Source organism: Brenneria uluponensis (assembly GCF_032395385.1).
Classification (GTDB): domain Bacteria; phylum Pseudomonadota; class Gammaproteobacteria; order Enterobacterales; family Enterobacteriaceae; genus Prodigiosinella; species Prodigiosinella aquatilis.
The window spans coordinates 57,672-170,503 of record NZ_CP135917.1; the positions used below are offsets into that span (position 1 = coordinate 57,672).

The window sequence follows — 112,832 nt, forward strand, 5'->3', positions numbered from 1 at the left end:
AAGAATAAGTGAGCCACCATAATGAAGATGACTGTGTTAACAGCCAGAATTCGTCAGGCGTTATGCCTGACCAGTGTCATTATCACCAGCGTATTTTCTTTGCCTGCGCTGGCGGCAGAGGCCAACCCGGCACTGAAAGCGCTGTTTGAACAGGCGGACTATTGGCATCAGCGTTCCCATGATGATCTCGCCCGTGATGCGCTGCAAAAAATCCTGTTGGTTGATGCTAATAATTCACAGGCGCTCTACCTGATGGCGTTATACGCCCAGAGTAGCGGCGACAACGCGGAAGCGGCAAAATGGCGTGCACGGCTGAGTAAGGTGTCACCTAATGACCCGCTCCTGCAGGTGCTGGATAATGCCCGGCAGTCGGCGGCTATTCCGCCAGCGCAGTTGGCGTTGGCGCGACAACAGGCACGTAGCGGCAATATCACCGCATCATTGCAAACCTGGCGCAATCTGTTTGTCGGAAACCAGCCGCCAGCAAGTGTGGCGGCAGAGTATTATCTGACCATGGCGGGCGACCCAACGCTTCGTCCACAAGCCATTGATTTATTGAGAGGATTCGTGGCTACTCATCCGCAGGATAGCAAGGCGGAAGTGGCGTTGGCCAAGGCGCTGACCTATCAGGATTCGACCCGCCGCGAGGGATTGACACACCTTCGTGAACTGGCCTCCGGTAGCAAAGAAGCTGATCAAGCGATGCGTCAGGCGCTGTTGTGGTTGTCGCCGAAGGCGGATGATGTGCCGCTCTATCAGGCCTATCAACAACGGCATCCCCAGGATAGTGCAGTGATGGATTATTACCGTAAGAATGTGGGCGGTGATGAGAAAGAAAAAGGTTTTCAGGCGCTGAACCGCGGTGATTTTATTGATGCGCAGAAGGCGTTTGAGACTGTACTGAAAGCCAACCCGCAGGATTCGGATGCGTTGGCAGGGATGGGTTATGCCGCCCAGCGACGCGGTGATTTTGTTACGGCGGCGTCTTATCTGGAGCGTGCATCCACGTTGGGGGGCAATGACAGCGCTCAACGCCATCAACAGGCAGAAGATGCCCGGTTTTATGCCCAGTTGGCTAAAGCCCAGCAGGCGATGAAGACCGGTGACACAGCGCAGGCGCTGGCACTCAGTGAGCCGCTGGTTCAGGTGAGCGGCGACAAAGGCGTGTCGGCGAAACTGTTCCGCGCCGATGTGTTGCGTCGCACCAATAAGATGTCTCAGGCAGAACAGCTCTACCGCAGCGTGCTGCAAACGAATGCGGATAACCGTAACGCCAAAGAAGGACTTTATTATGTGTTACGGGAGCAAAATCGCATAGCGGAAGCGAATGCTCTGGTTGCGTCCCTGCCGGCGAGCGTGCGTAAAAGTATCGAGCCTCACCCGGTGGACAATGGCGATCCGGTGCGCAATGAGGCGAAACAAGCGCTGGCGGCGGGCAATACCTCGAAGGCGATACAGTTATTGCAACAGGGCATCCAGCGTTTTCCGCACAATGGTTGGTTACGGCTCGACCTGGCACGCCTTTACCATCAGCAAGGCGATATGAATGCAGCCACAGCCCTGATGCAGCCGCTATTTCGGTCCGATGCCAGTGCTGATGAGCTGTATGCCGCCGCACTGTTTGCCAGTGATAATCATGCCTGGCAACAGGTGCGCCTCCTATTGTCGCGGATCCCGGCTCGTCGTCAGAATGCCGCCACTCGCGAGCTGGCGCAGCGGGCCAACTTTAATTTGCAGATGGCGACCGCACAGGTTTATTTGTCGCATGGTGAAAACGCCGCCGCTGCCAATACGTTGCGGGCGCTGACGATGACGCCACCAGAGAATCCGGTCGATGCCGGTAATCTGGCACGGTCGCTGGCCGCTGCGGGCGATATCGGTACCGCAGTCACGGTGGTGCGTAATAATATGCAGCGAGGCGTTCAGGGGAATGCCGGGGATTATGCCGCTCAGATCAGCGTGTTGAATCAGGCGGGATTATCTGATGAAGCGCGGGCCTGGCTTAGCCGACCAGAACTGGTGGCACGTAGTACCGAGTCGCAACTGGATGCGTTGAATACTGGCTTTGTGATTCAGGATGCGGACCGCCTGCGGGAGAATAAGCAGTATGCTGCGGCCTATGACAAACTGGCCCGTGCTCTGCAACAGCAGCCAAAGAATACCGACTTGATGTTTGCCATGGCGCGGCTCTACCAGGCTGGCAAGATGAACAAAGAGGCGGCGGAAGTCTATGCCTTCCTGATGGCCCATGACACCCCGCAGCAGGATGCGCGAACCGGAGCCATCAACATCGCGCTGGCGCAGAATAATGTGGCGAAGGCACGATCGCTGGCTAATGGTCTGCAAGGTGAACAGACGCCAGCTCGTCTGTTGCTGATGGCCCGAGTGTCGGATGCCGAGGGCAATAAAGAACAGGCTCTCGCTTATCTGCGCGCCGCCCATGCGAAAGCGGTGGGACTGGAAGGCGCTGCCCCCGGCAAGGCACCGGCGATCGGCGGACTGAGTGTGACGGATAATCCATTTATCAATCGTACCGAGCTGGTTTCTAACCGTACCACCGCTCAGACCGCTTACCGTAACGTGATGCCATGGCAGCAGATCGCCGGGAGTGATCCCAATGCGCTGATTACCACTGCTGATAATAAGCAAGTGACCTCGCAGCAGGTCGAAACGTTTAATCAGATTAACCGCATGATGGACGATCTGGAGCATGACACCGGCAGTTGGTTGCAAGCCGGGGTGCAGATGCGGAGTCGGGATGGTGAGTCTGGCCTGGGCAAGCTGACAGAGTTCAAAGCCCCATTGACCTGGTCCAGCGGATCGTTTGGCGATACGCGCATTAATTTTACCGCGACGCCGGTGACACTCAGTGCCGGAACGGTGGATGCCACCAACAGTTGGCGTTTTGGTTCCGGGGCAACGTCGCAGGTATCGCCTAGTAGCCAGCATGCCTCCGGTACAGAGTTGAATCTGTCCATGACCGGCAAAAAATACAAGTTGGATCTGGGCAGTACCCCATTGGGGCAAGATCTGAGTACCGTATTGGGCGGCGTACAGTGGTCACCGAAGCTGACGGACTACCTCACACTGGTGTTGACCGGGGAGCGGCGTGCGGTGACCGACAGCCTGCTGTCTTATGTTGGGGCTCGTGATTCACTCAACGGTAAGCATTGGGGGCAGGTTACCAAGAACGGCGGCAGTGTACTGCTTAGTTACGATAATGGGGACGTAGGCTTTTACGGCGGAGCCGGTGCTTACGACTACATGGGCGAGAACGTAAAAAGTAATACCGGTGTGATGGCCAATGCCGGCGCCTATGTCCGCCCGTATCATGACAGCAATCATGAGCTGAAAACCGGTATCAACATTAGCTGGATGAATTTTGCCAATAACCTCAGTTATTACAGTTATGGGCAGGGCGGCTATTTCAGCCCGCAGGACTATGTATCACTGTCGTTTCCGGTGGAATGGAGTCAGCGATATGATGACTTAAGCCTTAAGGCGGGCGTTTCTATCGGCTATCAATCCTACTCTCAGGATCGCAGTGCCTATTATCCTAATAATCCGGACTTGCAGAGTGCGCTGGAGACCACTGATGCCACAGAATCTTACTATTCTGGAGACAGCAAAAGCGGTATTGGCTATAACGTCCATCTCGGGGCGGATTATCGGATCAACAAAGAGATGACCATTGGTGGACTGATGGGATATGACACCTACGGCAGCTATAACGAAACAACAGCCCAACTCTACTTCCGTTATGGGCTTGGAGATAAATAACCATGAGTGAACGTCAGCAACAAACACTGAACTATTATCGTCAGCAGCAGTTTCAACCCGGCTGGATAAGCCTTCTCAATGTGGTGGTCGGAGGGATGATAGATAATGCTGGCGAACAGGATGCCACCGCTTTTCTACGCCAGACTGGTGAGCAACTGGCTGAACACTATCCTCTGAAGGAAGCGGTTACTGTGAAGGGGCTGGAGTGTGAAATTAACCGTATCCTGGCAATGTTTCACTGGGGATGTGTGGATATTCAGCCGGGTGAGCAGTCTCTGGAGATTTTTCATCTGGAGCTGCCCGATAGTGATAATGGGCTGTTAAAGGGTGAACAATGGCGAATGGCGATGGGTGCTGTTCTGCAAGGACTCTATTCCCGCTGGTTATCCGCCCAGAATGGAAATGATCATATATTGCTGTCTTGTGAGAAAACAGACAGTGATGTCGTTTTGTTATTTCGTTATCAGAACGCGGCAAGAGGCACAGCACGATGAAACCGGCATGGCGTTGCGGGTGGGTAATGTTACTGATGGTTTTCTTCAGTACATCGGCAACGGCAGCCAGTGGCTGGGAAAGTTATAAAAGCCGTTTTATGATGACTGATGGGCGTATTCAGGATACGGGTAATAAAGATATCAGTCACACGGAAGGGCAGGGATTCGCCATGTTGCTGGCGGTACATTATGATGATCGCCGTGCGTTTGATCGCCTGTGGAACTGGACCCGTACTCATCTGCAAGACCCGGGTAATAACCTGTTTTACTGGCGTTATGTTCCATCTGCCGCGAATCCGGTGGCAGATAAGAATGATGCCTCGGATGGTGATGTGCTCATTGGATGGGCGCTACTGAAAGCCGGAGAAAAATGGCGGGATAAACAGTATCTGCAAGCATCAGACGTTATTCAGAAAGCCATCGTGGCCCACGATATCATCCGATTTGCAGGACGAACGGTGATGTTGCCTGGCGCTGTCGGTTTTAACAAAAATAGTTATGTGATTCTCAACCCGTCTTATTTTCTGTTTCCAGCCTGGCGTGATTTTGCCAGACACAGCCACCTTCAGGTATGGAGTCAGTTGATTGACGATGGCATGGCCTTGCTGAGCAACATGCGTTTTGGCGAGGTGGCGTTACCGGTTGATTGGGTGGCGCTCAATGCGGATGGAAGTATGGCGCCAGCGACTGCCTGGCCGGCACGTTTTAGTTACGATGCCATCCGCATTCCCTTGTACCTCTACTGGTATGACGCCAAAACGCTGGCGTTGGTGCCTTTCCAGCTTTATTGGCGGAATTATTCCCGTTTGCGGACACCTGCCTGGATCGATGTGCTGAATAACAGTACTGCGCCTTACAATATGCAAGGCGGATTGCTGGCAGTGCGCGATCTGACAATGGGTGATATCAGTGATGTAACGGATAGTCTCGGCCCATCCGAAGATTACTATTCAGCCAGCTTGCACCTGTTAGCCTGGTTGGCCAGCGGCAAATAATCATCGGTGTCTGTTCTGGGGGCGTTTTCCCCAGAACAGGTTTCGCCATTCTCTCCTGAATCCCATATAAAGCAGTGAATTTTAGCCATCGTTAACTGAACGAACGCGTGCTTTCATCCCCTCTCCCCATGGCGTTAGTCCCGCCGGATGCTCGTGTCAGCGGCGAAAATAGTTGCTGCTTCGGTAATGTTGTTCACTTGCGTTGATTGTCGGAAGAGAACCGGAAATGCAGCCCCCGCAGCGATGCCCCACTTCGTGGGTACCCTGGGATCATGGTGCCTTAACGCTGACAAGTATTACGGCCGTCCCAGGCTTTTTGTGCGAAATGTTGCGTGTAATTTACATTAATGTTTATTTCTATGCTGATGCGGAAGCGATTCAGCTCTTGTTTTTAACCAACGCCTCACAAACTAAAGTTATAAAAGATGTTCGCTTTGTTAGGGCAATGTTATTTTCCAGCGCAATCACTGGTGGCATGTTTTATCCGTTTTTTACCTACTGGTGTTTTCCTATCAAAGGGCATAAATATGAAAAAATCAATATTTAAAAGTTTATATTTTCAGGTGCTTACAGCTATAACACTCGGTGTTTTGTTAGGCCATTTTTACCCCGAGATGGGTGAGCAAATGAAACCTCTGGGTACTGGATTTGTTAAATTAATCAAAATGATTATTGCCCCAGTCATTTTTTGTACCGTTGTCTCGGGTATCGCCGGCATGGAAAGTATGAAGTCGGTCGGTCGTACCGGTGCGATTGCCTTACTCTATTTTGAAATCGTCAGTACGTTTGCACTGATGATTGGTTTGCTGGTAGTTAACATCCTTCAGCCTGGTGCGGGGATGAATATCGACCCGGCTACCCTGGATGTTTCATCGGTTTCCTCTTATGCCAGCCAGGCTTCGCAGCATGGTGTGATCCCATTCCTGATGGATGTGATACCGTCCAGCGTGATTGGTGCCTTTGCCAGCGGTAATATTCTGCAGGTATTGCTGTTTGCCGTGATGTTTGGTTTTGCGCTGCATCATCTGGGTGAGAAAGGCGATCTGGTGTTCAATTTCATCGAAAGCTTCTCCAAAGTGATTTTCGGTATCATTAATATGATCATGCGTCTGGCACCGCTCGGAGCTTTTGGAGCCATGGCCTTTACCATCGGTAAATATGGTGTGGGTTCGCTGTTACAGCTTGGCCAACTGATCATCTGTTTCTACATTACCTGTGTGCTGTTTGTGGTGCTTGTACTGGGCACTATTGCCAGAATTACCGGCTTCAGTATCTTTAAATTTATCCGTTACATTAGAGAAGAACTGTTAATCGTGCTCGGCACTTCTTCCTCTGAATCCGCCCTGCCACGCATGCTGGATAAAATGGAAAAAGTAGGTTGTAAGAAGTCGGTAGTGGGTCTGGTGATCCCAACCGGTTACTCTTTCAATCTGGACGGTACGTCTATTTATCTGACCATGGCGGCAGTGTTTATTGCTCAGGCAACTAATGCGCACATGGATATCTGGCATCAGATTACTCTGCTGGTGGTGCTGCTGCTGTCATCAAAAGGTGCCGCGGGTGTAACGGGCAGTGGATTCATCGTTTTGGCAGCCACGATTTCTGCGGTAGGCCATCTGCCGTTGGCGGGTCTGGCGCTGATTCTGGGTATTGACCGTTTCATGTCTGAAGCTCGTGCATTAACCAATTTGGTGGGAAATGGTGTGGCGACAGTGGTTGTCGCTAAACTGTGTAACCAGCTGGATGAAAAACAGCTGGATGATGTCCTCTCCGGTCGTGAATCGAGTCAGGGTCTGGAGTCCCGCGTATCCTGATTTCGCCTGCCTGAACTTACCCTGCCTTTTACCCACGGCGCCTGTCAGTGCCGTGGGTAAATTTCATCCAATTCGTGTTAACGTTAAGCAATATCAACTTTTTTACTATTATTTTATCCTGCTGAGTGACATAGGCAAAAGCGTGCGGTCTAACGGAATGGTACACTTTGCCTCTCTTTTTGTGTGGTGCACAGACATAAGGTGATGGGATAAGTGTCACTGACATTCACAAAAAACATATCGTATTGGATAGTGATTAAAGTAGGGGTTCACATGCAGGGCACCAAAATAGGTCTTTTAGTTGGTGGAATGTTGCTGGCGGTTGTCGGCGGTAACGTGCAGGCTGAAACGCTACAACCGGATCCTGCCTGGCAACAAGGAAAACTGGATAATGGTTTTACCTGGCAACTATTGAGCACTCCCCAGCGCCCCAGTGACCGAATCGAATTACGTCTGGTGATAAATACCGGGTCGCTGTCAGAAAATGCACAACAAGCGGGCTTTTCCCATTTTATTCCTCGCCTGGCACTGACGCCCGGTGAGCATTTCTCTGCGGGACAATTACCATCACTTTGGCAGTCAGCGGATAGTGATCATCCACTGCCACCTGCCACCACATCCTATGATTTCACCTCCTACAATTTGAGTTTGCCGAATAATCGTCCCGAGTTATTGAAGGATGCACTGAACTGGCTGGCAAATACGGCGGGTCAACTACAGATTACGGATAATCGGATTGCCATAGCGTTGAAAACGATGGACCCGGTGACAACCGCACCGGCCAACCCACGGGATCCCAGCTGGCATTATCGCCTGATGAAGGACTCCACACTTCTGGCGCATGATCCTGATCAGCCGATGAAAATTCCGGTTACCACTGAACAGTTGTCCCAGTTTTATAAAACCTGGTACACCCCGGATGCCATGACACTGTATGTGGTAGGGAATGTAGATAATCGCAGTATCATCGAGCAGATTAATAACGTCTTCGCAAAATTACACGGCAAGCGCGTATCACCTTCGCCTATGCCAACATTGTCGCCAATTCCGCCGGAACCCGTCATCTTGATGAGCAGCAATGCGAAGCAGGACACGATTTCTCTGGTCTGGGATAGGCCCTGGCAAAAGATTCGAGACTCGCAGGCGTTAGCCCGTTACTGGCACAGCGATCTGGCGCGGGAAGCGCTGTTCTGGCATATGCAACAGGCACTGAAAGAAAGCCCTCTGAAAGACACCAACATACGCTTTGATTGTAATGTGATGTATGGCCGGGCACAGTGCGCCATTCATCTGGATAATGTCACCAGTGAATCAGTTGAACAAGACGTCGTGTTTCTGGCAAAAGAACTGGTTTATTTACGGGATAAAGGTTTATCCCAGGCTGAGTTTGATACATTGCTGTCCCGTAAAACCGATGAGCTCAGCAAATTATTTGCTACCTATGCCCGTACCAGCACCGATATTCTTATGGAACAGCGATTGCGCTCGCAGAGAAATGGCGTCGTCGATATCGCCCCGGAGCAATATCAGAAACTACGTCATGACTATTTGTCCTCAATCACACTGGAAATGTTGAATCAGGAGTTACGTCAGCAATTTTCTCAAGATGCTACGCTAGTGATGGTACAAAAGCAGGGGGAGCCGGAGGTCAACATAAAAGCGCTGATGGAAACGTATAACCGCCTGATGAAACCAGCTGAAGGCGCGTCTCCTGCCGTGGTGGAAACGCCCGTAGAAGCGGCTCCGGCAACCTAATGAACGACGCTGATGTAATCGGCCTGAAGCTGATCACTTGCGCGTAACGTGATATAGAAAGCGCATGAGGATACTCTCCTCTGGAGCGCGCTTCTTTCATGCGTTCTCCGGCGCCTGGGGTGACGGAGAACGGTTATGAGTGATGGCTATGCCCAGGCTGGCATGGCGTCTGGCGGAATGATGGCACCGCGATGCTGAATGACAGTACTGGCGGTAAGGTGTCCACGTTTGGCTGCCTCTTCCGCACTGCCGCCATTCAACCGCACTGCAAGATAGCCAGCGCTGAATGAATCACCTGCGGCGGTAGTATCAATGACCTTTTCTTTCGGTAAGCTGATGGCTGGAACATTTAACAGTTGCGGTTCACCCTTCAGAGAAATAAGGCAGGAATCCGCACCGCGTTTCACCACGACCTCCGTTACACCCAGTTTGTGGGTACGTGCCAGCACCTCTTCTATCGGCTGCTTGCCCCACAGCATGTCTTCATCATCCAGTGTCAGGAAGGCGATATCAGTACAAGAGAGCATGTCGGTATAGGCTTGCCGGGTTTCTTCTTCGCTTTGCCACAGACGTGGGCGGTAGTTGTTGTCAAAAATGACTTTTCCACCGTTGGTGCGACAAGCGCGTAGCACGGACATCAGACGCTGACGGCTGGTCGGGTTAAGGATGGCCAGACTGATACCGCTCAGGTAGATATACTCGAATTGTGACAAATGCTTACTGATGGTTTCAGCATCATCACTTTCCAGCCAGTAACGGGCGGCGGCATCGTTACGCCAGTAATAGAACGTCCTCTCGCCGCTGGCATCGGTTTCGATGAAATACAGGCCTGGCAGCTTGTCATTCATACGCTGGATCAAATCGGTTTTGACACCTTCACTCTGCCAGGCGGCTATCATTTCTGTGCTGAAAGAGTCGGTACCCAGCGCGGTCACGTAGTGGACATCCAGCGCGTCGGGCTTTACCTGACGTGCAATATATACGGCAGTATTCAGAGTATCACCGCCAAAGCCGCGGCTGAGATCCGCACCTTTTTGCGACAGTTCAATCATGCATTCGCCAATGATGGCAATGTTTTTTTTAGTCATGACAAGCCGGCCTGTTGAAAAAGTAAATCGGTAAGTAACCAGGAAAAAGTCAGCGTCAGTCTCAACATTACACTGCGTAGAGTCAAGAGCGATGAAACGATGTTTTATTTTTTCATGATGTGGATCGGAAAACCAGCAGTTTCCCAATCCGATACACGGTGTGCCTGGCGCAGTGGCGTTATTTTTTACGCAGTTCAGTTACAGGCTGGCCACCGATTCCCCAGTTGTCGGTATCCACTTCATCAATCACGACCATGGTGGTGGCAGGATTTTTCCCCAGGGTATCCACCAGCACTTGTGTTACCCCTGCAATCAGCTGTTTCTTCTGCTCTGCCGTTGCTCCGTCTTTGGTGATTCTGATATTAACGAAAGGCATGTTTTCTCCTGTCTGTTCGGGTAATAAAGTACAAAAATCGTTACGGAGCGTGACGCCTATTGTGGCGGGACACCGTCATCCACTGTGTTATCGCCTTTATCTTCTGACGTTGCAATCCATGCCGCACAAAATAGTATTAGCCGAGCAAAAAAGTAGAAGAAAGTCATCAGGCCGATGACAGAGCCAAATGCGGCGCCGGAAGGTGAACGGGCAAGCCAGGGGAGTGCCACCGTCATGGCGAACTTCAGTATCTCGAAACCGATAGCCGCCATCAGTGTGCCGCGTAGCAGTGCGCTGTGTCGGGGTTTTGTGTGTGGCAACACCCACAGTATCCAGATAAATAACAGATAGTTGGCGAATATGGAGATAGACAGTGTGATCAGTGTCATCACCGGTCGCAGCCATTCGATGCCGTCCAGACCCAACGCAATAACGATGGTGCTTTGTGCGGTACCCGCCACTGATGTCAGGAACAGGGTGATAATCAGGGCGATAAGCAACCCAATCAGCGAAAAGAAATCGCGCAGGTACTGAAAATAGAGTTTCTCTTCATCATGTGGTTTACGTTCCCAGACATCACGGGATTGGGCATGGATCGCTTCACGCAGATTACCCATCCAGTTAACGCCGGAATACAGCGCAATCAGTAAACCGGTAATACCTACGGTAGTACGTTGCTGCACGGCGGTATTGACCGTGTTTTTCAGCGTATTGGCCAGGTTGGGATCACTGATGGTATTAACGATATGGTTGATCAGTTCCGCCAACATATCCGGATTGGAGGCCAGCACGAAGCCCGCCGCTGCGAAAGAAACCATCAAAATGGGAATCAGAGACAAAAAAGAGAAATAGGTGATGGCCGCGCCAAACTGATTCCCCATCCGGTCATTAAAGCGTTCCCCGGCTCGGATAAAGTGCGCTACGCTAGGGACCGTTTTTAGCCGCTCACTCCACCGTTTCATCCGTGACAGTAATGATGTGGGATCTGGCGTGTTGCCATTACTCTGAGTTTTCGGTGTGGTACGTTGTCGGTCTGGCATCGCTGGCATGACATTATCTCCTGAATACGGTCATCCATCCTATGGATTATAACTGACATCACGATAACTCCGGTTTTTTGTGCGCTGCACTTGGGTTGGTCAATACTCGGTGATCAGTACAATAATTGATATGGCATCAATTAGCGCTGAAAGTCTTGACCGGCTTGTTTATACTGCTGACTCTTGCTGTTAACACTAATCTTTCGTTTAACACGTTTGCCCCGCAAACGTTAATGTTAAGTGAGTCAATCTCTCATGCCTGCTCTGTCGCCGCCAGAACCATCACTGAGCGCGTTGCGCCTTAATGTGCGTATTGCTTCCGTGGTGATGTTTAACTTTGCCAGTTATCTGACCATTGGTTTACCGCTGGCGGTTTTGCCTGGTTATGTTCACGACCATCTTGGTTACAGCCCATTTTGGGCCGGGTTGGTGATCAGCCTACAGTATTTCGCTACCCTCTTGAGCCGCCCGCATGCTGGGCGTTATGCGGATGAAAAAGGCCCTAAAAACGTTGTGGTACTGGGGTTGGCAGGGGCGTTATTGAGTGGGGTTTTCTACGCGCTGGCGGCCTGGAATGATGTTTCGCCGGTGCTGGCATTATTATTGCTGTGTGTGGGGCGCATCATTCTGGGTATCGGGCAGAGTTTTGCTGGTACCGGGGCGACGTTGTGGGGCATCGGAGTGGTGGGGGCACGGCATATTGGCCGAGTGATTTCATGGAACGGTATTGCAACCTATGGGGCGATGGCCGTGGGAGCGCCGCTGGGGGTGTGGATTTACCATCTGGGCGGGCTGATGCTGTTGGCAAAGGTCATTATGCTGGTGACAACCGCCGCCATTCTGCTGGCGCTGCCACGACAGGCTGTAAGCGCTACACCGGGGAAAAAATTACCGTTTCGCGAAGTGCTGAGCAAAGTATGGGTATATGGCGTTATTCTGGCCTTGGGCTCGGCCGGATTTGGTGTTATCGCCACTTTCATCACGTTGTTTTATGACGATAAACATTGGGAAGGGGCCGCATTGACGCTGAGTATTTTCAGCTGTGCTTTCGTCGGAACCCGTTTACTGTTTCCCAATGTGATTAACCGATTTGGTGGTTTGGCGGTTTCTTTCGTGTGCTTTGTGGTTGAAGGTGTGGGATTGCTGCTGGTGTGGCTGGCAATGTATCCCGCGATGGCGGAAGTAGGGGCCTTTCTGGCGGGAGCGGGATTCTCGCTGGTTTTCCCTGCATTGGGTGTCGTTGCCGTGAAAGCGGTATCACCACAAAATCAAGGCAGTGGACTGGCAACCTACACTATTTTCCTCGATCTCTCCCTGGGTATTGTGGGCCCGGTTGCTGGTGTGCTGATGGGGTACACCGGTGTCGCGTCAATTTATCTCGCAGCGGCATTGTTGTTGCTGGGGGGGTTGTTGCTGATCTGGCGGTTGTACCGACGTTCCCTGATTGTGTCGGAAGACACATTAAGACGAGTGTAATCCTGTGATATCAGTGTCAGGGCCGTTTACGACCCTGATCCTCTGTCAACGGAGTTTTAGCGTACTGATAATGCTTTCCGCATCGCTTTGTGCCTGCTGTTGATCGCCTGCGGGTAGGGTAATTTGTAATGTCATCAGGTGGTTATCCACTTTACCCAGTACGACGGAAGAATAGGCTTTCTGTCCGCCGCTGGTGATGATGCTGTCCAACTGCTGTAGTTTCTGGCCGTCTATCTCAATCGCTTTGTTGGTCACTACCTGGAGATTGGCGTCACGGGTACGTTGCTGATCCTCCAGACGTTGGCTCAGTACGGCCAGCGTGTCAGGCGTGTTGCCGGCCAAAATAACGATCACGGCTTTTTGGCCATTTGAGTCGGCATAGACATGCATATTGTTCGACTGAGTGCCGAGTTTACCGCTTTGGTCGCTCAGGCCTGCCGGTAAGATAAACGACAGCTTCCCTGACAGCAGAGTAACCGTTTGTCCCGCTGATTTTTCGGCCGTTGCACTTTTACTTTGCACCGGGGCGTTTTTATCACTATTCCCGTCGCACGCTGCCAGCGTTGCCGCCAGCAGACCGATTCCGAGGTATTTTGCTATATTCGGCATTGGGTCCCTTCTTTTGTCAATAAAACCGATACGGTGTTATGGCACCCGATTCAGGCAGTAAAAACAAGCGTTTTGTTGTCACAAACCCTGTCTTGTACCGGTAAAACCTGACAAAGAAGATAATTTTCCGGTTATTCCGAAATCAGTTTTCGCTTTGAACTGCCGGATAAGGGGTATCTTTTCCCTGCCGACTCAGGCGCCGAAGCAGCATATTCAGCGCTACACCATACATTGGCAGGAAAAATATCGTACAGATCGTGATTTTGAATGCATAGTCCACCATCGCGATCTCTCTCCAGTGTGTTGACATAAACGGGTTTGTACTGTGGTAAAACGCGATAAAGAAAAACGCCATCGTATCAACGAAATTGCCCAGCACAGCAGAGGCCGACGGTGCCACCCACCATGCATGGCGTTGGCGCAAGCGATTGAAGACCTGTACATCCAGAATCTGCCCCAACACGTAGGCCATAAAACTGGCGGAAGCAATACGGGCGACCACGATGTTGACTTCGCTCAGCACGCCAAAACCCTGCCAGGCTCCCTGATAAAACAGTGAGGAAACCAGGTAGGAAATCATCAGGGCCGGTATCATTACCGCCAGGATAATGCGGCGTGCCAGCGGTGCGCCGAAAATTCGTACCGTCAGATCGGTTGCCAGGAAGATGAACGGAAAGGTAAACGCACCCCAGGTGGTATGAAAACCAAAAATCATGATAGGGAGCTGTACTAGGTAGTTACTGGACGTGATGATCAGAACATGGAATAGCGACAACCAGCATAGGGCGGTGAGTCGCTGCTGCGGAGTAAATTGAAACATAGTATGACCTTTTTGGTTATTGGGGGGAGGGAACCCAAAAGTAACAAATCTTTTCGCCTCATATTACGGCACGACGCGGCATAATACGCAATTGTCTTATCTTTGCAATGGTTACTTTTCATGCAAGTATTTTGATGGCTTGCACCGAAAAATGCACAAGGTAAACTAGGGCGCTTCTACTCTTTTATTGACTACAAACACCGCAAACAGAGAATGTTAATGGCTGATGTCTTTACCAACCCGGATAAAACGCTGGATGCACAGGGACTGCGTTGCCCGGAGCCGGTGATGATGGTACGCAAAACCGTGCGACAGATGGAAACGGGTCAAACGCTGCTGATCATCGCTGATGATCCTGCTACTACGCGTGATATTCCGGGTTTTTGCCGCTATATGGAGCACGAGTTGCTGGCCCAGATGACAGAGCAACTGCCTTATCGTTATCTGCTGCGTAAAGGCCAGTGAAAACATCGCCCGCACCGTACCCGATAACACACTAAAATGTGATGTCTTTTAGCGTCTTTATAGTTAACCCGTTCACCTTACATGGATAGCATCAGCACTATGCTTGCCTCGGCAATGGCGTCGGGAAATAACGCGCCCAGCGCCGCGATGCTTATCAATGTTTTGATGGCAAAAGGGAAACCAGTAGTCAGCCCGTTTAAAAATAGAGCGATCTGACAATCAGAAAATGGCCACCAAAATAGCAGGCCGCCACAATGGCACGCTGGGCTCGGAAGCTGATGCGAAAGTGCTGGATCAGCCAGATAGCATGACCAATGAACAGCAGCCCTGTACCCACCAGCAATGAGAAATTGTAATCAGTACCCAGCGAGAAGTAATGTTCCCCTGCCACCCAGACCATGATGGTGGTCATCACCACAAAGGCGCAAACCAGCCAGCGTTGGGTACCCAACTGTTGCCACAATACGGCAATCAGCAGTGCAGCAAGTATTATCAGCACGAGCGGCAGCGGCCAGAAGAAGCTCAGGGATAATTGCGAAGAGAGAAAACTCACCGTATAGAGCAGGTGTGCTATAAAATAGGCACTGATGGCAAATAGTAGTCGTTGGGTGGGAAGCAGCAGCAGTGCATCACCAATCAGCGTTGCCAGCAGCCCTGCTATCACCAGATATCCCGGGATGCCAAGAATGGGTGTTTGCCAGGCCAAAGCAATCAGTAACAACAGTGTCACGGGCTTGAACAGCCAGCGCTGCCAGACGGGGCCACGGTAGCTGGCGTCGACGTACAACCAGCCAGAGAAGAGAACAGCAATAAAAGACCACAGCATAGATTGTCCTTGATTCAGTTAATTGACCGGTCGAAAAAACACTGACGACAGTAAGCAGCTTGTAGCCAGCCCTGGACAAGCCGTTTTCATCGTTTGTCATCAGGTGATGTTCTCCCCAGTGTAGGGACTGTTAGCGGGATCAACAACATCGGTAACGGCTAATGCGAGGCGGCAAGCTTCATGTTATGTTAACGGCCAGTTTTTTTGTAGCGTATGACATGACAAGTGTTGGCAATATGTCGAAGGAGAGCGTTGTTGCATGAGCACTGAACCTGCACTTTACCGTATTCAGTTTATAAATAACGGCAAGAACTATCAGCTCTATGTACGAGAATTGGTACCGAGCAATCTGTTCGGCTTTATTGAAATTGCCGACTTTGTTTTCGATAGCCAATCAACGCTACTGGTTGATCCCTCAATTGAGAAACTGAAAACCGAATTTGCCGGCGTCAGTCGCAGCTTTATTCCGTTACAGGCGGTGATCCGTATCGACGCGGTGACTGAGCGGGACAAGGGGAGTGCGCGGATTTCAGAGCTGGGCGACAATGTTTCCCATTTTCCTTACTTGCCAGGTAAAAATCCCTGAATCTTCTGTTTGGCTATTTCGATTCGTTACATCGAGCCTGGATGAACGTTGTTCTCCAGGCCTGGTTGCTATGGCTATCTGTGTTTGCGGGGCGAGATGGGCGGTTGTTTTTTCTGCCACGCCAGCAGTTCGAACACACCAAACAGGAAGACGCGTAGCTGAAATGCCCGGTCGAGGGGAGGCGCATCTTTAGGTTGACTGGCCTTGAGCAACAGGAACTGGATGCCGTGCATCAGTATCATGAACCCCATCGCGACGGTCATGAAAATATTCAGCGGCCGGGGGAAAGGAGAGATCAGATTAAAAATCAGAAAACTCCATACCCCGAGCATCAGTAACCGGCCAAAATTAATCCAAATCGTCATCATTTCCTCTTTGTATCGCAATCGTGCCATGCTATTGGCGGATGTAGAGCCGATAAGCCACTTGACCTGCTATCTTTTCCCGGTGTAATAGCCAGTTCTTCGGGATGGACAGCGTATGATTTTCTGCTTCGGTTTCTATATAAATCCAGGCTTCCGGAGCCAGCCAGCCTTGCGATTCCAACAGATGGAGGGTGTTGTTAAGCAAGTCTTTGCGAAACGGCGGATCCAGAAAAACGACATCAAAAGGCTCACCCGGCTGCGCCAGCCATTGCCGTGTATCCGTATTGATGACTTTGGCATTTTCTGCCCGGAGTAATGTCAGATTCTGCACCAATTGTCGGGCAATAGTGTGCTCTGTTTCTAATAATGTGGCATGGGCAGCATAACGAGACAGTGCTTCCAGGCTGAGTGCACCACTGCCGGCAAAGCAATCCAGACAACGTGCTTGTTGAATAACCGGCGCCAACCAGTTGAATAATGTCTCACGTACCCGGTCCGTTGTTGGGCGCAATCCGGGACTGTCCGGTACGGGAAGTTTTCTGCCACGCCACTGACCGCCGATAATCCGGATTTGGCCAGTTGACGATTTTGCATTTTGTTTTGCCATAGCGTGATGTTTTACCGAATTTCGGTACCGATAGTGGCTCTGCCGTAAAATAGAATAGCGCTATTCTAACGGCGGTCAGCGGTAGAGGGAATGTATAAGATGACATCGTTATGGTTATCTGGTGTAAAGGATGACTCCTTCGGCTTTTCTCTTCAGTGGGTTTGACATACTTGGTTACGGAGATTGTCGGTCAGAGGTACCGTTCGCTGCGTGTTGCTGTGGTCGGGAAAGTGTTAAACTCGTTGTTTTGTTGACTTCATTGATTATTTATCCGCCGCACTGGGTGGCGAGGAGCGCGATTACAACATGGCAAAAGAGAAGAAGCGCGGATTGTTTTCCTGGCTGGGATTAAAGCGGCAGGAAGAAGAGAACACCGAGCAGCCGCAAGAGAAACCTGACACAGGTGAAACGGTTGATTTGGTCCCGGATGCACCGTTATCAACGGACACCTCTGCGCCGCAGCCCTTGACGGCAGAGCCGGATGATGAACCCGCGGTCTCGCAGGAAGATGAGAAACAGGTTGCCAGTCAACAATCTGACGTCGTGGTGGAAAACGTGACGATTTCGTTATCGTCCGCAGAAGTGGAACCTGATGAACCACTCGTGGTAGCAGAAGATCGTGAAGCCAACGTCTTGTCGGAAAAGGAATTGCCACAAGAGATGGACGCCAATCCGGCACCTCAGGAGCGTCCGACCAAAGAAGGATTTTTTGCCCGACTGAAACGCAGTCTGGTCAAAACCCGACAAAATCTGGGTTCCGGATTTGTCGGATTGTTTCGTGGCAGGAAAATTGATGATGATCTGTTTGAAGCGTTGGAAGAACAACTGATTATTGCTGATGTTGGGGTAGAAACTACCCGTAAAATTATCACCAGTCTTATGGACCATGTCAGCCGTAAGCAGCTTAAAGATACCGATATGCTGATGACCAAACTCAAAGAAGAGATGGCCGACATTCTGGCAAAAGTGGATGAACCGCTGAATATTGAAGGTAAAACACCTTTTGTCATCCTGATGGTTGGTGTCAATGGTGTCGGCAAAACCACCACTATTGGCAAAATGGCGCGTCAGTATCAGGCACAAGGGAAATCGGTGATGCTGGCGGCGGGGGATACTTTTCGTGCTGCCGCAGTAGAGCAGCTTCAGGTGTGGGGTCAACGTAATAATGTAACGGTGATCGCGCAGCATACCGGTGCTGATTCCGCCTCGGTGATTTTCGATGCTATTGAGGCAGCGAAAGCGCGTGGAGTTGATGTGTTGATTGCCGATACTGCCGGGCGTTTACAAAATAAAGCCCACCTGATGGACGAGTTGAAAAAAATCGTGCGGGTGATGAAAAAACTGGATGCAGAGGCTCCGCACGAAGTCATGCTGACGCTGGATGCCAGCACTGGACAGAATGCTGTCAGTCAAGCCAGACTGTTCAACGAAGCCGTCGGCCTGAGTGGTATTGCACTCACCAAGCTGGATGGTACTGCCAAAGGCGGTGTGATATTTGCTATTGCCGACCAGTTTGGTATCCCGATCCGGTATATCGGCGTTGGGGAAAGTATTGAAGATTTGAGACCGTTTAAGGCTGATGATTTTATTGAGGCCCTGTTTGCCCGTGAAGACTAAAAATTTGCTCGCGAGGATGAGAACGGATGATTCGCTTTGAACAGGTCAGTAAAGCTTATCTCGGCGGACGTCAGGCTTTACAGGGCGTAGATTTTCATATTCGCCCCGCTGAGATGGTATTTCTGACCGGCCATTCCGGTGCAGGGAAAAGTACCCTGCTGAAACTGATTTGCGGTATTGAGCGCCCCAGCGCAGGCCATATCCTGTTCGGTGGGCATGACATCAGCCGTCTTAAAAAGCGTGAAATACCCTTCTTGCGTCGACAGGTGGGGATGATTTTTCAGGATCATCATTTGCTGATGGATCGTACTGTTTATGAGAATGTGGCGATGCCGTTGATCATTTCTGGTGCCAGCAGTGAAGACATTCGCCGTCGTGTGTCAGCGGCATTGGATAAAGTTGGCCTGCTGGATAAAGCGCGCAATTATCCGATTCAGCTTTCTGGTGGTGAACAGCAACGGGTGGGCATCGCCCGTGCGGTGGTGAACAAACCCGTGGTACTTCTGGCGGATGAGCCAACGGGCAATCTGGACGATGTACTGTCAGAGGGTATTCTGCGGTTGTTTGAAGAGTTTAACCGGGTCGGAGTGACTGTGCTGATGGCAACCCACGATACAGGACTGATTTCATGCCGGAATTATCGGGTACTGACCCTGTCTCAGGGACGCATGCTGGGAGGACATTACGATGGTGAATCGCGCCCGTAAAACGAACAAACCCAGTATGAAAACCAAGTCACTGCGCGGTGGTTGGCGGGAGCAGTGGCGTTATGCCTGGATGAGTGCTCTGAAAGATATGCTGCGTCAGCCGTTGGCAACACTGTTGACCATCATGGTTATCGCTATTTCCCTGACATTGCCCAGTATCTGTTATTTGGTCTGGAAAAATGTCAGTCAGGCGGCGGCTCAGTGGTATCCGACACCTCAACTGACAGTCTATTTGGATAAATCGCTGGATGATAACGCCGCCGAGGCGGTTATCAATAAAATCAAGACGGAAGACGGTGTCGATAAGGTTAATTATCTGTCCCGCGCCGAAGCGATGGGTGAATTTCGTAACTGGTCCGGGTTTGGTGGTGCGCTGGATATGCTGGAAGAGAATCCGCTACCTGCCGTAGCGATAGTGACCCCCAAACTCACTTTTCAGAGTACCGACACGCTTACCTCACTGCGGGACCGCATTGCGGCAACGCAAGGTGTGGATGAAGTCCGAATGGATGACAGTTGGTTCTCGCGGCTGATGGCGTTAACCGGGTTGGTCGGTCAGATTGCCGCCACCATTGGCATCCTGATGGTGGTAGCGGTATTCCTGGTAATTGGCAACAGCGTACGTCTGAGCATCTTCAGCCGTCGTGATACGATTAACGTCATGAAGCTGATTGGCGCCACAGATGGTTTCATTTTGCGACCGTTCTTGAACGGTGGGGCGCTACTGGGGTTTTGTGGTGCGGTGTTCTCATTGATCTTGTCGCAGGCATTGGTCTGGAAACTGGCCGTTGGCGTCAAACAGGTCGCATCGGTATTCGGTACAACGTTCACGGTGCAAGGGTTAGGCTGGGATGAAGCCGTGTTGCTGATTCTGATCGCCGCCATCATCGGCTGGTTGGCTGCCTGGTTGGCTACAGTACAACATTTACGCCGTTTTACACCGGAATAAGCTTTTTTTGATATACTCTGCTTTGGTGGTACACAGGCGTACAGCAGAAGTAGCGTGTTGCTACGGTGCTTTTCAGCGCGTTATTTCGCTTGTTTTGTGTTTACACATTGCGGATTTTCCATCTTGATATGTAAAACAAGATGGATAAAAATGTAGGAACTTATAGTGTAAATCACCACTCTTAATCATACGTGAGCCGGATTTTGTCGTCGGTGCCATTTGCAGCACAAAAGCACTACAGAGTAACGATGGGTATGATGCTTAATGATTCATTACTGCATGAACGATTTTATGAGAGGGATTGAATGACCAAAGATATGCAAACTTTCACTTTAGTTCCCCAGGGCAGTCTGGAAGGGTACATTCGTGCCGCCAATGCCTATCCGATGCTGACGGCAGAGGAAGAGCGGGCGCTGGCTGAACGGCTGCATTACCAGGGAGATCTGGAGGCTGCCAAGCAGCTTATCCTGCCACACCTGCGCTTTGTTATTCATGTCGCCCGTAATTATTCTGGTTATGGCTTGCCGCAAGCGGACTTGATCCAGGAAGGCAACATCGGTCTGATGAAGGCGGTGCGTCGTTTTAATCCTGATGTGGGCGTTCGTCTGGTTTCCTTTGCGGTACATTGGATCAAGGCGGAAATCCACGAATATGTGTTGCGTAATTGGCGTATCGTCAAAGTTGCGACCACTAAAGCACAGCGTAAGCTGTTCTTTAATCTGCGTAAGACTAAACAGCGCCTCGGCTGGTTCAGTGCGGATGAAGTTGAACTGGTAGCGCGTGAGCTGGGCGTGTCCAGCAAAGATGTCCTTGAAATGGAATCCCGCATGTCAGCGCAGGATATGACTTTTGATCCGACGCCGGATGATGATGCACAACCGGGCCATGCTATGGCGCCGATGCTTTATCTACAGGATAAATCCTCTGACTTTGCTGACGGCATCGAGGAAGATAACTGGGAAAGTCATGCGGCCGACAAATTGAGCTTTGCCCTGGAAGGGTTGGATGAACGTAGTCAGCATATCATCCGCGCCCGCTGGCTGGACGATGACAACAAGTCCACGTTGCAGGAGTTAGCCGATCATTATGGTGTTTCTGCTGAGCGTGTTCGTCAATTGGAAAAGAATGCCATGAAAAAGCTGCGTACTGCGATAGAAGCGTAGTTACAGCGCGAAAGGCAAGTCAAAACGACCGGGAGTGTCCGGTCGTTTTATGTTGTTATCACCATCACCACACCTATTTCTGAACCGTATATTCCCACCCGCCTGATACCGGATAGAAACCGCAGGACTGCATGAACTTGTCCATGACTTCTTCGCTGACCATCGCGTGGTCGGCCGCATCTAGCCACCACTCCTTTATCTGCGGCAGTGCGCGTAGTACTTCTTCGATCATATATTTCCCTACGCCATGACGTCGAGTTGAATCCCGTACTTTCAAATCAGTCAGTTCGGCATATTTCCCTTCTATCTCAACGAATACGCCTGCCAGCAAATGGCCATTAAAACGGGAGACAAACAATTTACGGTCCTCACTCAACTCTTTTTCCAGTAGTTCAAAATTCTGATGTGGCCAAATTTTGGCGAGATCAAGTCTGTCCTGTTCGCTAAGTGTCGTCAGGCATTCAACCGTTAATTTCATTTGATGATGCTCCAGTTAATTCATGAAAATATTGTAGTGAGCCTGTATCAAAAAAGTTGTGTAACTTTTTCTGTACGGTTAACAGGGGAAATGTTTTTTTTGTTGCTTATTTTTCGAGTAATGGATCGATATATGATGCATAAACCAGCATAACCAACCATGTATAAAATAAAAGTTGGATTTTAAGGCTGGTATTTTATCCTGTTCGTATCGCTTATTTCTGTTAGCATGAGTTGCTTTACAGCATAAAATTCCTGTTTAATGGTATGAAAAATAAAGCCTTATTATAAACTATTGCTAATACTTAGCCTAACTCGTTATTACTTATAAAGAAAGCGTAGATAATCACGATTATCGTTAATGATTATAGCAATATCCAAAAATGACCGACGGGGTAAAAACGGATGAAATTAAATACAGGTAAAGTATTGCTGATGGGGTGTATGGCGTTTGCCATGAGTCACGCGGTTAATGCCGCCGATATCAAGATTGCGGTAGTCGGCGCCATGTCTGGCCCGGTAGCACAATACGGTGATATGGAGTTTATTGGCGCCCGACAGGCGATTGCTGACATCAACGCCAAAGGCGGTGTTAATGGCAACAAACTGGTTGGCGTCGAATATGACGATGCCTGTGACCCGAAACAGGCCGTAGCGGTAGCAAACAAGGTGATTAACGATGGCATTCGCTATGTTATCGGTCACTTGTGCTCTTCTTCGACACAGCCAGCTTCTGATATTTATGAAGATGAGGGCGTGCTCATGATCACGCCCGCTGCCACCAATGCGGATCTGACCACCCGTGGTTATAAAATGATCATGCGTACCACCGGTCTGGATTCCGATCAGGGGCCGACGGCGGCGAAATATATCATGGAAACCGTGAAGCCGAAGAGAATCGCGGTGATTCATGACAAACAACAATATGGCGAAGGTTTGGCCCGTTCGGTGCAGGAAAATCTGAAAAAAGCCAATGCCAATATAGTGTTGTTTGAAGGGATAACGGCGGGGGATAAAGATTTTTCCTCATTAGTGGCGCGCCTGAAAAAAGACGATGTTGATTTCGTTTATTTTGGTGGCTACTACCCGGAGATGGGGCAGATCCTGCGTCAGTCCCGTCAAGCAGGGTTAACCGCTCAATTTATGGGTCCTGAAGGTGTTGGTAACTCTTCTTTGTCCAACATTGCGGGTGCAGCCTCTGAAGGTATGCTGGTAACCTTGCCGAAACGCTATGATCAGGTTCCTGCCAACCAGCCGATTGTCGACGAGCTGAAAGCCAAAAAACTGGATCCGACCGGCCCGTTTGTCTGGACGACCTATGCCGCTATTCAATCACTAACTACCGCTATGAAGCGCAGCGGTAGCATGGAACCGGAAAAACTGGTTGCCGACCTGAAAGCGAAACCGGTTGATACCGTAATGGGTACATTAAGCTGGGATGCAAAAGGTGACCTGAAAGGGTTTGAATTTGGTGTATTTAAGTGGCACGCAGACGGTACTTCTTCCATCGTGAAGTAATTGGCCAAATCTGTATTACTCCTGAATACCGATGCCCCCGCGGCTAAAAGGCGTGGGGGCAATATCTAAGGTTAAGGTATGTCCGAGCAGTTCCTCTATTTCCTTCAGCAAATGTTCAACGGCCTGACGTTGGGCAGTACCTACGCGCTGATTGCCATTGGTTACACCATGGTTTACGGCATTATCGGTATGATTAACTTCGCCCACGGTGAAGTTTATATGATCGGTAGCTATGTCTCCTTTATTGTGATTGCCGCATTGATGATGATGGGCATTGATACCGGCTGGTTGTTGATCGGCGTAGCCTTCATTGCATCGGTGGTTATTTCAAGCGCCTATGGCTGGAGCATTGAACGCGTCGCCTATAAACCGGTGCGTAACTCCAAGCGTTTGATTGCACTTATCTCTGCCATCGGGATGTCTATATTTCTACAGAACTATGTCAGTCTGACCCAGGGCTCGCGTGATGTGGCGTTACCCAATCTGGTGAAAGGGCAATGGACGCTGGGTGAAAGCAACGGTTTTGCCGCTACCATCAGCACCATGCAGTTGATCATCTGGGTGGTGACTTTTCTGGCGATGCTGGCGCTGACGCTATTTATCCGTTATTCCCGCATGGGCCGTGCTTGCCGCGCTTGTGCAGAAGACCTGAAAATGGCCAGTCTGCTGGGTATCAGCGCGGATCGTGTCATCTCCCTGACCTTCGTTATCGGTGCTGCCATGGCGGCGGTCGCCGGTGTATTGCTGGGTCAGTTTTATGGCGTGATTAATCCGTATATTGGTTTTATGGCCGGGATGAAAGCCTTTACTGCTGCCGTGTTAGGCGGGATCGGTAGTATCCCTGGGGCGATGATCGGCGGGTTAACCCTGGGTATTGCGGAGGCGTTGACTTCCGCCTATCTGAGTACGGAATACAAGGATGTAGTGTCATTTGCGTTATTGATTGTCGTGCTGTTAGTGATGCCCACCGGTATTTTGGGGCGTCCGGAGGTTGAGAAGGTATGAAGCAGCGCAATGTGATTAATGCCATCATATCGGCATTGGTACTGCTGGTGATGGCCACGTTCCTGATGGGAATGCAACTGAGTCTCGACGGCACGAAACTGGTGGTACATGGTGCCAAAGCGGTACGTTGGTACTGGATTGGGGCCGGTTGCGCGATCGTCTTTGTTTTTCAGCTATTGCGTCCAGCGTTGTCGCAAGGGATGAAGAAATTCTCCGGCCCGGCATGGGTGTTACCGAGCTTTGATGGTAGTACGCCACGGCAGAAATTGCTGGCGCTGGTACTGATTGTCGCCGCGATTGCCTGGCCGTTTCTGGTATCACGCGGTACGGTAGATATCGCCACCCTGACACTGATTTATGTCATGCTGGGACTGGGTCTGAACGTGGTAGTGGGGCTTTCCGGTTTGTTGGTGTTGGGATATGGCGGATTTTATGCCATCGGCGCCTATACCTACGCGCTGTTGAGTCATTACTACGGGCTGGGATTCTGGCAGAGTCTGCCGCTGGCAGGGATTACCGCTGCGTTGTCTGGTTTTATGCTGGGTTTCCCGGTATTGCGACTGCGTGGTGATTATCTGGCGATTGTCACGCTCGGTTTTGGTGAGATTGTTCGCATCCTGTTGTTGAACAATACCGGGTTCACTGGTGGGCCGAACGGTATCAGTCAGATTCCCAAACCGACGCTCTTCGGGCTGGAATTCAGCCGCACCCCGCGTGGTGGTGGCTGGGATACATTCCATCACTTCTTCGGTCTGACTTATAACCCCGATGATCGCATCGTTTTCCTGTATCTGGTGGCGCTGCTGCTGGTAATACTGACGTTGTTCGTGATCAATCGTCTGCTGCGTATGCCGTTGGGTCGTGCCTGGGAAGCCCTGCGCGAAGACGAGATCGCCTGCCGTTCTCTGGGGCTCAGCCCGACCAAAATCAAACTGACTGCCTTTACCATCAGTGCAGCATTTGCTGGCTTTGCCGGTACGCTGTTCGCTGCCCGTCAGGGATTCGTCAGCCCGGAATCCTTTACGTTTGCGGAATCCGCCTTTGTGTTGGCTATCGTGGTACTGGGTGGTATGGGATCGCAGTTTGCTGTCATTCTGGCTGCCGTTCTGCTGGTGGTTTCCCGTGAACTGATGCGTGATCTCAATGAGTACAGCATGTTGCTGCTGGGGGCGCTGATGGTGTTAATGATGATTTGGCGTCCGCAGGGGTTGTTACCGATGAAGCGTCCGCAGATGAAGCTAAAGGTGCAGAAGAAGGAAGGTCAGGCATGAGTACGCAGCCATTATTGTCGGTTAAAGGCTTGATGATGCGCTTCGGCGGCCTGCTGGCGGTGAACAATGTGGAACTGGATCTGTATAACGGGGAGATCGTTTCACTGATTGGTCCGAACGGTGCTGGTAAAACCACGGTATTTAACTGTCTGACCGGTTTTTATCGTCCTTCTGGTGGCACCATCATCTTGCGTGATCAGCATCTGGAAGGAATACCCGGCCAGCAGATTGCCCGCATGGGTGTGGTGCGTACTTTCCAGCATGTGCGTCTGTTTCGTGAAATGACCGTAATTGAGAACCTGTTGGTGGCACAGCATCAGCACCTGAAAAGCGGTGTGTTTGCCGGTTTGTTGAAAACACCTGCATTTCGTCGCGCAGAAACGGATGCACAAAACCGTGCCGAGGTGTGGCTGGAACGGGTCGGTTTGTTGGATGTGGCGAACCGTCAAGCGGGGAATCTGGCTTACGGTCAGCAGCGGCGGCTGGAGATTGCCCGTTGCATGGTGACACGTCCTGAACTATTGATGCTGGATGAGCCCGCAGCAGGTCTAAATCCGAGAGAGACGGAAGAACTGAATGATTTGATTGTCGATCTTCGCAATAACCATCAGGTTTCGGTACTGCTGATTGAGCATGATATGAAGCTGGTGATGGGGATTTCCGATCGAATTTATGTGGTCAATCAGGGAACGCCGCTGGCACAGGGCACGCCGGCAGAGATTCGTAATAACCCGGATGTTATTCGAGCATATCTGGGTGAAGGATAAGGTTATGTTGTCATTGAATCAGGTTTCGGCGCACTACGGCAAAATTCAGGCGCTGCATCAGGTGAGCCTGCATATTAACCAGGGTGAAATCGTCACGCTTATCGGTGCCAATGGTGCGGGTAAAACCACATTGCTGGGGACGTTGTGTGGTGAACCGCGGGCGACGGAAGGAAGGGTAATTTTCGACGGTAAGGATATTACTGACTGGCAAACAGCGCATATCATGCGTGAAGCCATTGCTATCGTGCCAGAAGGTCGCCGAGTGTTCTCCCGCATGACGGTGGAAGAGAATCTGGCGATGGGCGGTTTTTTTGCCGACCGCGAACAGTATCAACAACGAATTGAACGGGTTTATGATCTGTTCCCGCGATTGTATGAACGTCGTGCCCAGCGTTCGGGCACTATGTCTGGCGGGGAACAGCAGATGCTGGCTATTGGTCGTGCTTTGATGAGTCAACCGCGTTTGCTGTTGCTGGATGAGCCTTCACTGGGGCTGGCACCGATTATCATCTTGCAGATTTTCGATACTATCCAGCAATTGCGTGAAGAAGGTATGACCATATTTCTGGTGGAACAGAATGCCAATCAGGCCTTGCGTCTGGCGGATCGTGGCTATGTGTTGGAGAACGGCCGTGTTGTGCTGGAAGATACCGGAGCTGCGTTGCTTGCCAATGAGGCTGTACGTTCTGCCTATCTGGGCGGTTAGCAATTTTCGAGAGAAATGGTCAACGCTGTTGCAGGCCGATAAAACCGACCCATGGTGTGATCACTTTCTTTCCATACATAAGTGAGAGTCAAGATGTCAATTGAAGCGTTATTGGCGCAGCGCATGGCTCGCCTGAAAAGCTCCGCGATCCGTGAGTTGCTGAAGCACAGCAAAATGGACCGGGTCATTTCGTTGGCTGGAGGGATACCTTCTGATGCATTGTTTGATTTTGAGGGACTGAATCAGGCCACGCAATTAGCTATTACCGAACAGCCCAAGTCGGCATTCCAGTATGGTTTAACGGAAGGGAGCCCCTTGCTGCGCGAACGGATTGTGGCGTTGTGCGCACTGCGTGGGGTCAAAACCCGCGCCGACGAAATTGTGGTTACAGCGGGTTCCCAGCAAGCGCTGGATCTGGTGATGCGTGCGACAGTAAATCCACAGGATATCGTTGTGGTCGAGCGCCCTACCTATTTGGCGGCGTTGCAGACACTGGAACTGGCAGAAGCGCGAATCATGTCGGTGTCATCGGATGAGAATGGCATGGTGGTGGATGAACTGGCGACACTGCTGGAAACACAACGTATCAAAGGCGTTTATCTGGTGCCGAACTTTGGCAACCCCAGCGGCGCGACGTTGAGCGCGGCACGCCGTAAGCAGTTGGTAGAACTGGCCGCACGCTATGATTTCATCATCGTGGAAGACGACCCGTATGGCGAGTTGCGTTTTACCGATGAACGTCATGCCACGCTATATCAACTGGCGAAAGAGGCCGGATATGCTGATCGGGTGATTTATACCTCGTCATTTTCCAAAATACTGGCACCCGGCCTGCGCCTTGGATGGGCCATTCTGCCGGAATGGTTGCTGCATAAGGTGGCGATTATCAAACAGGCAGCGGATCTGCATGCCAGCTCATTGTCTCAGACTATTGCCGAATACTATCTGGGCTTGAACCGCCTGCCGGCACAGATCGAAAAAATCCGTCAGGCATATAAAGTGAAGAGTGAACTGCTGTCATCGCTGATGGAGAAGGAGCTGGGTGGGGTGATTACCTTTAACCAGCCGAAAGGCGGCATGTTCCTGTGGGCCAGGTTTCGTCAGGAATTTAATACCACCGACTGGCTGCAAAAAACGTTGGAACAAGGCGTGGTATTTGTGCCTGGTGAGTTTTTCTTCGCAGAAAAACCTGATTATTCAACGCTGCGTTTATCCTTTGCTACCGCGACGGAAGAACAGATGTACGACGCTGTTACTCGCCTGCGGCGGACGCTGTAAGCTTGACTACTCCGGCCATCTTCGTGAAAGAAAGCGGGGACCTCTCTTAATGTTAACGCCTTGACTATCAGGTAGATTCCCGCCTTGGCGGGAATGCTCCATCAGATATCAGATCTTTCACACCGCAGGGTGATTAAAAACTTTCCCAGTCTTTGTTGGCGCCGTTGGCCAATGCCAGTCTGGGTTTGGGTTGCACTTTTTCCCGAGGCGTGTGGTGTTGAGCCCCGGCAATAATAAATATTTTCATCAGATCTACCAGCTGTGATGCCTGGTCGTTCAGGCTGTCTGCCGCACTGGTTGATTCTTCCACCAGCGACGCATTTTGCTGCGTAACCTGATCGAGCTGGTTAATGGCGTCATTAATCTGTGAAATACCCGCTTCCTGTTCATGAGTAGTGGTGCCAATCTCGTTAATCAGATCGGCCACATGACGTGCCTGGCGCACCAGTTCATCAATAGTGGTTCCCGCTTTCCCGACCAGATTTGAGCCGGTTTCCACTTTTCGCACGCTCTCGCTGATGAGCTCTTTAATTTCTTTAGCTGCGGAAGCCGAGCGTTGTGCCAGTGAACGCACTTCACCCGCCACGACGGCGAAGCCACGCCCCTGCTCGCCAGCCCGGGCAGCTTCTACCGCCGCATTGAGCGCTAGAATGTTGGTCTGGAAGGCAATGCCATCAATGACGCCGATAATGTCGCCTATCTTGCGGGAGCTGCCGGATATATCCTCCATTGTGCGAATAATATTACCGACGGCTTCTCCACTCTTGGCCGCCGTTTCGCTGGCTGAATTAGCCAGCGTGGTGGCCGAGCGAACGGTATCTGCATTTTGGCGGATAGTCTGACTCATCTCTTCCATTGAAGCCGCGGTTTGTTGCAAGCTAGCGGCTTGTTCTTCCGTCCGTTGGCTGAGATCGGTGCTGCCAGCGGCAATCTGGTTGGACCCCGTAGCGATAGATTCGCTGCTCTGGCGAACCTGATCGACAACGTTACTCAAACCTTTTTGCATTTCATTCATTGCCGCCAGCACACTGGTAGTGTCCCCAGGGCGGAGAGAAATCGTAACGGATAAGTCACCTTGCGCAACCTGTCGAGCTATCTGCGCGGCATAGATCGGTTCACCACCCAGCTGCCTTTTAATGATGTGATTAATTAGTCCAGTGACCAATATGCCAAGTACGGAGGAAATAATGGCCAGTATCAGCATGAAGTTACCGTCGGATTTTGCTTCGTGCATGGCATTAGTTGCCATGGACAGGGTCATGTTTTTTTGTGCGTCAACCATGCCATCCAGTGCCTTGAACACACCATCCTGGGCGGTCTGCATTTCGTTCAGCATGATTGCTCGTGCCTGTTCCCGCAACTCGGGTTGTTGGGACATACTGAGTTCAAGTGCTTGCAGGAAAGCTTTCAGGTACGCCGGACGTGCCTTGGTCATCTGATCCAGCGAAGCACGGGTTTCTGGTGTATCCAGTCGTTCATTCAGCTGTTTGAGGAGTGCTGTGTTACGCGCGATTTGTTTATCGATTAACTGCTTTTCTTGCTGTATTCGTTGTGGATCGGTGCTGAGCCCGATATTGCGTATCAGCCGGGCATTGATATCGAAGCCAGCTTTTGTTTCCTGTATCAGTATCAGATCGGTCAGACGCTCTTCAGCGAGATATTGAATATCGTTACTCAGGGCAACCAATTGTGAGCGACCAAAAATAGCGACCAGCAGGCCAATGATAATTACCAGTGCGAAGCCGGTAATCAGCATGGCGCCAAGTTTCATCTTTTTTAAAACGTCCATAGATATCCTTACTTTTCTTAATTTCCATGAGTTTTTTATCGCTCCGTTTAGAAGAAAACGGTACTTCAGTGTATAATTTTGCTTAATTTGGCCTCTCTTTCACAAATCGTGTATTAATTTTTGTTAGTGCCTTTTGTTTTGGTATTTTATTATTGGATCATAAATAATGATTCATATTATATGTTCAGCTATACCCGTCATACTTCAAGTTACAGGTGTGTTGGCTGCGTTCGTTCACCCGAATCACTTATCTGAGTAAGCTCATCGGGATTCACTCTCTTGCCGCCTTCCTGCAACTCGAATTATTTTGGTATAATGTTTATATACCCAATGAATTTCAAGATATAAGAAGGCGTCAACCGAGTAACGAAAGGCAGACAACGCCCGTGCAACTTGCAAAATGATGGGTGTAATGGAAATACATAATTGACTGATAATAACAATAAAAACCAAGTCATCTATTTCCTTTGGTAATAACTATTATTTAATAATAAGAATAAGGAAGTGAGCGTGATTTGTCGATTGTAATGTTGGCGATCGCCACATAGAAATACCTGCATCTGTGACAGGATTCTCAGATGCAGGAATAAAATATCAGATTACCAGCCATAAACCCCAGATGATAAAAAATCCTGACAGAGAAAGTACTGTGGTGAGTAGCGTCCAGGTTTTCAGCCCATCAGAGACGGACAATCCAAGATATTTGGTGACAATCCAGAATCCGGAATCGTTTACATGTGATAATCCCAGGCCGCCAAAACAGGCCGACAGCGTGACCAGCACCAATTGGATCTGGTTTAAACCACTGACTGCCTGGGTTAACAATCCACAGGTGGTGAGAATGGCAACGGTAGCTGAACCCTGAGAGGCTCGCAGTGCCAGGGAGAGAATAAACGCGGCCGGTATCAGTGGCAGATGGATACTGGTTAGGGTCTCAGCCAGTGCCTTACCGACACCCGATTCCACCAGTACTTTACCAAATACCCCGCCAGCGCCGGTGACCATAATCACAACGGCTGCCGCTGGCATTGCATCACCCATCACCATCCCGGTTTTTTCCAGCGTCCATCCCTGACGACGGGCAATAAAGAAAAATGCCAGTGTTAGCGCGACAAGCAGTGCCACCGCCGGCGCGCCAACCAGTGTGGACAGATTACGGATGGGATGCCCTGCCGGTAGAATCGTGGCAGAGACCGTACCCAGCATGATGATGGCGATCGGTATCACAATCAAGGCGGTGACCAGCCCGGCGGACGGTGCGCGGGTATTCAGCGGTGTCGTGCTGTCTTCCGGTTTGGCTAACTGCAACTGTTCCAAAACGTCAATGGAGAGGGCGTAGTTGCGGCGGTTAATGAACGTCGACATCCAAAAACCGATGACACCGACCGGGATGGCAACGGCTATGCCCAGCATGGTCAGCCAGCCAATATCCGCATTCAGCAACCCTGCTGCGGCAACCGGGCCAGGATGAGGCGGCATCGCCACATGGACGGTCAGCATGACACCCGCCATCGGTAAACCGAATTTCAGTGGTGATACTTTGGCGACCTTGGCAAAACCATAAATAATCGGGGCCAGAATAATAAAACCGACATCGAAGAACACCGGGATACCGAGAATAAATGCTGCGATGGTTAGTGCGGCAATAATCCGGTGTGTTCCCAATAGTTGAGTAAAACGCTTTGCCAGGGATTCGGCACCGCCGGAAACCTCAATCATCCTGCCCAGCATGGCGCCCAGACCGATGATCATGGTGACTGACCCTAGCACGCCCCCCATCCCGCTGGTCATAACTTTCATGATTTCGCTGGTGGGAATGCCGGTAGACAGTCCTACCAGTAAGCTGACTATTAATAGCGCCACAAAAGGCTGTATTTTTATTTTTATTACTAACAAGAGCAGTAATAATACGCCCAGTATTGCGATGCAGAGTAATGCTGAGGTTGACATAATTCTGACCCTCAATTAAATAATATTTATGCGTTGATGTTTTTCCTGTTATTGCAGGTAATAGCAGGAAGTATTTTTTATTTTTTTAAGATAAAAAGACGTTCATAGAGTCATGGTCAGCGATGATAATTCCCCCTGAATTTCATTTTTATAATAATGAACATATCCAATAAATGTCACGTTACAGGAAAGCGACAATACAATTGTAACGTGAAAAATGTCGATATATTTATTGCCAGGGTTTAATCCAGCCTAATCCCTCTTTTGTATTCCCTCGTGGATTATATTCACAACCTACCCAGCCGGAATAACCGAGACGATCCAGTTCTTCAAATAAGAATGGGTAATTTATTTCTCCTTCATCAGGTTCATGACGTCCCGGTACGGCGGCAATCTGAACATGACCGTAACGACCCTGCATTTCCCGCATAATCTGTGTCAGATTACCGTCAACAATTTGGGCGTGATAGAGATCCAACTGCACCCAGACATTGTCGCGATCAATCCGGTTTACCATCTCCAGTGTTTGATATTGGCTGGCCAATAGATAACGGGGTTTCAGACCCGGGTTTAGCGCTTCCAGCATGATGCTAATATTGTGCGGGGCAAACTTATCGGCCGCGTAGCGAATATTCTCAATATAGGTGCGCTGATAAAGAGATATATCCGCACCTTCTGGAATAATACTCGCCATAATATGTACGGAGGGACAATTCAGGGCGATGGCATATTCCAACGCGCGATCAATATCCTGGTGCGCATCCTCTACTCGTTCCGGCAAAGCGGTGACTCCCCATTCACCCGCCGCGATATTACCTGGCGAGGTATTAAATAATACCTGCTGAAGCCCGTAATGCTGTAATTTCTCAGCCAGTACCTCGGCTGGATATTCATAAGGGAATAAAAATTCAACGCCGTTGAAACCCGCCTCAGCGGCAGCCTGAAAACGCTCCAGAAAGGGCAGTTCGGTAAACAGGGTCGAAAGGTTTGCAGCAAATTTCGGCATGATTAACTCCGTAATTCAGCAATTTCTTCGCCAGTTAAGTAGCGAATACGTCGGTCGCCAAGAATGAAAATCAGTTTGGCGGTTTCTTCCAGCTCTTCCATATTGTCTGCGGCGGCCCGCAAATCCTTGCCAGTGACCACCGGACCATGATTAGCCAGCAGAAAGGCGCTATAGTGTGGTGCGAGTGCGGCCAGATCTTCACCCAGACGGGCATCTCCCGGACGGTAATAAGGCACCACTGGCACCTGACCGACCCGCATCACTACATATGGCGTAAAGGGCCGGATGGCATCCTGTGTATTTAATCCTTCCAGACAGGAGAGCGCAGTTAAATAGGCGCTGTGCAGATGTACCACGGCACGGCAGGCCGGATTATTGAGATACAACGCCCGATGGAAACTCACCTCTTTAGAGGGTTTATCGCCGGAAAGCCACTCCCCATCGAGCCTGACCTTCGAAAGTCGCTCTGCCTGCAATTCTCCCAGACAGGAACCCGTCGGGGTAGCGAGTAGCGTGCCATCATCCAGCAGCAGCGAAAGATTGCCCGCAGAGCCAGTGGCATAACCGCGCTGAAAAAATGACGCACCCAGCCTGACCATTTCGTCACGCGCCAGTTGCTCATGGGTGGGCTGATGACCTGTCATAAGGCAAACTCCTGTTGTGCTCGGGCAAAAAAGTCTTCATCACCAAAGTTGCCGGATTTCAATGCCAGTGATAACGGATGGTCGGTGGATTTAACCCACGGAACGCCAGGGGAAATAGTCGGACCGATGTGGAACGCGCGAATGCCCAACGTCTGCACCACCCTGCTGGAGGTTTCGCCGCCAGCGATGATAAAACGCCGGAATCCTGCCGTCTGTAGCTGGCTGGCCACGCAGGCGAACAGGGTTTCTACCGCATGACTGCTGGCTTGTGCCCCAAAACGTTGTTGAATAGTGGCCAATGCTTCCGGTGCCGCGGTGGCGTACAGTAACGGTGCCAGCACGTCGTTACGGTGTTCCTCTGCCCAGCGAGCCAGTTCATGGGCATAAGTTTGCAGTGCGCTCTCACTTTCAAGGCAACGGGCCACATCGATGGCCTGATGGGCGGCCTGCTGGCAATAACGCGCCACCTGTTGGTTGGTCATCACTGAACAGGAGCCGGAAAGCACTATACCAGCGCCCGGTTGTGGTAATCCGGCTTGCGTGGCAGTGGTTGATTGTGGCGCTGATGTGGCCCACACCCGCGCCAGACCGATAGCCAGCCCGGAACCGCCGGTCACCAGTTTCATTTCCCGCAGCGCATCGCCCTGTGTCAACAGATGCTGTTCGTTCAGGGTATCCAGTACCGCGTAGCGGCATCCCTGTTCCCGAAGTTGCGCCAAATGCTGTTTTACCGCCGCTGGCCCCTGGTCCATGACGGCGTATGGCACCAGCCCGGCGCGTCCATTGGCTTGCTGTTCCATCAGCCGCAGCAGGTTACTGTCCGTCATGGGGGTGACCGGGTGGTGACGCATACCGGATTCCGACAGCAACTGCTCCATCACAAATAGATAACCCTGATACACGGTACGACCATTTACCGGCAACGCCGGGGAAATCACCGTCATGGATTCGCCCAACGCGTCCAGCAGTGCATCGGTCACCGGCCCGATATTCCCGTGGACGGTGCTGTCGAAAGTGGAGCAATATTTGAAATAGAACTGCTGACAACCCTGTCGCTGTAGCCAGGCAAGCGCCTTCAGCGCGTCGGCAACCGCCTGTTCAGCCGAACAGGAGCGGGATTTCAGGCTAATGACCACTGCCTGCGCCGTTACCTGATAATCGGCTTCCGGTACGCCATTCAGTTGTACGGTCGACAGGCCGTTCTGCACCAGAAAACTGGCGATATCCGTAGCACCGGTAAAATCGTCTGCGATAACGCCAAGAGTGATCATGCGTCCTCCCGTTTTTCCGGCAGCGTAATACCGCTGAAGACTTTGATCACCGCACTGTCATCCTGCTTACCAAATCCGGCGTTGCTGGCGGCGGTAAACATATTGAAAGCGGTGGAAGCCAGCGGCAGCGGGAAATGCAGCGCTTTGGCGGTGTCGGTCACCAATCCCAGATCCTTGACGAAGATATCGACGGCGGATTTTGGCGTATAGTCGCCGTCCACTACGTGACGCATACGGTTTTCAAACATCCACGAGTTGCCAGCCGCGTGGGTCACCACATCGTACATTACGTCCAGCGGGATACCGGCCCGGGCTGCCAGCGCCATTGCTTCTGCTCCGGCGGCGATATGCACACCTGCCAGTAACTGATGAATGATTTTTACGGTGGCGCCGAGGCCAATTTCGTTGCCGATGCGATACACCTTGCCCGCTACCGCGTTCAATACCGGCTCCAGTTTGTTGAATACATCGTCGCTGCCGGAGGCCATGACGGTCATATCACCGGCAGCGGCCTTGACCGCGCCGCCAGATACCGGGGCGTCGAGCATCAACAACTGATGCTCTGCCAATTGTGCGGCAATGTCTTTGGCATCCTGGGCTGAAATGGTGGATGACACCATGACCGCCGTACCGGCCTTGAGTTTGGCGGCGACACTCGCTTCACCAAACAGAATGCTTTTCACCTGCGCGGCATTCACGACCAGCAGGACTACGGCGTCCAACTGGTCGGCAAAGTCGTCGATACGGGTGGCGGTTTGTGCCGCACCTTCCTGGCGCAAGCGCTCCAGTGTCTGCGGGTTGATATCGATGCCATAGGTAGTGAGCCCGGCGTTGATGCAGGACGTGGCTGCACCAAATCCCATCGATCCCAGACCGATGACCGCTACCGAATACGTTAAGGTTTCATTCATGACTGTCGCCTGTTAAGTTTAGTGATTATTTGTTCTATTGTGTTAAATGTAAGCGCAGTTGTCTGTTATTATGGTGACTGTCATCACATAAATTAATATTCAGGTGGTATTATCAAACGCTCCAGTGAAAGCAATGTTTGTGATAAATGTTACTAATCTTTTTATATCAACAGGTTATATTTATGGCCGTGTTGAATATGTTAATCGCTGCATGGCTTATCACGTGAATTTATGGTAATTATCACCCTGAATAATGAGTGATATCACAATATTTATCACGAAAACCAACAGGAGTGCGTGGTGATACCGGTAGAGCGTCATCAAAAGATTTTGTCACTGATTACTGAACGTGGCGTGGTCAGCATCAGCGAACTGATGGAAACGCTGGGCGTATCGCACATGACGGTACGACGAGACGTGCAAAAACTGGAACAGGATGGGCTACTACTCAGTGTGTCCGGTGGTGTGCGTTCGCCGGAACGGCTGGCGGCAGAACCGTCTCATCAGGATAAATCCGTCATGTTCAGCCAGCAGAAAGACGCGATTGGCCGGCTGGCGGCGCAGCAGATCCCGCACAACAGCTGTATTTATCTGGATGCAGGCACTACTACGCTATCGCTGGCGCGGCAACTGGCGGCACGGGACGATTTGCTGATTGTCACCAACGATTTTGTCATTGCCGGGTTTTTAATTGAATCCAGCCAGTGTCGTATGATCCATACTGGCGGCACCTTGTGCCGGGAAAACTGCTCCTGCGTGGGAGAAGCGGCAGCGCAGGCACTGCGTAATCTGTTTATTGATATCGCGTTTGTTTCGGCTTCTTCCTGGAGCCTGCGCGGCTTGTCCACGCCCAATGAAGACAAAGTCGCCGTCAAACGGGCGATAGTGGCAGCCAGCAGCAAGTGCATTTTACTAAGCGACACCTCAAAATACGGTCGTATCGCCACCTATCTGGCGACACCACTAACGGTATTTGACAGCATTATTACCGACGATGGTTTACCCATTGCCGCACAGGAAGCGTTGAGGAAAATAGACGTTGAGGTACTGGTGGCGCGGTGATGTGGCATTGTTATGCCGATAGACAGATTTTAGGGGAAATGCAGGATGAGGTTCCCGGAGGGACACCGCACCTCTGCGGTCGGCCCGTGTATCTCGGTGTTTAACTGACCGGCATGAGACGCGGGCGGGTTGCCCTGTGAGGAAGCAACATTCTGATAATAAAAAGATCACTTTCTCACATAATAAAAAATAGCGTGTTGTTGGTAGTCGAAACAGCGAGGCTACATAAGATGGGAATGCGTATTTTGCGAATAACGGCGACATGATAACCAGATTGACAGGCCAAACGTACAGTGGCGGAATGCAATCGTATGCAGCTGTCATTTGCCTGTCATTTAGTGGTTATTTTTCTGTCATCTGGGCATGCCATGTTAGCTCCCGAATATAAAACACGCCGTTTTACTCAGGCGTAATCAATGATTCCAGGAGACAGGCATGTTTAACCACGCTATTCGTAAAGCCGTAGCCGGTGTAGCCATTACAATGGCACTTAGCACTCAGGCACTGGCGGTAACCGAGATCCCTTTCTGGCACTCAATGGACGGTGAATTGGGCAAGACCGTGAATTCGCTGGTGGACCGCTTTAACCAGAGCCATAGCGATGTCAAAATCGTACCCGTCTACAAAGGTAACTACGATCAAAATCTGGCGGCGGGTATTGCCGCATTCCGCAGTGGTAATCCGCCTGCCATCCTACAGGTTTATGAAGTGGGCACGGCTACCATGATGGCCAGCAAGGCGATCAAGCCTGTCTACCAGGTGTTCCAGCAGGCTGGCATCCCATCCGATGAGAAAGCGTTTGTTCCTTCGATATCCGGCTATTACTCCGATTCCAAAACCGGACACCTGCTGTCGCAGCCATTTAACAGCTCAACACCGGTACTGTATTACAACAAAGACGCCTTCAAAAAAGCCGGTCTTAATCCAGAACAGCCGCCCAAAACCTGGCAGCAATTGGCCGCAGACGCCGCCAAATTGCGTGCTGCCGGTATGAAGTGCGGTTATACCAGCGGCTGGCAGGGTTGGGTTCAGCTTGAAAACTTCAGCGCCTGGAACGGTTTGCCCTTCGCCACTAAAAACAACGGTTTTGATGGTATGGATGCTGTGTTGGAATTCAACAAGCCGGTGCAGGTCAGGCATATCCAGATGTTGGAAAATATGCTTAAGAAAGGTGATTTCAGCTACTACGGCCGTAAAGATGAAGCGACCCCGAAGTTCTATAACGGTGATTGCGCCATGCTTACCACCTCTTCTGGTTCACTGGCCAACATCCGCCAATACGCCAAATTCAACTTCGGCGTAGCAATGATGCCTTATGACGCGGACGTAAAAGGCGCACCGCAAAACGCCATCATCGGTGGGGCCAGCCTGTGGGTGATGAAAGGTAAAGATGCCGCGACTTATAAAGGTGTCGCTGAGTTCTTGCAGTTCCTGACATCGCCGAAAATTGCTGCCGAGTGGCATCAGAAAACCGGTTATCTGCCGATTACGACTGCTGCTTATGAGTTGACCAAACAGCAAGGTTTTTATGATAAGAACCCCGGTGCAGATATTGCAACTCGTCAGATGCTGAACAAGCCGCCGTTGCCGTTCACCAAGGGTATACGTCTGGGCAACATGCCGCAGATTCGTGCTGTTATGGATGAAGAGCTGGAAAGCGTCTGGACTGGCAAGAAAACCCCGCAACAAGCGCTGGATTCCGCAGTAGCGCGCGGCAATGTGCTGTTGCGTCGTTTTGAACAAGCCAATAAGTAAAATTGTATTCCGGGCCGAAAGGAATCGGCCATCCCTTTCTGAGAACGATGTACATGACCTCTTCCCGTCCTGTTTTTGGTCGCAGCTGGCTACCCTATGCACTGGTTTTACCGCAGATGGCGATCACTGTGGTTTTTTTCCTCTGGCCTGCCGGGCAGGCACTGTGGTATTCGGTACAAAACGTGGATCCGTTCGGGTTATCCAGCCAATTTGTCGGGCTGGCTAACTTCGTCAACCTGCTCCACGACACCTATTACCTGGGAGCGTTTTACACCACGCTGGTATTCAGTTCTCTGGTGGCGGGTTCCGGGTTGATTATTTCGTTGTTTCTGGCGGCATTGGTGGACTATGTCATCCGTTTCAGCCGTTTTTACCAGACGCTGCTGATGCTGCCTTACGCTGTGGCGCCAGCTGTCGCAGCGGTATTGTGGATGTTTTTGTTCAATCCCGGAATGGGGTTGATTACTTATGCACTGGAACAGGTTGGGTATAACTGGAACCACGCACAGAATAGCGGCCAGGCGATGTTTCTGGTGGTGCTGGCGTCGGTGTGGAAACAAATCAGCTATAACTTCCTGTTTTTTCTGGCTGCTTTGCAATCGATACCCCGCTCCCTGATTGAAGCGGCGGCGATTGACGGTGCCGGTCCAGTCCGGCGTTTTTTCAATCTGGTACTACCGCTGATTTCGCCGGTGAGTTTCTTTCTGCTGGTGGTCAACCTGGTGTACGCCTTCTTTGATACTTTCCCGGTGATTGATGCCGCCACGGAGGGTGGGCCGGTGCAGGCCACCACCACGCTGATTTACAAGATCTACCGCGAAGGGTTTGCCGGACTCGATCTCTCCAGCTCGGCGGCGCAGTCAGTGGTGCTGATGTTTGTGGTTATTGTTCTGACCGTGATTCAGTTCCGCTTTGTCGAACGAAGGGTGAATTATCAATGATCAGGAACGCAATGATTGAAAAACGTCGCGGGTTGGATATTTTCAGCCATATCATGCTGGTTATTGCCATTCTGGTGGTGTTGTTTCCGCTGTATGTGGCGTTTGTCGCCGCGACGCTGGATCATGATCAGGTATTTCAGGTGCCGATGACGCTGATTCCCGGCGGCCATTTGTGGGAAAACCTGAGCTACATCTGGCAACATGGTGTCGGCGACAATAACAGCGCCCCTTTCGGGCGGATGCTGATTAACAGTTTTATCATGGCGCTGACCATTACGCTGGGGAAAATCAGCGTGTCGATGCTTTCCGCCTTTGCCATCGTTTATTTCCGCTTTCCGTTCCGTAATCTATTCTTTTGGCTTATTTTTATCACCCTGATGCTACCAGTGGAAGTGCGTATTTTTCCGACGATTGAGGTGATGTCCCATCTCCACATCATGAACAGTTACACCGGATTGACTCTGCCGCTGATGGCGTCTGCTACTGCCACATTTCTGTTTCGGCAATTCTTCATGACTTTACCGAATGAACTATTGGAAGCGGCGCGCATTGATGGCGCCGGCCCGATGCGCTTTTTCTTCGACATGGTGCTGCCATTATCCAAAACCAATCTGGCGGCACTGTTTGTCATCACGTTCATTTATGGCTGGAATCAGTATCTATGGCCATTGCTGATTATAAGTGATGCCCGTCTGGGTACGGCGGTGGCCGGTATTCAGAGCATGATTGCCATCGGTGATAGCCCAACCGAGTGGAATCAGGTGATGTCGGCAATGTTGCTGACCATGTTGCCGCCGTTGTTGGTTGTGATGCTGATGCAACGCTGGTTCGTGCGCGGCCTGGTTGATAGTGAGAAATAAAACGTTATGGCGGGTTATCTTGCCCGTTAATCAGAGGGCCGCTGTTGCGCGGCGTTACGTATTTTCCCCCGGATATTTTTTATGGCATGTTTAAAACTTCAGGCCGTTACCAAATCCTACGACGGCAAAACACAGGTAATTCAGCCCATTGATCTGGATGTGGCAGACGGTGAATTTGTGGTGATGGTCGGGCCATCCGGCTGCGGGAAATCCACACTGTTGCGGATGGTGGCGGGGCTGGAACAGACCACCAGTGGCGATATCTATATCGGTGACGAACGGGTGACCGATCGGGAGCCGAAAGATCGCGGTATTGCGATGGTTTTCCAGAACTACGCGCTTTATCCACATATGAATGTTTACGATAATATGGCTTACGGGCTGAAAATTCGCGGGTTTGGTAAAGGGCATATTCGCCAGCGAGTAGAGGAAGCGGCCCGTATTCTGGAACTACAGCCCTTGCTGACGCGTAAACCGCGTGAGCTGTCTGGCGGTCAGCGGCAACGTGTGGCGATGGGACGTGCCATTGTGCGGGAACCGTCGGTGTTCCTGTTTGATGAACCGTTATCGAATCTGGATGCCAAGCTGCGTGTGCAGATGCGTCTTGAGTTGCAGCAACTGCACCGGCGACTGAAAACCACCAGCCTGTATGTCACTCACGATCAAGTGGAAGCGATGACGCTGGCCCAGCGGGTGATTGTGATGAATAAAGGCGTCGCCGAGCAGATTGGCGCACCGGCGGAAATCTACCGCCGCCCGGCGTCCCTGTTTGTAGCCAGCTTTATCGGTTCTCCGGCCATGAATCTATGGGCCGGAAACATGAGTGATGATGGTAGCCGTTTTGCCCTGTCACCCGATTTTGCCATTCCATTGTCGATACCGAAACCACAATGGCAGGGATGTGCATTGACGCTGGGTGTGCGTCCGGAGCATATTCAGCTCTCTACACAAGCGGCGGGCGGCATTCCGCTGATCGTCGACACACTGGAGTTGCTGGGCGCGGATAATCTGGCGCACGGTAAATGGGCGGGGCAAAATATTATTGTGCGTTTGTCGCATGAACACTGCCCGGACGTGGGGTCGACCTTGTGGCTGCATTTGCCGGAAACAGCATGGCATTTATTTGATTCACAAAGCGGATTACGGATAGAAGCATGATAAATAACTGGCCTTACCCGGCTATCGTCGCCCACCGTGGCGGCGGTTCGTTGGCACCTGAAAACACGCTGGCGGCGATTGATGTCGGTGCCCGGCACGGTCACCGGATGATTGAGTTCGACGCCAAGCTATCGCAGGACGGGCAGGTTTTCCTGCTACATGACGACACGTTGGATCGTACCAGCAATGGTTGGGGTATGGCGGGTTTGTTGCCGTGGGATAAGCTGGTTACGCTGGATGCCGGTGGTTGGTACAGTCAGGATTTCAAGGGCGAGCCGCTGCCACTGCTTTCTGAGGTGGCACAGCGTTGTGCAAAATATGGTATGGCGGCAAATATCGAAATCAAACCCACCACTGGCTGTGAAGCTGAAACCGGGCGGGTGGTCGCGCTGGCAGCCCAGCAATTGTGGCGAGACCATCCGGTGGCACCGTTGCTCTCGTCTTTTGCGGTGGAGGCGTTGGCGGCGGCGCAGCAAGCGGTACCGGGATTGCCTCGCGGCCTGTTGCTGGATGAATGGAACGACGACTGGCAAGTCCTGACGCAACGCCTGGGCTGTGTCTCCATTCATCTGAATCATCAATTGCTGGATGAATCCCGAGTGGCGTTACTGAAAGATGCCGGGTTACGTATACTGGTTTATACCGTCAATCAGCCAGCGCGAGCACGAACCTTGTTGCAATGGGGCGTTGACTGTATCTGTACTGACCGGATAGATTTGATTGGGGCAGACTTTGCTGCCGGCTGAATTCTGCTTGTCTTGCCGATTAGCGCACTGAGTGCCGGTTAAAAATAAGCGTTAAGGAAGGGGCAATGCCCACGTTTATCATTTCTCTCTGGCACCAGATTTTCCTGTCATTACCTCTGTTTGTATTGATTATGCTGGGTTACGGCCTGATCCGTTGCGGAAGATGGTCTACTACGGTCACGGACGCTCTCAGCAAATTTGTATTCTCCGTTGCCTTGCCTGCCATGCTGTTTCGCATGATGTGCGATTTCTCCAAACGGCCGGCCGTGGATGCTCGTTTGCTGATCGCTTTTTTCGGCAGTTGCATGATTGTATTTGTGCTGGGACGGCTAATTGCCAACAAGATATTCCGGCTGGATGGTGTATCCGGCTCTGTATTTGCCCTAAGCGGTATCTTTTCCAATAACGTGATGCTGGGTTTGCCGATAGCTACCCTGATGCTGGGGCCAGCAGCTATCCCGTCAGTAGCGTTGGTGCTGGTGTTTAATGGCCTGATTTTGTGGACGTTGGTCACTATATCGGTAGAGTGGGCGCGCAACGGTACGCTGTCCATGCAGGGATTCACCAAAACCACGCTTGGCGTACTGAAAAACCCACTGATTGTTGGCATTCTTTCTGGCACGTTATTTAGTCTCACTGGGTTGTCGCTACCATCCACAATTGATAAGCCGATCGCCATGCTGGGGCAAATCGCGGTACCACTGTCGCTGGTGGCGCTGGGAATGGGATTGGCGGAATACCGTGTCCGTGATGGCTGGCAGATCAGCATGGCTGTCTGCATTATCAAATTGTTGGTACAACCGCTGGTGGTGTGGCTGTTGGCCCGGGCACTTGGCCTGCCGGAGATGGAAACCCGGGTGGTGGTGCTACTTGGCTCAATGGCGGTAGGCGTTAATATCTATCTGATGTCACGTCAGTTTAATGTGCTGGGTGGTCCTATCGCCGCCAGCCTGCTGATGTCTACCGCGCTGGCGGCGGTTACTACGCCGCTGATTCTGACCTTGATGGGGGTTCGGATGTGATGTCCAGTTCTGCCGCGTTATTTTGAATTCGGTTTCTGTGCCTGTAGTCGTTGTTGCTGGAGCTGTAATTGCAACTGCTGTTGCTGTTCACGGCTGCGCTGCTTGATATCCTGGTTCAGGCTCTGTTGATGTATCTTTTGATTCTGTTGCATATTCTGTAGCAGCTTTTTCTGGCTGCTAATGCCGTTATCAAATTCTTTCTGCTGGGCTGAAGGCGCCTGTGCATTACCGGCCTGTACCGCCAGCGGCAGTAGCAGTGAAGTTAGTAGTATGACCGGGATAAGTGTTTTATTCATATGACCTCGGTAACAATAGTCCATTTTAGTAAACGTATCTTAAGTATAATCGTCAATCAATGAATCGTCCTGATATAGACACCGGCATCGGTGAGCCCCCGGTTTTGGGGTGATCCATATGAATGATATATACTGCCGTCAAAATTTTCTTTGCGATTGACCTCATCCCATGTTTCATATTGCGCTCTACGAGCCACAAATTGCACCCAATACTGGCAATATCATCCGGCTGGCAGCCAATAATGGCTGTTTCCTGCATTTGATTGAACCGTTCGGTTTCGATTTTGAAGAAAAAAAATTACGCCGTGCCGGACTGGATTATCACGATCTGGCCAGTGTCAGTCGTCATAAAAACTATCAGGAATTTCTACAGGCGGTGGAAGGATGCCGTATTTTTGCCTGCACCACCAAAGGCAGTCGTCCATATGACGAGCCCAATTATCAGCCCGGCGATGTGTTGCTGTTCGGTTCGGAAACGTCTGGACTGCCGGATGCTATCCGTAACGGTTTTGCACCGGAATGTCGTATCCGCATTCCAATGGAGCCTGACTGTCGCAGCCTGAATCTTTCCAATTCGGTGGCGATTATTAGCTACGAAGCCTGGCGACAAAACGGATTTGGTGGCCGGCGCTAGTCTTTAGTGATATCGATACTTGCCAGAAGGGTGGTGAACCATACTTCTCTCTGGTGCGCAGAAAATCGACTCAATGGGTGATCGGCACCCGTCGGGCAGGAACCGGATTGATAAGAAATACCGCTTCGCCGCGGTAGAAAGGTGAGGCGGCTAGTCGATATTGCCAGCGCTCGTCCCACCGTCCGTGCTGTATTAGCCCAATACGAAAGGGAACTTTTAGTGCCAGCAGGGCGGGCAGATAATCACGGTAATTATTGATGGTATGGCGCCCCTGATAGGTTTGTACCACTAGTTCATCCACGACGTGATTCAGTCGGTTAAGCTGCTTAATGTCACCGGTTTTCGCCCAGTCCAGCAGGCCGGTAACGCTCAGGCGGCACGTTGTGGGCAACTGTCGCCGCAGTGTCTGCAGGAAGGTTACGTAATGTGCTAATTCATAGCTTCGTGCGTCGAAATCAATTTGAATACCCGCAACCTGATTACCGTTGGCGAGCCATTTCTCCCGTATTTTTAACATCCGGCGTAGCTGCTTTTCACTGATGTTCAGTGTTGAGACGCGATAGGTGAGCCACAAATGGTTGATATGCAGCTTGCTGACAGGAATTCCCTGTCGCAGAAAGACGGTTTTGCCCTGACGACGGGTGATCTCTCCCTGATGCAGATAAAGTGTCTCTGCCTGATGCAACACTGGCTGAGGCCGGACAGCTGCCCACAACCAGAATGCATGATAGTGAGCGGCGTTAACGGCGCTATAAACCACCGGACTAAGCACTAAAAGGCTGGTCAGCAAGGCGATACGCGTCACCAATAGTATTTGAGCTGCATCGCCCATTGACTGCCTTTAAACTCGGTTTTGAGTTGTTGGAACCAGGCTCTGCGGGTCGCCTTACTGATGTTCTGTGATCCACAGTCGTTATAGCCGCTGGGGGCGTAGCAATAAATTGCGCGGTAGAGCGCATAACTCTTGTCTTCCGGTGGCGCTTTCGGAGAGGCGATGACCTGCATGTAACCATCCAGGCGGTTATGCTCATCACCAGTAAACTGGCTTACGGCTTCCGTCAGGCCGCTGAGCATATTGTCTTCTCCCCAATCGAATCCCACTGTATTTCCGGTGCGCAGGAAAAATTCTCCCAGACAGTTAATGGCGTGGGCATCATTCGGATTCTGGCTCAGCGTGGTGACTGTCTGTTGCAACGTCGGGCATTGATAGCCATCTTCGGTATCACTGCCGTCCCAGTCAAACACTGTCAGATCATCCTCACTCCAGCTTTGGTTTTCGGTGCTTTTCAGCGGCGCAATAGATTTCAGCAATGCGCTGTCTTTCAGATAACCGGCGTAATCACCGTGTGTTAACTGTTTGGTTAACAAGGTATGTAACGCAATTGCCCGCTCTTCATGGCTTTGCTCGGGGCCGGTCTGTTTACGCAGCAGGTCGGCATTCGCGCTGATTTTCAGTATTGCCGAGCGAAAACGCAGGTTAGTTATCGGACTTTCCGGTGTGAACACCAGCTCCGGGTGGCCACTGTTGACCAGTGTTTGCGCTAGCGCCAGTTGCAGAAACTGTTGTTGGGTATAGTTGGTTTTCAGGGTTAAAAGATGACGCCAATGCGCGGTGGCGGCGCTCCATTGTTTCTGATGGTCCAGTGCCAAACCACGCAGAACCTGCGAACTGAACGCCGTAGTGTGGGTCAGATCCTGGCGAGTGGTCATAGGGATGGTTTTGAGTACTGCCGCATAATCCTTCTGTTGGTAAAATTGAAATGCAGCTTGCAGGTAACGGTATTCATCCCGCATGCCCGCTTTTTCAAACCACGGCCGCTGCTGGTTAATCTCTTCTTGCTTCAACGCGGGAAGACCCATCCAGCCATCCTCACTACGCAGGCGTTTGATATCCTGCACCAGCATCAGAACGGGCACTTCAGCCGAAGCAATAAATCGACTGTCTTCCAGCAATTTGTTGTCAACTTCATTACTGACTTCCTGTAAATCGCTGACGTTATTCACCGATGCCAGCGTTTTCTGATAACTTTCTGCCAGTTCACGCATATCACCAATGATCCAGTAGGCACGACGATACAATCCACGAGCCGAGTCTGCGTAGTTCCCGTGCGGATAGTGCTTCAGATAGTCGTTAATACGTTGTACGGCGGTCTGTCCGGCTTGTTTATCCATCTTGCGCGCATCGAACATGTTGTATTCGTCCTGCGCGTTTTTCATCGCGTCATTAATGGCAACGCGTATCAGCATATAACGAGCGGTTTCCGCCACCCACGGCTGGCTGGCGTTGACCAGTTGCTGGAAGCCGCTGCCCGCCTGATCAAGATTCCCTTCATAAAACGCTGCGGCGCTATCGAGGTAGTGCTTGAGATCGCCCGCATGGCCACTATCCGGCAGATTGACCAGTTCCGTCGCTATCGCCTTGGAAGGATGGTCGGTCGAGATGATGTCTATCCGGATTTGTGCCAGCAAGATACGCTGCGCGTCATCCAGATCTTTATCATTTAGCAATACATCGAAAAAAGTCGCCAACGCAGTCAAATCATTAGAAACCCAGCGTCCTTCCATCTCCATTGGTGTCAGGTCGCGCAGCTGTTCCTGTGTAGCTGATGGAAGATGGAGCAGTCCGGCTTTTTGCAGTAGCACCGTGTTCTCCTGCGCCACCACATCATCGGCGGAGGCATTGGCATCCGCCGCATTGTTTGGCGTGACGTCTTGCGTGGTGTCTTCCGTTGCCGCCAGTCCCATTACCCGATAAGCAGTGAACGGATCAATACGAGAACTGGCCTGATCCGGCACTGGCTGGGGAATGGGTAAGTCAATATGATTGCGACTGCTTTCCAGCAGCATCAGATTCGTGCGGGTATCGTTATCAGGCAGAAGGTAGGGCAGTGCTGGTATACCGCAATCAGCATCTGAAAAGCCACAGATGCCGTCGCTGGAGCCGAACGCATAAGTGCTGAGTACGGTAATGGCGACGCCAGCCAGTACAAATAATCCTTTCATGCCCATTTTCCTGTGGTGAGGTGTCAGGTGACATTTAAGAACCTATCTCATTAGGCCAGGAACTCCCTGCAAGACATGCGCCTAATGGGATAATTTCTCCGTTGTCAGCGCCGAATATAAAACTAACGGCGTCGAGCACACACTCTACCCGACCTAAAGAAAAACTCAATGAATGGACGTCAGAGATATACTGGGCGCTGAACATCCAGCACCGAGTATCATAAACAGGAAACTAACGCTGGTACAACGGTAACCAGATAGTGAGTTGCAGGCCGCCTAACGGGCTGTCATCTGCTTTTACCCAGCCGTTATGTTGCGAAATGGCATTTTCCACAATCGCCAAGCCCAGACCGGTTCCGCCAGACTCCCTGTCACGCGCTTCATCGGTACGATAGAACGGACGGAAAATCTGTTCACGATCGTCTGGGCTGACACCAGGGCCGTCATCCCCGACGACAATGGTCACACCCAGGCGATCCGCAGAGAACGCCACAGCAATGTGGTGATGAGAATAACGCAGTGCATTACGGACTACGTTTTCTAATGCGCTGTCGAGCGCCGATGGATTGCAGCACAGCATCCAGGCACCGGGTGGTGAAGTGATCTCCAGTGTTTTCCCCATCTGTTCGGCTTCAAAGCTGGCATTGGCCAATACATCGTCCCACAGTTCGTCCGCACCCAACACTTCCCGTGATAGCTCGTTCTTGTGCTGATTACGCGATAGCAACAGCAGGTCGTTAATCATGCTGTCCAGTCGTTGAGTTTCCGTTTCAATTCGGGTGAGTTCATTGCCTTCGCCCTGACGGCGGCGAAGCAGTGCCGTGGCCAGTTGTAAACGGGTCAGCGGTGTACGTAATTCGTGGGAGATATCGGACAATAGCCGTTGTTGAACGGTGACCATCCGTTCCAACGCACTGACCATCTGGTTAAAGCTGGCACCGGTTGCCAGAAATTCCTGTGGACCTGACTCCAGTTCCGGATGTTGACGCAGATTGCCGCGAGCCACTTCGTCAGCCGCGTTCTTCAGCTTACGGGCCGGTTTTGCCAGACTCCACGCCAGCCACAGCAGCAGTGGTGAACTGATGAGCATGGTGACGATCAACAACAGGAGTGGGCGGTCAAACAGCAGGTTGATAAAATCGGATTGCGGGCTACTGGATGGGCGGATTATGTATAACAGGTAATTATCATCGCCATCATGCACAATAAAAGGACCAAGTAGCTCAACGCGCCCATATTTTTTCTTTTTGGGAAACTCCGGGTTATCGGACTGACCGATGAAGTTGCGCACTATCTGCATTTCGTTACGCTGAACGCCGATAACGCGACCTTCACTCGTGACCAGCAGCAGGCGCTGCCCAGGAGGCGCCCATTTTTCGATGACGCGGAAAAGGCGTCGCCACCAGAGCAGATCGTTTGCCGGGTCGGCAGCCAGTTCGGCTTCAATATGCCGCTTCAGTATCAGACCCTGGCGCTGTTCGTTTTCGAGCAGTGATGTCAGTTGCCGTGAATCCAGCTTTGGCAACATCAACACCAGCACCAGCACCAGTGCCAGTGTCAGCCAGAAAATAGCAAAAATACGGGCGGTCAGACTATTAATCATGCAGTGGAAACCATTAGATAACCCCGCCCGCGCAGGGTTTTAAACCAGGGCAACCCATCCTTACGTTCTGGCAACTTGCGTCGCAGATTGGAAATATGCATGTCGATAGCGCGATCAAACGGTGTCAGCCGTTTACCCAGTACTTCCTGGCTGAGATGTTCGCGGGAAACAACCTGACCGAGACGTTGGGCCAGCAGATACAGCAGCGTAAACTCCGTACCTGTCAGATCAAGCACAACATCATCAAAGCTGGCTTCCTGTCGCCCAGGGTTTAGCCGCAGTCCATCCACTTCCAACGTAGGTGCACTGGTTTCACCGGCATGTTGTTGATCCGTCCAGTTAGATCGGCGCAGGATGGCACGGATGCGCGCAACCAGTTCACGGTCATTAAACGGTTTAGGCAAATAATCATCCGCACCCAGTTCCAGACCCAGCACACGATCCAGCTCGCTGCCGCGGGCTGTCAGCATGATCACCGGAGTTTGGTAACGCTGGCGAACTTCTTTCAATGTATCGATGCCGTTTTTCTTCGGCATCATGACATCCAGCAATAACAGGTCAATCGTGTCATCCAGGACGCTTAACGCCTGTTCGCCATCGTAGGCGACAACGACGTCAAAGCCTTCCATTTCGAGCAATTCTTTGAGCAAAGACGTTAGCTCTTTATCGTCATCAACCAACAGGATTTTATTCATGATTTATCTACCTCCATGGGCAAAATACGTCATAGATAGCCGCTATTCCATGACTTTACGTAGTTTTACACCGTCTGACGCATGTTTGCAGCAAGGCGATTAGACTGAACCCATTAATTCGCTGAGCCACCACCACATTGAGGAGTCATTGATGCGACGCGTAGCCACATTATCACTTGCTTCGTTGCTGATGTTGGGGTCCGGCATCATTGTGACGGCAGCCGCTGAAAGTCTCCCAATGGGTGACTGGCATTACGATGAATCTGCCATGAAATGTGACCAGAGTCAGCAAAGCATGTTTGATGGTGTGACGTTGACGGAACATCAGCGTCAGCAAATGCGTGATTTAATGCAGCAAGTTCGTCATGGCACACCTTCTTATGATGTCGGCGATATGGAAGATATGCACCGATTGGTGGTGGCGAAAAATTTTGATACGTCTGCTGTCAAGGCGTTAGTGAGCAAAATGGTTCATATGCAGGTAGCGCGCCGCGTAGAAATTGCCAGGGTGTGCAACCAAATGTACAACCTGCTGACACCCGAGCAGAAGGAGACTCTGGATCAGGAACATCAGCAGTATATGCAGAAAATACAGCAGCAAATGTCGATGATGAACCAGAATGCTCAGAATTTCAGTTTGTCTAAATAGTGTTTTCAGTAATGAGTTATTTCCTGGTAGTGAGTAGTGCCGAGAGTAGTAGTGTGTAAAAGATGTACCTGTTTTCCTTGCCATAGACACCATCCCTGTCTTTTCGCCCTCCTTGATGGAGGGCTTTTTTTGGGGCTTTATCGGTAAAACCCTTTAAAAACAAACGGATGTTAAGCAATCACAAGCAATCGTAAGCGGTTAAAAAGTGGTCAAAAATGGGCCATTTTCCGCAAGTGTGGACAACATGTGGACGATCCTAAACCTCTATTTTTCCCCGTAATGGGTTGAGTGTTATAGCGTTTTGCAGATAGTCCGGGGCAAGATGCGCGTAAGTCATGGTTTGCTGAATGCTGGCATGCCCTAAAATCTGCTGTAATGCCACCAGATTTCCCCCGTTCATCACAAAATGGCTGGCGAATGTGTGCCGCAGTATGTGTGATGCCTGGCCTTTCGGAATATCGGGCTTCACAGCCTTGATTTGCTCGCAAAATGCCGGGTAGTCCACTTTAAACAGCTTTCCGGTTTCGCAGGTTTTGATGATCCGTGAAACCTCTTCCGATATCGGAATGGTTCTGTTTTTACCGTTTTTGGTTTCAGTAAACGTCACCCGGTTATGCATCACCAATTCAGCCCGTAATGTGCTGGCTTCTCCCCACCTTGCACCCGTACTCAGGCACAGAACGGCCAACCGATAAGAATCGCCTTCCATCGTGTCCAGCAAGCGCTCAATCTCCGATTCCGTCAGGAAAGTGACTGTGGGCTGTTTTTCTGGCAACGGTGGCAATTCCCTTAATGGGTTCTCACCAGTATAGATTTCCAACTTTATCAGCGCCGAAAACATGCCGGAAAGCCGGTAGATGTCTCGGTTGACCGTTGAAGAACTGATACCGTCGTATAATCGCCGGGTGCGAAAATCCAGGATTGAGCGTTTGTTTATCCTGCAAATTTCCGGGTCATCCATTTGGGCCGTTGTCCGTTTCAGGTGACGCCTTTCTATCAGGCCATTTTTCAAATTCTGGCCGTAGTAAAGCCACCACAATTCAACCAGTTCACTGAGCTGGCGATGCTCAACGCCATAACCGTGTTGCCACTCTTTTTTGTCCGTTCTGGACAGCGTATAGCGTTCAAAGGCTACCGCTTCTGTCTTTTTCTCAAACCGCCGCCTGATGCGTTTTCCGTTACGTCCTATCGGGCGAATGTCCACTTCATATCGACCATCATCAAGTTTCTTAATTGCCATAAGAACACTCTCCGATGTAATCATCATCTTGATACGCAATATCAAAGATGTAACTTATGTAAATATTTACCCAATATTTTGGTTGGATTGGTGAGATTTTGTTTCGTCTGGCCCAATGTGTGCGAGGGCCGGTGCTATCTGCCCAGCTTCCGGTGCTGTTTTATCCGTCATTAACCACAGGGTGTATTTTTCAAACTGCCTGGTGTTAGTCACTTGCAAAACGACTTGGATACCAGGCTCTTGGTGTCCCCCTTCATAGTTTTTTAGCGTCCCTAGCGCTATGCCACTGATTTCGCAAAATTTAGCTTGGGTTAGCCCTTCAGCCTTTCTAATTGCCTTCAGCTTTTGGGAAATTTTCATTTGACATGGTCCTGACTTAGTGACTATATTCTCGTCACGGTCATTAAGTAATGACCTTTCGAGGCGTGAAAAACCAACCGCTAACAAGAGCAAATGAAAGCTGATGTAAGCGATTGGTGATCAAAAGAGAGTATCACGACAGGGGGAACGGATGAAGAAAGACAAAACAAGCGGAGCCGACGTTACTGACAACTTCCGCAAGGTTTATGCAGCGAATGTGAAAGAAGTTGACCGCATTCAGTGTGGTTTTGCTTCAAACCACGGTTATCTGATTTGGACTGGGGAATTTAAAAACGGTACCGCTATTGGCACCGTTCCATGTGACGGATCTATTTGTGGCGGTTTCTGTTTACGTGATCCTGAAGAATAATGGCTAACTCTTCAATTTCATCCAAAGCGAGGCCAACAAAAAAACGATCTGAATTGGTAATTGTTACAGGGGTATCAAAGCCAAAAGCAATAAAAGCAAGACCGCTATCTCCTTCAACATAGCCGTATTTAGTTGCGATGACGCAAGGATCTGCGCGGTTTTCTTTTTGTGACATAAGTATTCCTTTGTGGTTGTTGAGTATTAAGCTTCTGTTCTTGCTGGAACCGTTCGAGGCTTATTAAAAATACCACAAACCACGCGCCGGGCGTGGTGAAATATCCCGGCATGAATTCAATTGAAATGGGTATTTGGATAATAATTTCCGCGAGTGATTAGCATTGGTTGATGATCGAAAGAGAGTGTCACGGTAAGGGGGGTGAATGAGGCTTGAAGGAACTAACACCATTGAAGATCACTTTGAGGCGTTAACAAACCCCGGCTTTGTTGTTACTCGGAGAAAATTCGCAAATGGTGGTGGTGTTATTACTTGTTCATTTTTGAACGAAGAAAATAACAATAGCGCTAATGGTGTGAATCATTGCGCCACCGGATTAATTAATACCTTAGGTTGTATTAATGATAATGCCCGTTGTCGTGAGATTCTTGAGCATTCTCAGCGTCATCAATTGCGGATTGAAGAACAGCTATTAAACCTTTCATCTGATTAATAGTTAAAGCTGTCAGAATTTCGTGTGCAGGCGGTAATGAATTCTTATCGTCTTTATAGGAAAAGCGAAGCGCATAAGCATTATTAATATGCGTTGAATCGGGTTCGAAGAGATCAAAGGTTTCAATAAATTTGAATTTATTCTCAATACTCATTGTTTTTCCTTGTGTGGTTGGTTGATTGTTGGCACTTGAAATCTACCACAAAACCACGCGCCGGGCGTGGCTAAAAATCCCGGCACATATTCAATAAAGCAAAAATAAAGGAGTGTTACTAATGAGCGACGGTGTTTATGAAGTGCGCTACCCGGTCGATGCGGTTCCGTATCAGAAGTTTGCCGAATTAATCGGTAAATCTGAGGCGGCAGTAAAGGGAATGGTTGATAACAGTAAGCTGCCGCTTATTCCGTGGGTTAATCCTGAAAATCCAAATCCCCGTCGTGGTGAAAATTGGGTATATATCCCTGAGTTCAACCGCGCTATGCGCGATGCCTTTATGAATAGGCCGAAAGAACAGCGCGACGCATGGTTATTGTGGCTAGGACTATAGGTGAATAATTATGGCTAAAAAGGAATTTGCTGTTATTCGCCTGAGTAAGCACACCAGTATATATCGTGGCTTTTCAGTTGTTGAATATCCGAGAACAATCACAAATCCGATTAAACGATATTGCATCAGCAGGGAAGGTCAATCTTATGGTTTATTTGATGCGTTAGCGTTGGCGATTTCTTATATCGACAAATTGCATAGCATGAGAGGTGCAGCATGATTAGCATTGCACGTTTATTAAAAGTTCAATCCCCAGCACCGCAGCCGAATAAAGGTTGGCTGGAATTACCGAACGGCCAACGTTTTCAGCCAACACCAGCTCAAGTGTATTTTGCGCCGTGGAGCAAAAAACCTTATATGCCAGCGCCAACGCGCCGCCGCTGGTTTGCGCGCTTGATGGGTATCGCGGCGTAACTGTCATGGCTAACACCGAAGCCGCCCGCGCCGTTCCGCTGAGTGTCGGAGCCAGAACAGACGGACTTAACCACATCGCAATATTGAGAGGTAAACACTTCCCCGCGAACACTGAAAAAGATATGTGCCGTTTTATTGATGATATGAGAGACAGAATCGACAGTGATTATCATCAGAATATACGGATGCTATCAGCAATTTTTTATTTAGCTGGTATTAGTAAGGAACACCATGAGTTTAATTTTAATGAACTGACAACTGACGAGAAAGAACAATTGATTAAGACGATGAATAAGCTCCGAGCAGTTGTGAGTTTATTCCCTAGAAACTTAGTTCTACCACTGTAATAAAAACCCCAATTAAAGGCGTAAACCCGCCAGGCATTCTATTGCCTGATAAAAGGAAATCACGATGAAAAATATTGAAACTAGAAAGACAGATATTAATGCGGAAGGCTTTCTTCCATTACTGAATCAGGCCCGTATGGATGAGCGTGCCGATCAGCATTTTTCTGTTTCTATCCACCTTGAAGCACTGGCTATTCATATTCAGAAAAATGAATTGTCAGGCAAAGAAGCGGCTGAATTGCTCCGCAAAGAGGCGTGGCGTTTTGAACGCTCTGCACAGGAACTGCGCTAATGGATTTGATGGATATGGCGCAAGAGCGCGAAGAACTGATCCGCGAAAACCAGATTCAGAAAGCCCGGCAACCGCTGGGCCGTTTGGTATCTGCCTTTTTCTGTGAAGAGTGCGACGCCCCAATCCCGGAAGCCCGCCGCATTGCCATTCCGGGCGTCGCCTTGTGTGTGAATTGTCAGGAAGTCACTGAGCTGAAAAATAAACACTACCGGGGGAATTTATGAATAACGTCATGATTGATTTAGAAACGCTGGGAAAAAATAAAAATGCGCCGCTGGCATCAATTGGGGCGGTGTTTTTTGAACCAGAAACGGGCGCACTGAATTATAGGTTTTATTGCCGTGTCGATTTTGAAAATGACATGAAGAACGGTGCTGCCCCCGATGGTGACACAATTAAATGGTGGTTGAGGCAGTCGTCAGAGGCGCGGGCGGAGCTGGTCAGCGATGACGCTATTCCTGTATGGGATGCCGTAAACCGTCTTGGCGACTGGTTGACAGATAACGCCGATGACCTGAAGACGCTGCGAGTCTGGGCTAATAGTCCATCTTTCGATTGCGAAATTTTGAAATCTGCGTTTGAGCGTACCGATACCGATATTCCTTGGAATTACTGGAATGAACGTGATGTACGGACGATGAAGGAAATCGGTTTTGTCGTAATGGACATGGGGTGTTTTATTGGTACGGCGGAAACTGTTGGCGTCAAACATAACGCTCTGGATGACGCCATTCAGCAGGTTGCGCTAGTTTCTGCCGTCTGGCAGAAAATTCATTCTGCGGCCGGGGGTACCAAATGATCCGTCCGTTCATCAAATGGGCGGGGGGTAAAACCCGCGTCCTACCCGATTTGCTGCCACACCTTCCCGCCGCTGATTGCCTGATTGAACCGTTTGTCGGCGGTGCGTCGGTGTACCTGAATACTGATTACCGCCGCTATGTGCTGGCCGATATTAACCCGGATCTTATTAACCTCTATCGTTGCGTAACCAGCCACACGGATTTGGTTATCGAAGCCGCGCAGGAAATCTTTGAAAAATTCAACAATGCCGAGGGCTACGGCAAAATTCGCACTGCTTTCAACACTCAGCGGCGATCCGCGCGTATGTGTGCGCATACGCTGGAGAATATTGGACGCGCTGCGCAATTCCTCTACCTGAACCGCCATTGTTATAACGGCGTTTGCCGTTACAGCAAGAAGACCGGCTTTAATGTGCCGTTTGGCAAGTATAAAAGCGTCTACTTTCCTGAAAATGAAATTCGCCTGTTTGCCGAAAAAGCCAATGATACTAAGGCGATATTTCTTTGCGCGCCATTCCAGCGTTCCCTACAGGTCGTCACTGGTGGCGACGTTCTCGTTTACTGCGATCCGCCGTACCTGCCTGAGAGTAAAACAGCCGACTTTACCCAATACCACATCGAACCATTTACGGAAGACAACCACCGCCAGTTAGTCCAGGCACTGCTGGAAGTTAACCGTAAGCATGGCGCGAAAGTCGTTATTTCCAACAGTGACACTGAAGCCACCCGCGCGATTTATCAGCCCTTCAAGATGAACGAAATAAGCGTGCAACGTTCTGTCAGCACTGACAAAGACAACCGCCAGAAGGCCAAAGAAGTGATCGGCGTTCTGCCTGTCTGCGATTGCTGCGGGCGTCATGGTGGTGGTTGTCCTGATTGTGGTGCCGTGATGGGCGATGCGACTTACAACGCGATGGTTGCGGCGGGTGCGTTTGGTGATGGGGAGGGCTTCTAATGTCGATCATAGATCCCCGTTGCAGTGGTACAGATACGATAAATATCGTTTTTGTTTCTGGGGGAAAAGACAGCCTTGCGCAATGGCTTTTAGCCATTGAAAGCGGTGTGTCTTATACGACAGTTTTTGCTGATACCGGTCATGAACACCCCCAGACAATGGAATACCTGGACTATCTGGAATCCAAGTTAGGAAAAGTAGTCCGTGTTAAAGCTGATTTCACTCGTCAGATAGAAGGGAAACGCAGGTTCATTGCAGAAAAGTGGCCTGTTTCTCTGGTTGAAGAGTGCGGGATGTCGCCCGAAGAGGCGGCGGAACGTATTCGCCATGCACTGGAAGTTTTGAAACCAACAGGCAATCCATTCCTTGATCTCTGTATGTGGAAAGGGCGCTTTCCGAGCACTAAGGCGCGTTTCTGCACATTTGACCTGAAACATGAACCGGTACGAACCCAGGTGGTTTTGCCAGCACTGGATGAGTTCGACGAGGTAATTAGCTGGCAGGGTGTCCGCGCGCAAGAGTCACCAGCACGGGCCGGTTTACCCGCCTGGGAGGAAGACGCAGATAATACGCCTGGCCTCCACGTTTACCGCCCAATTCTTAACTGGTTGCATGAAGATGTGTTTACCCTGGCTAAACGCCATGGCATCAAACCAAATTCACTCTATGAGCAAGGTTGCAGCCGTGTCGGGTGTATGCCCTGCATTCATGCCCGAAAGTCTGAATTGGCGGAAATATTTAGCCGCTGGCCGGAAGAGATCAAGCGTGTTGCAGAGTGGGAACGCTTTGTCGCGGCGTGTTCTCGCCGTGGAAATTCTACTTTTTTCCCTTCAACTCATGACCCGCGTAGAGCGGAAAAGCGGATCGACGTTATCACCGTTGATGAATACGGCATTGAGTCTTACCGCGATTGGGTAATGACGACACGGGGCGGGGCGCAATTCGACCTGTTGGCAGAATCAAACGATAAATCTGTATGCAGTAGCGTTTATGCCGGAGTATGTGAGTGACCACGGCAACCCGTGGCCGTCGCGCCCCTTCTCCGCCTCCACCGTATCCGGGGAGCACTGACAATGCTACCCCTTACGCTTATGGTGGAAACAAACCATACCAGCCGATTGGCGTTGATGTAGCGCCGGGGCTGGATGGTTTTGACTATCTCACGCCGCACGGCACGCGGAAGCATATTGCATTTAGTGAACTGGTAGAGGAAGAAGAAAAGCCAGAGCGCAGTAAGCTGTTGCGTCGCCGCCTAGCTTCTCTTCCTAAGTATATCCGCCGCCACTTTGCCGCGAAGCTTGATGCGCTGGACGCGAAAGACCGCAAAGCGGCAGATCACTGGCTGGTTAACACCTTTGAACGCCACGTATTAACGCGTATTGATAGCGTGAACAGCGTTTACCAGCCTGATAGCGTGATGCCCGGCATTCTTCTGCCAATCCGCGATCAGCTTTTTCGTATGCTCTGGGCAGGGAAGAAAGAGTTAAAAAGACTGGCTTATACGCTTGCCGATATCTTTACGAGCGAGTTTATACGCGAGTCAGATCACCAGCTTGCGCGCACTGGCGATCCTGAGTTCGCGGCGCTTTCTAGATATGGACGTATTGCGTCGCTGGCGGTGCATCTGAAAACGCCGATCCCCGGTTGGACAGCGTATTGCAATGAAGAACTGGAAGCGGAGGACGCGTTACGCGCGGTTCTTCGTCTTGAGTCACCGCAGTGGTGGTTAAATCGACTGCGCCGTATCCATGCTCGTTGGCGTGAGCATTTGATGATCGCAGCGGGATACGTCCAGAAAAAATCCTCCCCATACAGTAGCGCCCCGTGCCTTACGGAATGGCTGGCCCAGAAAAAGGCTAATCGTGAATACCTTAAGGCTATGGAACTGGAAGACCAGGACACGGGCGAGCGCATTTCTCTGATCGATAAAGTCGCCGGTAGTGTTGCCAATCCGGCCAACCGTCGCCGCGAACTCATGACGAGAATGCGCGGATTTGAAGATCTGGCGAAGCTGGAAGGGATGGCCGGTGATTTCTACACGCTGACAGCGCCTTCCCGTTACCACTCCATGCAGCATAACGGGCACCGCAATAATAAATACTGTGGTGCATCGCCACGCGAGACGCAGCAGTATCTTTGCAAAGTCTGGGAGCGAACCCGCGCCGCGTGGAAGAGAAAAGGGATCCGTGTCTTTGGCTTCCGTGTGGTTGAACCGCACCACGATGCAACGCCGCACTGGCATTTACTCCTTTTCATGCGCCCGGAGCACGTCGAGCAGGCGCGCGAAATCTTCCGTAAATATGCCCTGAAAGAAGACGGCAACGAACCGGGAGCGCAGGAAAACCGCTTTCAGGTTGAGCCGATCGATGAAGCTCTAGGCAGTGCAACCGGCTACATAGCGAAATACATTTCGAAGAATATCGACGGTTTCGCGCTGGATGGTGAGAAGGACGACGAAACCGGGGAAGACCTGAAAGAAATGTCACTCCGCGTTAGTGCGTGGGCATCACGCTGGTCTATTCGCCAGTTTCAGCAGATCGGCGGCGCGCCGGTCACGGTATATCGCGAACTTCGCCGCCTGGGCGATCGTGAACTGGTGTTACACCCTGAACTGGAAACCGCACGGCAGGCCGCTAACGGTGGTGAATGGGATAACTACGTGTTAGCCCAGGGTGGCCCGTTGGTTGAGCGCGATAAGCTGCGCATCCGTCTGAACTATGAAACCACCGAAAACGGCAACGCCTACGGCGATAACGTCCAGCGAATCACTGGTATCTACTGCCCGATTACGGGCAATGACTCTTTGATTTTCACCCGCACCACTCAATACAAAATCGTACCGAAGCGCCAGAGCGCTGACGGTGTGGCCGTTGACGTTGGTTTTTCAGGCGGCAGCGCCGCCCCTCGGAGTTCTGTCAATAACTGTACGCGGGATCCCGCGGCAGGTGCTGACGGTGTCGAACATGCCGATCACGAAGTGAGTGAGACGGTGAATTTTGATGCGCTTTCTCGGCAGGAAAAGAGGGAACTGGCACAGCGGCTAAGTGACGATGTGCGGCGTAAACGTAAAAAGCGGCCACCAGAACGGGAAGAAGGGACCGGACTATCTGTGAAAGAACAGCAGATCAGTGAACTGTTGGCGCTGCGTGGAGTTGATGCCAGCGCCGGAATGGTCAGATCGATAATGGCCGGTGCTTCAGTGGCGTGCGGTGATCTTGTTATGACCGTGCAGGATGGGCGGCTGGTATCGCGCAACCGTGCCGCGTCCGGGCTAGACAAGCTGCCGTCGCAGGTGATGGCGGCGAAGAAAAAGACAAGCGACCTCGTGAACAGGATGAAGGCTGCGTTTTCGGGGCGGAAGTAGAGCGCCGATCGGCATGGTCGGCTTTGACAGTGTGGTACCGAAATACCGCTATGGCCGGAACGGTCAGCTTTGACGGTGTGGTACCGGATTCCGGCAAATACCGCCATTTCCGGCAGTGTTGGCCATACATCGAGAACCGTCATTTTTAACAGTGCTGCAGGTGGTTAAAAATGACGGTGCCAGCTGAGGGCGAAAGAGAATGAGCTATCTGGGAAGTAAAGCGGCGAGCGGGGTTTATCAGAAGATTATTGCTGAAATGCCCCCGCATGATACCTACATTGAAACCCATCTCGGAAGCGGGGCGGTAATGCTGCATAAGCCACCGGCGATGTGCAATATCGGGATCGATGTTGACGGGCAAACACTTGAAGATTTCGCACATGAACATAATCGCCTTTACATTGATCTGGTTCGGGCTGACGCGGTGGATTATCTGAACCATTATGATTTTTACCGTGCAGGCCGCGTCCTGATCTATGCCGATCCGCCGTATCTGCCAGAAACACGCACCGGAAACGCGCGCTATCGCTATGAGTATTCAGTTGCAGATCATGAGCGATTATTGTCCTGCCTGGTCAGCCTGCCGGATAACGTGTCCGTCATTCTGTCCGGCTACTCATCGCAGCTTTATGACGAACGATTAACAGGCTGGCGCAGCAAAGAATTTCAGGCCATGACGCGCGGCGGCGTGCGAACAGAAAAAATCTGGATGAACTACCCGGAGGGGCGCGCGTATTCCCACGCATTTGCTGGGAAAGACTACAACGATCGGCACCGCATTAAGCGCAAAGTTGAGCGCTGGCGCGCGAAATATGCGGCCCTTCCGCCTGCTGAAAGGCTGGCGATCATGTTGGCTTTAAATGAGGTAGATAGTGAAGCTTAATTGTGCTTGGAAATTAAGCGGAACACTAGATGTTGTATGGTGTCTAAATAATATGAACACATACTGCAAAAACGGTTGATATGGTTCATGCTTTACTATACATAACGTGTCTAGTTGACACATTCAAGCACCCTAAGAGTGCGAAAGATAGCAAGGAAAATCTTGCTATCCATTTATCCTACTGTTTTGAATGGTTTTTCCTGTATTTGAGGCCTAACAAAAGGAGGCGGATATGTCATTTGCATTCGGATTGCCATTGTCCGGCGCTATGTCCAGTTCAAAGGAGCGGCTGACCAAGGCTCTGAAGGACAACAAAGACAGCTATACCATCAGCCGCGATGGGCATGTTTCTCTGAACCTTAACAATGCTGAAGTAGTGAGAGCTATTGCTCGTCAGATTGAAAAGCTAGAAGATATCAAGGAAGAGAGCGGAAAAAAAGGTTAATGAATACAATTATCTTGGCTATAGCCCTGATTAGCGGTTATCTGTACGTAACCCGGTCAGTATCTGCAAGATACATATTTAAGCGTTCCGAAGGTTGGGACGCTTATTTTTATGTAGCGGCTTGGGGTGTGCTGTTTACCTTAGTTGCTTGGATGTTATGCTCTTTCCTCAGTGTGTTAGGGCTTTTTCGATGGGCGTACAATTTTCTTCTGGCCCATGATTTCATCGAACAAGATTCTATCAAACGCGTTTTCCCTCTCTCCCCTGCGGAACAATTCAAATTTGCAGATTTCAAGTTTGCATTTTTTGGCGTTACTTCCATGTTTTTGGCATGGGCGTTTGGGCATCTTATGCGCTGGTATGTTTGCCATGATGAAGATCGTAGAATTGATGCTCTTGTTAAAGCAGTGCATCACGATCCGCTTGAGAGCCTGCTTGTTGAAGCCGCAGTAAGAAAGTTTCCAGTGATAATTACTCTTGGGTCACGGAAATTTTATGTGGGTATTGTGGATTGTCCAAAATTCGAACATGGAAAAGCGGACTATTTGCAACTTCTTCCCCTTTTGAGCGGATATCGCGATAAAGACACCCTTACTATCACTGTAACGACTAACTACAAAAGACATTACATCGATAGCGGAATTGTGGGCGGGCTTAATGGTGGGCTACTAACTTTGGCTGACTTTAGAACGCTAGTTCCGAAGGGCGAAATTGAAGGAATTTCGTTTTTCGATACCGATACGTATTCCCAATTTAAAGTAAAAGAAGAGGTTGATCGTTCTGGGTCTACCACTCTTTCGCCTACTTTTATGCCTCGCGGAAGTGGGGCGCCACCATCGTCTTAATCATTCTTAAAGAGGGCCATTGCGGCCCTTTTTTATTGCGTCAAAAACACTGCAAAAAATTGCACGTAAATGCACAAATATTTTGGCATTTATTTTATCAGGGCAGACCAGACGGGGCGGGCCTTCCGCTGGTCTGCACATTTGCACAAAAAAGCGGGGTTTCTGCGTGCGGGCGTGGCGGGGGAGACCTCGCGCGCTGAGGGGGTTGGTAGGGGTATGTTGAATGATGGTTTTTTACGGCCAGACGGGGCCGTGGTGATGCTGTCGCTTTCTCAGGCAAACACCAATATTTCTTTTGGTTGCGCCTGTCACCGGCTCATTCAGATGGTTTTACGTGGGGTATGTTGAAGTGATAAAAATCCGGGCGTCATACAGTACGCCCGGTTTGTGCTGTGGTGATGACGTGAAAGTTTTTAACAGACTATCGCGAGGTTGCCAGCGCATACGGTGTAAACCGCAACACCTCGATCCCTAGCCAATCGTTTAACTCTTTGAGGCTTTCCATGATGGGTGTCAGTTCGTTGATGGCAAAGACCTTCGCGGCTTTCTCCACATCGCCAAACCCGCCGGTATTGTTCGGCATAATCCCCATAAGTTGAGGCGGCACACGGTGTGCGGCCAGCATGTCATCCCGCGTCGCATTCTTGATGCCGGTAAATTCATCTTTCGCAGTGATCTCACTGAACGGCAGAATTTGCAGTCCGTCTTTCTTCCCGCCTGCGGCATATACAAACAGGTTTTTAAATGCCCCTTTTCCGCGTGCGTTCTTTAATGAACTCTTCAGCTTATCCACATCAGTGCTGTTGGTGATCGGATCGGTCAGGTAAACAATGACCCCGGCGTGGCTACCGTTAATGTAATAATTACGCCGGAACAGCGTCGCCTCGCCGTTCAGCATGGCGGACTGCATCACCGCCATGTATTCAGGTGTGCCATAAATTTCCTGGTGAATGCTGGGGCTACGCACATGAAACACGCTGCCAGGTTCAAACGGGTAGTCCTCACTGTAGTAGGTCACAAACCAGTATTGCTCCAGTTGTTCCCCGCGTCGCATGTACTTAGCATGAGCGTGCTGGAGTGATAGCGGCTGGCCGAGCCGATTTTTACGCAGTTCCAGATAGGCATTACCAAATACCAGATAATCCAGTACAAAGGCGCTAAAGTTCTGCCGTGATAACAACGGATGCGGCTGGTAACAGGACATGATCACATTGCGTTTGAACGTGATTGGCGACTGATGATGCACGGCAACATCAAACATCCGTGCCAGACCGTAAGGGTTGACTGGCGGCTCATACCAGCGGCCATTCTTCGCACACTCCATACAATCCAGTAAATCGTGGATATCCATTACCGGTGTGGGATCGCCAAACGTAAACGACTGAAGGGACTCAACGGGTTTTTGTACTAACTCCGCGTCTATCGTCTGTCCGGTATGTGTGACGGTGGTAACTGCTGTCGGGTTTTTATAACGTGGTTTACGTGACATTAAAATTCCTCAATAAATCCGTCTGTGCCGCCGGAATCGCTGCTGATAGGTTCGTTGTGTAAGGCGTGCATGGCGGCCCAGGCTATATCGCCGTGGCTGGCTCCTTTGGTTCGGTCAGAGGCATACGTCACCATGCCGCCGGGCGTGACCAGTTTGCGAACGGTCATAAATGACGTGACCAGACTCATCATGCCCGCGTCGTACTCCAGACGGCCCGCACGGATCACCATCTGTGCTTTGAGTACCAGAGCGCGTTTTACACCCGGTGAATACTGGAATTTGACCGCCGCTGGGAAAAACTTCAGTACCAACTGATGCACGGCATCACCAATGCCAGTGCCGTCAATACCGATAAATTGCACGTTATAGCGCTGTGTTAGTTCGCTGATCGTGTCGGCTTGCTGTTCAAATGACATACCACGTAGTTGCCGGGTTTCGATCACCCGAAACTTGCCACCCGGCACGGCAGGCGGTGACAGTACGGCGATCGCTCCGCTGTCCCCTTTCCCGCTCTGTCCATTCGGATCGTAACCAACCCATACCGGGCGATTACCCAGCGGGCGCAAGGTGTAGGGCCGCCAGTCCGGCCACACATCATCGTTATAGCCATCGACACCGCAGTTAATCAGTGCGTTATAGTCAAAGGCACGTTCGCCGACACGAACGAATTCGCACATGTAGAGGTTGGAAAACTCGTCGGGGCTGTTTTCTGACTGGATTTCAGTGAGATCAACTTTATCGAATCCCAGATCCAGTGTGTCCATAATGGTGACAGTCTGCCGCCAGATATTGTCACCGCACAATTTCCCCTTCTTCAGTGTTTTATGACTGGTATCAATCGTAATCCGCTCTGCCTGGGGACGTGACTGGTTGTAATAGTCACCCGTCCAGAATCCGTATGCTTCGTGCTCCTCACTGGATGGCGTAGAAAAATAGGTACGACGTAACCCTTTGTGTGTTGCCATCCCAGCAGCAACTTTTCGCAGGTTGATAAAGTTGCTGACCCAAAATGCCTCGTCAAAATACAGGTCGCCGGTGTAACTCTGCGCGGTGGCCGCCGAGGTGCCGAGGAAGTACAGCGTCGCACCATTGGATAGCACGATGGCATCCCCGCCCTTGAGTTCTACCCCGATGGATTGCGCCAGCAACTGAATAAACCGTTTGAATTGGAACGCCTGCGCCCGGCTGGCAGACAGGAAGATCTGATTAGTGCCGGTTTCCAGCGCCCGTAACAATGCCTCGCGGGCAAAGTACCAACTGGCACCGATTTGACGGGATTTGAGAATGAAGCGGTTACGTTGTTTGCGTTGTTTATACCACCGCCGCTGATGCTCATACAGGCTATCCAGTACCAGGCTACGCAGTTGCGTTACTTGTTCGTCGGTAAAGTGATTCTTTGGTGTCTTCTTCCTTGTCTGCTTTTCCTGATCCTTCCGTTCGTCGCGCGAAAAACGCTCCAGCTGACGGGCCAGCAGGTCAACCAACTTACAGTCATGTGGTGTCAGCGTGTCTTTTTCAATCAACCTCAGATAGCGCACTTCCGTGCGTTCCTGCGCCCGTTGCATGGGCGTACTGCTGTCCCAGCCATCGCGTCGCCGCCATGAATACAGCGTGTTATGGCTGATACTCAGACGGTTTGCGATCTGCGGAATGCTGTATGCCTGCCAGTACAAGGCTTTGGCTTCGGTACGGATGTCAGTCTCTGTCATGCAAACAGGCTAACGCGCCCGCGCGCGGCAAAATATCAGCGCTGATTGTCTGGCTACAGCGACAAACGCCAGTAATGGCGCGGCTTATCGCTCATGAGGATGATGTCTGTATCGAAGTCATTCTCTTAACCGGAGTCTTAATCATGCCGATGTCTAAATACATCCGCGTCGCTGTTGAGGGCGCGACCACTGACGGGCGAGTTATCGAACGCCAGCACATTCAGGAAATTGCCGACAGCTTTAATCCGCAAATGTTCGGGGCGAGAGTCTTTCTTGAACACATCAAAGGGTTGGCACCTGATAGCCAGTTCGGCGCCTATGGCGATGTGATGGCGCTAAAAGCTGAAGATATCAAGGATGGGCCGCTGGCTGGCAAGCTGGGATTGTATGCACAAATCGACGCCACTGACGCGTTGGTCGAATTGAATAAGAAACGCCAGAAGATTTATAGCTCAATCGAGTTCAATCCCCTGTTTGCTGACACCGGCGGCGCGTACCTCACCTCACTGTCATTTACCGACAACCCGGCCAGCCTGGGAACAGAAATTTTAATGTTCTGTGCCAATAGCCAGACCAATCCATTAACCGCGCGGAAAACCGATCCGGCATGTCTGTTTACTGCTGCACTGGAAGTCGCTTTTGAACTGGAAGAGGCATCCGGTACGACCGGGACGATTGAACCTGGCCGCCACTTCTTTAGTCGCATCACAGAATTGCTCACCGGCGGGCAGAAAAAATTCAGCCAGGAAACCGGCGAACTGCGCCAGGCGGTTGAGTTGATCGCGGAAAGTCAGCGTGATGTGCTGGAGAAAACCGAGTGTTTCAGTGCGCTACAACAGGAAAACGCCGCGTTGAAACAACAGATTGATGGTTTGTCTACCTCGCTCACGGACATGAAACAACAGCTCGAAACACAGGATGGCAGCTTTAGCCAGCGCCCACCGGCCAGCGGCGGCGATCAGCAATCCAACATCGTGTTAGCGGACTGCTGACAGACCTTTTTAATTGAATAACGGAAATGACGATGAAAAACGAAACTCGTGTTCTGTGGGACGGCTTTATCAGCCGACAGGCAACACTGAACGGCGTACAGCCGTCACATGTCACCAAGCAGTTTACCGTGGCGCCCAGCGTTCAGCAGAAAATTGAAGACAAGGTTCAGAATTCAAGTGAATTGCTGCAAAAAATCAACATCACCGGGGTGTCTGAACAGGAAGGGGAAAAGTTGGGGCTGGGTATTAGTGGGCCGGTGTCGTCGTCTAACAGCTCCAGCACGGATCGCCGCGAACCTCGCAGTGTTCACACACTGGATGATGATAAGTACCGCTGTGAACAAACCAACTGTGATACCTACATTTCATATCCACAGTTGGATGCCTGGGCTAAATTCCCTGATTTTCAGCAGCGCATCAGTAATCAGATCATCCGGCGAAAAGCGCTGGATCGCATCCTGATTGGTTTTAACGGCACGTCCCATGCGGCCAAGTCTGACCTGACACAAAATCCCTTATTACAGGATGTCAATATCGGCTGGTTGCAGAAGTACCGTGCTAGTGCCCCACAGCGCGTGATGAAAAACATCACCGTCACCAGCCGTGACGATGAAAATAAGGTCGTCGCCAAAGGTATGTACGGCAACCTGGATGCGGTGGCATTTGATGCCGTTAACTCACTGCTGGATGAGTGGTTTAAACAGTCACCGGATCTGGTTGTTATCTGTGGTCGTCAGTTGATGTCCAGTCGTGAATTCCCGGTCATTAACGCTATCAGCACCAATAACCCGAACTCTGAAGCGCTTGCCGGACAGTTGCTGTTATCGCGTAAATCAATCGGCAATTTGCCGACCTTCATCGCACCTTATTTTCCTGATGGTTCCATGTTCATTACGCCGTTTAACAACCTCTCGATCTACTGGCAGGAAGAGAAACAGCGCCGCATGTTACGCGAAGAACCAGAATACAACCGCGTAGCGACCTATGAATCCTCAAATGACGCCTATGTCATTGAAGACTATGGCACTGGTTGCCTGATTGAAAATATTGCGTTTGCCGCATCGGAACCTGCACAGGGTTAATTATCACCGGGTAAGCATGCCGGGTAATTCCCGGCGATAAGGGGGCAACATGCTGACACCCGCACAGCGACATTTTCAGGAAGTGATGGCCCAACGTCGGGGACATTCCAATGCAAGCCGCTACACCGCTTATGAACAGCAGTTACACCGGCTGCGCATGGATAAATCAACGTTAAGCCAGATTCAATCTACCGCCGCTAAGGCCAGTGCCAAACGCGTGTTACTGCCGAATTATCAACCGTGGATTGATGGCGTGTTGGCAGCGGATACCGGTCAATCTGATGAGGTCATGACCACGCTAATGGTATGGGCGATCGACGCTGGTCAGATTGCAGAGGCATTACGCATCGCAGAATACGTTCTGCGACATAAATTACCCATGCCAGACCACTACAGCCGAACGGCGGCCACCATCGTAGTGGAGGAGATTTGCAGCCCGATACTGGCGGCGTTTAAAGCCGATGCCAGCCGGGCACCGTTGGCTATTGACCTGCTGTTACGGTTGGAACAACTAACGGTTGATGAGGACATGCCGGATCAGGTTCGCGCCAAGCTGTATAAGGCGTTGGGCTTTACCCTGCGTCTTAATCCCACCGAACAGGTAACCGCGCGTGAGTGGCTGCAACGGGCTATCACCCTGTTTAGTGATATTGGCGTTAAACGCGATATTGAGTTGCTGACCCGCGCCATCAAGAAAGCCGCCGAGACCAAGCCCAGTGATGAGATAACGCAAGGCAATGACGCGACACCGGACAGCGATAACACCCCCGTTAATGAGGCGGCTACCAAGACACCGGTAACCGCTGCCAAAACATCACGTAAAGCAATGGTTAAAACAGCACGTACCCGTAAGCGTGGTGCGTAACAGAATGTGCCCCCGCGCACCCAGGCGGCACGGTGCAACATCGGCTATCTCGCTTTGTGTTGCACCGTCCACCGCCTGACCTTTTGAGGTAAGGCTATGAGCATGATCTTTACTGAAGAGATAGGGCCGGTGACCGGTGACGAGATTAACGACGGGGAGGCTGTCGTTAATAGTCTCCCCTTCTGGCCGGAAATCCGGTTGGCCCGCCTGCGCAAAGCCATGCGTCTGGACGGGCAAGTCACCACTGATCGTCTACAGGATAAAACCGTGGAGGCTGTCGCCTACGTTAATGACCAACTCAGGGCATGGCGCTGTGAGCAAGAGCGCGTCGGTGCCACTACTCTGGCAGAGGTGAATGCCGACCCCGTAAACGGGGAATCAGTGCTGGTTTGGCGCTACCTCCGCGCGGTGTACTCCGTCAGTAAAGCGTTGCTGATTGAGGGCTACCGCGATATTGACACGACGCGAGAGGGGGAGAAGCACGCACAGGCGCTGACATCACAGATAGATACGCTGTGGCGTGATGGGCATTGGGCCATCCGTGATATCCAGGGTGAAAGCCGTGGTCTGGCGGAGCTGGTCTGATGCAAATCAGGGCACAACAAAACGATACCGTAGACCTGTTGTGCTGGCGTTACTACGGCAAAACAAACGGGGTAACCGAAGCGGTCTACGACGCGAATCCCGGTCTGTGTGAACACGGACCCTTACTGCCGGCGGGCTTGCCAGTCACGATGCCGGATGAGGTTACGCAGACACAACAGGAAATTGTACAGCTATGGGACTGAATAATGATCGCATTGCGTCCGCTATTACCTATTTCATGGCAACGCTAATAGCGACGGCGGGGCGACTGACACTCAGTGATTGGGCCACTGTGATTGGTATCGCTATCGGATTACTGACGTTTTTAGTTAACCGCAATCACAAGCGGCGTATCGAACGTGAGCAAGAACGACGCACCGACCTGATACGTGAGCTGGTCAATAAAGTTGATCATGACAATCTGCCGGAAACGCTTAGCGCTCTGCGAGAGATGAATAGACAGGACGCGAAACAATGAAAATCAGCATTCCTGACAGGTTGCGAAACCGGCTACTGGCTGCGGTTGTTTCTGGTTGCATCGCCATCAGCTCCGTGTTTGTCGGTTATTTTGAAGGAAAGAGCAATAGCGCGTACCGCGATCTGGGTGGCGTATGGACAGTGTGTTACGGCCATACCTCCGGGGTGAAACCCTCAGAGATTAAAACAGATGCTGAATGCGATGCCCTGTTACAGCAGGATCTACAACCCGCGCTATCAACGGTTGACCGTCTGGTGACAGTGCCTCTGAATGAGATTCAACGGGCTGCGCTGGTCAGTTTTGTTTTTAATGTCGGATCAGGGAATTTTCAACGCTCTACCTTGTTGAAAAAGTTAAATCAAGGGGACATTACCGGAGCATGTGACGAACTGCGACGCTGGAATAATGTTCATGGTGTGCCGTCTAAAGGATTATCCCACCGCCGAGAGACTGAGAGAGCGTTATGTCTGGGAAAACTATAGCCATCATTACAGCAATCGTACTGTTTTCAGTTACTGCATGGCTGGCAGAACACTACCGACAAAATGTGCAGCAACTGACGGCTGAACGTGACCGACTAAATAACGAGCGAACCAGCACAGCACGAATTTTAAGTAACCAACAGCAAACTTTTCATATCATGAATGCGATTTCAGCCGGGGCAGAAAATGATAAACGCCGAATACAACAGGATTCAGATACCCGTATTCAGGCAATTAATCAGACGTTGGCAGGTCAGCAATGTGCTGATAAGTATATCCCTGACACTGTGTCTGAGCAGTTGCTCAACTACGCAACCCGTTTACGTGCCGATACCGTGCCAGACATTACCGGCAAATCTGACAGCACCGACAGAGATCCCATTACCGCCGGGGGCGGGTAACCGGCTGACGTATGGGCAATCTGTTCAGTGGAATGATCTGTTATTAGCCGCACTGGAACGAGCCAACACAGATAAAAAGCACATACGTGAAGCGCAAGAAAAAATTCAGGAATTACGCCATGTTAAAACCGAATCTGTTAAGAAAAACGATTAGCCAACATGTGCCGTGGGTACGTGAAAACCCGGATCGCCTGGTTATCTACGTACAGCGTGGAAATATTGTCAGTCACGGCGGCGTGGCTGCGGCGTTTGAATTCCGTTATACGCTGGAAGTGTTGGCAATGGACTATCCCGGTACGCTGGATGATCTGGCCGTGCCGGTGTTGCTGTGGGCACGGGAGTATCAGCCTGATTTGTTGTTTAACCCGGAGCGTCGCAAGGATGGCATTAAATTTGATGCTGATCTGTTGAGTAACAGCACGATGGATGTGCTGATCAGTATTCAGGTAGATGAATCCGTAGTGGTTGAACAGCACGCCGGAAATATCCGCACCCGCCACCGGGCAGACACACCGCCGGATTTACTGGAAGGGATGGACTCCTGGGCGGCAATCATCAGTGATACGGCCAGTGTTGCTAAATCTGATGATCTGGCGAGTTAATGATGAGTGACGATACGTTGTTTCATGAGTTGGACAGTTATTTACAGACGGTGGCGCAACACCTGGCGGTCAATCAGCGTCGTCGGTTGTCGAGGCAAGTCGCGGCGGGCTTACGCCAACGTCAGCAAGCGCGGATAAACCGACAGCAAAATCCTGATGGCAGTTCCTACACGGAACGGCGGCGACAAACGCGTAGAACGCAAGGTGGTGTCCGCTTCATATGGAATGATGAAGTACGGGAGCTGCGTAACTGGCACAGCAGCAAAGGGCGTAGTGGTGATCGGATGATTACCGGTTTTGATGTAGAGCGTGGTGCGTTGCGCTCTTTTCTCCGCGCAGACATTGATCGATTCATTTCGATCAGCCTGAATAATGTTACGCAGACTCGACAGCGAAAAGTGAAGATGTTCCGCAAGCTGCGCACGGCACGCTTTTTGCGCATCAATGCCTCGCCTAATGTTGCCACCGTCGGTTACTCCGGGCAGGCGGCGAACATTGCCAGCATTCATCAGCATGGCGAGACAGAAAACATAGGCCATTCCAGCATCCGTTATCCGGCACGTGAACTGCTGGGACTGACTGTTGCTGATCTTGACTGGCTGGCCGATAGCGTGGTTGATTTTATTCAACCCGAATGATTGTCACCATTCCCCTACAAGCCTGACCGGTTGTTCGCACGCGCGTGAACCAACACACTGGCACCATCAGTTTTAACCAGGTGCCGCCATGAATGAAATTTTACGACTACTGCACAATCTGATCCGAATCGGCGTTGTCACTGACGTTGATTTGGCGCGGATGGTAGCACGTGTTGAAACCGGTGGTTTAAAAACGGATTGGATCCGATGGGGAGCTAATCGCGCCGGTGATGCCGTGACGTGGTGGTCGCCATCGGTCGGTGAAGCCGTTGTTATCATGGCCCCCGGCGGTGATCTGGCAACAGCGGTCATCATCACCAGTCTGTATTCGTCCGTTCATCCGGCACCCAGCACCAAACCGAAACATAATATTGTCACTTACCCCGACGGGGCCGTAACCGAATACGACGCCAGCATAGGCGCGTTGAAAGTCACCGGAGTGAAAACCGTCATCGTACAGGCGGCAGCGACGATCACACTGGATACGCCGGAAGTTATCTGTACACAACACCTGATAGCAAAAACCTTTTCATTCACAGACGGCGGAGAGATACGCGGCAATGTTGATCACGCCGGAGGTGCGCTGTCTTCCAATGGGGTAGTAGTGCATACCCATCAGCACAGTGGTGTTATCGGTGGTAGTGATAATACAGGCGGCCCATTATGAGTAGCGCGCAATACCTCGGGATGAATGCGCAGACCGGGCGCGCTATTACTGACGGTGATCATATCCGTCAATCGGTGAACGACATTCTGATCACACCATTGGGTAGCCGGGTAATGCGCCGTGAATACGGCTCAACACTATTTTCATTGATAGACCAACCATTTAACGATGTGCTGCGGATGAAAATTACGTCGGCAGCATACAGCGCGTTAATGCGTTGGGAACCGCGTATTTCTCCAACACGTATTACGCTGGTAGTTGGAACAGCAGGACGTCTCGCGGTTACTGTCCATGCTCAACGCACCGATACCCCCGTCTCTTTTAGCGCGGAGATTCAGTTATGAGCGGGATTGTCGATTTATCCCAACTGACCGCGCCGAATATTATTGACGAGCTGGACTATGAAACGCTCTACACCGCGCGGAAAGACACATTTATCGCATTATTCTCTGCGGACGTCCAAGACGTAATTCGCCGCACGCTGGCGCTGGAATCGGAACCGCTAACCAAGATGCTGCAATTGTCGGTTTATCATGAGTTGCTGTTACGCCAGCGTGTTAACGAAGCTGCACAGGCGGTCATGCTGTCGTACGCAACCGGGACAGACCTCGATCAACTCGCTGCAAATGTTAATGTCCAACGACTGACCATCACCGCCGCAGATGTTGAGGCAGTACCGCCAGTGGACGCAGTCATGGAATCTGATGCTGACTTGCGTACTCGTGCCCAACAGGCATTTGAAGGGCTAAGCGTCGCCGGGCCAACAGCCTCCTATGAATTTCACGCCCGTAGCGCTGATGGCCGCGTCGCTGACGCTACGGCGATCAGCCCCAGCCCGGCGGTAGTCGTCGTGTCTGTACTGTCACGTGAAAACGACGGTGCCGCCAGTGATGCCTTGCTGCAAATTGTCAGTACGGCGCTGAACAATGAAGACATGCGCCCGGTGGCTGATCGGGTAATGGTGCAATCAGCCACTATTGTGAGCTATGAAATTGACGCCCGGTTGTATCTGTATCCAGGCCCGGAATCAGAGCCTATCCGCGCCGCCGCTGAAACGCGTCTGCTAGCGTATATCAACGCACAGCACCGACTAGGACGGGATATCCGGCGGTCAGCTATTTATGCCGCTTTACATGCTGAGGGGGTACAGCGCGTTGAACTGATATCGCCATCTGATGATATCGTGCTGGATAAAACGCAAGCGTCGAATTGTTCCATCTGGACGTTAACCGCGGACTATGCCGATGAATAGTTTACTACCGGTGGGATCCTCATCACTGGAAGTTGCAGCGGCTAATGCATGTGCGCAGGTTGAAAATATTCCTGTACCACTGCGTCAACTCTGGAACCCGGATACCTGCCCGACCTCATTTCTTCCCTACCTTGCCTGGGCGTTTTCCGTTGACCGCTGGGATGAGCACTGGCCGGAGAGCGTAAAGCGCCAGGCGATAAAAAATGCGTTTTTTATTCATAAACACAAAGGCACACTCGGCGCATTACGGCGCGTCGTGGAGCCATTCGGCTACCTGATCCGCATCACCGAATGGTGGCAGACCGGCGACGCCCCCGGCACCTTCCGGCTGGATATTGGCGTGCAGGGCAATGGCATTACCGAGGAAACCTTTCTTGAGCTGGAGCGACTGATTGCCGACGCCAAACCGCTCAGCCGTCACCTGTTGGGTCTCTCCATCAATCTGGATGCCAGCGGAGATCTACCGGTGTCGGCCAGCAGTTACGGCGGCGATGAACTGACGGTGTACCCCTATTTTCCTGAAACCCTGACCATCTCTGGCGCGGATGTGCACGGGGTGGCTCTTCATCTGACTGATAATGTGAGCGTAACCGCATGAGTACCAAATATTTTGCACTGTTGACCCACATTGGTGCGGCACGACTGGCAAATGCCACCATGCTGGGTGGTCATCTGAATATTACCCATATGGCCGTTGGCGATGGTGGCGGAACATTACCCACCCCTGACCCGGCGCAAACCGAACTGGTGAATGAAATGCGCCGGGCACCGCTCAATTCGCTGACCATTGATGCCAATAACAGCAACCAGATTATTGCCGAACAGGTGATACCGGAAAACGAAGGCGGCTTCTGGATCCGGGAAATCGGGCTGTATGACGCTGACGACAATCTGATTGCCATTGCCAACTGCCCGGAAACCTACAAACCGCAGTTACAGGAAGGTTCCGGGCGTATCCAGACCGTGCGCATGATTTTGATTGTCAGCAACACGGAGGCGGTGACGCTGAAAATTGACCCGGCGGTGGTGTTGGCCACACGTCAATATGTTGATAACGCGGTTATTGAGGTAAAAACCTATACCGACAGCCAGCTAGCGGCGCATGTCGCCGCCGCCAACCCCCATAAACAATATGCCCCGATTAACAGCCCGGCATTGACTGGCACGCCGACGGCACCGACGCCGACACAGGAAAATAACAGCACACGGATTGCTACAACGGAGTTTGTTCGGTCTGCCGTCGGCGATTTTTCTGCCGAATCATTCAAGAATCGGCTGGCCGACAATGGGTATCAAATGCTGCCGAGCGGCCTGATCTTGCAATGGGGAACACTATCAATGACCTCAACGTCTGCCAATACGTACACAATATTACCGTTTTTGTTTCCGATCACGTTCCCTGCTGCACTGTGTTCGATATCGGGATCGATCCGGACAGGGCTTGCGGGTGATGCGTATACCAGCTTCTCGTTTGAGAAAGCAACCAATGCGGGGGCTACGTTGTATTACACTACTGCTGGAACCGACATGTTTCCGACCATAAACTGGATGGCTGTGGGGTACTGATAATGCCATATTATTCAAAATCTACGGGTGGCTTTTATGCCATCCCCATTCACGGTAATGCGATGCCATCTGATGTGGTTGAAATTAACGCTGATTACTATCAACAATTATTGAACGAGCAATCTAATGGAAATGTCATCCAATTTAATGACGCGGCTGAACAGCCCATCGCTGTACAACCTCCTGGGCTGTCAACAGCAGAACTTGCCGCAGCGGCAGTGAAAACAGCAGAGAACGAATTACTGAGTCGTCGCGCAACCGCTAACGCCCGTATCACAGAACTCACCTATGCGGTGGATCTGGCTCTGGCAACCGACGAGGAAAAAGCGGCTTTGACCGACTGGAAAAAATACGTAGTGCTGCTGAGCCGCATCAATACCGCTACTGCGCCGGATATCGACTGGCCGACGGTGCCGGGCGAATAAGAAACGGCCCGTCAGGGCCGCTTTGTTTGATGTATTCAACTGAATTACCAGGTTATATCCCGATATCAATATCAGCCAAATCACTTAACATTTCCCGTAGATCTTCACTAACCCGTTCCAGATTTAGTGTGAATGATATTTTTCGCGCTTTGCCATCATCAAAAAATACCGTGCGGGTTTCGTTGATGCTGGTTATCACATACATACCATAAATTTTTCCTGTCCCCTCAATCAACGGCCATGCTTTACCCGTGTATGCCATCACCTTTAGCGCGGACAGTGACAGATCGCCGCCGGTGATTTCCGGGTACAGTTCACCAGACAACATGACCTTATCCTCACCGGGGCCGATGTACTGATAACGTGGTGATTTCCCTACCCGGTCATTTTTTACATGCCGCCAGGCGTTTTGTTGTTCCAGCGTCTGGTACGGTACTGTCTTCAGCATGAAAACGAACATCCCTAAAATCATCATCATGATGTTTATCCTTATGCGTGATCGGTAAATTGAGAGCCGCGCCGCCGCTGTTTATCACGCTCGGCGGCCTGTAGTTCGTGCCTGATACGCACCGCAAGTTTGTTCTCGTCAAGATTACGGGCGTCATGAATACTGATGTTGATGGTATAGCTGTCTGTGCTGGCTATTCCGGACGACATAGACGCCTTTATCTGTGCTGCTGTTGGATTTCCTACCGGCACGCCAGCCAACGCGGGTTGAACGGCGAACGGCATAACGGAAGACGCCAATTCCCCGGCAGTTTGTTTAATACGATCAAGCAAGGGTGCCTTTTTCTGTGCCTGTGCTATCCGGGTTTCGTTATATCCACCGTTTAGCCGTAATGCTGGAGGGACGTTTTTAAACACAATGTCGCCCAACTTGTTCGGATCCTTTTCCGCTGTCGGCTGAGTGGTCGCTGTACTGCTATCTGCTGACGACTTGCGTCGCTCTGTTCCGTAAACAGGTTGACTATCAGCAAGTGGGGTATTGTTGCTGGCGGTGTCTCCAGTCTTGACAATGGCGTCTGATTTCTTAGGCAGCTTAGGTTCCCATTCCTGGGCAACCATTTTCTTCTGCTTCTCATCCCAGACATACATAACTGTTTTTTTCTGCGTAGTGCCTTGTTCCGGAATCGCACTGTTCATCTGATTAGCGGCGGCCTGTGCCGCGCTGGCTGCTTCGGGGATAACACCGAGTTTTTCCAGTATCAAGCCGATCCCCTTTGCCACTTTCAGTATTACAGAAATTAATCCCTTTAATACCGTGCCTACCACATTACCAAATGCTTCACCGGCGTTTTTGCAGGCTTCCAGATCCTGTGTTGATGACTGAACGGGTTGCAGCAGTTTGGTGAACCAGTCCCATACGCGCCCTATCGCCACACCAATAGAATCAAACATCGTTGACAGCGGGGCAAACGCTGCTTTCAGTGGTTCCAGTTGCGACATAATGCCACTGAAATAGCCGCTAAAAAACGCCTTCAGTGGCTCCCAATACTTGTAAATCAACAGACCCACACCGACAAGAGCGGCACCGATTAAACCGATCGGGCTAAACAGCAACATGATACCGGTACGCAAGATGTTAAATGCGCTCATCCCGGCCCCGCTGAGAGCGGAAAAACCGGACACGGCAAGAGAGCGTAATCCGTTGCCTAATGCCGATAAGGCGGCTCCTGGTCGTGTAAATGCCATTGTCAGCACATTGCCTACCCGTCCCGCTCCACCGAGTAACGATATAAATATCCCGCGCCCCATCCCGGCGATACGTTGCCACAAACCACCCAGCGCGCCGCTGGCCGTGGTGGCAGCCGCACGCCATGACAACAACGACGCTGGCACACGAGACAGCGACGGCAGTAATCCACTCAGACTGAAAGAAAAACGGCTAGTGAGGAATGACAGTAGCCCGAACCCACGGCCACCAGTCAGCATGGTGATGCTAAGGCGCATTAGCGCCAGCGGGCCAAGGATGCCAGCCACCAGGATAGCCATTGCACCCAATGCCGCGGTTAGACCTGCAATCACTAAAGATCCGGTGACCAGCGCAGAGGTAAGCTTAGGGTGTGCTTTCATCCACTCCCCGATGACTTTCAATAGCGACGTGAATTTTTGGGTTAATCTACGCAGTGGAGAATCAATGCTTTCCTCCATTTGAATGCCTAGCGACTCCCACGCAGACTTCATGCTTTTGATATCGCCGTCCAGATTATTAGCCATAATCCTGGCATTCTTTTCAGCTTCACCGCGTGCATTCTGTAGTTGGCGGGTCAGTATTTGAAGTTTGCCGCTTCCGGCGGATTCAACCAACGTTTGCAAGCCGATAAATGCTTCTTCACCCGCGATATCTTTCCAGAAACTGACCTGATCGACCTGGCCATATTTTTTTGATTGATTGTATAAATCAGTCAGGATTTGCTCTGTTGGTCGCATCTTGCCATTGGCATCTGCAACCGAAACGCCTAATTCGTCCAGTGCCTTCTTGGCTGCGGCAGTTGGTGAGGCCAGACGACTCAGGCTGGCACGAAGTGCCGTACCCGCCATGCTGCCGCGAATCCCCTTATCTGCCAATGCGCCGGACATTGCGGCCATTGATTCCAGGCTGACACCGAGTTTTGCTGCAACCGGGCCAGCGTAGACCATTGTTTCACCGAGCTGGCGCAAATCGGTGTTTGTACGTGTAAATGTGCCGGTTAGCACATCACTGACGCGTCCCATCTGATCTGCACTCAACTGGAACTGGCTTAGGACGTTAGAGCCAATATCAGATGATTCCCCCAATTCCATACCGCCGGCCATTGCCATGTTTAATACACCGGGCAATGCGGCCTTAATGGCCTGTGGCGTGAAACCGGCCATTGCCAGAAATGCCTGACCGGTTGCCGCGTCACCGGCAGTAAATGCCGTGGTAGCACCGAGTGTTCTTGCTTGGTCACGTAATTGTGCCAACCTCGGGTCTGTCTTATCCATGCGGGTAAGGGCTTGCACCCGCGCCATGTTTTTATCAAAATCGATGCCAGGATTCATGGTTCGCTGTGCGGCATACAACATTCCGGAACCGGTAACCGCCGCTTTCATGCCTCCCGACATCAGCTTGCCCTGCATTTCCTTTGCCTTGTTGTAACGGGACTGTGCCAGGCTGATGGCTGATAACCGGCGCTGTTGTTCGGCTAACTGACGGTTGTAACGGGCGGTATGCTGGCTGATCTGCTCTGTCGCCTTTCGGCTGCGATCGATAACAATGCCCTGTTGAGCAAATGACACCCGGAGTTGTGACAGGCGTTGTTGTTCGTCTTTCTGTGCCCGGCCTAACTGACTGATAACGGCCCGCTGCTTGTTCAATGCGGCGGTTTGTTCTTCGGTGCGTCCACGCAAAGGGCCAAACTCGGTACGCATGGCCGCCGCTTTAGCTTTCGCCTCTGCCAGTTGGCGGGTGGTTTTATTCGATGCTGTGGTCAGGCGATCAAAGCTGCTGGCTTGTTTCTCCAGATCTTTGATTGTTGATTGCGTGGTCTTGATTTGTGATGCCAATGCCGCCGCACTCTGGCGGGCAGCATTGACCGGGCGAGTCAGGTTATTGATGGCGTTAAACGCCACTTTGATACTGAGATTACGATCTGTCATTCCGGGTTTCCGCTTCTTGCGGCTGCCCGGCTACGCCATGCGATTAACTCATTCATCGTCATGTCGTACATTGCCGACGGCGGCCAGTGGAAAATAGCAGCGATGTCGGCCATTACGTCTTCAATGCTGTTGAAAGGGCATTGAATTACGCGTCGTCCGTCTCCGCTTCGTTCGCTGCCAAACTCGGTTGCAAAAAAGTGGCCACCGCATTAGTCAACTGGCAGAAATCCCATATATCCATTTTCGCCAGTTCCTCTTTAAGTAGTGCAGGCTGGGTTACACGCGGTAACAATGTCATGAGGGCATCAACATCGGACGTCATGACGTCATACACTTTCAGGCCACGCAACGATCCAGCGTGTCGCAGTGTATCGGTGATGGTCACTTCTGCTACATCACCGCCCGCACGCTGGATCGGTGTTTGCAAAACAATTAATTGAGTCATTGTGTATTTTCCTGTTACAGACCTAAATTGGCGCGGTGTTTTTCCAGCATGTCCACACCGCCTACTTTGTAAACCATGTTCAACACATCTACTTCGATCACCTCTTCACTGTTGATGGTCATCTTGTAGTAGGTGTTTTTCAGGGTGTACTTATGGGACGTATCGTCACCTACTTTTGCCGACCCCTGATCCACTTCAGTAAAACGCCCTCGCGCCTGAATTTCGCACGGCACCGGATCACCAGTGGATTCATCCTGATAAGAGCCAGCAAAACGGATTTGCACACCATCAGCGGACGCATTACCCGTCTTCTTCAGCAGACCGGCATCGATCCCGCCCACCGTAATTTCCATGTCCAGCGCGGAGGCTTCAAAGCCGAAATCTATCGCCACACTGCCGGGCATTCCTGCGCCCTGATAGTCTTCCATTTTGCGGCTGAGTTTGGCCGGGGTGATTTCCGGCACCTGTCCGAAGTAGTTGTCACCATCGATAAACAGGTTGAAATATTTCAGTTTTTTAGGCAGTGCCATGATTAGCCCCCGAACGTGTTAGCAAACACCGCGTAATACTCGTCCGTAAACTCCTGGATCAGATCCAGATGTTCCAGCGGCGGCACAGGTGTGTAGTTGTACTTAATGGTGAGCTTGCCGGTGCGCAGCGTTTCACTGGTGTTGGTATCCTTGTCGTACCAGCATCTGGCACCCAGCAGTTTACCGGCGGTCACCAATGCGGTGAGCTTGCGGTTAATGCCATCTACAACGTCTTTTGCCAGCGATGGCGTCAGCGGCTTATCGATGTAGAAAAAGTGCGCTTCTGCAATGGTATCCGCGATGATCTGTGCGGTGCGGGTGTAACTCTCAAACAGGAACGTTTCACGGTCACAGGTACGCGAACCCCAAAAGCGAAAGCCGTTTTGTTTAATCAGCGTGGTGATGCTGTTACTGTTCAGGTAGTCAGCATCGGTATCGGTTCCCTGTAACGTAAAATACACGTCTTTATCAATCCCCAGCACACCATCCACCGTGACGTTTGACAGCACTTTGTGCCAGCCCTGATCCGCGTCAATTTTTGCGCGTAACCCTAGCGCGTAAGCTGACGCCGGAACTGTAATAGAGGTGTCTGTCGTAGCATCGTAAGCGATAAAATTCGGCCAGATGATCATCAGTTCACGCTGAGAAAAGTTTTCCCGATAGGTTTTCGCCTCAGACATGTTTTTACAGCCATATGCCGCCGCATACGTGAATGCACGTAACTTCTCAGCGATAATGACCAGTTGTGCGGTAACCGGCTGTGTATCTAATAGCGGCACGCCCAGCACTCGCGGGCGATATCCTACGCGGGCCTCGGCAGTCAACAGTGCATACAGGCCGGTGTAACGTCCGTTTTCGTCAGAACCACCGATAATAAGTTGATCCTGTGACGGCACGGCCTCCCCCTCCTGGGGCTGGATATTGGCGGCATCCGCTACACGGATAACAATGGTTTTCGGGCTGGCCTGGTCGGAAATGGCCTTCAATGTTGTGTACAGTGTCCCGGTTTTACCCGCCTTCCCCAGCACGGCAGAAACACGCGTTAGTAATACCGGTTCGTTCAATGGGAACGTGGTGGCGTCGGCGTCATCCGCTGTACACACCACGCCAATCACTGACGAATCAATGTCAGTGATGATGGTGCTTAATTCCGTGGATTCGCCGACTGTCACGCCGTGATGATAATTGTCACTCATGGTTGCCTCGGTGTTTCAAATGTCCGCCATCATCATCACCGACCACAGCACCCGGCGCACGGCGTTTGCATTGTCGCCCGTCACCGACAATAGCCGGGAGTTGTTCACGCGCGCGCACATAGCGACGATGCAGGCAGTAACGGAGAGTGAACCATGTCAATAATGGATACAGTCAGTAATATTGCGGATCGATTACGTGATTACTCACCTCGTCCGGCGTTTATGCTCCGGATTGGGGATAAACAAATCACGGAATTGGACGACCGGATAATGTCGCTGTCGCTGACCGATAACCGAGGGTTTGAAGCGGATACGCTGGAAATGACGCTGGATGATGCCGACGGGAAAATCGCGTTGCCGGAGCGCGGGGCAAAAATCAGCGTAGCGCTGGGCTGGGAAAATGAAGCGCTGATCAGTAAAGGGTGGTTTACCGTGGATGAAATTTCCCATCGGGGGCCACCCGATCAGCTGACTATCAGCGCCCGCAGTGCAGACTTTCGGGACTCATTCAACGTGAAACGGGAGTACAGTTGGCATAATGTCACGGTGGAATATGTGGTATCGGCTATTGCCAGCCGGTACGGGCTGAACGCCGGTGTTTCTGCCAGCCTTGCAACACTGGAACTGGATCACGCTGACCAGACAAACGAGTCTGATATCTCATTTCTAACCCGTATGGCGGAAATGGTCGGGGCCATAGCGACGGTTAAAAATGGGTTGTTGTTGTTTATTGTGCCGGGGCAATCAGTATCACAAAGCGGTAAACCACTTCCCGCGATCACTATCACCCGCAGCAGTGGAGACAGTCACAGTTTCAGAGTTGCAGATCGGGATGCATACACCGGGGTAAGTGCGTACTGGCTGGATCTCAATTTTGGGAAAACGAAACAAACTAAAATCAAACGTAAACGAAAAACATCCACGACCACTAAAGCGAAAGCACCAGCATCCAGCAGTAAAGAAGGTAACTATTTGACTGGAACGGAAGGGAATGTCTATGTGATGCGTCAGACGTTTAAAACAGAGCGCACAGCGAAACGGGCAGCCGCGGCAAAGTGGGCCAAACTGCAACGCGGGGCGGCAGAGTTTAGCATTACGTTAGCGCGGGGCCGTGCGGATTTATACCCTGAGTTACATGCTATCATGTCTGGATTCAAATCAGTGATCGATCAGGCAGACTGGATAATCACCCGCTGTGTGCATGAAATTGGCGGAAATGGCTTTACCACGGCGCTGGAATTTGAAGTAAAAATTAAAGAATGGGCGACAGATAAAGACGACGGATAGCGCGTCATTTTGTGTATAATATCTACAATACAAACCGTCTGGAGGTTGTCATGGCAATCAAATGTCCAAAATGCCGCGCAACTGCCAAAACCCGTACCAGCGTTGAGTTAAGCCCTTTAGTTCGTCGTAGTTATCACCAATGTCAAAACCTGATGTGTGGTTACTGCTTTACCAGCATGACGCATATTGATGAAGCATTGAACGAAACAAGACCCGCTGCCGGGGCGCATGTCCCCGCGAACATATTCCCGCGCAGTCATAGCGGAGAAAATCAGTTAGATCTTGCACTCTGATTAAAAATACACCTAACGGTATATAATGACTGTTTGGTGTATTAATTTAATCTCATCGCTTTTCTTTTAGTTCGGGGAATTCCTTCTCAACAATTATAAATGCCGATGGGCATTGCTTCCTTGCTGCCACATAGTCTACAAGGCATTTGTCTATATTTTCTTCTTTACCTGTAGAATATATGCCATCAATCAGGGAGGTAATAGGATCTAAATGTATTGCTTTTGACAGTTGATAGTTGAGATCAGCGATGTCTAAGATTGCTTCGGTACTACAATGTTTAACACCCTCTAACATAAGTCCATGCGTATCGTTACAATAAAGCGGACTTTCCATGAATGCTGAATATAGTTCCAGACGAATTTGTTGATATTTGGGGTCTAGTGCCTTGTGAGTGGAGAAAATACCGAAAACGCCTAAAACTGTGCATAATAAAAAAAAAGAGGAGCTTACATTTAGGCGGATTTTACCCCAGAGGAAAGAAATTATTAATCCCCAACTTATCCCTAGTCCGGCCAATAGACCACTTAACCCCCCCAAGTAATTATTATGAATGAAACCATTTGCTGCTATGTAGAATCCTCCTATTATTGGTGTAATACAGATAATTGCTTTTAGATAGAATTTAATATTTTTAAAATAATCCATGCTCGGTATTTTCTCTGATGTTATTTAACTTGTGATTTTTCAGTCTTGGATCTGGGTACTTTGGCCGAGCTGTCAATTTTATTACAAAATCACTGGTAATTGGATGTTTAGTGCCCCGGGGTTACCGGGGCTTTTGATGTGGTCAATGTGTGGACATTGAAAGAAATAAATCCTTTTATTTCATATGGATGGTGTAAATATTTGCACACCATCCCTGTCTTTTCGCCCTCCTTGATGGAGGGCTTTTTTTTGGGTTCGAAAACTAAATATAGGCTATTGAAGTGGTGCGTTTTGTTTTCCCTTCTGTGGAGCAATTTCTCACCAAAACGGTGCGACAGATCACACTACTGAACACCTGATGTTGATGCCGTCAGGGGCGTCACGGGTATATTCTTCATGCCTGTTGTTGCGTTCAGCCTTCATTATCTAACTGATATATAAATATTTATTCCATTTCTTGTTTTACTTTCTCAACTCATCCGTATTTTGGCATCCGTTATGCATTCTTAAAATCATAATGACATTATGAAAATAAAATACTCAATCAAATATCTGTTATTAACGTCGTTTCATTTTCAATTCACACTTGGGAGGATTAGCCGGTGGCTAAACAAGAAACAAGTCGTACTCTGCAAAGGAAAATCAACATCGGCATGCTGGCTGGCTCACTATTTGGCTTGCTCAGTATGGTTAATTCGGTTTCTGCGAATCAACTTCAGGAGATTAAGACTCGGGGTGAAATGGTCTGCGGCACACTTTCCACCACGGAACCGTTAGGCTTTGTCAATCCAAAAACGCGTAAAGTCACTGGATTTGATGTGGATATCTGTCAGGCGCTGGCGGATCACCTGGGTGTCAGGATGGTGCAAAAAAGCCTTTCTGTCGAAGCACGTATCCCGGAATTACAAATTGGGCGTGTTGATATTCTTTCTGCTGCGCTGGGATACACCCCCGAACGCGCTAAACAGATTGAATTTACTGATTCGCATTTTCAAGTGCCGTTGAAAATTCTGGTTCCTGTTGCGGCGGGGTACAGCTCGCTGGCCGACTTAAATGGTAAACGTGTCGGGATGACGTCTGGTTCTAGCTCAGAGTACTGGCTGCGTAAATCTTTCCCGAAGATACAGATCGTTACCTATCATGATTCGCCTTCCGGATTCCTGGCGTTGCAGCAGCATAAGGTAAGTGGCCTGGCGTTTGCCCAGACATCGGGTATGCGTTATCTGCGGGCAGGTAAAGGCGACTTTGCTTTTATTGATCAGCCTATCGGCTGGGAACCTAATGCGCTGGGTATTAAAAAAGGTGAACCCGAATTTCTGGCGGCAGTAAATAGCACGTTGGAAAAAATGGAGCAGGACGGGGAACTGGAAACTATTTGGAATAAATGGCTGGGACCGCAAACCGTTTATAACGTAAAACGGGATCACAAACTTGAGCCTATTGAAAAAGTGAAACTCAGTACCGAATAATGTGAGAAAAATGATCGTGAAATGGTAGGCCACATTCACCATAAATGAATGTGGCATTGAATCTATTTCCTGGCTTTTCAATACGCCGAGGAGTCGAGTCGTATGACGAATTTTGATCCCTTTTCACTATTGCAGGGTGTTTATCTGCAATGGTTGATAACTGGCCTGGAAACTACACTGACTCTGTTTATTTTATGTTTGGTCTCCGGTTTTATTTTGGCGCTGTTTTTGGCGGCTATGCGTATTTCTGGTATTACACCTTTAAGATGGTTCGTTGCTATTTATGTAGAATATCATCGTAATGTTCCGGCACTGGTTCAGCTTTTATTATGGTATTTCGGTTTATCCGCTGTATTACCTTATACCTTGTCAGAATGGGTTAATCAGCACGGCAGTGAATTTCTTTTTGCCTATATCGCACTGACGTTGAATACCGCTGCATTTATGTCTGAAGATTTGCGTAGTGGTTTACGTGCGGTCGCGAAGGGCCAAATGGAGGCATGCCGGGCTTTGGGTCTGACTTTTCCTCAGGCTATGCGGGATGTTATTTTACCGCAATCAATCCGTATTTCTATTCCGCCATTAATCAGCCAATCGTTGGCATTGTATAAATCAACCAGTCTGGCAATGGCGATCAGTGTGGCAGAACTGACCTATGCCGCGAAACAGATTGAAAATGAAACCTTCAGAACCTTTGATGCCTTCGCCATCGTCTCTGTCATCTACTTACTGGGTTCGCTGCTGATTGTCAGTGTGGGCTTTACCTGTGACCGTTTAGTGTATCGGACCAGGAGCCAATAGTATGAGTGACATGATAGCTATTGTAATGAATTACCGTAATTTACTTCTGGTAGGCGCTTATCCGGATGGGCCGATCGGCGGGCTGGTTTTGACACTGTTTATTGCACTCAGTGGTCTGGTTTGCGCGTTTCCGTTGGCAATATTGGTCGGTATTGCCAGAACCAGCAAATATAAAGTTTTCTTCATTCCTGCGACGATATTCTCCAGTGTTATTCGTGGATTGCCGGTATTGATGTTGGTGTTCTGGTCCTATTTTGCCGTGCCGCTGCTTTCCGGACACTCAATTTCAGGTGTTATGACGCTGACTGTGGCATTAATTATCTATGAAACGGCTTTTTTAGGTGAAGTCATCAGAGCGGGAATAAAATCGATTCCTGTTGGACAAATTGAAGCTGCAAGAACATTAGGGATTAGTTATTCACGTACTCTCACAGAGGTTATATTGCCGCAAGCACTATTTACCATGATTCCCAGTATTCTTAATCAGTTTATTAACCTGATTAAAAATACGTCACTGGGATATGTTATTGGTGTCGCGGAGCTGACGTATTCCGCTTATCAGATTAATACCATCGAATTAACCAAACCATTACAGGTCTTTGGTATTTTGGCGATTATCTATTTCATTATCTGCTTTTCATTAACGCAATTGGTCGGCTATCTGGAAAACGTTATTCAGCGCAAACGACAACTGAAAATATAGGAGGCTCGACATGTTGAAAATAGAAAACGTTGAGAAATGGTATGGCCTGAATAAAGTGCTGAATAACGTTTCTGAAGAAGTAGCTCGTGGAGAAGTGGTCGTAGTTTGTGGGCCGTCAGGATCAGGCAAATCGACCTTGATCCGTACCATCAACCGACTGGAAGAGATCCAGAGCGGGCGTATTCTGGTGAATGGCATCGACAGCCGTGCCAGTGATATCGATCTGAATCAGTTTCGTAGCAACATCGGTTTTGTTTTCCAGCAATTTAATTTATTCCCCAATCTGACGGTATTACAGAACGTCACGCTGGCACAGCGCCGGGTGCGTAAAAGTGATAAACGCGACGCGGATGAGGTGTCGATGGCTTTGCTGGAGAAAGTCGGATTGTCGATGAAATTGAGCGCCTATCCCCATCAGCTTTCCGGTGGTCAGCAGCAACGGGTTGCCATCGCGCGGGCGTTGGCGATGAAACCCCCGGTGATGCTGTTTGACGAGCCAACCAGCGCCCTCGACCCGGAGATGGTCGGCGAGGTGTTGCAGGTTATGCAGCAACTGGGCAGAGAAGGCATGACCATGGTGTGTGTGACCCATGAAATGGGCTTTGCCAAAGAAGTTGCCGACCGCGTGTTATTTATGGATCGCGGTGAAATCATCGAACGGGCTACGCCTGAAGCTTTTTTCTATCAACCCCAACATCCCCGCGCACAAAAATTTGTCGCTGATATCCGCCATTGACAGGAATTGTAAGCATGAGCATGACATCTGATGTACTCACACGTATCAAACCTTCAGCCAGCAATGCTGTTAGCCAGTTAGCCCGCGATCTGAAAGCGCAGGGGCGGGATGTCATCGCGCTGAGCTCCGGGGAACCGGATTTTGACACGCCGCAACATATCAAGCAGGCGGCGTTGCAGGCGATGAACCGCGGTGAGACAAAATACCCACCGATAGCCGGCATTCCGGCACTGCGCGAGGCGGTAGTCGCCAAATTCAAACAGGACAACCAACTGGACTATGGCATCAAACAGATCATCGTTTCCAACGGCGCCAAACAGATTATCTCCAACGCACTGATGGCGACGTTAAATCCAGGCGACGAAGTGATTATCCCCGCGCCTTATTGGGTTTCCTATCCGGAAATGGTGACGCTCAGTGGCGGTACGCCGGTGACGGTCCCCGTCAGTGAACGACAGGGATTCAAGCTAACCGCCGACGCGCTTGAGGCGGCGATTACGCCAAAAACCAAATGGCTGATGTTTAATTCACCCTCGAATCCTTCCGGGGCGGTATATACCTATCAGGAACTGCGTGCGCTGGCGGATGTCCTGCTGCGTCATCCTCATGTCTGGGTCATGTGTGACGATATCTATGAAAAACTGGTCTACGACGATTGCACGTTCTATACCTTTCCCCAGGTCGAACCGGCATTAATTGAACGCTCGCTGGTGATCAACGGAGTATCAAAAGCTTATGCCATGACCGGGTGGCGCGTCGGCTACGGTGCCGCCCCTGCGTGGCTTATCAACGCCATGGAGACGATTCAGGGGCAAACCACATCTGGCGTCTCTTCTATTTCACAATGGGCCGCGGTGGCTGCGTTGACGGGGTCACAGGCGTTCTTTGCCGACTGGAAGTCCAGTTTCATCATGCGCCGCAACTATGTCGTTGCCGCTCTGAATGCGGCGCCAGGAATTAATTGTCAGGTGCCTCAGGGCGCGTTTTATGTTTATCCGTCCTGTGCCGGTGCATTGCAGAAAACCACTCCGGAAGGGCGTGTGCTCCACAACGATCAGGACTTTACCGAAGCACTGCTATCCAGTGAAGGCGTGGCGCTGGTGCACGGTGGCGCATTTGGTCTGGCACCTAATTTTCGCCTCTCTTACGCGGCTTCGATGGCGCAGCTTGAGGAGGCGTGCCTGCGGATTCAGCGCTTTTGTCAGCGTCTTGCATAAGATCTCTGACGCGACCCGGGGCGAGCCATGAGTATCGCATGGCGGCTCCTTCGTTCATTTCGGGAAGGATCTCTTTTTCATTCTTCGTGTGTGCATATTGTGGCGATGTTCAAGGAAGTGAAATGACGCTGATTCGTACTTTCCCGGTATTCAGAGAGCCGATGACACGCCGGTATTTAATGGGTCAGGCCGCCTCCATCCTGGGATTGTGGACGCAGAACGTGACGTTGAATCTGTTGTTATGGCAAATGACCCATGCCGCGTGGATGTTGGGGGTGCTCAATTTCCTGCTTTATTGTCCAGCGTTGATTGTTCCGTTGCTGTTTGGCAGCCGGCTGACCCCTGCGCGCGTCAAAGTCATCATGATGAAGATCCTGTTTCTCTCCATGATTATCTCGACATTACTGTTAGCCAGCGTGACGCTTCATTTCATCAGCTCAACATTTATCTTACTGATTGCCGGTGTTGCCGGATGCATCTCTTCCATGGAGCTCCCGACCCGTCAACTACTACTGACCAGTAGCCTCCACGATAAATCATTGATGTATAACGCTGTGGCGATGAATACGATGGTATTTAATATCGGCAGGATGTTTGGCCCGGCGATAGCGGCTTACAGCTTTAATCAGGTGGGTGCAGCGGGGGGATTTGTTATTTCGCTGTGTGGGTTGATGGCCATGTTTTTTGCTGTCAGGAGGATACAGGTAGTTGAGCCGGATTATAAAAACCGCAAAGCGGGCGGCATGCGCAATGCGGTCCGCTACGTCATGCAGGATAGTTTTGCCGTGCGTTTCCTGCCGATGTTGGCGGTTGTCGGTATATTTGCCGGTTCATATCAGTCATTGATTCCGGTGCTGGCTGCTCAAGGGTTTCATGATACTACCCGTTACACCGGCTGGTTTTTCAGCAGTGCCGGGATTGGCTCGCTCTGTTCGGCGCTGTTGATCTCCACAAGGGTTTCCCATCAGCGCCTATTGCAGTGGCTGAGTGTTGCTCCCTGGTGTTGCGTGTTGGCGCTGACGGGGATTTCGTTCTCTCACCTTCCCGTGTTGACCAGCCTGTGCTTCCTGCTACTGGGTTTGTCGCTGACATTTTTCTCGACCATGATTAACTCAACGTTGCAGCATCACAGCCCGTCGGAGCTGCGCGGAGCGGTAGTCGGTCTGTATGGTATGTCATTCCAGGGCACCATGCCGTTGGGGAACTTACTGGTAGGAATGATGGCTTCTGTCACAAATATCATGTCGACTTTTCTGTTGATGGCCTTCATGTTGGTGGTGGTATTAGGCGGACAGTGGGGAGCTACGAAATGGAAACACACCAGCAGGAGTTACAACCGATGAGCGAGACGATGATGAAAAAAACCGTATTGATGGCCCGTATGCTTCCCCCCCGTCTGGTGCAGCAATTGCGTGAGCATTTTCACCTGATTGGCCCGTTGACCCGTCTCGACGGGCAAGATCTTCCCGTTGGGGCCGAATCAGCAGAGGTGTTGCTGACCATGAGCGGCATTCCTACGGAAAAGGCCCTGATAGATGCGCTGCCCGCTCTGCGTTTGGTGAGTTGTTATGGTTCTGGCATCGAGTTCGTTGATAGCGATTATCTGAAACAAAAGGGAATTGCGCTAACCAATGCCGCAGGCACCAACGCCAGCAGTGTTGCTGAATTTGCATTGGGGTTGATTCTGAGCAGTACCCGGCAGATTTTAACCAGTGAACGCTTCCTGCGTAGTGGCCAATGGAAAGGAAACAGTGTTGAACGTTATCCGTCGGTCCCCGGGTTGGAAGGCCATCGATTGGGGATCTATGGTTTAGGCGAAATCGGTTTGCAAATCGCTCAGCGGGCGCAGGCGTTCAATATGGAGATTGGTTATCATAGCCGTACTCAGAAAGTGGTGTCATATCGTTTTCTGGAGAATCTTTTACAACTGGCCGAATGGGCGGATGTCCTGGTGCTCGCCGCGCGTGGCAGTACACAAAACTACCATATTGTGGATACCCGGGTTCTGAATGCGCTGGGGCCGCAAGGGCATCTGGTCAATATCGCTCGAGGAATGCTGGTTGATGAGGCGGCGCTGTGTGATGCGCTGGAGAACCGGCGTATTGCTGGTGCCGCGTTGGATGTGTATGAATTTGAACCCGAAATCTCTACCCGTTTGCAATCGATGGAGAATATCATTCTCACACCTCACGTTGCGGCCAATACGCATTCTGCTCAGGACGCTCAACAGCAACGGATGCTGGATAATACGATGGCTTATTTTAAGGGTGACCGCTTGATTGGCAGGGTCTGCTAATCCTTGTACATTACTTCTTTTGCTAATTTTACGGGTAGGTATGTCCAGGCAAAAAACCACTGATGTTGATCGCTCGGTCAAGGCCGTCAAACGGACGTTGGCCATTCTTGATGCATTTATTCATCACCCGGGCGGCATTACGCTGAGTGAGCTAGAAGCGCAAACCGGATTGTTCAAGAGCGTGATCCTCCGTTATATGCTCTCACTGGAAGCTGAACGCTATGTGTTAAAGCGCGCGGATGGCAGCTATGAGCTCGGTTCTCGCGCTTATCAGCTCGGTTGTACATATGAGCGCACATTTAATCTGCGTGAGCACGTGTTACCCGTGTTGGATAAGCTCACTGACGCCACATTGGAAAGCAGCACTTTCTTTGTCCGTGATGGTGACTACCGTTTGTGTTTGCTGCGTAAAGATTCGCCGCAGCATATAAAATCCAGTGTGCCGGTTGGCACGATGCTGCCAATGGATGATACTTCCGCCGCGCATGTTCTGCGCACCTTTGAACAGGGTATGCCGGCGAAATGGTCATTTCCCGCGGGTTTGTTTACGTCCACCGGTGCGGGGACTAACCGTCAGGCATCGACTACCTATCTCACCGCGTCTATCTCCGCGCCGGTATTCAAACATGATAACCAGTTGGCGGGGGCATTGAGTATCTCCGGACCTACCAGCCGGTTCGATCCTGCCGATACCCACAGCCAGCAATTATTGATGGAAGCGGCCATCGCGTTATCACTCGTATTAGGTGCCGTCATGCCTGAATAACGCTATAAAATATGAGTGAGTAATACTTGGGAGTCCGGTTTCTTTTAGGTGGAGACATGCTGGCTGAGTATGGAGACAATCTCTTGCGGAAAAACGGTTTCTGTCGTCTGACCCAGTTCATCCAGTGACCACCATTTGTACTGGGTGATGACGTGTTTTTCGTGCTCACTCCACTGGTCACCCCTCAGCGTGTTGTCCGTGGTGTAAACGATGAAAAATCGCTCATCTGCTATTACTTGCTCGCCGTTGGACAGTACCATGGGGAATGTTCGTGTCGTGATACAAACGCCGGGATCCTGAATAATGATGCCAGTCTCCTCCTGCAATTCCCGTATGGCTGCCTGCTCAAAGGTTTCACCCGCTTCCACGGCACCGCCTGGTGTGGCCCAGTAGGTTTGGCCAGCCAGCGCATCATTGGTATGGCTAAATTTGAACAACAGCACCCGTTGTTGTGGATCGAGTATCAGTAGACGTGATGATAGTCTGTGTTTCATGGGGTCTCCGGCGCTATATCTGATGGGACAATCATCTTTCTCGCCGATGGGTTCGATGTCAATGTATGCAGGATACAGTGAGTGGTGTCGCTGTTATGGCCGTCTGCTTCCGCTTTTCCGCTGCCTGTCAGGATGATGCCATGTTGCTGTCGGGTCGCTGTCGTGGTGTTCTTCCAGATGCAGATTCAAGCTGGTACCCGGTTTCATATCTAAAGGAGTTTATGATGAATGCGATAAAATCATTGCGTCTTTCCCGGGCCTGGTCTCAGGAACAACTGGCTGAATTGGCTTCCCTCAGTGTTCGTACCATTCAACGTATCGAAAATGGCGAGCAAGCCAGCCTGGAAACGCTTAGCGCGATTGCCGCGGCCCTTGAGGTACGAGTTGCGGATTTGATGGAAAACAGTGGTGAGCGACATCTGCAAAGTGAATCGCTGGAACAGCGAATTCTTGATGCTAAACATCAGGTGCATGAAGAAGGAAAACTCTGGCGCAGCCTGATCTTGTTTGCCGTGATCAATAGTGTTTTATTTGTAGTTAATCGACTAATCGATCCCCATACCCACTGGTTTCTCTGGCCGTTACTGATTTGGGGAGGATTACTGGTGATAAAGGCTATTAATGTGTTTTTTCTGCGCAACTGGCTGGTGCGCTGGCAGCAGGGCCGATTGCAGAAGATTTTACGTAAGTGAGTTAGTGACGTTCAAGGCGCGAAGTAACATGAGTGTTTTACTTCGCGTCAACAATCCACTGGGCAACATAGCAACCTTCACGGTTTTTCTCCCCCGGCAATCCAGTATACTGAGCACCTTATTCCGTCAGGAGTCAGGTATGAATTCTCAATACGCACGCCTCGTCACGATGGCGGCTTTTCTGGCAACCGCAACTGCGTTGTTGTTGTTTGGGCTAAAAGTCTTTGCCTGGTGGTATACCGGGTCAGTTAGTTTGTTGGCGTCACTGGTGGACTCCCTAATGGATATCGCTGCTTCGTTCATTAACTTGCTGGTGGTGCGTTATTCACTGCAACCCGCCGATCCGGAACATACGTTTGGTCATGGTAAGGCTGAGTCGTTGGCGGCGTTGGCCCAGAGCATGTTTATTTCCGGTTCCGCACTGTTTCTGCTATTGACGGGTATACAGCATCTGATTTCACCCCAACCGCTGTATGCGCCGGAACTCGGGATGTGGGTTACCGTGGTTGCGCTGATCTCGACTTTACTGCTAGTGACTTTCCAGCGTTGGGTTATCAGGAGAACGTACAGCCAGGCAGTGCGGGCAGATATGTTGCACTATCAGTCCGATGTGTTGATGAACAGTGCTATTCTGGTCGCGCTGGCCTTGAGCTGGAAAGGTGTGACTTGGGCAGATGCAGCCTTTGCGCTGGGCATTGGCGTTTATATTTTATACAGTGCATTGAGGATGGCGTACGATGCCATACAGTCATTATTGGATCGAGCATTGCCGGATGAAGAGCGCGCGGAAATTATTAGTATTGTGTCATCATGGCCAGGGGTCATCGGTGGTCATGAGTTAAGAACCCGCCGTTCCGGTCCTACCCGGTTTATTCAACTTCATCTGGAAATGGATGATGCATTGCCACTGGTCGAATCACATCAGATTGCCGACGATATAGAGCAAGCTTTGCTACGACGTTTTCTCGGTGCCGATATTATTATCCATCAGGATCCTGTTTCTGTGGTACCTGATGAACAGCGGGGACGATGGGTACTATAGCCCCGCGAAATCTATCTCCTTGTCGTAATAGTGTTGTAAAAGTGTGATATGGAGTAGGAATATATTGGCCTTTAAGCCTGACCTGAATCAATTCAGCTACGGGCGTTTGTTATAATATGCTTATAAAAGATGAAGGGTTTATCACTGGTGTCGATTGATGCCATTAACCTTACGATAGAAAAATCTGCGAATTTACATCTACAAATCCAGAGGTTGTCATGATTAAAAAAATCGGAGTATTGACGAGCGGTGGCGATGCACCCGGCATGAATGCTGCCATTCGTGGTGTCGTACGATCAGCATTAACGGAAGGTCTGGAAGTGTTCGGAATCTATGATGGCTATCTGGGTTTGTATGAAGATCGGATGGCACAACTGGATCGCTACAGCGTATCAGACATGATTAACCGCGGCGGTACTTTCCTCGGTTCAGCGCGCTTTCCTGAATTCCGTGAGGAAGCGGTACGTCAGGTTGCCATCGAAAACATGAAGAAGCGTAATCTGGATGCCTTGGTGGTTATTGGTGGCGATGGTTCCTATATGGGGGCCAAGCGCCTGACGGAAATGGGTTTCCCCTGTATTGGCCTGCCGGGTACTATTGATAACGACGTTGCAGGTACTGACTACACCATTGGCTATTTTACCGCACTGGAAACCGTGGTAGAGGCAATCGACCGCCTGCGTGATACGTCTTCTTCCCACCAGCGTATTTCTATCGTGGAAGTGATGGGGCGCCACTGTGGTGACCTGACGCTGGCCGCGGCGATTGCAGGCGGCTGTGAGTTTATCGTATTGCCGGAAGTGGATTTCAAACCCGAAGATCTGGTGAACGAAATTCAGGCTGGTATCGCCAAAGGGAAAAAACACGCCATCGTGGCAATTACCGAACTGATGTGTGATGTGAGTGAACTGGCCCGTTATATTCAACAGGAAACTGGTCGTGAAACCCGCGCCACGGTACTGGGTCATATTCAGCGTGGTGGTTCTCCCGTGGCTTATGACCGAATTTTGGCTTCCCGCATGGGGGCGTACTCTATCGAGCTGTTGCTACAGGGGTACGGTGGCCGTTGTGTCGGTATCCAGAATGAGAAACTGGTACATCATGATATTATTGATGCCATTGAGAACATGAAACGCCCGTTCAAGGGTGACTGGCTGGATACGGCCAAGAAATTGTACTGATAACGTCATTCATGCCTGAATGGTCCACGCGTCTGGATGTACCGTCTTTTTCAGGCCGCGTTTGAGGTTGATGACATGATTGCCAATAGTCTGAATCCCGTCTAATAAGGCGGGATTTCTTATTGTTAGCTATAGATATGCCAGTCATCTCGAAATCTATCGGGTATAAAACAGCGGATAGGCCGTGTGCATTCCATATTGTGTGCAGTACCGCCTGGCAGTGAAAGTCTCTTCATCTGTCGCAATGAACTGGCATAATAACCAAGGCCAGATTACGGCGCAGAAGACGTTTAGGTCTTTCTCTGCCGGACCGTGGATGATTTGTTGACCTAAACTTTAATAGTCGCTTGTTGAGCCAATATTATCGGTGTGGCTCAATAACAGCATGTAAACAGATAGGATTGAGGTTTCCGAATGACAAAAGTTACCGTTGCCGCAACACAGATGGCCTGTACCTGGGACTTACCCGGCAATATCGAAAATGCCGAGAAACTGGTGCGACAGGCTCATGCCAAAGGGGCACAAATCATCCTGATTCAGGAGCTGTTTGCTGCGCCTTACTTTTGCATTGACCAGAGTCCGGAACATTATGCACTGGCGCAGGAGCTGGAAACCAGCCCCATTATCAAACACTTTTCCGCACTGGCCGCCGAACTGGAAGTGGTGTTGCCGTTGAGTTTCTTCGAGCGAGCAAATAACGCCTATTACAACTCGTTGGTGATGATTGATGCTGATGGCACGGTGCTGGATGTGTATCGAAAAACCCATATTCCGAATGGTCCAGCCTATCAGGAAAAGCAGTTTTTTGTTCCGGGCGATACTGGTTTTAAAGTATGGCAAACCCGTTATGCCAAAGTGGGTGTCGGCATCTGCTGGGATCAGTGGTTCCCGGAAACCGCCCGCAGCCTGGCGTTGATGGGGGCAGAACTGATTTTCTATCCGACGGCCATTGGCTCTGAACCAGCTTTCCCACAGTGGGACAGCCAGCCGCACTGGACACGCGTTCAGCAAGGTCATGCCGCTGCTAACCTGATTCCGGTTATCGCGTCTAATCGTATTGGTACCGAAGTCAGTAAATATATAGAGGGTCTGGAAATGACGTTCTACGGCTCGTCGTTCATTGCTGATCCGACCGGTGCGTTGGTCGAACAGGCTGGCAGAACAGATGAAGCGGTACTGGTTCACGCGTTTGATCTACAGGACATCGCGAAGATGCGCGCTACCTGGGGGTTGTTCCGTGACCGTCGTCCAGATATGTATGGTGTGCTCGGCACGTCTGATGGTAAAACCCGGAGATAAGTAATGTCTCAGCTAACCACGCCGTATCAGGATGGCTTTTCCATGCCAGCGGAATGGGCACCACATGAAGCGGTCTGGATGTTATGGCCGTACCGCCATGATAACTGGCGAACTCAAGGGGGGATAATCCCGGCCCAGCAGACTTTTGCGGTCGTTGCTGCCACGATTGCCCAGACCACGCCAGTGATAATGGGGGTGCCGCATGCCCATATGGCCGCCGCTAAACGCATTATGCCGGCCAGTGTCACATTGGTGGTGATGGAAAGTGACGATGCCTGGATGCGAGACACGGGTCCGACAATGGTGCTTAATCCGATGGGTGAGCGCCGCGGTGTTGACTGGCAGTTTAACGCCTGGGGTGGGGCGCTAGGCGGTCTGTATGAAGACTGGTGTCAGGATGAGAAAGTGGCGGAACAGGTGTTGGATTATCATCATGATGCGCGTTATCCCGCGCCACTGATTCTGGAAGGCGGTTCAATTCATACTGACGGTGAAGGTACGTTGTTGACCACGGCAGAGTGCCTGCTTAACCCAAACCGTAACCCAGACCTGAATAAGGAACAGATTGAACGACTGCTACGTGATTATGTGGGCGTATCGACGTTTATCTGGCTGGAAGAGGGTGTGTATAACGACGAGACAGATGGCCATATCGACAATATGTGCTGTTTTGTCCGTCCGGGGGAAGTGGCGCTGCACTGGACCGATGATGAAAATGATCCACAGTATCCCCGTTCAATGGCAGCTTATCAGGTGTTGTCTCAGGCTCGGGATGCGCAGGGTCGTCAGTTGAAAATCTGGAAGTTGCCAGCCCCGGGGCCGTTGTATGCCACGCAGGAAGAGACGGTGGGCGTCAGTGAAGGGAATGCCATTGAGCGTAATGCCGGATCACGACTGGCTGGGTCTTACGTTAATTTTCTCATCAGTAACCGTCAGGTCATTTATCCGTTGCTGGATGAGCGCACTGATGGCAGTGCTCATAAACTGTTACAGCAGATGTTTCCGGATTATCTGATCAGTGGCGTTTCGGCACGGGAAATTTTGCTTGGTGGTGGTAATATCCACTGCATCACTCAGCAGATTCCGGCAACAACTCGTTGAATCTCCATCATGCAAAAAGGCGCTTTTCAGGAATCGTGAGTTTGATGACAACGTGTCTATAGCGGTGATAATCGGGAGATTGTAAAGCGCTGCAAGTACTTCCTCGTAAGCTCAAGCCGCGCCATCCCAGGCGCGGATGCTTTACTCATCTCCCCCATTATCGCCTTCCTGATCCCCGTACATAGGTTGGATAGCCGCATATATTTCTCGACCCTATCGTTGCCATCTCCTTGAAAACTGGGGCTCATCCCAAGACGACTACATTGATTATAAATGGATTTCCACTTGTACGAGGTGACATCGTAGAACGATAAAAGGCCGGTCACAATGTGGCCGGCCTCTGTTCTTGGGATGGAAGCGTAAAGCAATTACTCAGACGTTTTTCGCTTCGGCTGCCGCTTTTACGATCACAGTAAATGCATCCGCTTTCAGTGACGCACCACCGACCAGCGCACCATCAATATCCGGCTGGGTAAAGAGTTCTGCTGCGTTAGCTGCATTAACAGAACCGCCATACTGAATAATAACCTGTTCAGCGATAGCCGCATCCTGTTTGGCAATATGGCCGCGGATGAATTTGTGTACTGCCTGTGCCTGTGCCGGAGTCGCTGATTTACCCGTGCCGATCGCCCATACTGGTTCGTAGGCAACCACGGTATTTTCAAACGCTTTCGCGCCCAGCGTATTCAGTACGGCGTCCAACTGACGGGCGCACACCGCTTCGGTTTGACCTGCTGCGTTTTCTGCTTCGGTTTCCCCGATACACAGAACAGGGATCAGTCCGGCTTCTTTCAGAACAGCGAATTTTCTGGCAATGAATTCATCACTTTCTTTGTGATAAGTCCGGCGTTCCGAGTGGCCGATGATGATGTATTTGGCACCGATATCTTTCAGCATGTCAGCTGATGTTTCGCCGGTAAACGCGCCTGAAAGGTTCACGTCAACATTCTGCGCGCCCAGTGCGATACGGCTACCGGACAGTTGATGTTTAGCCTGATCCAGGTAAATAGCCGGCGGGGCGATAGCAACGCCACAACCGACAACCGTGCTCAGTTCGTTACGCAGTGCGGTGATCAGTTCGTGAACCATATTGGTGCTACCGTTCAACTTCCAGTTGCCCATAACTAAGGGATGTCGCATTTTTTCCTCCAGGCGGATGGCGAGTTAATCAATATTTATGTGGCTGCCATTGGCAGTTCAACCTGACGACAGTATAGAGAGGAAACACCATCGTGGCTCTGTTTTTCGTCATTAATTACTGGGTCGATCACGATTCAGGTAGCGTTAGCTTAATCGGTTCAACAGCGAAAGTTATCCCCTTCTCACCATTATCTGCTACGACATAACGCAAGGCACCTTCCGTTTGCTGGTAGAACGGCTGACCTTTGCCTTTCTCCAGCAAGGTTTCTATCTTTTTTATGCTTTGTTCAGTTGTAACCGAAGGAACAAAGGTCCGCAGCAGCGCCGACATATACTCAATCGCCTGTTTACGACGTCTATCTTCGTCGGGGTCTTTCGGTTTGGGTAGCCAGGTGATCTGTAGCGTTTTGATTTTCCCTGTTCCTTTTTCCAGCGCAGTTGAGGAGTAGAGGTAATCGTTGATTTCGCTGGCTGCACGGGTCAGGGTAGGTAAGTTGTCACCCGTATCCACTACCCGGTATTCGCCGATGGGCAATGTCGGGTTGCTGAGATTATAGCGAGTACGAAACTGAACGATGGTCATATCGAACGTTGGTGCACCAGCCAGCAGGTAAGGTGCTGTAGTTGGTATTCTTTGCTGGAAAAGCAACACAGACCAAGCGCTGGTCGAAATGAAGAGCCAGGCAGAGAAGAAACAATATGCGACGATGGTTTTTTTCATAATGATATTGACCAGCTTATTTTACGTTAACCAGGGTAGTGCATGGCAGACAATATTTCTGATTAAAGCGGTATTCGTGAGCTGTTGTCAAAAATCGCATAAAAAACACAAGCCAATCTTTTCCTTAAGGTAAACTAGTGATCATAAAAACAGGTTTGGGATGGATCGCTGATGACGTTACAGCAGTGGTGTTTTTCATTTAGTGGCCGTATTGGCCGACGGGATTTCTGGTTGTGGGTGGCCATTTGGCTGGTACTCACTGTGGTGTTGTTTACTGTCGCTGGACAAGGCTGGCTGAGCACGCAAACGGCTGCATTCGCGTTGGTGGCACTATTGTGGCCGACGGCGGCGGTATTGGTAAAGCGGCTACATGATCGCAACAAAAGTGGTGGGTGGGCGTTGTTGCTGATTCTGGCCTGGCTACTGGGTAATGGTAACTGGAACATGCTACCAGCGTTGGGGCAGTGGGGGCTGGGGCGTTTTATACCGACGTTGATCGTCATCATGATGTTGCTTGATTGCGGTGCTTTCGTTGGTACGTCGGGAGAAAATCGCTTCGGGCCACAAGCAAGACCGTTGCGGCTCTGCTTCTGAGCGTTAACAGGGAAACGGTATCTGGCTCGTTCCCCCATTTGAAATTACCAGTAGTGTTCGCTGGTGATATGGCCGGGGCGACGTCGTAGATGCTTGCTCATCTGCCGTTCATCCTTCAGTAGTTGCTGAGTATCACGTACCATCTGTGGATTCCCACATAGCATAACATGGCTGGTTTGGGCATCAATGGATAGCCCGACGGCGTTCTCCAACATACCGTTGCTGATTAATGCCGGAACGCGGCCTGTCAGTGCCTCCGCCGTTTGCTCACGACTGACGACGGTCTGGATGCGCAGTTTATCGCCATAGTGTTGCCGAAGCTGCTGCATTAGCGGCAGATAACTTAAATCACGCGCGAAGCGGGCGGCATGCACCAGTACGATGTTTTTAAACCGCGCGACGTCTTTTCCTTCCTGCAGAATGGAGAGATAAGGGCCAATGGCGGTGCCGGTGGCCAGCATCCATAGCGTTTCGCATGGCGGAATTTCCTCCAATACGAAAAAACCAGCCGCTTCCTTCGTGACCATAACGTCATCTCCGGGTTGAAGCTGGTGCAGTCGAGGACTGAGTTTCCCTTCCGGTACATCGACCAGATAGAACTCCAGACTGTTGTCGCTGGGGGCGTTTACATAAGAATAAGCACGTTGTACGCGTTCACCATTGATTTCCAGCGCCAGTTTTGCAAACTGGCCGGCGGTGAAAGGATCAATCGGCGCATGCAGCCGAACGCTAAATAAATTTTCGGTCCAGTGTTCAACCTGAATAACCTTTCCGGTCACCCATTCAGCCATAATTCAATGCTCCTGTTTTGCACCCGCTCGACACCAAAAAGAAAAAACGCGCATCATGTGTGTTCATACCGAACCTGTTGTGATGGCTCAGACTTAAGATACGCCATCTTTTAACAACAGTGAAACAATCCGCGCGGCGGCATTACAACAGAAAATCGTGTAGTGCCTGATCTTTACGATCAAGATAATGTGTGGAACTGATGCGGCGTATTGTGCGTGATTTACCGCGGATCAGCAGGGTTTCCGTAGTGGCGATATTGCCGCGCCGTGAGATGCCGTCCAGTAAATCCCCTTTGGTGATGCCTGTCGCGGAAAAAATCACGTTGTCATTGCGGGCCATCTCATTGAGCGGAAGGACTTTCCCGGCTTCAATACCCATTTGGCGGCAGCGGACCAGCTCCTGTTCGCCAATACGGCGGTTTTCTGCTGTATCGCCTTTAACGTCATGACGCGCCAACAGGCGGCCTTGCATATCGCCACCCAGCGCCCGTATTACCGCGGCGGAAATGACGCCTTCCGGTGCACCACCGATGCCATATAACACATCGACTTCACTGTCTGGCATACACGTCAAGATGGATGCAGCAACATCACCGTCAGGAATAGCGAATACTTTCACGCCCAGACGCTGCATGTCAGCGATGATGCCATCATGGCGCGGTTTGGCCAGGATGATCACTGTCAGTTGGCTCAATGGTTTATTCAGTTTTTCTGCCACGCGGCGCAGGTTATCTTTCAGTGGGCAGTTCAGATCGATAATGCCTTTGGCTTCCGGGCCGACGATCAGCTTTTCCATGTACATGTCCGGCGCATGCAGGAATGACCCTTCTTCACCGACGGCCAGCACGGCCAGCGCGTTGGCCTGACCCATCGCGGTCATTCGTGTACCTTCAATAGGATCGACGGCGATATCGACCGCGTCACCTTGCCCACTTCCCACCCGTTCACCAATATAGAGCATCGGTGCCTCATCAATTTCGCCTTCGCCAATCACAATCTGGCCGTTGATGTTGATCTGATTGAGCATAATTCGCATGGCTTGTACGGCAGCGTTGTCGGCGGCATTTTTGTCGCCACGGCCCAACCATTTATAACCTGCCAGCGCTGCCGCTTCAGTGACGCGGGAAAACTCGATGGCTAATTCACGTTTCATGGATACCTGTCTGTTATCGAACACAATAAGGGGGAGGTGGGCGGCGATTTTAACACAGGAGGGAAGGCGAGAATAAACCAGAACAAGGGAAAAATGGGCGCGACGAGCGCGCCCGGACAGTTTTACTCTTCTTTGTCTTCCCAGGCGCGGGCACGTTCGACCGCTTTTTGCCAGCCGCGATAACGATAGTTACGCTCTACAGTTTCAATACCTGGACGGAATTCGTGCTCAATGGCGGCTTTGCTCTTCACTTCATCCAGATCGCTCCAGAAACCGGTCGCCAAGCCTGCCAGGAACGCTGCACCTAATGCCGTGACTTCACGAATAACCGGACGTTCTACGCGGGTGCCGAGAATATCGGACTGGAACTGCATCAGGAAGTTGTTGGTTACCGCGCCACCATCGACACGCAGGGATTTCAGGTGGGTATTGGCATCAGCCTGCATGGCATCCAGCACGTCACGAGTCTGATAGGCGATGGATTCCAGTGTAGCGCGGATAATATGGTTGGCATTTACGCCACGGGTCAGGCCAAAAATGGCACCACGAGCGTAGGGATCCCAATAGGGTGCGCCCAGGCCGGTGAATGCCGGGACCACATAAACACCATTGGTATCTTTTACTTTGGTAGCAAAGTATTCTGAGTCCGCAGCATCACTGATCAGCTTCAATTCATCACGCAGCCACTGAATGGCAGCGCCGCCAATAAACACAGCACCTTCCAACGCGTAGTTCACTTCTCCACGCGGACCGCAGGCGATGGTCGTCAACAAACCATGTTTTGATCTCACCGCTTCGGTACCGGTATTCATCAGCAGGAAGCAACCGGTGCCATAAGTGTTTTTCGCCATTCCTGATTGTACGCAAAGATGGCCGTATAGCGCCGCTTGCTGGTCACCAGCGATACCGGCGATAGGAATACGGGTACCGCCTTTACCGCCGATGTTGGTTTGGCCGTAGATCTCGGATGAGGCTTTGACTTCCGGCAGCATGGCGCGAGGGACATCCAGCGCTTGCAGCATTTTTTCGTCCCAGTTAAGGGTATGGATATTGAACATCATGGTGCGGGACGCGTTAGTGTAATCAGTAACATGGACGCGACCTTGAGTCATTTTCCAGATAAGCCAGGTATCCACCGTACCAAATAATAGCTCGCCACGTTTGGCGCGCTCACGGGATCCTTCGACATGGTCCAGAATCCATTTCACTTTGGTACCGGAAAAATAAGGGTCCACTACCAGGCCGGTGGTGGCGCGGATATATTCTTCTAACCCTTCTTTTTTCAGTTTTTCACAGATATCTGCCGAGCGTCGGCATTGCCAGACGATGGCGTTATAGATGGGTTTGCCGGTTTCTTTTTCCCAGACGATAGTGGTTTCACGCTGGTTGGTGATCCCGATACCGGCGACTTCGTCCGCGCTGATGCCCGCTTTAGCCAGCGCTTCCACCAAGGTGGAGCTTTGTGAGGCCCAGATTTCCATCGGGTCATGCTCAACCCAGCCTGCCTTTGGATAAATCTGTGGGAATTCGCGCTGAGATACACTGATGATATTGGCATCATGATCCATCACTACGGCGCGGGAGCTGGTTGTCCCCTGATCAAGGGCGACAATGTATTTCTTTTCCTGGTTCATAAAATTAATCCTGTTATGGTTTGCCGGGTACTAAATATCGCGAGTTTCAGTATGTGTCGCGGTGTCGTCGTCAATAACGCAGATTTCACAAGGCAAGTGGCGGCCAATCAAGGCTCGATAACCAAATGCACCCAGTATGGCACCGACAAGCGGGCCAAAAATCGGCACCAGAAAGTAAGGGATATCACGGGCTCCTGTGAAGGCGACTTTTCCCCAGCCAGCAACATAGGCAAACAGTTTAGGGCCAAAATCACGGGCTGGATTCAGGGCAAATCCGGTCAGTGGCCCCATGGACGCACCGATCACGGCAATTAAAATCCCGATCAGCAACGGAGCCAACGGGCCACGCGGGATACCATTACCATCATCCGTTAAGGCCAGAATCAGGCACATCAGAATGGCGGTGATCACCATTTCCACCAGGAATGCCTGCATTACAGAGATATGTGGATTGGGATAGGTGGAGAATATGCCAGCCAGATTCAGACTCTCTACGCTGCCTCGCACGATGTGGTGAGTTTGCTCAAAATCATAGAACAGATTGTAATACAAACCGTAGACCAGTGCGGCAGCGCAAAACGCACCGGCAACCTGAGACAGGATGTAGGGAATGACTTTGCGTTTGTCAAAACAGGCAAACAGCCACAGGGCGACAGTTACCGCCGGGTTGAGATGGGCACCGGAGACAGCGGCAGTCAGATAGATTGCCATTGCAACACCGAACCCCCATGTGATGCTGATTTCCCATTGTCCGAAATTGGCTCCAGCCAGTTTCAACGCCGCAACACAGCCAACGCCAAAGAAAATCAGCAGGCCAGTGCCTAAGAACTCTGCAATGCACTGGCCTTTTAATGTTGAACTTTCAGTTTGACTCATACACGTTTCCTACTTGTAAGGTACAGCGTGGTTATTATCAGCGGACACATAAATGTTATGTCCGTTGTCTTCTCTAAATGTACTTGTGATGTGAATTTATCGTTAATGTTCGAAAACGAGAAATATCGAAATCAAAATGTGTGTTGTACGTCAAAAAAATGAGCGTATTCGCTTATCGATATAGCATTTATTATCTTTTAGGCTTGGGGTGTGTTAACCAGAAGGTTAATTTTGTTAACATTCGTTTCCTTCAACGTCAAGGTGTGTGATTTTTGTCTTGCAGTGTTGATAGCCGCAGTCTGAAAAAAATGACAGACTTGCCGTTATGGGCGGATGTGAGCTAGACAGGCCAGAGTTGGCTACATACAATCCTTCTATGAAATTACGCCAATAACGCCTAATGAAATGGGTTCTAAGGGTGTGATAAGTGGACGCCACGGTTGTGATGGCGTGAAATTTCGCTATGAGCCAGTGTTAACCGGTTTATGCCTTGCGATGGAAAGGGGTTAGAAGTTATGTCATTTGAAGTATTTGAGAAACTGGAAGCGAAAGTTCAGCAGGCGATCGACACGATTACGCTATTGCAGATGGAAATTGAAGAGCTGAAAGAGCAGAACAATACATTGTCACAAGAGATTCAGGCTGCGGCAGGCAGTCGTGATGCGCTGATGCGCGAGAACGAACAACTACAGGAAGAGCAGAAAACATGGCAGGAACGTCTGCGTGCACTATTAGGTAAAATGGAAGACGTACAATAAATAATTTCTGAAAGGGCGATGTTATCGCCCTTTCCACTTTACGAGCGGGAAAGCGTCATCCGGATTACTCTATATCCAGCGGGTCTTCTGACAGAATGATGCCAGTATTATCGGCATAAAGGTGATCGCCAGAAAAGAAGGTCACACCGCCAAAATTGACGCGAATATCTGTTTCACCAATTCCTTCACTGGTTGCTCCCGCAGGCGTTGCTGCCATCGCCTGGATACCAATATCCAGTTCTGCCAGATCGTCTACCTGACGGACGGCGCCGTAAACCACGATGCCTTCCCATTCATTTTGTGTCGCCAAACGGGCCAGTTCAGCGTTGATCAATGAGCGACGCACTGAGCCGCCGCCATCAATCAACAGTATGCGTCCACTGCCGTTTTCTTCAAGCAAGTCGTAAAGCAGGCCGTTATCCTCAAAACATTTCACCGTGGTGATTTTGCCACCAAATGAACTACGCCCGCCAAAATTGGAGAAAAGAGGTTCAACAACGTTCACCTCTTCATGATAGATATCACACAGTTCGGAAGTATCGTATTTCATAGGATTTACGTCAGGTTGCGGCTGGAATAGTGAGTATATCCCTTTCTAACAGAAATTGGCAAAACCATCAGGTGTCATCTTGACCAGTATCAGTAAAACGGGAGATGATTTTGTTCCTCAGCTGCGGTAGTTAACTCAGCATTACGCCCACAGCGAACAACAAATTGGTGAGCAACGCCCCTTTGACGGTTTTCTCCAGCATTGGGCGCATACTGAACGCTGTTGTTTCCCGCAGTACATAACACGCCTGGTGGATCAGTAGCGGCAACGTTAGGATAAATAGCCAGCCAGCCAGGCTGTGTAGGTAGAACAAAGCAAACAATGCCAGGCACGCCGGTGCCGTCATCAGTAATAACATGTGATAACAGCGAGCTTTCTTGGCACCAAGTCGTACCGCCAACGTGTTCTTGCCGTTCATCCGATCATTATCTATATCGCGCAGATTATTAATATTTAACACTGCCGTTGCCAATAGGCCGCAAGCGGTGGCGGGCAGGATAACGATGCTGTTGAAATGACCGGTTTGCAGATAGTACGACCCTGCCACACTGAGCCAGCCAAAAAAAATCAGTACGGAAATATCGCCCAACCCAATATAGCCGTAAGGTCTATTCCCGACCGTATAAGTGATGGCGGCCAGAATCGCCAGGCAGCCCAGCGACAGGAATACGACAATATCAATCGGTTTTTCGCAGGCCAGCGTCACCAGTGCGATGCCAGAGACGATGGTTAACAATATGGTGAGAATCAGTGCGTTTCGCAGTTCAGTCAACGAGATCATACCCGTCTGAATTCCACGTAGTGGCCCGATTCGAGCTTCGGTATCACTGCCCTTGATCGCATCGCCATAGTCATTCGCCAGGTTTGAGAGGATTTGCAATAATCCGGCAGTCAGCAATGCCAACAGCGCTATACCAGGTTTGAAACTGCTATGCCAACTGGCAATGGCCGAGCCGGTAACGATGGAGGCGAAAGCCAATGGCAATGTCTTGGGACGTAAACTGTCCAGCCATGCCTGGGTTTTGCTGCTATGTATCAATGAGGTCATAGTGTGCTTCAGTTCAGGGAAAATTATGTTTGATAATGGTACCGAAAACACAAATGGGAGGCGCTGGCCTCCCACTCTTTAGTTATCAGGACGATCCGTAAATCCAGATTATAAAATAAATCGGCTCAGATCTTCATCTGCTACTAGCTCATCAAGGTGACTACGTACATAATCTGCATCAATAGTCACGGTTTCGCCACTCATTTCGCTAGCATCGTAAGAAACTTCTTCGATTAGTCGTTCCAGTACGGTGTGAAGACGGCGCGCACCGATGTTTTCAGTACGTTCATTGACCTGCCAGGCAGCCTCAGCGATATGGCGGATACCTTCCGGTGTAAACTCGATGTTTACGCCTTCAGTAGCCATCAGCGCTTTATATTGCTGTGTCAATGATGCGCTGGGTTCAGTCAGAATGCGCTCAAAATCCTCGGTTGTCAGTGCCTGTAATTCCACGCGGATGGGTAGACGACCCTGTAGTTCCGGAATCAAATCGGACGGGCTGGATACCTGAAATGCGCCAGAGGCAATGAACAGGATATGGTCAGTTTTCACCATGCCGTGCTTGGTGGAAACGGTACACCCTTCCACCAGTGGCAGTAGGTCGCGCTGAACACCTTCACGGGAGACATCAGGGCCAGACGTTTCACCACGTTTGCAGATTTTATCAATCTCGTCGATAAATACGATACCGTGCTGCTCTACGGATTCAATCGCCTGTTGTTTCAGCTCTTCTGGATTGACTAGTTTAGCGGCTTCTTCTTCTACCAGCAGTTTAAAGGCTTCCTTGATTTTTACTTTACGGGTTTTCTGCTTTTGGCCCGCTAGATTCTGGAACATGGATTGTAACTGGTTAGTCATCTCCTCCATACCTGGAGGTGCCATGATTTCCACACCAACCGGCGCTGCAGCCAGGTCAACTTCAATCTCTTTATCGTCCAACTGACCTTCACGCAGTTTTTTGCGGAAAGCCTGACGGGCCGCTGAAGGCTCGTGGTTTTCTTCCGCCTGTCCCCAGTTGTTTTTGGCCGGGGGCAGTAATGCGTCGAGAACACGTTCTTCAGCCAATTCTTCAGCACGGTGACGATTTCTCTCTATTGAGTGCTGGCGTACCATTTTGATGGCTGAATCGGCCAGATCGCGGATAATGGAATCCACTTCTTTACCGACATAACCCACTTCGGTAAATTTTGTCGCTTCAACTTTGATAAAAGGTGCATTGGCCAGCTTGGCGAGTCGACGGGCAATTTCTGTTTTACCTACCCCAGTCGGTCCGATCATCAGGATGTTTTTAGGTGTAACTTCATGGCGCAGGTTCTCTTCCAGTTGCATACGGCGCCAGCGGTTACGCAGGGCAATTGCTACAGCACGCTTCGCGTTGTGCTGGCCAATGATGTAGCTATCAAGCTCACTGACTATTTCGCGCGGGGTCATTTCAGACATAGTGGATCCTTACGCCTTGGAGGCTAATTCTTCAATCGTGTGGAACTGGTTGGTATAGATACAGATATCACCGGCAATACCCAAAGATTTTTCAACAATCTCCCGTGCGCTTAATTCTGTATTTTCCAGCAAGGCGCGTGCAGCGGACTGTGCATATGGTCCACCGGAGCCGATGGCAATCAGATCATTTTCTGGCTGCACTACATCACCGTTACCGGTAATAATCAATGAGGCGTTTTCGTCCGCTACAGCCAGCAATGCTTCCAGACGGCGTAGCATGCGATCAGTACGCCAGTCTTTGGCTAATTCCACTGCCGCTTTTACCAAATGTCCCTGATGCAGTTCCAGCTTCCGTTCAAATAACTCGAACAGAGTGAAAGCATCAGCGGTACCACCGGCAAATCCAGCAATAACCCGGTCATTATACAAACGGCGTACTTTGCGCACATTCCCCTTCATGACCGTGTTGCCTAATGTGGCCTGGCCATCTCCGCCAATGACGACCTGCCCATTGCGGCGTACGCTTACGATTGTTGTCACGCGTAAATCCCCGTTACTTACTGATAAAAAGACCCCCGCGTGCCGCGGGGCATATTGCTGATAAAGATGGGGGGAAGGGGGAGGGTTTTCAACCCCCGTTAGCTAACAGGATGCAGTTGGTGTGGCCCATACCTTTAAGCCGAAGCGCCATTTTATTGGCGTTGGTGCGGTTATTATAAGGCCCCAAAATAATCCGGTTCCAGCCTCCGCTGCTGGTGATGTGGCTTTCTATTCCGGAAAATGCCAGTTCAGCCCGCACAGATTCAGCAGGCTCCGTGGTTTTGAATGAACCACACTGTACAATCCAGAGTTGTGCTTTTTTCTGCTTACTGCCATCGACCTTTTCTGGTTCATTTTTCGCTATTTTCGGCTTGGCAATTTCTGGCTTCGTCGGTGAGGGCGCCACTGTTGATACTCGGGGTACTACGGTCGGTGGTACAACCGCTTGTGGCTTGATGAAAACCTGTGAGCGGGGGACTTGCGTTTCGTTATACGGTACTTCCGACAGTGGCGTCGGTTGGTTGCGCATATCCGACTGTATCTGCTCCAGTAATTGGCGCTGTTCTTGCGTCAGCTCACCTGTTGTCTCGACATTCCCACCTGCTGAAGGTTCCGTTGGTGTTGTTACACCGATACGACGATTTTCCAGCTCTTTGATATAACGCCAGCGTTCTTCCGGTTTTGGTGGTAGTCCGTTACCTTTGCCTGTCTGATGCGGTAACACCGGAGACTCACCCGGTTTATTATGGACGATGAAATATAACCCTCCCGCAAAGGTGACAAGCACTGCTGCGGCCAGCGCGATCATAACCTTGGAGGTACCGGAACTACTACCTTTTCTCCGGTTGGATGTCTTTTTCCGACGCGTTACCGAGCGCCCACGGCTGACATAGTCTCTTTGTGCCACTATCGTTTCGCTGTGCAATAAAAAAAGTAACAGGCCGCCATGTTACTGAACCCTCAAATGTTTGACCAGCACATGAAGTCTTAAAGCCGGTTATGTGTGGAATTAGGCGGGGAGGTACTTTCCCGAATGACCAACTCACTAGCCAGCAGACGTGATCCACTCTGGACAGAATGACCATATAACTGCTCCAGCAACAATAGCGTAGCTTCACGCCCGATGTCATAGCGTGGTTGAGCTACAGTGGTGAGTGGCGGAAAGCAGTAACTGGCCTGAGTAATATCATCAAACCCCACCAATGAGAGATCTCGGGGAATATCCAACCCCACTCTTCTGGCCTGGGACAATACTCCCAACGCCATGATGTCGCTATGGCAAAAAATAGCACTGGGAGGCGCTGGATGCGACATTAGCGTGGTCAATCCCTTCATACCGGTTTCATAAGTGAAGTCGCCTCGCACTATGTACTGGTTATCGATGGTTAACCCACAGCGACGCAATGCCTGGATATAGCCTTGTAAACGGTACTGGCTCTGTGGCAGATGTTCTGGTCCGGCAATACATGCGATTCGTTGATGTCCCAACTGATGGAGATAATGCACCGCATCGAACGCCGCTGTCAGATTATCAATATGCACTGTCGGTAATTCCAGCTCGGGAGCAAATTCGTTGGCCATTACCATTGGTGGAAGATTGCGTTGTTCAGCTTTACTGACATCAAACGGCAGGTCAGAGCCCAGTAGTAACATACCGTCAATCTGTTTGGTGATAATCAGGTCGAAAAAAGTTTTATCGTTTTGACGCTGATGGGCGCAGTCACCAATCAGTACCAGGTAACCACGTTCAGTCGCAGTTTCTTCGATGCCTCTCAATATTTCCGAGAAGAAAGGGTCACATATGTCGGGCACAATCGCCAGAAGGGTTCTGGATTCATTACGCTTGAGATTGCGGGTAATCGAATGAGGAGAATAGCCCACCGACAGTACGGCCTGTTCCACTTTTTGCCGGGTTGGGGCAGATACTTTTTCCGGGCTCATCAACGCCCGAGATACAGTGGCTGTAGAAACCCCTGCCATATCCGCAACGTCCTTCATGGTCGCTGTGGTGTTTTCTCTCTTTTGCTCCAACGCTTTTCTCCTTGCATCAGCGTCAACTGGCGCCGTAGCTTTGGCTACCGTTCGCTTTTGATAGAGAGGCGTCGGGAGCCGCTTAAAAACAGGATATTTCTGTCACTGTGCTGTTCAGCATACTGCCATCACCAACACTCTTAACAGATTGGGAGCAACATTTGTGGCTTAATTTGCTGGCAAGATGTGATGAATGTCAGTTTTTTGGAGGCAGTTCGCAATAAATCCCAGTCAAACGGTGTGAGATCTCAATGTTCTTTAACCGCATCCTGTTAGCTGTCTGTTGGGTCAACATCCAGTATCCATTTCACCTTTCGCGTCTGTGGAAGTGTGTCGATCAAGGCCAGTGAATTTCGGAGCAATTGCTGTAGACGAGCGCGGGATGGATGCTGAAGCAGTAGTTGCCAGCGAAAGCGACCCGCTCGTTTGGGTTGCAGTGCGGGAACGGGTCCCATCAGCCAGAGGGCATCATCCCGTAGTGGGCTGGCTTCCAGCAGATTGCGTAGTTGTTGCAGGAACAGCGTGGCCTGTTGATTATCATGATCCTCTGCCCGGAACAGGACATGGCTGGTAAACGGCGGTAGGAAAACGCTCTGACGTTCTTTCAGCGTCTGGTTAGCAAAGTCGTCATACCCTTGTTGCAGCAACGTCTGCAATAGCGGGTGTTCTGGATGATGAGTCTGAAGAATCACTTCCCCTGCTTTGCCAGCGCGACCAGCGCGACCGGATACCTGCGTATAAAGCTGGGCGAAGCGTTCTGCGGCTCGAAAATCAGCGGAAAACAGTGAACTGTCTACATCCAGTAGCACGACCAGTGTGACATCCGGGAAATGGTGGCCCTTGGCCAGCATCTGTGTCCCGATGAGTATCCGTGCCCCGCCTTGCCTTACCTGTGCCAGTTGTTGTTCCAGCGAACCTTTGCGGCTGGTGGTGTCCCGATCAATGCGGGTAATGGGGGTCTGGGGAAACAAGGCAGGTAGTGCCTGCTCCAACTGCTCGGTGCCTAGCCCTACAGGAACCAGATGTGTAGAGCCGCAGTGAGGACACTGTGGTGGCACCGGACGTTGGCTGTCACAGTGATGGCAACGCAATATTTGCTGATGTTGGTGCAATGTATAGTAGTGATCGCAGCGTTGACACTCGGCAATCCAACCACATTCATGACACATCACCACTGGGGCAAAACCGCGTCGGTTCAAAAACAGAATCACCTGATTATCATTATTCAAGTGATGATGGATGCGGTTGATCAATGGTTGGGACAAGCCGGTAGTCAACGGCAACCCTTTCAGATCGAGTATATGCTGTTGCGCCAGTCGTGCATTACCTGCGCGTTTACTGAGTCGGAGCTGACGATATTTGCCAATCTGTACGTTATATAAGGTTTCCAGCGCCGGAGTGGCGGAACCCATGACAATAGGAATGTCTTCTTCCCGGGCACGAAATACCGCCAGATCGCGAGCATGATAGCGCCACCCCTCCTGCTGTTTATAAGAGCCATCGTGTTCTTCATCGATCACAATCAGCCCCAGTCGGGCAAATGGCGTGAACAGCGCGGAGCGAGTACCGATGACAATAGCCGCTTCGCCGTTTTTGGCCCGCAACCAGACAGCAAGGCGTTCACTGTCATTCAGCCCGGAATGCAGAGCTTCTACCGGTGCAGTAAAACGGTCTTTAAAGCGGGCGATGGTTTGTGGCGTCAGGCCGATTTCCGGCACCAGTATCAGAGCTTGTTTGCCTTGCGCCAGTATATTTTCCAGCACGCTGAGATACACTTCGGTTTTGCCGGATCCTGTAATCCCCGCCAGTAACCAGGCGGAAAAATGGTTGTCTTCGCTGCGTATCGCGCCTACGGCGGTGGCCTGCTCCGTATTCAGCTTTAATCGTTCACCGATGATGCTGAATTCGCTACGCCAGTCGGAGAGTTCTCGGGAAAGGGGTCTCAGGTCGCACAGGCTTTTGCTGCGCAATGCCTGTAAAGCGGTTTCGGTTAGTGCTGACTCACTGACCTGATGACGGTAAAGTGGAGCATGTAGTAAGGCGGCTAGCGCCTGTTGCTGTTTAGGGGCTCGTTTCAGTGATGCCAGTGGCATTGCCCGCCCTTGTTCTGTTGCGAACCACTGCCAAAGCGGTGCGGTGTGGGCCGGTTTACCCTGACGCAGTATAATTGGCAGGGCATGAAACAGAACTTCGCCGATGGGGTAATGATAATAATCCACGGCCCACAGCAGAATGCGCCACAGGCTGGCAGGGAAAAGTGGTTCGTCATCCAGAACTTCTCGCACGACCTTGAGCTGATCCAACGGCAGTTCGCTGCTGTTGTTCAGTGTGGTAATAATGCCAATCATTTTACGGTTGCCAAAGGGCACGCTGACACGCATACCCGGCACCGGGCACAACCCTTCGGGTAATCGATAATCGAATGTAC

At 50.8% G+C, this 112,832-nt stretch carries 125 protein-coding genes (2 of these 125 cut by a window edge); 78 read left to right on the top strand and 47 right to left on the bottom strand.

Features of this window, described 5'->3' with window-relative positions; all coding sequences use genetic code 11:
* From bcsB to RS889_RS00275, 7 genes are all read left to right on the top strand, one after another.
* Window positions 1–8: the 3' portion of a cellulose biosynthesis cyclic di-GMP-binding regulatory protein BcsB gene (gene bcsB / locus RS889_RS00245; protein WP_315708931.1), read on the top strand. Its footprint begins 2,488 nt before the window's first position; only the last 8 of its 2,496 coding nucleotides appear in the window; its start codon lies off the left edge, out of view; its stop codon occupies window positions 6–8.
* 13 nt (window positions 9–21) lie between these two features.
* Window positions 22–3,780 (top strand): cellulose biosynthesis protein BcsC, encoded by a 3,759-nt coding sequence (locus RS889_RS00250; protein WP_315708932.1) that lies wholly within the window; start codon window positions 22–24, stop codon window positions 3,778–3,780.
* Window positions 3,781–3,782: 2 nt separating this feature from the next.
* A complete protein-coding gene (gene bcsD / locus RS889_RS00255) occupies window positions 3,783–4,274 on the top strand; it encodes a cellulose biosynthesis protein BcsD (protein ID WP_315708933.1) in 492 nt (163 codons plus the stop codon).
* Window positions 4,271–5,269 (top strand): glycosyl hydrolase family 8, encoded by a 999-nt coding sequence (locus RS889_RS00260; RefSeq protein ID WP_315708934.1) that lies wholly within the window; start codon window positions 4,271–4,273, stop codon window positions 5,267–5,269. Before bcsD ends, RS889_RS00260 begins: the two co-directional genes overlap by 4 nt.
* Before the next feature lie 226 nt (window positions 5,270–5,495).
* On the top strand, window positions 5,496–5,816 hold the full coding sequence (locus RS889_RS00265) for a hypothetical protein (RefSeq protein ID WP_315708935.1): 321 nt from the start codon (window positions 5,496–5,498) through the stop codon (window positions 5,814–5,816).
* Window positions 5,797–7,083: a dicarboxylate/amino acid:cation symporter gene (locus tag RS889_RS00270; protein ID WP_021013636.1), complete on the top strand. Its 1,287-nt coding sequence runs from the start codon at window positions 5,797–5,799 to the stop codon at window positions 7,081–7,083. Before RS889_RS00265 ends, RS889_RS00270 begins: the two co-directional genes overlap by 20 nt.
* Window positions 7,084–7,356: 273 nt before the next feature.
* On the top strand, window positions 7,357–8,838 hold the full coding sequence (locus RS889_RS00275) for a M16 family metallopeptidase (RefSeq protein WP_021013635.1): 1,482 nt from the start codon (window positions 7,357–7,359) through the stop codon (window positions 8,836–8,838).
* Window positions 8,839–8,984: 146 nt separating this feature from the next.
* Here the strand turns inward: RS889_RS00275 and kdgK are convergent, their stop codons facing one another.
* The 3 genes from kdgK to yhjD form a co-directional block, all read right to left on the bottom strand.
* Window positions 8,985–9,926 (bottom strand): 2-dehydro-3-deoxygluconokinase, encoded by a 942-nt coding sequence (gene kdgK / locus RS889_RS00280; protein WP_315708936.1) that lies wholly within the window; start codon window positions 9,924–9,926, stop codon window positions 8,985–8,987.
* A gap of 178 nt (window positions 9,927–10,104) precedes the next feature.
* Complete coding sequence (locus RS889_RS00285) at window positions 10,105–10,302, bottom strand: 2-hydroxymuconate tautomerase family protein (protein ID WP_290180982.1); 198 nt, start codon at window positions 10,300–10,302, stop codon at window positions 10,105–10,107.
* A gap of 56 nt (window positions 10,303–10,358) precedes the next feature.
* Window positions 10,359–11,351, bottom strand: coding sequence for an inner membrane protein YhjD (gene yhjD / locus RS889_RS00290; protein WP_021013632.1), 993 nt, complete (start codon window positions 11,349–11,351; stop codon window positions 10,359–10,361).
* A gap of 246 nt (window positions 11,352–11,597) precedes the next feature.
* Here yhjD and RS889_RS00295 point away from each other — a divergent pair, with 246 nt between their 5' ends.
* Entirely contained in the window at window positions 11,598–12,818 is a 1,221-nt protein-coding gene (locus RS889_RS00295) for an MFS transporter (protein ID WP_315708937.1), read from the top strand.
* Window positions 12,819–12,863: 45 nt separating this feature from the next.
* On the opposite strand, the gene RS889_RS00300 is transcribed toward RS889_RS00295, so the two are convergent.
* On the bottom strand, window positions 12,864–13,427 hold the full coding sequence (locus RS889_RS00300; protein ID WP_315708938.1) for a DcrB family lipoprotein: 564 nt from the start codon (window positions 13,425–13,427) through the stop codon (window positions 12,864–12,866).
* 142 nt (window positions 13,428–13,569) lie between these two features.
* Window positions 13,570–14,247, bottom strand: a complete 678-nt coding sequence (locus tag RS889_RS00305) for a 7-cyano-7-deazaguanine/7-aminomethyl-7-deazaguanine transporter (protein ID WP_315708939.1) — start codon at window positions 14,245–14,247, stop codon at window positions 13,570–13,572.
* A gap of 219 nt (window positions 14,248–14,466) precedes the next feature.
* Between RS889_RS00305 and tusA the strand changes: the two genes are divergently transcribed.
* Complete coding sequence (gene tusA, locus RS889_RS00310; RefSeq protein ID WP_021013628.1) at window positions 14,467–14,712, top strand: sulfurtransferase TusA; 246 nt, start codon at window positions 14,467–14,469, stop codon at window positions 14,710–14,712.
* A gap of 196 nt (window positions 14,713–14,908) precedes the next feature.
* Here the strand turns inward: tusA and RS889_RS00315 are convergent, their stop codons facing one another.
* Window positions 14,909–15,538 carry a lysoplasmalogenase gene (locus RS889_RS00315; RefSeq protein ID WP_315708940.1) on the bottom strand — a complete coding sequence of 210 codons (630 nt, stop codon included), beginning with the start codon at window positions 15,536–15,538 and terminating at the stop codon, window positions 14,909–14,911.
* Between the two features lie 259 nt (window positions 15,539–15,797).
* Between RS889_RS00315 and RS889_RS00320 the strand changes: the two genes are divergently transcribed.
* Window positions 15,798–16,124, top strand: coding sequence for a DUF1820 family protein (locus RS889_RS00320; protein ID WP_021013625.1), 327 nt, complete (start codon window positions 15,798–15,800; stop codon window positions 16,122–16,124).
* 74 nt (window positions 16,125–16,198) lie between these two features.
* On the opposite strand, the gene RS889_RS00325 is transcribed toward RS889_RS00320, so the two are convergent.
* Window positions 16,199–16,489, bottom strand: coding sequence for a DUF1145 family protein (locus tag RS889_RS00325; RefSeq protein WP_290183270.1), 291 nt, complete (start codon window positions 16,487–16,489; stop codon window positions 16,199–16,201).
* A gap of 31 nt (window positions 16,490–16,520) precedes the next feature.
* Window positions 16,521–17,096 carry a 16S rRNA (guanine(966)-N(2))-methyltransferase gene (gene rsmD, locus RS889_RS00330; protein WP_315708941.1) on the bottom strand — a complete coding sequence of 192 codons (576 nt, stop codon included), beginning with the start codon at window positions 17,094–17,096 and terminating at the stop codon, window positions 16,521–16,523.
* A gap of 306 nt (window positions 17,097–17,402) precedes the next feature.
* On the opposite strand from rsmD, the gene ftsY reads away from it, so the two are divergent.
* From ftsY to rpoH, 4 genes are all read left to right on the top strand, one after another.
* The gene (gene ftsY, locus RS889_RS00335; protein WP_315708942.1) at window positions 17,403–18,713 is read left to right on the top strand and encodes a signal recognition particle-docking protein FtsY; all 1,311 of its coding nucleotides are present in this window, start codon (window positions 17,403–17,405) and stop codon (window positions 18,711–18,713) included.
* Window positions 18,714–18,739: 26 nt separating this feature from the next.
* Window positions 18,740–19,420, top strand: coding sequence for a cell division ATP-binding protein FtsE (gene ftsE / locus RS889_RS00340; protein ID WP_021013621.1), 681 nt, complete (start codon window positions 18,740–18,742; stop codon window positions 19,418–19,420).
* Window positions 19,401–20,369, top strand: a complete 969-nt coding sequence (gene ftsX, locus RS889_RS00345; protein WP_021013620.1) for a permease-like cell division protein FtsX — start codon at window positions 19,401–19,403, stop codon at window positions 20,367–20,369. Before ftsE ends, ftsX begins: the two co-directional genes overlap by 20 nt.
* Before the next feature lie 305 nt (window positions 20,370–20,674).
* A complete protein-coding gene (gene rpoH, locus RS889_RS00350; RefSeq protein ID WP_021013619.1) occupies window positions 20,675–21,532 on the top strand; it encodes an RNA polymerase sigma factor RpoH in 858 nt (285 codons plus the stop codon).
* A 73-nt stretch (window positions 21,533–21,605) separates the two neighbouring features.
* On the opposite strand, the gene panM is transcribed toward rpoH, so the two are convergent.
* Entirely contained in the window at window positions 21,606–22,010 is a 405-nt protein-coding gene (gene panM, locus RS889_RS00355; RefSeq protein WP_021013618.1) for an aspartate 1-decarboxylase autocleavage activator PanM, read from the bottom strand.
* Window positions 22,011–22,414: 404 nt separating this feature from the next.
* On the opposite strand from panM, the gene RS889_RS00360 reads away from it, so the two are divergent.
* The 6 genes from RS889_RS00360 (at window position 22,415) to RS889_RS00385 (ending at window position 28,554) form a co-directional block, all read left to right on the top strand.
* On the top strand, window positions 22,415–23,527 hold the full coding sequence (locus RS889_RS00360) for a branched-chain amino acid ABC transporter substrate-binding protein (RefSeq protein ID WP_315708943.1): 1,113 nt from the start codon (window positions 22,415–22,417) through the stop codon (window positions 23,525–23,527).
* A 78-nt stretch (window positions 23,528–23,605) separates the two neighbouring features.
* Window positions 23,606–24,532 carry a high-affinity branched-chain amino acid ABC transporter permease LivH gene (livH, locus tag RS889_RS00365; RefSeq protein ID WP_315708944.1) on the top strand — a complete coding sequence of 309 codons (927 nt, stop codon included), beginning with the start codon at window positions 23,606–23,608 and terminating at the stop codon, window positions 24,530–24,532.
* On the top strand, window positions 24,529–25,803 hold the full coding sequence (locus RS889_RS00370; protein ID WP_315708945.1) for a high-affinity branched-chain amino acid ABC transporter permease LivM: 1,275 nt from the start codon (window positions 24,529–24,531) through the stop codon (window positions 25,801–25,803). Before livH ends, RS889_RS00370 begins: the two co-directional genes overlap by 4 nt.
* Window positions 25,800–26,570: a high-affinity branched-chain amino acid ABC transporter ATP-binding protein LivG gene (gene livG / locus RS889_RS00375; RefSeq protein ID WP_021013614.1), complete on the top strand. Its 771-nt coding sequence runs from the start codon at window positions 25,800–25,802 to the stop codon at window positions 26,568–26,570. The genes RS889_RS00370 and livG overlap by 4 nt, the downstream gene beginning before the upstream one ends.
* 4 nt (window positions 26,571–26,574) lie before the next feature.
* Complete coding sequence (livF, locus tag RS889_RS00380; RefSeq protein WP_425475102.1) at window positions 26,575–27,276, top strand: high-affinity branched-chain amino acid ABC transporter ATP-binding protein LivF; 702 nt, start codon at window positions 26,575–26,577, stop codon at window positions 27,274–27,276.
* A 93-nt stretch (window positions 27,277–27,369) separates the two neighbouring features.
* A complete protein-coding gene (locus tag RS889_RS00385; RefSeq protein WP_315708947.1) occupies window positions 27,370–28,554 on the top strand; it encodes an aminotransferase-like domain-containing protein in 1,185 nt (394 codons plus the stop codon).
* Between the two features lie 133 nt (window positions 28,555–28,687).
* Here the strand turns inward: RS889_RS00385 and RS889_RS00390 are convergent, their stop codons facing one another.
* From RS889_RS00390 to ltnD, 6 genes are all read right to left on the bottom strand, one after another.
* On the bottom strand, window positions 28,688–30,343 hold the full coding sequence (locus tag RS889_RS00390; RefSeq protein ID WP_315708948.1) for a methyl-accepting chemotaxis protein: 1,656 nt from the start codon (window positions 30,341–30,343) through the stop codon (window positions 28,688–28,690).
* Window positions 30,344–30,937: 594 nt separating this feature from the next.
* Window positions 30,938–32,293, bottom strand: a complete 1,356-nt coding sequence (locus RS889_RS00395) for a GntP family transporter (RefSeq protein WP_315708949.1) — start codon at window positions 32,291–32,293, stop codon at window positions 30,938–30,940.
* Window positions 32,294–32,522: 229 nt separating this feature from the next.
* Window positions 32,523–33,299 (bottom strand): 2-oxo-tetronate isomerase, encoded by a 777-nt coding sequence (gene otnI, locus RS889_RS00400; RefSeq protein ID WP_315708950.1) that lies wholly within the window; start codon window positions 33,297–33,299, stop codon window positions 32,523–32,525.
* A 2-nt stretch (window positions 33,300–33,301) separates the two neighbouring features.
* The gene (gene otnC / locus RS889_RS00405; protein WP_315708951.1) at window positions 33,302–33,943 is read right to left on the bottom strand and encodes a 3-oxo-tetronate 4-phosphate decarboxylase; all 642 of its coding nucleotides are present in this window, start codon (window positions 33,941–33,943) and stop codon (window positions 33,302–33,304) included.
* Window positions 33,940–35,214 (bottom strand): 3-oxo-tetronate kinase, encoded by a 1,275-nt coding sequence (otnK, locus tag RS889_RS00410; RefSeq protein WP_315708952.1) that lies wholly within the window; start codon window positions 35,212–35,214, stop codon window positions 33,940–33,942. The genes otnC and otnK overlap by 4 nt, the downstream gene beginning before the upstream one ends.
* On the bottom strand, window positions 35,211–36,125 hold the full coding sequence (gene ltnD / locus RS889_RS00415) for an L-threonate dehydrogenase (RefSeq protein ID WP_315708953.1): 915 nt from the start codon (window positions 36,123–36,125) through the stop codon (window positions 35,211–35,213). The genes otnK and ltnD overlap by 4 nt, the downstream gene beginning before the upstream one ends.
* 300 nt (window positions 36,126–36,425) lie before the next feature.
* Here ltnD and ygbI point away from each other — a divergent pair, with 300 nt between their 5' ends.
* The 7 genes from ygbI to RS889_RS00450 all read left to right on the top strand — a co-directional run bounded on the left by ygbI (window position 36,426) and on the right by RS889_RS00450 (window position 43,669).
* Window positions 36,426–37,187 carry a DNA-binding transcriptional repressor YgbI gene (ygbI, locus tag RS889_RS00420; RefSeq protein ID WP_315708954.1) on the top strand — a complete coding sequence of 254 codons (762 nt, stop codon included), beginning with the start codon at window positions 36,426–36,428 and terminating at the stop codon, window positions 37,185–37,187.
* 435 nt (window positions 37,188–37,622) lie between these two features.
* Entirely contained in the window at window positions 37,623–38,942 is a 1,320-nt protein-coding gene (gene ugpB / locus RS889_RS00425; RefSeq protein WP_315708955.1) for a sn-glycerol-3-phosphate ABC transporter substrate-binding protein UgpB, read from the top strand.
* A 53-nt stretch (window positions 38,943–38,995) separates the two neighbouring features.
* A complete protein-coding gene (gene ugpA / locus RS889_RS00430; RefSeq protein ID WP_021013602.1) occupies window positions 38,996–39,883 on the top strand; it encodes a sn-glycerol-3-phosphate ABC transporter permease UgpA in 888 nt (295 codons plus the stop codon).
* 11 nt (window positions 39,884–39,894) lie between these two features.
* Window positions 39,895–40,743 (top strand): sn-glycerol-3-phosphate ABC transporter permease UgpE, encoded by an 849-nt coding sequence (gene ugpE, locus RS889_RS00435; protein WP_315708956.1) that lies wholly within the window; start codon window positions 39,895–39,897, stop codon window positions 40,741–40,743.
* A gap of 81 nt (window positions 40,744–40,824) precedes the next feature.
* Window positions 40,825–41,901, top strand: coding sequence for a sn-glycerol-3-phosphate import ATP-binding protein UgpC (locus RS889_RS00440; RefSeq protein WP_021013600.1), 1,077 nt, complete (start codon window positions 40,825–40,827; stop codon window positions 41,899–41,901).
* On the top strand, window positions 41,898–42,647 hold the full coding sequence (ugpQ, locus tag RS889_RS00445) for a glycerophosphodiester phosphodiesterase (RefSeq protein ID WP_315708957.1): 750 nt from the start codon (window positions 41,898–41,900) through the stop codon (window positions 42,645–42,647). Before RS889_RS00440 ends, ugpQ begins: the two co-directional genes overlap by 4 nt.
* 65 nt (window positions 42,648–42,712) lie before the next feature.
* On the top strand, window positions 42,713–43,669 hold the full coding sequence (locus RS889_RS00450; RefSeq protein WP_315708958.1) for an AEC family transporter: 957 nt from the start codon (window positions 42,713–42,715) through the stop codon (window positions 43,667–43,669).
* A 17-nt stretch (window positions 43,670–43,686) separates the two neighbouring features.
* On the opposite strand, the gene RS889_RS00455 is transcribed toward RS889_RS00450, so the two are convergent.
* A complete protein-coding gene (locus RS889_RS00455) occupies window positions 43,687–43,965 on the bottom strand; it encodes a hypothetical protein (RefSeq protein WP_021013597.1) in 279 nt (92 codons plus the stop codon).
* A gap of 169 nt (window positions 43,966–44,134) precedes the next feature.
* Here RS889_RS00455 and RS889_RS00460 point away from each other — a divergent pair, with 169 nt between their 5' ends.
* Window positions 44,135–44,599, top strand: coding sequence for a tRNA (cytidine(34)-2'-O)-methyltransferase (locus RS889_RS00460; protein WP_021013596.1), 465 nt, complete (start codon window positions 44,135–44,137; stop codon window positions 44,597–44,599).
* A gap of 70 nt (window positions 44,600–44,669) precedes the next feature.
* Here RS889_RS00460 and RS889_RS00465 read toward each other — a convergent pair whose 3' ends face one another.
* The 4 genes from RS889_RS00465 to cpxR form a co-directional block, all read right to left on the bottom strand.
* Entirely contained in the window at window positions 44,670–45,431 is a 762-nt protein-coding gene (locus RS889_RS00465; protein ID WP_315708959.1) for a DUF3142 domain-containing protein, read from the bottom strand.
* Window positions 45,401–47,602, bottom strand: a complete 2,202-nt coding sequence (locus RS889_RS00470; protein ID WP_315708960.1) for a PA5441 family protein — start codon at window positions 47,600–47,602, stop codon at window positions 45,401–45,403. The genes RS889_RS00465 and RS889_RS00470 overlap by 31 nt, the downstream gene beginning before the upstream one ends.
* A gap of 232 nt (window positions 47,603–47,834) precedes the next feature.
* Window positions 47,835–49,205 carry an envelope stress sensor histidine kinase CpxA gene (gene cpxA, locus RS889_RS00475; RefSeq protein WP_315708961.1) on the bottom strand — a complete coding sequence of 457 codons (1,371 nt, stop codon included), beginning with the start codon at window positions 49,203–49,205 and terminating at the stop codon, window positions 47,835–47,837.
* Complete coding sequence (cpxR, locus tag RS889_RS00480) at window positions 49,202–49,900, bottom strand: envelope stress response regulator transcription factor CpxR (protein ID WP_021013592.1); 699 nt, start codon at window positions 49,898–49,900, stop codon at window positions 49,202–49,204. Before cpxR ends, cpxA begins: the two co-directional genes overlap by 4 nt.
* A gap of 151 nt (window positions 49,901–50,051) precedes the next feature.
* Here cpxR and cpxP point away from each other — a divergent pair, with 151 nt between their 5' ends.
* Entirely contained in the window at window positions 50,052–50,549 is a 498-nt protein-coding gene (cpxP, locus tag RS889_RS00485; protein WP_021013591.1) for a cell-envelope stress modulator CpxP, read from the top strand.
* 256 nt (window positions 50,550–50,805) lie between these two features.
* Here cpxP and RS889_RS00490 read toward each other — a convergent pair whose 3' ends face one another.
* Together RS889_RS00490 and RS889_RS00495 are read right to left on the bottom strand one after the other, a co-directional pair.
* Window positions 50,806–51,789, bottom strand: coding sequence for a phage integrase (locus RS889_RS00490; protein ID WP_315708962.1), 984 nt, complete (start codon window positions 51,787–51,789; stop codon window positions 50,806–50,808).
* 66 nt (window positions 51,790–51,855) lie between these two features.
* The gene (locus tag RS889_RS00495) at window positions 51,856–52,149 is read right to left on the bottom strand and encodes a helix-turn-helix domain-containing protein (protein WP_315708963.1); all 294 of its coding nucleotides are present in this window, start codon (window positions 52,147–52,149) and stop codon (window positions 51,856–51,858) included.
* Between the two features lie 151 nt (window positions 52,150–52,300).
* On the opposite strand from RS889_RS00495, the gene RS889_RS00500 reads away from it, so the two are divergent.
* Window positions 52,301–52,519, top strand: a complete 219-nt coding sequence (locus RS889_RS00500) for a hypothetical protein (protein ID WP_315708964.1) — start codon at window positions 52,301–52,303, stop codon at window positions 52,517–52,519.
* On the opposite strand, the gene RS889_RS00505 is transcribed toward RS889_RS00500, so the two are convergent.
* On the bottom strand, window positions 52,479–52,694 hold the full coding sequence (locus RS889_RS00505) for a hypothetical protein (RefSeq protein WP_315708965.1): 216 nt from the start codon (window positions 52,692–52,694) through the stop codon (window positions 52,479–52,481). The two genes, RS889_RS00500 and RS889_RS00505, sit on opposite strands and share 41 nt — an antisense overlap.
* Before the next feature lie 205 nt (window positions 52,695–52,899).
* On the opposite strand from RS889_RS00505, the gene RS889_RS00510 reads away from it, so the two are divergent.
* The 14 genes from RS889_RS00510 to RS889_RS00575 all read left to right on the top strand — a co-directional run bounded on the left by RS889_RS00510 (window position 52,900) and on the right by RS889_RS00575 (window position 62,080).
* Window positions 52,900–53,187, top strand: coding sequence for a hypothetical protein (locus RS889_RS00510; protein ID WP_315708966.1), 288 nt, complete (start codon window positions 52,900–52,902; stop codon window positions 53,185–53,187).
* A 275-nt stretch (window positions 53,188–53,462) separates the two neighbouring features.
* Window positions 53,463–53,735 (top strand): Cox family DNA-binding protein, encoded by a 273-nt coding sequence (locus tag RS889_RS00515; RefSeq protein ID WP_315708967.1) that lies wholly within the window; start codon window positions 53,463–53,465, stop codon window positions 53,733–53,735.
* A 10-nt stretch (window positions 53,736–53,745) separates the two neighbouring features.
* The gene (locus RS889_RS00520; RefSeq protein ID WP_315708968.1) at window positions 53,746–53,955 is read left to right on the top strand and encodes a hypothetical protein; all 210 of its coding nucleotides are present in this window, start codon (window positions 53,746–53,748) and stop codon (window positions 53,953–53,955) included.
* Window positions 53,952–54,149 carry a phage filamentation protein Fil family protein gene (locus tag RS889_RS00525; protein ID WP_315708969.1) on the top strand — a complete coding sequence of 66 codons (198 nt, stop codon included), beginning with the start codon at window positions 53,952–53,954 and terminating at the stop codon, window positions 54,147–54,149. The genes RS889_RS00520 and RS889_RS00525 overlap by 4 nt, the downstream gene beginning before the upstream one ends.
* A 5-nt stretch (window positions 54,150–54,154) precedes the next feature.
* Window positions 54,155–54,496 (top strand): DUF5347 domain-containing protein, encoded by a 342-nt coding sequence (locus RS889_RS00530; protein ID WP_315708970.1) that lies wholly within the window; start codon window positions 54,155–54,157, stop codon window positions 54,494–54,496.
* A 64-nt stretch (window positions 54,497–54,560) separates the two neighbouring features.
* Complete coding sequence (locus tag RS889_RS00535) at window positions 54,561–54,788, top strand: DUF2732 family protein (protein ID WP_315708971.1); 228 nt, start codon at window positions 54,561–54,563, stop codon at window positions 54,786–54,788.
* Window positions 54,788–55,012, top strand: coding sequence for a TraR/DksA C4-type zinc finger protein (locus tag RS889_RS00540; protein ID WP_315708505.1), 225 nt, complete (start codon window positions 54,788–54,790; stop codon window positions 55,010–55,012). The genes RS889_RS00535 and RS889_RS00540 overlap by 1 nt, the downstream gene beginning before the upstream one ends.
* Window positions 55,009–55,587, top strand: a complete 579-nt coding sequence (locus RS889_RS00545) for a 3'-5' exonuclease (protein ID WP_315708504.1) — start codon at window positions 55,009–55,011, stop codon at window positions 55,585–55,587. The genes RS889_RS00540 and RS889_RS00545 overlap by 4 nt, the downstream gene beginning before the upstream one ends.
* Window positions 55,584–56,543: a DNA adenine methylase gene (locus tag RS889_RS00550; protein WP_315708972.1), complete on the top strand. Its 960-nt coding sequence runs from the start codon at window positions 55,584–55,586 to the stop codon at window positions 56,541–56,543. The genes RS889_RS00545 and RS889_RS00550 overlap by 4 nt, the downstream gene beginning before the upstream one ends.
* A complete protein-coding gene (locus tag RS889_RS00555; protein ID WP_315708973.1) occupies window positions 56,543–57,553 on the top strand; it encodes a phosphoadenosine phosphosulfate reductase domain-containing protein in 1,011 nt (336 codons plus the stop codon). The genes RS889_RS00550 and RS889_RS00555 overlap by 1 nt, the downstream gene beginning before the upstream one ends.
* Window positions 57,550–59,907, top strand: coding sequence for a replication endonuclease (locus RS889_RS00560; RefSeq protein WP_315708974.1), 2,358 nt, complete (start codon window positions 57,550–57,552; stop codon window positions 59,905–59,907). Before RS889_RS00555 ends, RS889_RS00560 begins: the two co-directional genes overlap by 4 nt.
* Before the next feature lie 199 nt (window positions 59,908–60,106).
* On the top strand, window positions 60,107–60,790 hold the full coding sequence (locus RS889_RS00565) for a DNA adenine methylase (protein WP_315708975.1): 684 nt from the start codon (window positions 60,107–60,109) through the stop codon (window positions 60,788–60,790).
* 232 nt (window positions 60,791–61,022) lie between these two features.
* Complete coding sequence (locus RS889_RS00570; protein ID WP_315708976.1) at window positions 61,023–61,235, top strand: multidrug ABC transporter ATPase; 213 nt, start codon at window positions 61,023–61,025, stop codon at window positions 61,233–61,235.
* On the top strand, window positions 61,235–62,080 hold the full coding sequence (locus tag RS889_RS00575; RefSeq protein ID WP_315708977.1) for a hypothetical protein: 846 nt from the start codon (window positions 61,235–61,237) through the stop codon (window positions 62,078–62,080). The genes RS889_RS00570 and RS889_RS00575 overlap by 1 nt, the downstream gene beginning before the upstream one ends.
* A 421-nt stretch (window positions 62,081–62,501) precedes the next feature.
* Here RS889_RS00575 and RS889_RS00580 read toward each other — a convergent pair whose 3' ends face one another.
* Both RS889_RS00580 and RS889_RS00585 read right to left on the bottom strand, forming a co-directional pair.
* Window positions 62,502–63,569 carry a phage portal protein gene (locus RS889_RS00580; protein ID WP_315708978.1) on the bottom strand — a complete coding sequence of 356 codons (1,068 nt, stop codon included), beginning with the start codon at window positions 63,567–63,569 and terminating at the stop codon, window positions 62,502–62,504.
* On the bottom strand, window positions 63,569–65,278 hold the full coding sequence (locus tag RS889_RS00585; RefSeq protein ID WP_315708979.1) for a terminase large subunit domain-containing protein: 1,710 nt from the start codon (window positions 65,276–65,278) through the stop codon (window positions 63,569–63,571). The genes RS889_RS00580 and RS889_RS00585 overlap by 1 nt, the downstream gene beginning before the upstream one ends.
* 143 nt (window positions 65,279–65,421) lie before the next feature.
* Between RS889_RS00585 and RS889_RS00590 the strand changes: the two genes are divergently transcribed.
* The 17 genes from RS889_RS00590 (at window position 65,422) to RS889_RS00665 (ending at window position 75,313) form a co-directional block, all read left to right on the top strand.
* On the top strand, window positions 65,422–66,270 hold the full coding sequence (locus tag RS889_RS00590) for a GPO family capsid scaffolding protein (protein ID WP_315708980.1): 849 nt from the start codon (window positions 65,422–65,424) through the stop codon (window positions 66,268–66,270).
* Between the two features lie 32 nt (window positions 66,271–66,302).
* The gene (locus tag RS889_RS00595; protein ID WP_315708981.1) at window positions 66,303–67,352 is read left to right on the top strand and encodes a phage major capsid protein, P2 family; all 1,050 of its coding nucleotides are present in this window, start codon (window positions 66,303–66,305) and stop codon (window positions 67,350–67,352) included.
* A 49-nt stretch (window positions 67,353–67,401) separates the two neighbouring features.
* Window positions 67,402–68,217: a phage terminase small subunit gene (gene gpM, locus RS889_RS00600; RefSeq protein ID WP_315708982.1), complete on the top strand. Its 816-nt coding sequence runs from the start codon at window positions 67,402–67,404 to the stop codon at window positions 68,215–68,217.
* Window positions 68,218–68,313: 96 nt separating this feature from the next.
* Entirely contained in the window at window positions 68,314–68,802 is a 489-nt protein-coding gene (locus RS889_RS00605) for a head completion/stabilization protein (RefSeq protein WP_315708983.1), read from the top strand.
* Window positions 68,802–69,005: a tail protein X gene (locus RS889_RS00610; RefSeq protein ID WP_315708984.1), complete on the top strand. Its 204-nt coding sequence runs from the start codon at window positions 68,802–68,804 to the stop codon at window positions 69,003–69,005. Before RS889_RS00605 ends, RS889_RS00610 begins: the two co-directional genes overlap by 1 nt.
* Entirely contained in the window at window positions 68,996–69,280 is a 285-nt protein-coding gene (locus tag RS889_RS00615) for an HP1 family phage holin (protein WP_315708985.1), read from the top strand. The genes RS889_RS00610 and RS889_RS00615 overlap by 10 nt, the downstream gene beginning before the upstream one ends.
* Window positions 69,277–69,762, top strand: a complete 486-nt coding sequence (locus RS889_RS00620) for a lysozyme (RefSeq protein ID WP_315708986.1) — start codon at window positions 69,277–69,279, stop codon at window positions 69,760–69,762. The genes RS889_RS00615 and RS889_RS00620 overlap by 4 nt, the downstream gene beginning before the upstream one ends.
* Window positions 69,744–70,163, top strand: a complete 420-nt coding sequence (locus RS889_RS00625) for a hypothetical protein (protein WP_315708987.1) — start codon at window positions 69,744–69,746, stop codon at window positions 70,161–70,163. Before RS889_RS00620 ends, RS889_RS00625 begins: the two co-directional genes overlap by 19 nt.
* Entirely contained in the window at window positions 70,087–70,317 is a 231-nt protein-coding gene (lysC, locus tag RS889_RS23705) for an Rz1-like lysis system protein LysC (RefSeq protein WP_425475166.1), read from the top strand. The genes RS889_RS00625 and lysC overlap by 77 nt, the downstream gene beginning before the upstream one ends.
* Window positions 70,283–70,765, top strand: coding sequence for a phage tail protein (locus RS889_RS00630; RefSeq protein WP_315708988.1), 483 nt, complete (start codon window positions 70,283–70,285; stop codon window positions 70,763–70,765). Before lysC ends, RS889_RS00630 begins: the two co-directional genes overlap by 35 nt.
* The gene (locus RS889_RS00635; RefSeq protein WP_315708989.1) at window positions 70,765–71,403 is read left to right on the top strand and encodes a phage virion morphogenesis protein; all 639 of its coding nucleotides are present in this window, start codon (window positions 70,765–70,767) and stop codon (window positions 71,401–71,403) included. The genes RS889_RS00630 and RS889_RS00635 overlap by 1 nt, the downstream gene beginning before the upstream one ends.
* Window positions 71,404–71,491: 88 nt before the next feature.
* Window positions 71,492–72,070 (top strand): phage baseplate assembly protein V, encoded by a 579-nt coding sequence (locus tag RS889_RS00640; protein ID WP_315708990.1) that lies wholly within the window; start codon window positions 71,492–71,494, stop codon window positions 72,068–72,070.
* Entirely contained in the window at window positions 72,067–72,414 is a 348-nt protein-coding gene (locus RS889_RS00645) for a GPW/gp25 family protein (RefSeq protein ID WP_315708991.1), read from the top strand. The genes RS889_RS00640 and RS889_RS00645 overlap by 4 nt, the downstream gene beginning before the upstream one ends.
* The gene (locus RS889_RS00650) at window positions 72,411–73,322 is read left to right on the top strand and encodes a baseplate J/gp47 family protein (RefSeq protein WP_315708992.1); all 912 of its coding nucleotides are present in this window, start codon (window positions 72,411–72,413) and stop codon (window positions 73,320–73,322) included. The genes RS889_RS00645 and RS889_RS00650 overlap by 4 nt, the downstream gene beginning before the upstream one ends.
* The gene (locus tag RS889_RS00655; RefSeq protein WP_315708993.1) at window positions 73,309–73,920 is read left to right on the top strand and encodes a phage tail protein I; all 612 of its coding nucleotides are present in this window, start codon (window positions 73,309–73,311) and stop codon (window positions 73,918–73,920) included. Before RS889_RS00650 ends, RS889_RS00655 begins: the two co-directional genes overlap by 14 nt.
* A complete protein-coding gene (locus RS889_RS00660) occupies window positions 73,917–74,888 on the top strand; it encodes a phage tail protein (RefSeq protein ID WP_315708994.1) in 972 nt (323 codons plus the stop codon). Before RS889_RS00655 ends, RS889_RS00660 begins: the two co-directional genes overlap by 4 nt.
* 2 nt (window positions 74,889–74,890) lie before the next feature.
* Window positions 74,891–75,313, top strand: a complete 423-nt coding sequence (locus RS889_RS00665) for a tail fiber assembly protein (protein ID WP_315708995.1) — start codon at window positions 74,891–74,893, stop codon at window positions 75,311–75,313.
* Between the two features lie 52 nt (window positions 75,314–75,365).
* Here RS889_RS00665 and RS889_RS00670 read toward each other — a convergent pair whose 3' ends face one another.
* The 7 genes from RS889_RS00670 to RS889_RS00700 are packed head-to-tail and all read right to left on the bottom strand — an operon-like array spanning window position 75,366 to window position 81,265.
* Complete coding sequence (locus RS889_RS00670) at window positions 75,366–75,791, bottom strand: phage tail protein (protein ID WP_315708996.1); 426 nt, start codon at window positions 75,789–75,791, stop codon at window positions 75,366–75,368.
* Window positions 75,792–75,802: 11 nt separating this feature from the next.
* Complete coding sequence (locus tag RS889_RS00675; protein WP_315708997.1) at window positions 75,803–78,934, bottom strand: phage tail tape measure protein; 3,132 nt, start codon at window positions 78,932–78,934, stop codon at window positions 75,803–75,805.
* The gene (locus tag RS889_RS00680) at window positions 78,931–79,047 is read right to left on the bottom strand and encodes a GpE family phage tail protein (RefSeq protein ID WP_315708998.1); all 117 of its coding nucleotides are present in this window, start codon (window positions 79,045–79,047) and stop codon (window positions 78,931–78,933) included. Before RS889_RS00680 ends, RS889_RS00675 begins: the two co-directional genes overlap by 4 nt.
* 32 nt (window positions 79,048–79,079) lie before the next feature.
* The gene (locus tag RS889_RS00685; protein ID WP_315708999.1) at window positions 79,080–79,379 is read right to left on the bottom strand and encodes a phage tail assembly protein; all 300 of its coding nucleotides are present in this window, start codon (window positions 79,377–79,379) and stop codon (window positions 79,080–79,082) included.
* 14 nt (window positions 79,380–79,393) lie between these two features.
* Window positions 79,394–79,909: a phage major tail tube protein gene (locus RS889_RS00690; RefSeq protein ID WP_315709000.1), complete on the bottom strand. Its 516-nt coding sequence runs from the start codon at window positions 79,907–79,909 to the stop codon at window positions 79,394–79,396.
* Between the two features lie 2 nt (window positions 79,910–79,911).
* Window positions 79,912–81,105, bottom strand: coding sequence for a phage tail sheath subtilisin-like domain-containing protein (locus tag RS889_RS00695; protein ID WP_315709001.1), 1,194 nt, complete (start codon window positions 81,103–81,105; stop codon window positions 79,912–79,914).
* A complete protein-coding gene (locus RS889_RS00700; RefSeq protein ID WP_315709002.1) occupies window positions 81,098–81,265 on the bottom strand; it encodes a hypothetical protein in 168 nt (55 codons plus the stop codon). Before RS889_RS00700 ends, RS889_RS00695 begins: the two co-directional genes overlap by 8 nt.
* Before the next feature lie 2 nt (window positions 81,266–81,267).
* Between RS889_RS00700 and RS889_RS00705 the strand changes: the two genes are divergently transcribed.
* Window positions 81,268–82,392, top strand: a complete 1,125-nt coding sequence (locus tag RS889_RS00705; RefSeq protein WP_425475167.1) for a phage late control D family protein — start codon at window positions 81,268–81,270, stop codon at window positions 82,390–82,392.
* Between the two features lie 50 nt (window positions 82,393–82,442).
* Complete coding sequence (locus RS889_RS00710) at window positions 82,443–82,685, top strand: Ogr/Delta-like zinc finger protein (RefSeq protein ID WP_315709004.1); 243 nt, start codon at window positions 82,443–82,445, stop codon at window positions 82,683–82,685.
* A gap of 52 nt (window positions 82,686–82,737) precedes the next feature.
* Here the strand turns inward: RS889_RS00710 and RS889_RS00715 are convergent, their stop codons facing one another.
* Window positions 82,738–83,331, bottom strand: a complete 594-nt coding sequence (locus tag RS889_RS00715; RefSeq protein WP_315709005.1) for a hypothetical protein — start codon at window positions 83,329–83,331, stop codon at window positions 82,738–82,740.
* 602 nt (window positions 83,332–83,933) lie between these two features.
* On the opposite strand from RS889_RS00715, the gene RS889_RS00720 reads away from it, so the two are divergent.
* From RS889_RS00720 to RS889_RS00755, 8 genes are all read left to right on the top strand, one after another.
* Complete coding sequence (locus tag RS889_RS00720; protein WP_315709006.1) at window positions 83,934–84,800, top strand: ABC transporter substrate-binding protein; 867 nt, start codon at window positions 83,934–83,936, stop codon at window positions 84,798–84,800.
* A gap of 102 nt (window positions 84,801–84,902) precedes the next feature.
* The gene (locus RS889_RS00725; protein ID WP_290180952.1) at window positions 84,903–85,601 is read left to right on the top strand and encodes an amino acid ABC transporter permease; all 699 of its coding nucleotides are present in this window, start codon (window positions 84,903–84,905) and stop codon (window positions 85,599–85,601) included.
* Between the two features lies 1 nt (window position 85,602).
* A complete protein-coding gene (locus RS889_RS00730; protein ID WP_315709007.1) occupies window positions 85,603–86,304 on the top strand; it encodes an amino acid ABC transporter permease in 702 nt (233 codons plus the stop codon).
* Between the two features lie 10 nt (window positions 86,305–86,314).
* Window positions 86,315–87,040 (top strand): amino acid ABC transporter ATP-binding protein, encoded by a 726-nt coding sequence (locus RS889_RS00735; protein ID WP_315709008.1) that lies wholly within the window; start codon window positions 86,315–86,317, stop codon window positions 87,038–87,040.
* 14 nt (window positions 87,041–87,054) lie between these two features.
* Window positions 87,055–88,257 (top strand): pyridoxal phosphate-dependent aminotransferase, encoded by a 1,203-nt coding sequence (locus tag RS889_RS00740; RefSeq protein WP_315709009.1) that lies wholly within the window; start codon window positions 87,055–87,057, stop codon window positions 88,255–88,257.
* 122 nt (window positions 88,258–88,379) lie between these two features.
* Window positions 88,380–89,600: an MFS transporter gene (locus RS889_RS00745; RefSeq protein ID WP_315709010.1), complete on the top strand. Its 1,221-nt coding sequence runs from the start codon at window positions 88,380–88,382 to the stop codon at window positions 89,598–89,600.
* Complete coding sequence (locus RS889_RS00750) at window positions 89,567–90,553, top strand: 2-hydroxyacid dehydrogenase (protein WP_315709011.1); 987 nt, start codon at window positions 89,567–89,569, stop codon at window positions 90,551–90,553. The genes RS889_RS00745 and RS889_RS00750 overlap by 34 nt, the downstream gene beginning before the upstream one ends.
* Window positions 90,554–90,593: 40 nt before the next feature.
* Complete coding sequence (locus RS889_RS00755; RefSeq protein ID WP_021013583.1) at window positions 90,594–91,319, top strand: IclR family transcriptional regulator; 726 nt, start codon at window positions 90,594–90,596, stop codon at window positions 91,317–91,319.
* A 44-nt stretch (window positions 91,320–91,363) separates the two neighbouring features.
* Here the strand turns inward: RS889_RS00755 and RS889_RS00760 are convergent, their stop codons facing one another.
* Window positions 91,364–91,813, bottom strand: a complete 450-nt coding sequence (locus RS889_RS00760) for an NUDIX hydrolase (RefSeq protein ID WP_315709012.1) — start codon at window positions 91,811–91,813, stop codon at window positions 91,364–91,366.
* Between the two features lie 65 nt (window positions 91,814–91,878).
* Here RS889_RS00760 and RS889_RS00765 point away from each other — a divergent pair, with 65 nt between their 5' ends.
* The 5 genes from RS889_RS00765 to aguA all read left to right on the top strand — a co-directional run bounded on the left by RS889_RS00765 (window position 91,879) and on the right by aguA (window position 97,128).
* Window positions 91,879–92,505, top strand: coding sequence for a 2TM domain-containing protein (locus tag RS889_RS00765; protein ID WP_315709013.1), 627 nt, complete (start codon window positions 91,879–91,881; stop codon window positions 92,503–92,505).
* A gap of 139 nt (window positions 92,506–92,644) precedes the next feature.
* Window positions 92,645–93,547: a CDF family cation-efflux transporter FieF gene (fieF, locus tag RS889_RS00770; protein WP_315709014.1), complete on the top strand. Its 903-nt coding sequence runs from the start codon at window positions 92,645–92,647 to the stop codon at window positions 93,545–93,547.
* A gap of 218 nt (window positions 93,548–93,765) precedes the next feature.
* Entirely contained in the window at window positions 93,766–94,728 is a 963-nt protein-coding gene (gene pfkA, locus RS889_RS00775; RefSeq protein ID WP_021013579.1) for a 6-phosphofructokinase, read from the top strand.
* 414 nt (window positions 94,729–95,142) lie between these two features.
* On the top strand, window positions 95,143–96,027 hold the full coding sequence (aguB, locus tag RS889_RS00780) for an N-carbamoylputrescine amidase (protein ID WP_315709015.1): 885 nt from the start codon (window positions 95,143–95,145) through the stop codon (window positions 96,025–96,027).
* Between the two features lie 3 nt (window positions 96,028–96,030).
* Window positions 96,031–97,128, top strand: a complete 1,098-nt coding sequence (gene aguA / locus RS889_RS00785) for an agmatine deiminase (protein WP_315709016.1) — start codon at window positions 96,031–96,033, stop codon at window positions 97,126–97,128.
* Between the two features lie 372 nt (window positions 97,129–97,500).
* Here aguA and tpiA read toward each other — a convergent pair whose 3' ends face one another.
* Both tpiA and RS889_RS00795 read right to left on the bottom strand, forming a co-directional pair.
* Window positions 97,501–98,268 carry a triose-phosphate isomerase gene (tpiA, locus tag RS889_RS00790; protein WP_021013576.1) on the bottom strand — a complete coding sequence of 256 codons (768 nt, stop codon included), beginning with the start codon at window positions 98,266–98,268 and terminating at the stop codon, window positions 97,501–97,503.
* A gap of 127 nt (window positions 98,269–98,395) precedes the next feature.
* Window positions 98,396–98,989: a DUF1454 family protein gene (locus tag RS889_RS00795; RefSeq protein ID WP_315709017.1), complete on the bottom strand. Its 594-nt coding sequence runs from the start codon at window positions 98,987–98,989 to the stop codon at window positions 98,396–98,398.
* Between the two features lie 171 nt (window positions 98,990–99,160).
* Here RS889_RS00795 and RS889_RS00800 point away from each other — a divergent pair, with 171 nt between their 5' ends.
* Window positions 99,161–99,583, top strand: a complete 423-nt coding sequence (locus tag RS889_RS00800; protein ID WP_021013574.1) for a DUF805 domain-containing protein — start codon at window positions 99,161–99,163, stop codon at window positions 99,581–99,583.
* Between the two features lie 44 nt (window positions 99,584–99,627).
* On the opposite strand, the gene fpr is transcribed toward RS889_RS00800, so the two are convergent.
* From fpr to RS889_RS00820, 4 genes are all read right to left on the bottom strand, one after another.
* The gene (fpr, locus tag RS889_RS00805; RefSeq protein ID WP_315709018.1) at window positions 99,628–100,374 is read right to left on the bottom strand and encodes a ferredoxin--NADP(+) reductase; all 747 of its coding nucleotides are present in this window, start codon (window positions 100,372–100,374) and stop codon (window positions 99,628–99,630) included.
* 142 nt (window positions 100,375–100,516) lie between these two features.
* Window positions 100,517–101,527 carry a class II fructose-bisphosphatase gene (gene glpX, locus RS889_RS00810; RefSeq protein ID WP_021013572.1) on the bottom strand — a complete coding sequence of 337 codons (1,011 nt, stop codon included), beginning with the start codon at window positions 101,525–101,527 and terminating at the stop codon, window positions 100,517–100,519.
* 122 nt (window positions 101,528–101,649) lie between these two features.
* Window positions 101,650–103,161 carry a glycerol kinase GlpK gene (gene glpK, locus RS889_RS00815; protein ID WP_315709019.1) on the bottom strand — a complete coding sequence of 504 codons (1,512 nt, stop codon included), beginning with the start codon at window positions 103,159–103,161 and terminating at the stop codon, window positions 101,650–101,652.
* 30 nt (window positions 103,162–103,191) lie between these two features.
* Complete coding sequence (locus tag RS889_RS00820) at window positions 103,192–104,037, bottom strand: MIP/aquaporin family protein (protein WP_315709020.1); 846 nt, start codon at window positions 104,035–104,037, stop codon at window positions 103,192–103,194.
* A 515-nt stretch (window positions 104,038–104,552) separates the two neighbouring features.
* Here RS889_RS00820 and zapB point away from each other — a divergent pair.
* Window positions 104,553–104,795, top strand: a complete 243-nt coding sequence (gene zapB, locus RS889_RS00825) for a cell division protein ZapB (protein ID WP_290180934.1) — start codon at window positions 104,553–104,555, stop codon at window positions 104,793–104,795.
* A 64-nt stretch (window positions 104,796–104,859) separates the two neighbouring features.
* Here the strand turns inward: zapB and rraA are convergent, their stop codons facing one another.
* The 7 genes from rraA to priA all read right to left on the bottom strand — a co-directional run.
* A complete protein-coding gene (gene rraA / locus RS889_RS00830; RefSeq protein ID WP_315709021.1) occupies window positions 104,860–105,345 on the bottom strand; it encodes a ribonuclease E activity regulator RraA in 486 nt (161 codons plus the stop codon).
* A 130-nt stretch (window positions 105,346–105,475) separates the two neighbouring features.
* Window positions 105,476–106,393, bottom strand: coding sequence for a 1,4-dihydroxy-2-naphthoate polyprenyltransferase (locus RS889_RS00835; RefSeq protein WP_021013567.1), 918 nt, complete (start codon window positions 106,391–106,393; stop codon window positions 105,476–105,478).
* 108 nt (window positions 106,394–106,501) lie between these two features.
* On the bottom strand, window positions 106,502–107,833 hold the full coding sequence (gene hslU / locus RS889_RS00840) for an ATP-dependent protease ATPase subunit HslU (RefSeq protein WP_315709022.1): 1,332 nt from the start codon (window positions 107,831–107,833) through the stop codon (window positions 106,502–106,504).
* A 9-nt stretch (window positions 107,834–107,842) separates the two neighbouring features.
* Window positions 107,843–108,373, bottom strand: a complete 531-nt coding sequence (gene hslV / locus RS889_RS00845; RefSeq protein WP_021013565.1) for an ATP-dependent protease subunit HslV — start codon at window positions 108,371–108,373, stop codon at window positions 107,843–107,845.
* 88 nt (window positions 108,374–108,461) lie between these two features.
* Complete coding sequence (ftsN, locus tag RS889_RS00850; RefSeq protein ID WP_315709023.1) at window positions 108,462–109,280, bottom strand: cell division protein FtsN; 819 nt, start codon at window positions 109,278–109,280, stop codon at window positions 108,462–108,464.
* A gap of 80 nt (window positions 109,281–109,360) precedes the next feature.
* Window positions 109,361–110,404 (bottom strand): DNA-binding transcriptional regulator CytR, encoded by a 1,044-nt coding sequence (cytR, locus tag RS889_RS00855; RefSeq protein ID WP_315709024.1) that lies wholly within the window; start codon window positions 110,402–110,404, stop codon window positions 109,361–109,363.
* A 272-nt stretch (window positions 110,405–110,676) separates the two neighbouring features.
* Window positions 110,677–112,832: the 3' portion of a primosomal protein N' gene (gene priA / locus RS889_RS00860; RefSeq protein WP_315711186.1), read on the bottom strand. Its footprint extends 40 nt past the window's final position; the window shows 2,156 of its 2,196 coding nt (coding positions 41–2,196); the start codon falls outside the window, past its right edge — the gene reads right to left on this strand; its stop codon occupies window positions 110,677–110,679.

Bases quoted from the DNA above. Each gene is read 5' to 3' on its own strand.
- RS889_RS00250 (WP_315708932.1), top strand. From the start codon at position 22: ATGAAGATGACTGTGTTAACAGCCAGAATTCGTCAGGCGTTATGCCTG.
- bcsD (WP_315708933.1), top strand. From the start codon at position 3,783: ATGAGTGAACGTCAGCAACAAACACTGAACTATTATCGTCAGCAGCAG.
- RS889_RS00260 (WP_315708934.1), top strand. From the start codon at position 4,271: ATGAAACCGGCATGGCGTTGCGGGTGGGTAATGTTACTGATGGTTTTC.
- RS889_RS00265 (WP_315708935.1), top strand. From the start codon at position 5,496: ATGCAGCCCCCGCAGCGATGCCCCACTTCGTGGGTACCCTGGGATCAT.
- RS889_RS00270 (WP_021013636.1), top strand. From the start codon at position 5,797: ATGAAAAAATCAATATTTAAAAGTTTATATTTTCAGGTGCTTACAGCT.
- RS889_RS00275 (WP_021013635.1), top strand. From the start codon at position 7,357: ATGCAGGGCACCAAAATAGGTCTTTTAGTTGGTGGAATGTTGCTGGCG.
- kdgK (WP_315708936.1), bottom strand. From the start codon at position 9,926: ATGACTAAAAAAAACATTGCCATCATTGGCGAATGCATGATTGAACTG.
- RS889_RS00285 (WP_290180982.1), bottom strand. From the start codon at position 10,302: ATGCCTTTCGTTAATATCAGAATCACCAAAGACGGAGCAACGGCAGAG.
- yhjD (WP_021013632.1), bottom strand. From the start codon at position 11,351: ATGCCAGCGATGCCAGACCGACAACGTACCACACCGAAAACTCAGAGT.
- RS889_RS00295 (WP_315708937.1), top strand. From the start codon at position 11,598: ATGCCTGCTCTGTCGCCGCCAGAACCATCACTGAGCGCGTTGCGCCTT.
- RS889_RS00300 (WP_315708938.1), bottom strand. From the start codon at position 13,427: ATGCCGAATATAGCAAAATACCTCGGAATCGGTCTGCTGGCGGCAACG.
- RS889_RS00305 (WP_315708939.1), bottom strand. From the start codon at position 14,247: ATGTTTCAATTTACTCCGCAGCAGCGACTCACCGCCCTATGCTGGTTG.
- tusA (WP_021013628.1), top strand. From the start codon at position 14,467: ATGGCTGATGTCTTTACCAACCCGGATAAAACGCTGGATGCACAGGGA.
- RS889_RS00315 (WP_315708940.1), bottom strand. From the start codon at position 15,538: ATGCTGTGGTCTTTTATTGCTGTTCTCTTCTCTGGCTGGTTGTACGTC.
- RS889_RS00320 (WP_021013625.1), top strand. From the start codon at position 15,798: ATGAGCACTGAACCTGCACTTTACCGTATTCAGTTTATAAATAACGGC.
- RS889_RS00325 (WP_290183270.1), bottom strand. From the start codon at position 16,489: ATGACGATTTGGATTAATTTTGGCCGGTTACTGATGCTCGGGGTATGG.
- rsmD (WP_315708941.1), bottom strand. From the start codon at position 17,096: ATGGCAAAACAAAATGCAAAATCGTCAACTGGCCAAATCCGGATTATC.
- ftsY (WP_315708942.1), top strand. From the start codon at position 17,403: ATGGCAAAAGAGAAGAAGCGCGGATTGTTTTCCTGGCTGGGATTAAAG.
- ftsE (WP_021013621.1), top strand. From the start codon at position 18,740: ATGATTCGCTTTGAACAGGTCAGTAAAGCTTATCTCGGCGGACGTCAG.
- ftsX (WP_021013620.1), top strand. From the start codon at position 19,401: ATGGTGAATCGCGCCCGTAAAACGAACAAACCCAGTATGAAAACCAAG.
- rpoH (WP_021013619.1), top strand. From the start codon at position 20,675: ATGACCAAAGATATGCAAACTTTCACTTTAGTTCCCCAGGGCAGTCTG.
- panM (WP_021013618.1), bottom strand. From the start codon at position 22,010: ATGAAATTAACGGTTGAATGCCTGACGACACTTAGCGAACAGGACAGA.
- RS889_RS00360 (WP_315708943.1), top strand. From the start codon at position 22,415: ATGAAATTAAATACAGGTAAAGTATTGCTGATGGGGTGTATGGCGTTT.
- livH (WP_315708944.1), top strand. From the start codon at position 23,606: ATGTCCGAGCAGTTCCTCTATTTCCTTCAGCAAATGTTCAACGGCCTG.
- RS889_RS00370 (WP_315708945.1), top strand. From the start codon at position 24,529: ATGAAGCAGCGCAATGTGATTAATGCCATCATATCGGCATTGGTACTG.
- livG (WP_021013614.1), top strand. From the start codon at position 25,800: ATGAGTACGCAGCCATTATTGTCGGTTAAAGGCTTGATGATGCGCTTC.
- livF (WP_425475102.1), top strand. From the start codon at position 26,575: ATGTTGTCATTGAATCAGGTTTCGGCGCACTACGGCAAAATTCAGGCG.
- RS889_RS00385 (WP_315708947.1), top strand. From the start codon at position 27,370: ATGTCAATTGAAGCGTTATTGGCGCAGCGCATGGCTCGCCTGAAAAGC.
- RS889_RS00390 (WP_315708948.1), bottom strand. From the start codon at position 30,343: ATGGACGTTTTAAAAAAGATGAAACTTGGCGCCATGCTGATTACCGGC.
- RS889_RS00395 (WP_315708949.1), bottom strand. From the start codon at position 32,293: ATGTCAACCTCAGCATTACTCTGCATCGCAATACTGGGCGTATTATTA.
- otnI (WP_315708950.1), bottom strand. From the start codon at position 33,299: ATGCCGAAATTTGCTGCAAACCTTTCGACCCTGTTTACCGAACTGCCC.
- otnC (WP_315708951.1), bottom strand. From the start codon at position 33,943: ATGACAGGTCATCAGCCCACCCATGAGCAACTGGCGCGTGACGAAATG.
- otnK (WP_315708952.1), bottom strand. From the start codon at position 35,214: ATGATCACTCTTGGCGTTATCGCAGACGATTTTACCGGTGCTACGGAT.
- ltnD (WP_315708953.1), bottom strand. From the start codon at position 36,125: ATGAATGAAACCTTAACGTATTCGGTAGCGGTCATCGGTCTGGGATCG.
- ugpB (WP_315708955.1), top strand. From the start codon at position 37,623: ATGTTTAACCACGCTATTCGTAAAGCCGTAGCCGGTGTAGCCATTACA.
- ugpA (WP_021013602.1), top strand. From the start codon at position 38,996: ATGACCTCTTCCCGTCCTGTTTTTGGTCGCAGCTGGCTACCCTATGCA.
- ugpE (WP_315708956.1), top strand. From the start codon at position 39,895: ATGATTGAAAAACGTCGCGGGTTGGATATTTTCAGCCATATCATGCTG.
- RS889_RS00440 (WP_021013600.1), top strand. From the start codon at position 40,825: ATGGCATGTTTAAAACTTCAGGCCGTTACCAAATCCTACGACGGCAAA.
- ugpQ (WP_315708957.1), top strand. From the start codon at position 41,898: ATGATAAATAACTGGCCTTACCCGGCTATCGTCGCCCACCGTGGCGGC.
- RS889_RS00450 (WP_315708958.1), top strand. From the start codon at position 42,713: ATGCCCACGTTTATCATTTCTCTCTGGCACCAGATTTTCCTGTCATTA.
- RS889_RS00455 (WP_021013597.1), bottom strand. From the start codon at position 43,965: ATGAATAAAACACTTATCCCGGTCATACTACTAACTTCACTGCTACTG.
- RS889_RS00460 (WP_021013596.1), top strand. From the start codon at position 44,135: ATGTTTCATATTGCGCTCTACGAGCCACAAATTGCACCCAATACTGGC.
- RS889_RS00465 (WP_315708959.1), bottom strand. From the start codon at position 45,431: ATGGGCGATGCAGCTCAAATACTATTGGTGACGCGTATCGCCTTGCTG.
- RS889_RS00470 (WP_315708960.1), bottom strand. From the start codon at position 47,602: ATGAAAGGATTATTTGTACTGGCTGGCGTCGCCATTACCGTACTCAGC.
- cpxA (WP_315708961.1), bottom strand. From the start codon at position 49,205: ATGATTAATAGTCTGACCGCCCGTATTTTTGCTATTTTCTGGCTGACA.
- cpxR (WP_021013592.1), bottom strand. From the start codon at position 49,900: ATGAATAAAATCCTGTTGGTTGATGACGATAAAGAGCTAACGTCTTTG.
- cpxP (WP_021013591.1), top strand. From the start codon at position 50,052: ATGCGACGCGTAGCCACATTATCACTTGCTTCGTTGCTGATGTTGGGG.
- RS889_RS00490 (WP_315708962.1), bottom strand. From the start codon at position 51,789: ATGGCAATTAAGAAACTTGATGATGGTCGATATGAAGTGGACATTCGC.
- RS889_RS00495 (WP_315708963.1), bottom strand. From the start codon at position 52,149: ATGAAAATTTCCCAAAAGCTGAAGGCAATTAGAAAGGCTGAAGGGCTA.
- RS889_RS00500 (WP_315708964.1), top strand. From the start codon at position 52,301: ATGAAGAAAGACAAAACAAGCGGAGCCGACGTTACTGACAACTTCCGC.
- RS889_RS00505 (WP_315708965.1), bottom strand. From the start codon at position 52,694: ATGTCACAAAAAGAAAACCGCGCAGATCCTTGCGTCATCGCAACTAAA.
- RS889_RS00510 (WP_315708966.1), top strand. From the start codon at position 52,900: ATGAGGCTTGAAGGAACTAACACCATTGAAGATCACTTTGAGGCGTTA.
- RS889_RS00515 (WP_315708967.1), top strand. From the start codon at position 53,463: ATGAGCGACGGTGTTTATGAAGTGCGCTACCCGGTCGATGCGGTTCCG.
- RS889_RS00520 (WP_315708968.1), top strand. From the start codon at position 53,746: ATGGCTAAAAAGGAATTTGCTGTTATTCGCCTGAGTAAGCACACCAGT.
- RS889_RS00525 (WP_315708969.1), top strand. From the start codon at position 53,952: ATGATTAGCATTGCACGTTTATTAAAAGTTCAATCCCCAGCACCGCAG.
- RS889_RS00530 (WP_315708970.1), top strand. From the start codon at position 54,155: ATGGCTAACACCGAAGCCGCCCGCGCCGTTCCGCTGAGTGTCGGAGCC.
- RS889_RS00535 (WP_315708971.1), top strand. From the start codon at position 54,561: ATGAAAAATATTGAAACTAGAAAGACAGATATTAATGCGGAAGGCTTT.
- RS889_RS00540 (WP_315708505.1), top strand. From the start codon at position 54,788: ATGGATTTGATGGATATGGCGCAAGAGCGCGAAGAACTGATCCGCGAA.
- RS889_RS00545 (WP_315708504.1), top strand. From the start codon at position 55,009: ATGAATAACGTCATGATTGATTTAGAAACGCTGGGAAAAAATAAAAAT.
- RS889_RS00550 (WP_315708972.1), top strand. From the start codon at position 55,584: ATGATCCGTCCGTTCATCAAATGGGCGGGGGGTAAAACCCGCGTCCTA.
- RS889_RS00555 (WP_315708973.1), top strand. From the start codon at position 56,543: ATGTCGATCATAGATCCCCGTTGCAGTGGTACAGATACGATAAATATC.
- RS889_RS00565 (WP_315708975.1), top strand. From the start codon at position 60,107: ATGAGCTATCTGGGAAGTAAAGCGGCGAGCGGGGTTTATCAGAAGATT.
- RS889_RS00570 (WP_315708976.1), top strand. From the start codon at position 61,023: ATGTCATTTGCATTCGGATTGCCATTGTCCGGCGCTATGTCCAGTTCA.
- RS889_RS00575 (WP_315708977.1), top strand. From the start codon at position 61,235: ATGAATACAATTATCTTGGCTATAGCCCTGATTAGCGGTTATCTGTAC.
- RS889_RS00580 (WP_315708978.1), bottom strand. From the start codon at position 63,569: ATGTCACGTAAACCACGTTATAAAAACCCGACAGCAGTTACCACCGTC.
- RS889_RS00585 (WP_315708979.1), bottom strand. From the start codon at position 65,278: ATGACAGAGACTGACATCCGTACCGAAGCCAAAGCCTTGTACTGGCAG.
- RS889_RS00590 (WP_315708980.1), top strand. From the start codon at position 65,422: ATGCCGATGTCTAAATACATCCGCGTCGCTGTTGAGGGCGCGACCACT.
- RS889_RS00595 (WP_315708981.1), top strand. From the start codon at position 66,303: ATGAAAAACGAAACTCGTGTTCTGTGGGACGGCTTTATCAGCCGACAG.
- gpM (WP_315708982.1), top strand. From the start codon at position 67,402: ATGCTGACACCCGCACAGCGACATTTTCAGGAAGTGATGGCCCAACGT.
- RS889_RS00605 (WP_315708983.1), top strand. From the start codon at position 68,314: ATGAGCATGATCTTTACTGAAGAGATAGGGCCGGTGACCGGTGACGAG.
- RS889_RS00610 (WP_315708984.1), top strand. From the start codon at position 68,802: ATGCAAATCAGGGCACAACAAAACGATACCGTAGACCTGTTGTGCTGG.
- RS889_RS00615 (WP_315708985.1), top strand. From the start codon at position 68,996: ATGGGACTGAATAATGATCGCATTGCGTCCGCTATTACCTATTTCATG.
- RS889_RS00620 (WP_315708986.1), top strand. From the start codon at position 69,277: ATGAAAATCAGCATTCCTGACAGGTTGCGAAACCGGCTACTGGCTGCG.
- RS889_RS00625 (WP_315708987.1), top strand. From the start codon at position 69,744: ATGTCTGGGAAAACTATAGCCATCATTACAGCAATCGTACTGTTTTCA.
- RS889_RS00630 (WP_315708988.1), top strand. From the start codon at position 70,283: ATGTTAAAACCGAATCTGTTAAGAAAAACGATTAGCCAACATGTGCCG.
- RS889_RS00635 (WP_315708989.1), top strand. From the start codon at position 70,765: ATGATGAGTGACGATACGTTGTTTCATGAGTTGGACAGTTATTTACAG.
- RS889_RS00640 (WP_315708990.1), top strand. From the start codon at position 71,492: ATGAATGAAATTTTACGACTACTGCACAATCTGATCCGAATCGGCGTT.
- RS889_RS00645 (WP_315708991.1), top strand. From the start codon at position 72,067: ATGAGTAGCGCGCAATACCTCGGGATGAATGCGCAGACCGGGCGCGCT.
- RS889_RS00650 (WP_315708992.1), top strand. From the start codon at position 72,411: ATGAGCGGGATTGTCGATTTATCCCAACTGACCGCGCCGAATATTATT.
- RS889_RS00655 (WP_315708993.1), top strand. From the start codon at position 73,309: ATGCCGATGAATAGTTTACTACCGGTGGGATCCTCATCACTGGAAGTT.
- RS889_RS00660 (WP_315708994.1), top strand. From the start codon at position 73,917: ATGAGTACCAAATATTTTGCACTGTTGACCCACATTGGTGCGGCACGA.
- RS889_RS00665 (WP_315708995.1), top strand. From the start codon at position 74,891: ATGCCATATTATTCAAAATCTACGGGTGGCTTTTATGCCATCCCCATT.
- RS889_RS00670 (WP_315708996.1), bottom strand. From the start codon at position 75,791: ATGATGATGATTTTAGGGATGTTCGTTTTCATGCTGAAGACAGTACCG.
- RS889_RS00675 (WP_315708997.1), bottom strand. From the start codon at position 78,934: ATGACAGATCGTAATCTCAGTATCAAAGTGGCGTTTAACGCCATCAAT.
- RS889_RS00680 (WP_315708998.1), bottom strand. From the start codon at position 79,047: ATGGCCGACATCGCTGCTATTTTCCACTGGCCGCCGTCGGCAATGTAC.
- RS889_RS00685 (WP_315708999.1), bottom strand. From the start codon at position 79,379: ATGACTCAATTAATTGTTTTGCAAACACCGATCCAGCGTGCGGGCGGT.
- RS889_RS00690 (WP_315709000.1), bottom strand. From the start codon at position 79,909: ATGGCACTGCCTAAAAAACTGAAATATTTCAACCTGTTTATCGATGGT.
- RS889_RS00695 (WP_315709001.1), bottom strand. From the start codon at position 81,105: ATGAGTGACAATTATCATCACGGCGTGACAGTCGGCGAATCCACGGAA.
- RS889_RS00705 (WP_425475167.1), top strand. From the start codon at position 81,268: ATGGATACAGTCAGTAATATTGCGGATCGATTACGTGATTACTCACCT.
- RS889_RS00710 (WP_315709004.1), top strand. From the start codon at position 82,443: ATGGCAATCAAATGTCCAAAATGCCGCGCAACTGCCAAAACCCGTACC.
- RS889_RS00715 (WP_315709005.1), bottom strand. From the start codon at position 83,331: ATGGATTATTTTAAAAATATTAAATTCTATCTAAAAGCAATTATCTGT.
- RS889_RS00725 (WP_290180952.1), top strand. From the start codon at position 84,903: ATGACGAATTTTGATCCCTTTTCACTATTGCAGGGTGTTTATCTGCAA.
- RS889_RS00730 (WP_315709007.1), top strand. From the start codon at position 85,603: ATGAGTGACATGATAGCTATTGTAATGAATTACCGTAATTTACTTCTG.
- RS889_RS00735 (WP_315709008.1), top strand. From the start codon at position 86,315: ATGTTGAAAATAGAAAACGTTGAGAAATGGTATGGCCTGAATAAAGTG.
- RS889_RS00740 (WP_315709009.1), top strand. From the start codon at position 87,055: ATGAGCATGACATCTGATGTACTCACACGTATCAAACCTTCAGCCAGC.
- RS889_RS00745 (WP_315709010.1), top strand. From the start codon at position 88,380: ATGACGCTGATTCGTACTTTCCCGGTATTCAGAGAGCCGATGACACGC.
- RS889_RS00750 (WP_315709011.1), top strand. From the start codon at position 89,567: ATGGAAACACACCAGCAGGAGTTACAACCGATGAGCGAGACGATGATG.
- RS889_RS00755 (WP_021013583.1), top strand. From the start codon at position 90,594: ATGTCCAGGCAAAAAACCACTGATGTTGATCGCTCGGTCAAGGCCGTC.
- RS889_RS00760 (WP_315709012.1), bottom strand. From the start codon at position 91,813: ATGAAACACAGACTATCATCACGTCTACTGATACTCGATCCACAACAA.
- RS889_RS00765 (WP_315709013.1), top strand. From the start codon at position 91,879: ATGCAGGATACAGTGAGTGGTGTCGCTGTTATGGCCGTCTGCTTCCGC.
- fieF (WP_315709014.1), top strand. From the start codon at position 92,645: ATGAATTCTCAATACGCACGCCTCGTCACGATGGCGGCTTTTCTGGCA.
- pfkA (WP_021013579.1), top strand. From the start codon at position 93,766: ATGATTAAAAAAATCGGAGTATTGACGAGCGGTGGCGATGCACCCGGC.
- aguB (WP_315709015.1), top strand. From the start codon at position 95,143: ATGACAAAAGTTACCGTTGCCGCAACACAGATGGCCTGTACCTGGGAC.
- aguA (WP_315709016.1), top strand. From the start codon at position 96,031: ATGTCTCAGCTAACCACGCCGTATCAGGATGGCTTTTCCATGCCAGCG.
- tpiA (WP_021013576.1), bottom strand. From the start codon at position 98,268: ATGCGACATCCCTTAGTTATGGGCAACTGGAAGTTGAACGGTAGCACC.
- RS889_RS00795 (WP_315709017.1), bottom strand. From the start codon at position 98,989: ATGAAAAAAACCATCGTCGCATATTGTTTCTTCTCTGCCTGGCTCTTC.
- RS889_RS00800 (WP_021013574.1), top strand. From the start codon at position 99,161: ATGACGTTACAGCAGTGGTGTTTTTCATTTAGTGGCCGTATTGGCCGA.
- fpr (WP_315709018.1), bottom strand. From the start codon at position 100,374: ATGGCTGAATGGGTGACCGGAAAGGTTATTCAGGTTGAACACTGGACC.
- glpX (WP_021013572.1), bottom strand. From the start codon at position 101,527: ATGAAACGTGAATTAGCCATCGAGTTTTCCCGCGTCACTGAAGCGGCA.
- glpK (WP_315709019.1), bottom strand. From the start codon at position 103,161: ATGAACCAGGAAAAGAAATACATTGTCGCCCTTGATCAGGGGACAACC.
- RS889_RS00820 (WP_315709020.1), bottom strand. From the start codon at position 104,037: ATGAGTCAAACTGAAAGTTCAACATTAAAAGGCCAGTGCATTGCAGAG.
- zapB (WP_290180934.1), top strand. From the start codon at position 104,553: ATGTCATTTGAAGTATTTGAGAAACTGGAAGCGAAAGTTCAGCAGGCG.
- rraA (WP_315709021.1), bottom strand. From the start codon at position 105,345: ATGAAATACGATACTTCCGAACTGTGTGATATCTATCATGAAGAGGTG.
- RS889_RS00835 (WP_021013567.1), bottom strand. From the start codon at position 106,393: ATGACCTCATTGATACATAGCAGCAAAACCCAGGCATGGCTGGACAGT.
- hslU (WP_315709022.1), bottom strand. From the start codon at position 107,833: ATGTCTGAAATGACCCCGCGCGAAATAGTCAGTGAGCTTGATAGCTAC.